This window comes from Virgibacillus sp. JSM 102003, from assembly GCF_041949995.1.
GTDB lineage: Bacteria > Bacillota > Bacilli > Bacillales > Amphibacillaceae > Lentibacillus.
On the sequence record NZ_JBHFQH010000006.1, the window covers coordinates 57,672 to 173,014 of the forward strand.

General features: G+C 38.5%; 121 protein-coding genes and 3 other annotated features (2 of these 124 cut by a window edge). Of the genes, 77 read left to right on the forward strand and 44 right to left on the reverse strand.

Features of this window, described 5'->3' with window-relative positions; all coding sequences use genetic code 11:
* Together ACE1TG_RS08270 and ACE1TG_RS08275 are read left to right on the forward strand one after the other, a co-directional pair.
* Positions 1-772, forward strand: the 3' end of a protein-coding gene (locus ACE1TG_RS08270) for an aconitate hydratase (RefSeq protein ID WP_375051903.1). Its footprint begins 1,172 nt before the window's first position; the window shows 772 of its 1,944 coding nt (coding positions 1,173-1,944); its start codon lies beyond the left edge, outside the window; its stop codon occupies positions 770-772.
* 13 nt (positions 773-785) lie between these two features.
* Positions 786-959 carry a hypothetical protein gene (locus ACE1TG_RS08275; RefSeq protein ID WP_375051904.1) on the forward strand — a complete coding sequence of 58 codons (174 nt, stop codon included), beginning with the start codon at positions 786-788 and terminating at the stop codon, positions 957-959.
* 176 nt (positions 960-1,135) lie between these two features.
* Here the strand turns inward: ACE1TG_RS08275 and ACE1TG_RS08280 are convergent, their stop codons facing one another.
* The gene (locus ACE1TG_RS08280) at positions 1,136-1,747 is read right to left on the reverse strand and encodes a spore coat protein (protein WP_375051905.1); all 612 of its coding nucleotides are present in this window, start codon (positions 1,745-1,747) and stop codon (positions 1,136-1,138) included.
* A 180-nt stretch (positions 1,748-1,927) separates the two neighbouring features.
* Here ACE1TG_RS08280 and ACE1TG_RS08285 point away from each other — a divergent pair, with 180 nt between their 5' ends.
* The 6 genes from ACE1TG_RS08285 to ACE1TG_RS08310 all read left to right on the forward strand — a co-directional run bounded on the left by ACE1TG_RS08285 (position 1,928) and on the right by ACE1TG_RS08310 (position 5,989).
* Positions 1,928-2,113 (forward strand): hypothetical protein, encoded by a 186-nt coding sequence (locus tag ACE1TG_RS08285; protein ID WP_375051906.1) that lies wholly within the window; start codon positions 1,928-1,930, stop codon positions 2,111-2,113.
* Between the two features lie 77 nt (positions 2,114-2,190).
* Positions 2,191-3,363: an IS200/IS605 family element RNA-guided endonuclease TnpB gene (gene tnpB / locus ACE1TG_RS08290; RefSeq protein ID WP_375051907.1), complete on the forward strand. Its 1,173-nt coding sequence runs from the start codon at positions 2,191-2,193 to the stop codon at positions 3,361-3,363.
* Positions 3,364-3,470: 107 nt separating this feature from the next.
* Positions 3,471-3,908, forward strand: coding sequence for a hypothetical protein (locus ACE1TG_RS08295; protein ID WP_375051908.1), 438 nt, complete (start codon positions 3,471-3,473; stop codon positions 3,906-3,908).
* 41 nt (positions 3,909-3,949) lie between these two features.
* Positions 3,950-4,639: an alpha/beta fold hydrolase gene (locus ACE1TG_RS08300; RefSeq protein WP_375051909.1), complete on the forward strand. Its 690-nt coding sequence runs from the start codon at positions 3,950-3,952 to the stop codon at positions 4,637-4,639.
* 167 nt (positions 4,640-4,806) lie between these two features.
* Positions 4,807-5,019: a hypothetical protein gene (locus tag ACE1TG_RS08305; RefSeq protein WP_375051910.1), complete on the forward strand. Its 213-nt coding sequence runs from the start codon at positions 4,807-4,809 to the stop codon at positions 5,017-5,019.
* Positions 5,020-5,041: 22 nt separating this feature from the next.
* Positions 5,042-5,989 (forward strand): MBL fold metallo-hydrolase, encoded by a 948-nt coding sequence (locus tag ACE1TG_RS08310; RefSeq protein WP_375051911.1) that lies wholly within the window; start codon positions 5,042-5,044, stop codon positions 5,987-5,989.
* Between the two features lie 50 nt (positions 5,990-6,039).
* Here ACE1TG_RS08310 and ACE1TG_RS08315 read toward each other — a convergent pair whose 3' ends face one another.
* A complete protein-coding gene (locus ACE1TG_RS08315; protein WP_375051912.1) occupies positions 6,040-6,438 on the reverse strand; it encodes a VOC family protein in 399 nt (132 codons plus the stop codon).
* Positions 6,439-7,246: 808 nt separating this feature from the next.
* Here ACE1TG_RS08315 and nagZ point away from each other — a divergent pair.
* Positions 7,247-8,941: a beta-N-acetylhexosaminidase gene (gene nagZ / locus ACE1TG_RS08320; protein ID WP_375051913.1), complete on the forward strand. Its 1,695-nt coding sequence runs from the start codon at positions 7,247-7,249 to the stop codon at positions 8,939-8,941.
* A 51-nt stretch (positions 8,942-8,992) separates the two neighbouring features.
* Here nagZ and ACE1TG_RS08325 read toward each other — a convergent pair whose 3' ends face one another.
* From ACE1TG_RS08325 to selD, 4 genes are all read right to left on the reverse strand, one after another.
* Complete coding sequence (locus tag ACE1TG_RS08325; RefSeq protein ID WP_375051914.1) at positions 8,993-9,385, reverse strand: hypothetical protein; 393 nt, start codon at positions 9,383-9,385, stop codon at positions 8,993-8,995.
* 90 nt (positions 9,386-9,475) lie between these two features.
* The gene (locus tag ACE1TG_RS08330; RefSeq protein ID WP_375051915.1) at positions 9,476-10,279 is read right to left on the reverse strand and encodes a metallophosphoesterase; all 804 of its coding nucleotides are present in this window, start codon (positions 10,277-10,279) and stop codon (positions 9,476-9,478) included.
* A 17-nt stretch (positions 10,280-10,296) separates the two neighbouring features.
* Entirely contained in the window at positions 10,297-11,337 is a 1,041-nt protein-coding gene (gene mnmH / locus ACE1TG_RS08335) for a tRNA 2-selenouridine(34) synthase MnmH (protein WP_375051916.1), read from the reverse strand.
* A 30-nt stretch (positions 11,338-11,367) separates the two neighbouring features.
* Positions 11,368-12,411, reverse strand: a complete 1,044-nt coding sequence (gene selD, locus ACE1TG_RS08340) for a selenide, water dikinase SelD (protein ID WP_375051917.1) — start codon at positions 12,409-12,411, stop codon at positions 11,368-11,370.
* Positions 12,412-12,664: 253 nt separating this feature from the next.
* Between selD and ACE1TG_RS08345 the strand changes: the two genes are divergently transcribed.
* The 5 genes from ACE1TG_RS08345 (at position 12,665) to ACE1TG_RS08365 (ending at position 16,453) form a co-directional block, all read left to right on the forward strand.
* Entirely contained in the window at positions 12,665-13,039 is a 375-nt protein-coding gene (locus tag ACE1TG_RS08345; RefSeq protein WP_375051918.1) for a GntR family transcriptional regulator, read from the forward strand.
* 11 nt (positions 13,040-13,050) lie between these two features.
* Positions 13,051-13,740 carry an ABC transporter ATP-binding protein gene (locus ACE1TG_RS08350; protein ID WP_375051919.1) on the forward strand — a complete coding sequence of 230 codons (690 nt, stop codon included), beginning with the start codon at positions 13,051-13,053 and terminating at the stop codon, positions 13,738-13,740.
* Positions 13,737-14,567 carry a hypothetical protein gene (locus tag ACE1TG_RS08355; protein ID WP_375051920.1) on the forward strand — a complete coding sequence of 277 codons (831 nt, stop codon included), beginning with the start codon at positions 13,737-13,739 and terminating at the stop codon, positions 14,565-14,567. The genes ACE1TG_RS08350 and ACE1TG_RS08355 overlap by 4 nt, the downstream gene beginning before the upstream one ends.
* Positions 14,568-14,580: 13 nt before the next feature.
* Complete coding sequence (locus ACE1TG_RS08360) at positions 14,581-15,828, forward strand: hypothetical protein (RefSeq protein WP_375051921.1); 1,248 nt, start codon at positions 14,581-14,583, stop codon at positions 15,826-15,828.
* 169 nt (positions 15,829-15,997) lie between these two features.
* Positions 15,998-16,453, forward strand: coding sequence for an ASCH domain-containing protein (locus tag ACE1TG_RS08365; RefSeq protein ID WP_375051922.1), 456 nt, complete (start codon positions 15,998-16,000; stop codon positions 16,451-16,453).
* A 23-nt stretch (positions 16,454-16,476) separates the two neighbouring features.
* Here ACE1TG_RS08365 and ACE1TG_RS08370 read toward each other — a convergent pair whose 3' ends face one another.
* Entirely contained in the window at positions 16,477-16,812 is a 336-nt protein-coding gene (locus tag ACE1TG_RS08370) for a thioredoxin family protein (protein WP_375051923.1), read from the reverse strand.
* 403 nt (positions 16,813-17,215) lie between these two features.
* On the opposite strand from ACE1TG_RS08370, the gene ACE1TG_RS08375 reads away from it, so the two are divergent.
* From ACE1TG_RS08375 to ACE1TG_RS08385, 3 genes are all read left to right on the forward strand, one after another.
* Positions 17,216-18,232, forward strand: a complete 1,017-nt coding sequence (locus tag ACE1TG_RS08375; RefSeq protein WP_375051924.1) for a S66 family peptidase — start codon at positions 17,216-17,218, stop codon at positions 18,230-18,232.
* Between the two features lie 69 nt (positions 18,233-18,301).
* Positions 18,302-19,162 (forward strand): AraC family transcriptional regulator, encoded by an 861-nt coding sequence (locus tag ACE1TG_RS08380; protein WP_375051925.1) that lies wholly within the window; start codon positions 18,302-18,304, stop codon positions 19,160-19,162.
* A 449-nt stretch (positions 19,163-19,611) separates the two neighbouring features.
* Complete coding sequence (locus tag ACE1TG_RS08385; protein WP_375051926.1) at positions 19,612-19,818, forward strand: SHOCT domain-containing protein; 207 nt, start codon at positions 19,612-19,614, stop codon at positions 19,816-19,818.
* A gap of 59 nt (positions 19,819-19,877) precedes the next feature.
* Here the strand turns inward: ACE1TG_RS08385 and trpA are convergent, their stop codons facing one another.
* The 8 genes from trpA to ACE1TG_RS08425 all read right to left on the reverse strand — a co-directional run bounded on the left by trpA (position 19,878) and on the right by ACE1TG_RS08425 (position 28,486).
* Positions 19,878-20,651 (reverse strand): tryptophan synthase subunit alpha, encoded by a 774-nt coding sequence (gene trpA, locus ACE1TG_RS08390; RefSeq protein WP_375051927.1) that lies wholly within the window; start codon positions 20,649-20,651, stop codon positions 19,878-19,880.
* Positions 20,644-21,849 (reverse strand): tryptophan synthase subunit beta, encoded by a 1,206-nt coding sequence (gene trpB, locus ACE1TG_RS08395; protein ID WP_375051928.1) that lies wholly within the window; start codon positions 21,847-21,849, stop codon positions 20,644-20,646. The genes trpA and trpB overlap by 8 nt, the downstream gene beginning before the upstream one ends.
* Positions 21,850-21,854: 5 nt before the next feature.
* The gene (locus tag ACE1TG_RS08400) at positions 21,855-22,448 is read right to left on the reverse strand and encodes a phosphoribosylanthranilate isomerase (RefSeq protein ID WP_375051929.1); all 594 of its coding nucleotides are present in this window, start codon (positions 22,446-22,448) and stop codon (positions 21,855-21,857) included.
* Positions 22,438-23,238: an indole-3-glycerol phosphate synthase TrpC gene (gene trpC, locus ACE1TG_RS08405; RefSeq protein WP_375051930.1), complete on the reverse strand. Its 801-nt coding sequence runs from the start codon at positions 23,236-23,238 to the stop codon at positions 22,438-22,440. Before trpC ends, ACE1TG_RS08400 begins: the two co-directional genes overlap by 11 nt.
* A gap of 1 nt (position 23,239) precedes the next feature.
* Positions 23,240-24,265 (reverse strand): anthranilate phosphoribosyltransferase, encoded by a 1,026-nt coding sequence (gene trpD, locus ACE1TG_RS08410; RefSeq protein ID WP_375051931.1) that lies wholly within the window; start codon positions 24,263-24,265, stop codon positions 23,240-23,242.
* Entirely contained in the window at positions 24,249-24,848 is a 600-nt protein-coding gene (locus ACE1TG_RS08415) for an anthranilate synthase component II (protein ID WP_375051932.1), read from the reverse strand. The genes trpD and ACE1TG_RS08415 overlap by 17 nt, the downstream gene beginning before the upstream one ends.
* On the reverse strand, positions 24,832-26,238 hold the full coding sequence (trpE, locus tag ACE1TG_RS08420) for an anthranilate synthase component I (protein WP_375051933.1): 1,407 nt from the start codon (positions 26,236-26,238) through the stop codon (positions 24,832-24,834). The genes ACE1TG_RS08415 and trpE overlap by 17 nt, the downstream gene beginning before the upstream one ends.
* Before the next feature lie 66 nt (positions 26,239-26,304).
* Positions 26,305-26,719, reverse strand: a binding site (T-box leader).
* A 35-nt stretch (positions 26,720-26,754) separates the two neighbouring features.
* Positions 26,755-27,004, reverse strand: a binding site (T-box leader).
* Positions 27,005-27,439: 435 nt separating this feature from the next.
* Positions 27,440-28,486, reverse strand: coding sequence for a DUF2254 domain-containing protein (locus ACE1TG_RS08425; RefSeq protein ID WP_375051934.1), 1,047 nt, complete (start codon positions 28,484-28,486; stop codon positions 27,440-27,442).
* 439 nt (positions 28,487-28,925) lie between these two features.
* Between ACE1TG_RS08425 and ACE1TG_RS08430 the strand changes: the two genes are divergently transcribed.
* From ACE1TG_RS08430 to ACE1TG_RS08465, 8 genes are all read left to right on the forward strand, one after another.
* Positions 28,926-30,716, forward strand: coding sequence for a M3 family oligoendopeptidase (locus ACE1TG_RS08430; RefSeq protein WP_375051935.1), 1,791 nt, complete (start codon positions 28,926-28,928; stop codon positions 30,714-30,716).
* A 130-nt stretch (positions 30,717-30,846) separates the two neighbouring features.
* Positions 30,847-32,061, forward strand: a complete 1,215-nt coding sequence (locus ACE1TG_RS08435; protein WP_375051936.1) for a helix-turn-helix domain-containing protein — start codon at positions 30,847-30,849, stop codon at positions 32,059-32,061.
* Between the two features lie 131 nt (positions 32,062-32,192).
* Positions 32,193-32,315 carry a hypothetical protein gene (locus ACE1TG_RS08440; protein WP_375051937.1) on the forward strand — a complete coding sequence of 41 codons (123 nt, stop codon included), beginning with the start codon at positions 32,193-32,195 and terminating at the stop codon, positions 32,313-32,315.
* A gap of 161 nt (positions 32,316-32,476) precedes the next feature.
* On the forward strand, positions 32,477-32,872 hold the full coding sequence (locus tag ACE1TG_RS08445) for a hypothetical protein (protein ID WP_375051938.1): 396 nt from the start codon (positions 32,477-32,479) through the stop codon (positions 32,870-32,872).
* A gap of 72 nt (positions 32,873-32,944) precedes the next feature.
* Positions 32,945-35,497, forward strand: coding sequence for an ABC transporter permease (locus ACE1TG_RS08450; protein WP_375051939.1), 2,553 nt, complete (start codon positions 32,945-32,947; stop codon positions 35,495-35,497).
* Between the two features lie 17 nt (positions 35,498-35,514).
* On the forward strand, positions 35,515-36,192 hold the full coding sequence (locus tag ACE1TG_RS08455) for an ABC transporter ATP-binding protein (protein WP_375051940.1): 678 nt from the start codon (positions 35,515-35,517) through the stop codon (positions 36,190-36,192).
* Positions 36,193-36,546: 354 nt separating this feature from the next.
* On the forward strand, positions 36,547-37,653 hold the full coding sequence (ddlA, locus tag ACE1TG_RS08460) for a D-alanine--D-alanine ligase (protein WP_375051941.1): 1,107 nt from the start codon (positions 36,547-36,549) through the stop codon (positions 37,651-37,653).
* A gap of 54 nt (positions 37,654-37,707) precedes the next feature.
* Complete coding sequence (locus ACE1TG_RS08465; RefSeq protein ID WP_375051942.1) at positions 37,708-38,031, forward strand: hypothetical protein; 324 nt, start codon at positions 37,708-37,710, stop codon at positions 38,029-38,031.
* Positions 38,032-38,134: 103 nt separating this feature from the next.
* Here the strand turns inward: ACE1TG_RS08465 and ACE1TG_RS08470 are convergent, their stop codons facing one another.
* Entirely contained in the window at positions 38,135-38,695 is a 561-nt protein-coding gene (locus tag ACE1TG_RS08470) for a nitroreductase family protein (RefSeq protein ID WP_375051943.1), read from the reverse strand.
* A gap of 198 nt (positions 38,696-38,893) precedes the next feature.
* On the opposite strand from ACE1TG_RS08470, the gene ACE1TG_RS08475 reads away from it, so the two are divergent.
* From ACE1TG_RS08475 to ACE1TG_RS08510, 8 genes are all read left to right on the forward strand, one after another.
* Positions 38,894-39,184 (forward strand): cupin domain-containing protein, encoded by a 291-nt coding sequence (locus ACE1TG_RS08475; protein ID WP_375051944.1) that lies wholly within the window; start codon positions 38,894-38,896, stop codon positions 39,182-39,184.
* 38 nt (positions 39,185-39,222) lie between these two features.
* Complete coding sequence (locus ACE1TG_RS08480) at positions 39,223-39,471, forward strand: amino acid decarboxylase (protein WP_375051945.1); 249 nt, start codon at positions 39,223-39,225, stop codon at positions 39,469-39,471.
* 68 nt (positions 39,472-39,539) lie between these two features.
* Positions 39,540-39,995, forward strand: coding sequence for a nucleoside deaminase (locus ACE1TG_RS08485; protein ID WP_375051946.1), 456 nt, complete (start codon positions 39,540-39,542; stop codon positions 39,993-39,995).
* A gap of 270 nt (positions 39,996-40,265) precedes the next feature.
* Entirely contained in the window at positions 40,266-42,059 is a 1,794-nt protein-coding gene (abc-f, locus tag ACE1TG_RS08490; protein WP_375051948.1) for a ribosomal protection-like ABC-F family protein, read from the forward strand.
* 44 nt (positions 42,060-42,103) lie between these two features.
* On the forward strand, positions 42,104-42,499 hold the full coding sequence (locus ACE1TG_RS08495; protein WP_375051949.1) for a hypothetical protein: 396 nt from the start codon (positions 42,104-42,106) through the stop codon (positions 42,497-42,499).
* Positions 42,500-42,515: 16 nt separating this feature from the next.
* The gene (locus tag ACE1TG_RS08500; RefSeq protein WP_375051950.1) at positions 42,516-43,361 is read left to right on the forward strand and encodes a fructosamine kinase family protein; all 846 of its coding nucleotides are present in this window, start codon (positions 42,516-42,518) and stop codon (positions 43,359-43,361) included.
* 406 nt (positions 43,362-43,767) lie between these two features.
* Positions 43,768-44,220 (forward strand): DUF2269 family protein, encoded by a 453-nt coding sequence (locus tag ACE1TG_RS08505; protein ID WP_375051951.1) that lies wholly within the window; start codon positions 43,768-43,770, stop codon positions 44,218-44,220.
* 751 nt (positions 44,221-44,971) lie between these two features.
* Complete coding sequence (locus tag ACE1TG_RS08510; protein ID WP_375051952.1) at positions 44,972-45,433, forward strand: hypothetical protein; 462 nt, start codon at positions 44,972-44,974, stop codon at positions 45,431-45,433.
* A 377-nt stretch (positions 45,434-45,810) separates the two neighbouring features.
* On the opposite strand, the gene ACE1TG_RS08515 is transcribed toward ACE1TG_RS08510, so the two are convergent.
* The 3 genes from ACE1TG_RS08515 to ACE1TG_RS08525 are packed head-to-tail and all read right to left on the reverse strand — an operon-like array spanning position 45,811 to position 49,372.
* The gene (locus ACE1TG_RS08515) at positions 45,811-47,694 is read right to left on the reverse strand and encodes a PTS fructose transporter subunit IIABC (RefSeq protein ID WP_375051953.1); all 1,884 of its coding nucleotides are present in this window, start codon (positions 47,692-47,694) and stop codon (positions 45,811-45,813) included.
* An 11-nt stretch (positions 47,695-47,705) separates the two neighbouring features.
* Positions 47,706-48,623: a 1-phosphofructokinase gene (pfkB, locus tag ACE1TG_RS08520; protein WP_375051954.1), complete on the reverse strand. Its 918-nt coding sequence runs from the start codon at positions 48,621-48,623 to the stop codon at positions 47,706-47,708.
* Complete coding sequence (locus tag ACE1TG_RS08525) at positions 48,620-49,372, reverse strand: DeoR/GlpR family DNA-binding transcription regulator (protein WP_375051955.1); 753 nt, start codon at positions 49,370-49,372, stop codon at positions 48,620-48,622. Before ACE1TG_RS08525 ends, pfkB begins: the two co-directional genes overlap by 4 nt.
* 186 nt (positions 49,373-49,558) lie before the next feature.
* Between ACE1TG_RS08525 and ACE1TG_RS08530 the strand changes: the two genes are divergently transcribed.
* Positions 49,559-50,089, forward strand: coding sequence for an HD domain-containing protein (locus tag ACE1TG_RS08530; RefSeq protein WP_375051956.1), 531 nt, complete (start codon positions 49,559-49,561; stop codon positions 50,087-50,089).
* A 109-nt stretch (positions 50,090-50,198) separates the two neighbouring features.
* Positions 50,199-50,657 carry an SRPBCC family protein gene (locus ACE1TG_RS08535; RefSeq protein ID WP_375051957.1) on the forward strand — a complete coding sequence of 153 codons (459 nt, stop codon included), beginning with the start codon at positions 50,199-50,201 and terminating at the stop codon, positions 50,655-50,657.
* 511 nt (positions 50,658-51,168) lie between these two features.
* Here the strand turns inward: ACE1TG_RS08535 and ACE1TG_RS08540 are convergent.
* Positions 51,169-52,182 carry a D-alanyl-D-alanine carboxypeptidase family protein gene (locus ACE1TG_RS08540; protein WP_375051958.1) on the reverse strand — a complete coding sequence of 338 codons (1,014 nt, stop codon included), beginning with the start codon at positions 52,180-52,182 and terminating at the stop codon, positions 51,169-51,171.
* Between the two features lie 369 nt (positions 52,183-52,551).
* On the opposite strand from ACE1TG_RS08540, the gene ACE1TG_RS08545 reads away from it, so the two are divergent.
* A complete protein-coding gene (locus ACE1TG_RS08545) occupies positions 52,552-53,727 on the forward strand; it encodes an MFS transporter (protein WP_375052072.1) in 1,176 nt (391 codons plus the stop codon).
* 79 nt (positions 53,728-53,806) lie between these two features.
* On the opposite strand, the gene pepT is transcribed toward ACE1TG_RS08545, so the two are convergent.
* Positions 53,807-55,036, reverse strand: a complete 1,230-nt coding sequence (gene pepT / locus ACE1TG_RS08550; RefSeq protein ID WP_375051959.1) for a peptidase T — start codon at positions 55,034-55,036, stop codon at positions 53,807-53,809.
* Between the two features lie 103 nt (positions 55,037-55,139).
* Between pepT and ACE1TG_RS08555 the strand changes: the two genes are divergently transcribed.
* Positions 55,140-55,982 (forward strand): sulfurtransferase, encoded by an 843-nt coding sequence (locus ACE1TG_RS08555; RefSeq protein WP_375051960.1) that lies wholly within the window; start codon positions 55,140-55,142, stop codon positions 55,980-55,982.
* A 3-nt stretch (positions 55,983-55,985) separates the two neighbouring features.
* Positions 55,986-56,549 (forward strand): DNA-3-methyladenine glycosylase I, encoded by a 564-nt coding sequence (locus tag ACE1TG_RS08560; protein WP_375051961.1) that lies wholly within the window; start codon positions 55,986-55,988, stop codon positions 56,547-56,549.
* Between the two features lie 42 nt (positions 56,550-56,591).
* Here ACE1TG_RS08560 and ACE1TG_RS08565 read toward each other — a convergent pair whose 3' ends face one another.
* Positions 56,592-58,019, reverse strand: a complete 1,428-nt coding sequence (locus tag ACE1TG_RS08565) for an amidase family protein (RefSeq protein ID WP_375051962.1) — start codon at positions 58,017-58,019, stop codon at positions 56,592-56,594.
* Positions 58,020-58,280: 261 nt separating this feature from the next.
* Here ACE1TG_RS08565 and ACE1TG_RS08570 point away from each other — a divergent pair, with 261 nt between their 5' ends.
* The 5 genes from ACE1TG_RS08570 to rsgA all read left to right on the forward strand — a co-directional run bounded on the left by ACE1TG_RS08570 (position 58,281) and on the right by rsgA (position 63,614).
* On the forward strand, positions 58,281-58,397 hold the full coding sequence (locus tag ACE1TG_RS08570; RefSeq protein ID WP_342453607.1) for an RAxF-45 family protein: 117 nt from the start codon (positions 58,281-58,283) through the stop codon (positions 58,395-58,397).
* 220 nt (positions 58,398-58,617) lie between these two features.
* On the forward strand, positions 58,618-60,243 hold the full coding sequence (gene abc-f / locus ACE1TG_RS08575) for a ribosomal protection-like ABC-F family protein (RefSeq protein ID WP_375051963.1): 1,626 nt from the start codon (positions 58,618-58,620) through the stop codon (positions 60,241-60,243).
* 65 nt (positions 60,244-60,308) lie between these two features.
* Positions 60,309-61,133 carry an aldo/keto reductase gene (locus tag ACE1TG_RS08580; protein WP_375051964.1) on the forward strand — a complete coding sequence of 275 codons (825 nt, stop codon included), beginning with the start codon at positions 60,309-60,311 and terminating at the stop codon, positions 61,131-61,133.
* Between the two features lie 246 nt (positions 61,134-61,379).
* On the forward strand, positions 61,380-62,276 hold the full coding sequence (gene thpD / locus ACE1TG_RS08585) for an ectoine hydroxylase (protein WP_375051965.1): 897 nt from the start codon (positions 61,380-61,382) through the stop codon (positions 62,274-62,276).
* A 273-nt stretch (positions 62,277-62,549) separates the two neighbouring features.
* Positions 62,550-63,614: a ribosome small subunit-dependent GTPase A gene (rsgA, locus tag ACE1TG_RS08590; RefSeq protein ID WP_375051966.1), complete on the forward strand. Its 1,065-nt coding sequence runs from the start codon at positions 62,550-62,552 to the stop codon at positions 63,612-63,614.
* A 132-nt stretch (positions 63,615-63,746) separates the two neighbouring features.
* Here the strand turns inward: rsgA and ACE1TG_RS08595 are convergent, their stop codons facing one another.
* Entirely contained in the window at positions 63,747-64,286 is a 540-nt protein-coding gene (locus ACE1TG_RS08595; protein ID WP_375051967.1) for an HD domain-containing protein, read from the reverse strand.
* A gap of 209 nt (positions 64,287-64,495) precedes the next feature.
* Between ACE1TG_RS08595 and ACE1TG_RS08600 the strand changes: the two genes are divergently transcribed.
* The 6 genes from ACE1TG_RS08600 to ACE1TG_RS08625 all read left to right on the forward strand — a co-directional run bounded on the left by ACE1TG_RS08600 (position 64,496) and on the right by ACE1TG_RS08625 (position 70,217).
* Complete coding sequence (locus ACE1TG_RS08600) at positions 64,496-65,449, forward strand: DMT family transporter (RefSeq protein ID WP_375051968.1); 954 nt, start codon at positions 64,496-64,498, stop codon at positions 65,447-65,449.
* 17 nt (positions 65,450-65,466) lie between these two features.
* Positions 65,467-66,516 carry a type 2 isopentenyl-diphosphate Delta-isomerase gene (gene fni / locus ACE1TG_RS08605; RefSeq protein ID WP_375051969.1) on the forward strand — a complete coding sequence of 350 codons (1,050 nt, stop codon included), beginning with the start codon at positions 65,467-65,469 and terminating at the stop codon, positions 66,514-66,516.
* 93 nt (positions 66,517-66,609) lie between these two features.
* Positions 66,610-67,059 (forward strand): DUF2188 domain-containing protein, encoded by a 450-nt coding sequence (locus tag ACE1TG_RS08610; RefSeq protein WP_375051970.1) that lies wholly within the window; start codon positions 66,610-66,612, stop codon positions 67,057-67,059.
* Between the two features lie 453 nt (positions 67,060-67,512).
* Positions 67,513-68,373, forward strand: coding sequence for an MBL fold metallo-hydrolase (locus tag ACE1TG_RS08615; protein ID WP_375051971.1), 861 nt, complete (start codon positions 67,513-67,515; stop codon positions 68,371-68,373).
* A 142-nt stretch (positions 68,374-68,515) separates the two neighbouring features.
* Positions 68,516-69,241, forward strand: a complete 726-nt coding sequence (locus tag ACE1TG_RS08620; protein ID WP_375051972.1) for a DsbA family oxidoreductase — start codon at positions 68,516-68,518, stop codon at positions 69,239-69,241.
* A gap of 214 nt (positions 69,242-69,455) precedes the next feature.
* On the forward strand, positions 69,456-70,217 hold the full coding sequence (locus ACE1TG_RS08625; RefSeq protein ID WP_375051973.1) for a SurA N-terminal domain-containing protein: 762 nt from the start codon (positions 69,456-69,458) through the stop codon (positions 70,215-70,217).
* A gap of 592 nt (positions 70,218-70,809) precedes the next feature.
* Here the strand turns inward: ACE1TG_RS08625 and hisC are convergent.
* From hisC to hisZ, 9 genes are read right to left on the reverse strand one after another with little or no spacing between them, the layout of a single operon-like run.
* Positions 70,810-71,877, reverse strand: a complete 1,068-nt coding sequence (hisC, locus tag ACE1TG_RS08630; RefSeq protein WP_375051974.1) for a histidinol-phosphate transaminase — start codon at positions 71,875-71,877, stop codon at positions 70,810-70,812.
* Positions 71,870-72,511 (reverse strand): bifunctional phosphoribosyl-AMP cyclohydrolase/phosphoribosyl-ATP diphosphatase HisIE, encoded by a 642-nt coding sequence (gene hisIE / locus ACE1TG_RS08635; protein WP_375051975.1) that lies wholly within the window; start codon positions 72,509-72,511, stop codon positions 71,870-71,872. Before hisIE ends, hisC begins: the two co-directional genes overlap by 8 nt.
* Positions 72,511-73,275 carry an imidazole glycerol phosphate synthase subunit HisF gene (gene hisF / locus ACE1TG_RS08640; RefSeq protein ID WP_375052073.1) on the reverse strand — a complete coding sequence of 255 codons (765 nt, stop codon included), beginning with the start codon at positions 73,273-73,275 and terminating at the stop codon, positions 72,511-72,513. Before hisF ends, hisIE begins: the two co-directional genes overlap by 1 nt.
* The gene (hisA, locus tag ACE1TG_RS08645) at positions 73,265-73,987 is read right to left on the reverse strand and encodes a 1-(5-phosphoribosyl)-5-[(5-phosphoribosylamino)methylideneamino]imidazole-4-carboxamide isomerase (protein WP_375051976.1); all 723 of its coding nucleotides are present in this window, start codon (positions 73,985-73,987) and stop codon (positions 73,265-73,267) included. The genes hisF and hisA overlap by 11 nt, the downstream gene beginning before the upstream one ends.
* Entirely contained in the window at positions 73,984-74,589 is a 606-nt protein-coding gene (gene hisH, locus ACE1TG_RS08650; protein WP_375051977.1) for an imidazole glycerol phosphate synthase subunit HisH, read from the reverse strand. The genes hisA and hisH overlap by 4 nt, the downstream gene beginning before the upstream one ends.
* 14 nt (positions 74,590-74,603) lie before the next feature.
* Positions 74,604-75,188, reverse strand: coding sequence for an imidazoleglycerol-phosphate dehydratase HisB (gene hisB, locus ACE1TG_RS08655; protein WP_375051978.1), 585 nt, complete (start codon positions 75,186-75,188; stop codon positions 74,604-74,606).
* Positions 75,181-76,467, reverse strand: a complete 1,287-nt coding sequence (gene hisD / locus ACE1TG_RS08660) for a histidinol dehydrogenase (protein ID WP_375051979.1) — start codon at positions 76,465-76,467, stop codon at positions 75,181-75,183. Before hisD ends, hisB begins: the two co-directional genes overlap by 8 nt.
* A gap of 6 nt (positions 76,468-76,473) precedes the next feature.
* Entirely contained in the window at positions 76,474-77,100 is a 627-nt protein-coding gene (hisG, locus tag ACE1TG_RS08665; RefSeq protein WP_375051980.1) for an ATP phosphoribosyltransferase, read from the reverse strand.
* Complete coding sequence (hisZ, locus tag ACE1TG_RS08670; protein ID WP_375051981.1) at positions 77,101-78,354, reverse strand: ATP phosphoribosyltransferase regulatory subunit; 1,254 nt, start codon at positions 78,352-78,354, stop codon at positions 77,101-77,103.
* 114 nt (positions 78,355-78,468) lie between these two features.
* Between hisZ and ACE1TG_RS08675 the strand changes: the two genes are divergently transcribed.
* From ACE1TG_RS08675 to murB, 4 genes are all read left to right on the forward strand, one after another.
* Complete coding sequence (locus tag ACE1TG_RS08675; RefSeq protein WP_375051982.1) at positions 78,469-79,263, forward strand: histidinol-phosphatase HisJ family protein; 795 nt, start codon at positions 78,469-78,471, stop codon at positions 79,261-79,263.
* A 199-nt stretch (positions 79,264-79,462) separates the two neighbouring features.
* Complete coding sequence (locus ACE1TG_RS08680; protein ID WP_375051983.1) at positions 79,463-79,846, forward strand: YbaN family protein; 384 nt, start codon at positions 79,463-79,465, stop codon at positions 79,844-79,846.
* 27 nt (positions 79,847-79,873) lie between these two features.
* Positions 79,874-80,698: an alpha/beta hydrolase gene (locus tag ACE1TG_RS08685; protein ID WP_375051984.1), complete on the forward strand. Its 825-nt coding sequence runs from the start codon at positions 79,874-79,876 to the stop codon at positions 80,696-80,698.
* Between the two features lie 24 nt (positions 80,699-80,722).
* Positions 80,723-81,637: a UDP-N-acetylmuramate dehydrogenase gene (murB, locus tag ACE1TG_RS08690; protein ID WP_375051985.1), complete on the forward strand. Its 915-nt coding sequence runs from the start codon at positions 80,723-80,725 to the stop codon at positions 81,635-81,637.
* A 718-nt stretch (positions 81,638-82,355) separates the two neighbouring features.
* On the opposite strand, the gene ehuA is transcribed toward murB, so the two are convergent.
* The 4 genes from ehuA to ehuB all read right to left on the reverse strand — a co-directional run bounded on the left by ehuA (position 82,356) and on the right by ehuB (position 85,540).
* Positions 82,356-83,126 carry an ectoine/hydroxyectoine ABC transporter ATP-binding protein EhuA gene (gene ehuA / locus ACE1TG_RS08695; RefSeq protein ID WP_375051986.1) on the reverse strand — a complete coding sequence of 257 codons (771 nt, stop codon included), beginning with the start codon at positions 83,124-83,126 and terminating at the stop codon, positions 82,356-82,358.
* A gap of 21 nt (positions 83,127-83,147) precedes the next feature.
* Positions 83,148-83,849, reverse strand: a complete 702-nt coding sequence (gene ehuD / locus ACE1TG_RS08700; protein ID WP_375051987.1) for an ectoine/hydroxyectoine ABC transporter permease subunit EhuD — start codon at positions 83,847-83,849, stop codon at positions 83,148-83,150.
* Positions 83,846-84,475, reverse strand: coding sequence for an amino acid ABC transporter permease (locus tag ACE1TG_RS08705; RefSeq protein ID WP_375051988.1), 630 nt, complete (start codon positions 84,473-84,475; stop codon positions 83,846-83,848). Before ACE1TG_RS08705 ends, ehuD begins: the two co-directional genes overlap by 4 nt.
* Before the next feature lie 138 nt (positions 84,476-84,613).
* On the reverse strand, positions 84,614-85,540 hold the full coding sequence (gene ehuB, locus ACE1TG_RS08710) for an ectoine/hydroxyectoine ABC transporter substrate-binding protein EhuB (RefSeq protein ID WP_375051989.1): 927 nt from the start codon (positions 85,538-85,540) through the stop codon (positions 84,614-84,616).
* 523 nt (positions 85,541-86,063) lie between these two features.
* Between ehuB and ACE1TG_RS08715 the strand changes: the two genes are divergently transcribed.
* Genes ACE1TG_RS08715 through ytzI form a run of 3 tightly spaced genes read left to right on the forward strand, consistent with a single transcriptional unit; the run spans position 86,064 to position 87,586 of the window.
* Positions 86,064-86,978 carry a ketopantoate reductase family protein gene (locus ACE1TG_RS08715; protein ID WP_375051990.1) on the forward strand — a complete coding sequence of 305 codons (915 nt, stop codon included), beginning with the start codon at positions 86,064-86,066 and terminating at the stop codon, positions 86,976-86,978.
* 4 nt (positions 86,979-86,982) lie between these two features.
* Complete coding sequence (locus tag ACE1TG_RS08720; RefSeq protein ID WP_375051991.1) at positions 86,983-87,417, forward strand: GNAT family N-acetyltransferase; 435 nt, start codon at positions 86,983-86,985, stop codon at positions 87,415-87,417.
* A gap of 13 nt (positions 87,418-87,430) precedes the next feature.
* Positions 87,431-87,586, forward strand: coding sequence for a YtzI protein (ytzI, locus tag ACE1TG_RS08725; RefSeq protein WP_375051992.1), 156 nt, complete (start codon positions 87,431-87,433; stop codon positions 87,584-87,586).
* Positions 87,587-87,971: 385 nt separating this feature from the next.
* Here the strand turns inward: ytzI and ACE1TG_RS08730 are convergent, their stop codons facing one another.
* Together ACE1TG_RS08730 and ACE1TG_RS08735 are read right to left on the reverse strand one after the other, a co-directional pair.
* On the reverse strand, positions 87,972-88,937 hold the full coding sequence (locus ACE1TG_RS08730) for a ring-cleaving dioxygenase (protein ID WP_375051993.1): 966 nt from the start codon (positions 88,935-88,937) through the stop codon (positions 87,972-87,974).
* Between the two features lie 68 nt (positions 88,938-89,005).
* Positions 89,006-89,587: a M15 family metallopeptidase gene (locus ACE1TG_RS08735; protein WP_375051994.1), complete on the reverse strand. Its 582-nt coding sequence runs from the start codon at positions 89,585-89,587 to the stop codon at positions 89,006-89,008.
* 141 nt (positions 89,588-89,728) lie between these two features.
* Between ACE1TG_RS08735 and ACE1TG_RS08740 the strand changes: the two genes are divergently transcribed.
* The 8 genes from ACE1TG_RS08740 to ACE1TG_RS08775 all read left to right on the forward strand — a co-directional run bounded on the left by ACE1TG_RS08740 (position 89,729) and on the right by ACE1TG_RS08775 (position 97,142).
* Positions 89,729-90,346 carry a glycerol-3-phosphate acyltransferase gene (locus ACE1TG_RS08740; protein ID WP_375051995.1) on the forward strand — a complete coding sequence of 206 codons (618 nt, stop codon included), beginning with the start codon at positions 89,729-89,731 and terminating at the stop codon, positions 90,344-90,346.
* Between the two features lie 13 nt (positions 90,347-90,359).
* Positions 90,360-90,845, forward strand: coding sequence for a DUF456 domain-containing protein (locus ACE1TG_RS08745; protein WP_375051996.1), 486 nt, complete (start codon positions 90,360-90,362; stop codon positions 90,843-90,845).
* 21 nt (positions 90,846-90,866) lie between these two features.
* On the forward strand, positions 90,867-91,691 hold the full coding sequence (gene thiD, locus ACE1TG_RS08750) for a bifunctional hydroxymethylpyrimidine kinase/phosphomethylpyrimidine kinase (protein ID WP_375051997.1): 825 nt from the start codon (positions 90,867-90,869) through the stop codon (positions 91,689-91,691).
* Positions 91,692-91,852: 161 nt separating this feature from the next.
* Positions 91,853-92,074, forward strand: a binding site (T-box leader).
* A 130-nt stretch (positions 92,075-92,204) separates the two neighbouring features.
* Positions 92,205-93,602, forward strand: coding sequence for a proline--tRNA ligase (proS, locus tag ACE1TG_RS08755; protein ID WP_375052074.1), 1,398 nt, complete (start codon positions 92,205-92,207; stop codon positions 93,600-93,602).
* A gap of 144 nt (positions 93,603-93,746) precedes the next feature.
* Positions 93,747-94,907 carry a M20 family metallopeptidase gene (locus ACE1TG_RS08760; protein ID WP_375051998.1) on the forward strand — a complete coding sequence of 387 codons (1,161 nt, stop codon included), beginning with the start codon at positions 93,747-93,749 and terminating at the stop codon, positions 94,905-94,907.
* Positions 94,908-94,959: 52 nt separating this feature from the next.
* Entirely contained in the window at positions 94,960-95,739 is a 780-nt protein-coding gene (locus tag ACE1TG_RS08765; protein WP_375051999.1) for a substrate-binding periplasmic protein, read from the forward strand.
* 31 nt (positions 95,740-95,770) lie between these two features.
* Positions 95,771-96,430 (forward strand): amino acid ABC transporter permease, encoded by a 660-nt coding sequence (locus ACE1TG_RS08770; RefSeq protein ID WP_375052000.1) that lies wholly within the window; start codon positions 95,771-95,773, stop codon positions 96,428-96,430.
* Positions 96,423-97,142 (forward strand): amino acid ABC transporter ATP-binding protein, encoded by a 720-nt coding sequence (locus ACE1TG_RS08775; RefSeq protein WP_375052001.1) that lies wholly within the window; start codon positions 96,423-96,425, stop codon positions 97,140-97,142. The genes ACE1TG_RS08770 and ACE1TG_RS08775 overlap by 8 nt, the downstream gene beginning before the upstream one ends.
* Positions 97,143-97,188: 46 nt before the next feature.
* Here the strand turns inward: ACE1TG_RS08775 and ACE1TG_RS08780 are convergent, their stop codons facing one another.
* On the reverse strand, positions 97,189-97,668 hold the full coding sequence (locus ACE1TG_RS08780; RefSeq protein WP_375052075.1) for a glutathione peroxidase: 480 nt from the start codon (positions 97,666-97,668) through the stop codon (positions 97,189-97,191).
* A gap of 370 nt (positions 97,669-98,038) precedes the next feature.
* Between ACE1TG_RS08780 and ACE1TG_RS08785 the strand changes: the two genes are divergently transcribed.
* Positions 98,039-99,040: a TAXI family TRAP transporter solute-binding subunit gene (locus ACE1TG_RS08785; protein ID WP_375052002.1), complete on the forward strand. Its 1,002-nt coding sequence runs from the start codon at positions 98,039-98,041 to the stop codon at positions 99,038-99,040.
* Positions 99,041-99,111: 71 nt separating this feature from the next.
* On the forward strand, positions 99,112-101,061 hold the full coding sequence (locus ACE1TG_RS08790; RefSeq protein WP_375052003.1) for a TRAP transporter permease: 1,950 nt from the start codon (positions 99,112-99,114) through the stop codon (positions 101,059-101,061).
* A gap of 34 nt (positions 101,062-101,095) precedes the next feature.
* Here the strand turns inward: ACE1TG_RS08790 and trhO are convergent, their stop codons facing one another.
* Entirely contained in the window at positions 101,096-102,067 is a 972-nt protein-coding gene (trhO, locus tag ACE1TG_RS08795; protein ID WP_375052004.1) for an oxygen-dependent tRNA uridine(34) hydroxylase TrhO, read from the reverse strand.
* A 373-nt stretch (positions 102,068-102,440) separates the two neighbouring features.
* Here trhO and ACE1TG_RS08800 point away from each other — a divergent pair, with 373 nt between their 5' ends.
* The 5 genes from ACE1TG_RS08800 (at position 102,441) to ACE1TG_RS08820 (ending at position 105,067) form a co-directional block, all read left to right on the forward strand.
* Positions 102,441-102,638, forward strand: coding sequence for a cold shock domain-containing protein (locus tag ACE1TG_RS08800; RefSeq protein ID WP_090867773.1), 198 nt, complete (start codon positions 102,441-102,443; stop codon positions 102,636-102,638).
* Between the two features lie 247 nt (positions 102,639-102,885).
* Positions 102,886-103,575 (forward strand): class I SAM-dependent methyltransferase, encoded by a 690-nt coding sequence (locus tag ACE1TG_RS08805; RefSeq protein WP_375052005.1) that lies wholly within the window; start codon positions 102,886-102,888, stop codon positions 103,573-103,575.
* Position 103,576: 1 nt separating this feature from the next.
* Positions 103,577-103,879 carry a hypothetical protein gene (locus ACE1TG_RS08810; protein WP_375052006.1) on the forward strand — a complete coding sequence of 101 codons (303 nt, stop codon included), beginning with the start codon at positions 103,577-103,579 and terminating at the stop codon, positions 103,877-103,879.
* The gene (locus tag ACE1TG_RS08815) at positions 103,879-104,325 is read left to right on the forward strand and encodes a GNAT family N-acetyltransferase (protein ID WP_375052007.1); all 447 of its coding nucleotides are present in this window, start codon (positions 103,879-103,881) and stop codon (positions 104,323-104,325) included. The genes ACE1TG_RS08810 and ACE1TG_RS08815 overlap by 1 nt, the downstream gene beginning before the upstream one ends.
* A gap of 79 nt (positions 104,326-104,404) precedes the next feature.
* The gene (locus tag ACE1TG_RS08820) at positions 104,405-105,067 is read left to right on the forward strand and encodes a TraR/DksA C4-type zinc finger protein (protein ID WP_375052008.1); all 663 of its coding nucleotides are present in this window, start codon (positions 104,405-104,407) and stop codon (positions 105,065-105,067) included.
* 37 nt (positions 105,068-105,104) lie between these two features.
* Here the strand turns inward: ACE1TG_RS08820 and ACE1TG_RS08825 are convergent, their stop codons facing one another.
* Both ACE1TG_RS08825 and ACE1TG_RS08830 read right to left on the reverse strand, forming a co-directional pair.
* On the reverse strand, positions 105,105-105,911 hold the full coding sequence (locus tag ACE1TG_RS08825) for an ABC transporter permease subunit (protein ID WP_375052009.1): 807 nt from the start codon (positions 105,909-105,911) through the stop codon (positions 105,105-105,107).
* Positions 105,908-106,798, reverse strand: a complete 891-nt coding sequence (locus tag ACE1TG_RS08830; protein WP_375052010.1) for an ABC transporter ATP-binding protein — start codon at positions 106,796-106,798, stop codon at positions 105,908-105,910. Before ACE1TG_RS08830 ends, ACE1TG_RS08825 begins: the two co-directional genes overlap by 4 nt.
* A 149-nt stretch (positions 106,799-106,947) precedes the next feature.
* On the opposite strand from ACE1TG_RS08830, the gene ACE1TG_RS08835 reads away from it, so the two are divergent.
* Both ACE1TG_RS08835 and ACE1TG_RS08840 read left to right on the forward strand, forming a co-directional pair.
* Entirely contained in the window at positions 106,948-107,532 is a 585-nt protein-coding gene (locus tag ACE1TG_RS08835) for a TetR/AcrR family transcriptional regulator (protein WP_375052011.1), read from the forward strand.
* Between the two features lie 51 nt (positions 107,533-107,583).
* Positions 107,584-107,790, forward strand: a complete 207-nt coding sequence (locus tag ACE1TG_RS08840; RefSeq protein ID WP_375052012.1) for a zinc ribbon domain-containing protein — start codon at positions 107,584-107,586, stop codon at positions 107,788-107,790.
* A 619-nt stretch (positions 107,791-108,409) separates the two neighbouring features.
* Here the strand turns inward: ACE1TG_RS08840 and ACE1TG_RS08845 are convergent.
* Positions 108,410-109,174: a zinc ribbon domain-containing protein gene (locus ACE1TG_RS08845; protein WP_375052013.1), complete on the reverse strand. Its 765-nt coding sequence runs from the start codon at positions 109,172-109,174 to the stop codon at positions 108,410-108,412.
* A 251-nt stretch (positions 109,175-109,425) separates the two neighbouring features.
* Positions 109,426-110,718: a S1C family serine protease gene (locus ACE1TG_RS08850; RefSeq protein ID WP_375052014.1), complete on the reverse strand. Its 1,293-nt coding sequence runs from the start codon at positions 110,716-110,718 to the stop codon at positions 109,426-109,428.
* Positions 110,719-110,887: 169 nt separating this feature from the next.
* Here ACE1TG_RS08850 and ACE1TG_RS08855 point away from each other — a divergent pair, with 169 nt between their 5' ends.
* The 4 genes from ACE1TG_RS08855 to ACE1TG_RS08870 form a co-directional block, all read left to right on the forward strand.
* Complete coding sequence (locus tag ACE1TG_RS08855) at positions 110,888-111,580, forward strand: response regulator transcription factor (RefSeq protein WP_375052015.1); 693 nt, start codon at positions 110,888-110,890, stop codon at positions 111,578-111,580.
* On the forward strand, positions 111,577-112,893 hold the full coding sequence (locus ACE1TG_RS08860; protein WP_375052016.1) for a sensor histidine kinase: 1,317 nt from the start codon (positions 111,577-111,579) through the stop codon (positions 112,891-112,893). The genes ACE1TG_RS08855 and ACE1TG_RS08860 overlap by 4 nt, the downstream gene beginning before the upstream one ends.
* Before the next feature lie 61 nt (positions 112,894-112,954).
* The gene (typA, locus tag ACE1TG_RS08865) at positions 112,955-114,781 is read left to right on the forward strand and encodes a translational GTPase TypA (RefSeq protein ID WP_375052017.1); all 1,827 of its coding nucleotides are present in this window, start codon (positions 112,955-112,957) and stop codon (positions 114,779-114,781) included.
* Between the two features lie 209 nt (positions 114,782-114,990).
* Positions 114,991-115,343: the 5' end (the start) of a PQQ-dependent sugar dehydrogenase gene (locus tag ACE1TG_RS08870; protein ID WP_375052018.1), read on the forward strand. It continues 709 nt past the right edge of the window; the window shows 353 of its 1,062 coding nt (coding positions 1-353); its start codon is at positions 114,991-114,993; its stop codon lies off the right edge, out of view.

The following is a 115,343-nucleotide window of genomic DNA, read 5'->3' on the forward strand; positions in this document are numbered from 1 at the left end:
TGTTTACTTATGCAGTCCAGAAACAGCAGCAGCTTCAGCCTTAACTGGACAAATTACCGACCCTAGAACACTCGGAATGGATTATCCGAAGCTAAAAGACCCTAAGAATCCTACGAATGATATTAGCTTATTGGATACGCCACTCCCGCTTGAGGAAGCCAAGAAAGTCGAATTATACAAAGGTCCAAATATAGCTTCCATTCCAAAGATGGATGAAATGGCTGATAATATGGAACTCCCTATACTATTAAAAATGGGGGATAACATTTCCACTGATGAAATATTAGCTGGAGGGGCACGTGTACTGCCGTTTCGAAGTAATTTACCGGAGATCAGCAAGTTTACGTTTGAGATAATTGATGATACGTACTACAAACGTGGAAAAGCCACAGTTGATAAAGGTGGGCATGCCGTAGTCGGCGGCTATAACTATGGTCAAGGTTCAAGCCGTGAACATGCTGCACTGGCACCCAGGTATCTTGGATTACGGGTTGCTTTGGTAAAGGACTTTGCCCGAATTCATTGGCAGAACCTGGTTAACTTTGGTGTATTACCACTAACATTTGTAAATAAAGAAGATTTTGATTTGCTTTCTTCTGGAGATGTATTGGAACTAACGGATTTGCGTAATAAAATTCAGCAGGGAAATCAATTTTCGATAAAAGTAAAAGATAAGGATCAGGAAATAAACGTTCAACATGCCCTATCAGAACGCCAACTTGAAATAATGTTAAAAGGCGGAATTATTAACTGGGTGAAAAATAAACAGTAATGGAGGCTAAATTATGAATAGAGAAGATACCTGTAAAGCATGTGAGGGTACAGGAATGCTGTCAGATGACGAGGGCTGGCATTACCAATGCAGTGTATGCCACGGAGATGGAAAATACGATATGGCTGATATTACAAGATCAGCAAGAATAATGGAAGTAGACGAAAATAACCGTCTGCTGGATTAAGAAGTGCCTGCTTGGTGCCTGTCCTGCTTGGTGCCTGTCACTTCCCGAATTTTGTCAAATTTTGACGAACCAAAACTACCTGATCGCATCGAGCGAACAGGTAGTTTTTTTAGGCAGAAATCGTAAATATCGAGGCTTGCAGTGGTTCTTAAAAGTATCTTTAACGAATATCAAGCTTAGTGTGGCATTGTTCCCTGTGCAGGTGCATAGCTGTTCTGGAAAGCTTGCATATGTTCTTGCTGCAGCTGTGGAACCTGATAATATTGATTTTTGTTCTGATATAAAAATACTTCATAAGCCATTTCGACCATGTTTGGAACACTATCGGCCATAATACGTCGCATAACTGGATTAGTCATTTCCAGTGATGTCATAGTAAAGGCAGATGCGGCTGATTTTAGCGACCCTAACATGAACCCGGAAATACATTGATCATTCAGCTCAGTTACAGACTGAACAGGGGTCTTAGGCTGTGATGGCTGCATCCCATAAATGACATCATTATTTTGATCCATTTTATATGATTGTGTCGGTACAGCAGGGTCTTGCCCGGATTTCAGTGTTTCAACAATTGTATTGTAAAGTTGGGTACAGAATGCGCGGTGCTTCTGGCACATTGTTTTCAATTCCGGATCCTGAATATGTTGTTCGTATAATACGCCTTGCTCCATTGCACCTACTAATGTTGACATGGCTTCATGAGCATCGAACATATCATGTCCACCATAGTGTTGTTGGGGTGGCATTTGAGATGATTCCTGTAAATTTTGTTGTTGTTGGTTTTGCATTTAATAACCTCCTTAATATAGTCATTGTTATTTTGAACTAAAAAGAACGTAATATGTATGGAAAAAATACTCTGCCAGTGCCTGTCACTTCCCGGTTTATGTCGAATAATAGTTGGAACATTTAAGGATATTAATCGTATGATAGGTAAGGCTTTTGCAAAAAATTGTAGGAGGATTTTTGTGAAAAAAGGTATGGTGTACATAATGGCTATATTCATAGGCCTAATGTTGGTTTCAGGCTGCAATGATGAAAAAAATAACTCAGCAAAAGAGGATGAGTCAATGATGGAAGTTTTATCATTCTCCGACAAAAGGCTCCCTCTTCAATTGTGCGAAGGACTTCAGCCCAGCGATAAGGGGAGATGAATGTTGGTTGGCGATAGCCAAAACACCTATTTCATGGTATAATTAGAACAAACGTTCCTGTGAAGTGGGTGGATTTCATGTTCGTCAACAAAGCTTTTAAGTTCCGCATATACCCCAATCGAAGCCAAATCGAGCTAATCAACAAGACGATTGGTTGCTCCAGGTTTGTGTTCAATTTCTTTCTTGCAAAACAGAAACAAAAAGATGCCTACTGGTACATAACAGAAGAGATGGTACAAAACGGCCAGCTGCCTTCTAATAATTGGAAAGGTGCGTTTTTCAATAAATATGGCACGATAAAAGCGGTTCGCCTGTTAAAAGAACATTATCCTTTTTTAAAGGAAGTGGACAGTATTTCCCTTCAAAAGTCCGTTGAGAATCTGACTGATGCTTACCAACGGTATTACAGAAAACAAAATAAAGCGCCTCAATTCAAAAGCAAAAAGAATAAGGTCCAGTCGTATACCACCAAACAAACCAATGGGAATATCGCTGTTTTAGATAACCACATCAAGTTGCCTAAACTTGGTCTCATGCGGTTTGCCAAAAGTCGTGAAATCAAAGGGCGAATTATCAATGCCACAGTCCGACGTAACCCGAGCGGAAAGTACTTTGTGTCTGTTCTTGCGGAAGTGGAGATCGCGCCATTACCGCAGACCAATTCCAATACCGGTGTTGACCTGGGATTGAAAGACTTCGCTGTTTTGTCGGATGGAACTACCTATAAAAACAATCGTTACTACAAGTCCCTGGAGCTAAAATTGGTAAGAGCTCAACAAGTGCTCGCAAGACGTGTTGTGGGTTCCCGCAACTGGAACAAACAACGCATCAAAATAGCCCGCATTCATGAGAAAATTGCAAACAAGCGCGAAGATTTCCTGCATAAGACCTCTACCGCTATCATTAAAAACCACGATGTGATTGGAATCGAGCGTCTGCAGGTATCGAATATGATGAAAAACAAGAAAAGCGCTCAATCCATTGCTGATGTGTCCTGGTATCAATTTAAGGTCATGTTGACATATAAAGCTAAATGGTACGGCAAGACTGTTGTGGAAGTGAGTAAAACCTTTCCCAGTTCGCAGCTGTGTTCGAGTTGCGGCTATCAAAACAAAGCCGTTAAAGATCTGCGTGTGCGTGAGTGGACCTGTGTATGTGGCGCACATCACCAGCGAGATATCAACGCAGGATTAAACCTTAAAAACGAAGCAATAAGACTTCTAACCGCAGGAACTGCGGGGATAGCCTAATCCATAACTGGCGGTTACGCCGGTGTTCTTAGGAATCCCCCACTTCAATCAGACCGTAAGGCCGATAAGTGGCGGGTAGTTCAACCGGAAAATGGACTGGAACCATTATGGTACCTAATCAACCGTTGGATATTATTGTGAGCATAAATAAAAATGATGAATGGTCTGGGAATATCAGTATTCCTGTTCAAGGTGTGAATGATTACCCGCTTTCATCGATAACGGTCAACAATAAAGACATTTCCTTTTTTATGGAGATCCAGGGCCACCAAATATCTTTTAAAGGAAACATCGATGATAATAAAATCGAAGGTGACTTTAGTCAGCATGGACAAATATTTCCCTTTGAATTGACTAAAGGTGATCAAACAGCTGACAATACTGGTGAGTTCCTGAACGTCCAGACGAATAATGGGACACTTTATGGGCAGCTTGAAAAACCAAGTGGAGATGGGCCATTTCCTGTTATGATCATAATTCCTGGGTCTGGCCCGACTGACAGAAATGGAAATTCCCTGCCATACAAGGGAAGAATAACAATCTGAAATTACTGGCAGAGCAGTTAGCCGAACATGGAATAGCTAGTGTGCGGTATGATAAACGTAGTGTTGGTAAGAATGTGGAAGCCGCGATCCCTGAGAAAGAGCTCGATTTTAATCAATTTGTTCATGATGCAAATGCATGGGTAGAGCAACTGGTGCAGGATGAAGCAAATACGAAAGTTGGGATAATAGGGCACAGTCAGGGATCCCTAGTTGGTATGCTGGCAGCCCAGGTTAGTAATCCGGACGCGTTTATATCACTCGCTGGTGCAGGGCATCCCATTGATCAAGTATTATATGATCAAATACAAGGGCAATTATCTGGTGAGTTGCTTCAGGAAAGCGAGGAAATTTTAAAGAAGCTTAAGCAAGGTAAACAGGTTAAATATGTCAGCCAGGAATTAATGAGCATTTTCCGTCCTTCTGTGCAAGGATTTATGTCCTCCTGGATGCAGTATGACCCTGCTTGGGAATTTGCCAAATTAGAAATTCCGACACTGATTGTCAACGGGGATAACGACATTCAAGTCCCGGTTAAAGATGCACAATTGTTAAAAGATGCAAACAAGATGTCGGAACTTCTAGTCGTAGAAAAAATGAACCATGTATTAAAAGAAGCAACAAAAGATTCACAAGGAAACATGGAGGCATATACTAATCCGGAGCTTCCGTTGGCAAGTGGTCTGATGGATGGGATCATTGGATTTTTAAAAGAAGGCGATTTTCTAAAATAAGTACAAAATTGATTTTTATCTTTAGTGAAGGGTTTGAAATTTTGACTTTCTTCTGAGGAGTTTAATTTTTTGGCTGATACAAACTGAAGTAAAATTGCATTATAGCTATTCGTTTTCATCGTACATTTTATGTATAATTTTTTAAAATGCATAAAGGTGGTCATTAGATGGGTCATGTAGGTTATGATGGTTATGATGATTTTAATGAATATCAATTTGAACTAGAGATGAGGGAACTAGAGGAGGAGGAGCGCAGACTTAACAGAATAAAAAAATCCGAAGAATTGCAAGAAATATATTTTCCATTATTCAAGAAGTGTGTTGACTATTATTTTCAACGGATGGAGAAGTCGGAGCGGATAACACTGGATGAGGATTAGTTAAAACTGGGGAGGTAAGAAAATGGAGGAAAAAGAACCGATTGAGCTGGATAAGCGCATTCATTTAATTGATGGCTTTGATTTAGCGATACCGGAGCGTACCGGTACGTATGTGATTGACGATGATGAATTAACACTTGTCGAAACAGGACCAAGCCCGTCAGTTAAGTATATAAAAAAAGGGCTGAAATCACTTGGGTTTTCGTTAGAAGATTTAAAATATATTATTGTTACACACGTTCATCTTGATCATGCTGGTGGTGCTGGTTTATTCCTTAAGGAGTGTCCGAATGCCACCGTCGTCGTTCATCCAAAAGGGGCAAGACATTTGGAAAACCCTAAAAAGTTAGCAGCAGGTGCAAGAGCTGTGTACGGTGATAGCTTTAGTGAATTATTTGATCCGATTATCCCTATCCCAGAAGAACGCTTGCTTGTTAAGGGAGAAGGCGATACATTAAAGATCGGAACTAATTGTACATTGGAATTCCTGGATACACCGGGACATGCGAAACACCATTTCAGCATCTATGATCCGGTTAGTAACGGAATGTTTACCGGTGACACTGTCGGCATTCGCTATCAGCAGCTAGTACGTGATGGTATTGATTTCTTCCTGCCATCAACATCACCAAATCAATTCGATCCCAACGCCATGCAAGCAGCTATCGAACGTATGCGGCAAATGAATTTAAGCAGAATATATTATGGGCATTTTGGGATGACAGAGAAAGTAGACGATGCACTAGATCAGGTTTCGGAATGGCTGAAGACCTTTATGCAGATCAGCGAAGAAGCGGTAACAGAAGGAAAAGGATATGATGTACTTGCTGGAAAACTGCTCCAACGTGTAAAAGATTACTTAGGCAGTCTGAATGTTCCTGAAAATCATGACGTCTATGTACTGATCAATCTGGATATGCAAGTAAGTGCACTTGGAATTATAGATTATTTTAATAAAGTGAAGCAATAAGAAGAAAAGTGTCTATCAGTGGTGGTAGGCACTTTAATAGTCTCATACAATTATTGCTTGGTATAATTTAGCTCCCAGGAGATTCCGTTTCGATCTTTGACAATAGCATGCTTTGCACCCCAAAATGTATCCTGCAACTTCATCTCAACTTTTCCTTCCTCTGCAAGCTTATGATAAATTGCTGTGATTTCTTCTTCGCTTTCAAGATCAGGCCCAAGCAGAATATTACTGTCTTTCGGGAATTCATCACTAAATACGTCAGCTAAATTGATTATACACTCCTCATTTATGTGCAGTTCGGCGTGGATATACTTACCTTCATGCCCTTTGAACATTTCGATCCCATCAGCTAGTTGTGTGTTTTTAATTTCTCCGCCAAACACTTGCTGGTAGTATTCGACCTCTTCTTTACAATTTTCAATTCTGATATGTGGTACGAGCTTTTTCATTAACAAACACCTCCACTTTCTATTTCTATTATAACTCTTTTCGTAAAATCTGTTGCTCTTTAACGATTGGAGTTGATATATGATGCGACATACTGTGGAAAAATAATTTTCAGTCTAGGACACCGCTGCGGAAATACACTTCGCGCACCTAAGGCGGCTGATGAGCCTCCTTGCTCCTACGTCGCTGCGTAGTCTCATCTAGGCGCAAGCTCCCACAGGAGTCTACGTGTATTTCCTCCGCTGATGACCGGAGTAGGAATCGCTATAGAATAAATGTGTGACAGCAGCTACACTAGTCCGGGTGAGTGGAGGGACGAGAGCTTATAGATTTTATTCCTGCAGTTACGTTGCACTTTATATCTTTTGTGTCATAAACAACAATTTTTTAGTAAACAGTATTTATGAGCAGTTAAGAAATAACCATGATTGCTGAATGGGCAACCACCACCTATCATGAATATTATTTTTAATATAGCCAATGTGAGGTTTAGCGGACACCAGATACCTTATTTGGCAGAAATTTACGAAAATGGTGGTGTTTGCGGACTCCAGGGACCTTATTTTACACAAATACAGTCAAAAACCATTATATATATGAAATAAGGGCTTCTGTGTCCGGATAACATCGAAAAGATTACTTTTATATAGAAATAGCGTCTCCTGTGTCCGCTAAAATGAAGTGGAGAGGCATTTTCATACATAAGTATAGCTGCTTGCTCACTGCATAAGTGCAACTAAGGCTTGGCGATAAGCCAAGTTTTCTAATGAATGCAGGTTGGTATAAATCAAAGCCATGCAACATTTTCAGATGAATATCGTCTATTTAAATAGAAATGCTGGAGGTGTTCCAATGCTGCAAAAATTGAGTTTCATTTTTATAGGTATTATCGTTCTTACAGGCGTTTTGTTTATATTCACCCCAAAAGAGAACACCTCTAAAATCGAGGACTCAACTGATAAAGAAGGTAACAATTTAGAGCAGACTAGTGTATTAATAGATAAGTTATTTTCATTAGCAAAGGAAGGTAAAGTTCCCAATACTTCCTTTGTAGCTGGAGAGACAAAAATAGAAGTGGTAACTGATAAATGGGGTGACGTTAAACATTCTGCAACGACCGAAAATGGACAGTATATTGAATATCCGAAACACAATATAAATATGGGTTATCATGATGGAACTGTATTTGATATTCGTTTATTTACTTCAAATTTAAAGAAGATACGTTTTAATGATATAAAAAAACAAAGAGGTCAACCTGACAAAACCCGTTATTACAAAGATGATAGTCATGATCAAATAATTCTGGTTTATCAAGTCAGTCCAAATTATCAGTTAAAGTGGGTTATGCCAAAACCAACTGACGACAAGCCTAATCCCAAAGTACACCATATTTCTATATTTACCGAACCAGATTTCAAGCATAACAAGGCGCTTATTAAAGAAATGAGTCTAAATGCAAAGATTGGCCAAATGATAGTTGCAGGAATTTCCGGGACAACATTAACAAAAGACACAAAAAAACTTGTCAATAACTATAAAGTCGGAGGGATTATTTTATATAGGGAAAATATGCAAACTCCCGAGCAGACGGTGAAATTGGCTAACAAAATCAAAGCTGAAAATAGCGATAATCATTTGCCCATTCTACTTGGAGTTGACCAGGAGGGTGGGAAGATTTCCAAGCTTCCTGGTGACTTAAAAAAGATTCCTGCTAACGGTGAAATTGGGGATAGGAATAACCCGGAGTATTCCTATAAAATAGGATCACATTTAGGAAAGATGGTAAAGTCCTTTGGTTTTAACCTTAATTTCGCTCCTGTTCTTGATGTGAATAGCAATCCAGCTAATCCTGTTATTGGTGAGCGGTCCTTTGGTGATGACCCTAAAGTAGTAAGTAATCTTGGTATCCAGACAATGAAAGGAATACAGTCACAAGGCACCATATCTGTTATAAAACATTTTCCTGGCCATGGTGATACGTCGGTTGACTCCCACCTTCAACTGCCAACAGTCAACAAAACACTAATGGGATTAAAAAATTTTGAATTGATTCCCTTTAAAAAAGCAATCAATAATGGTGCAGATGTTGTTATGGTCGCTCATATATTACTGCCTGAGATTGATTCGGAATACCCTTCTTCCATGTCACAACAAATCATTTCCGGGTTATTACGGCAACAGCTTAATTTTGACGGGGTGATTGTAACAGATGACATGACCATGAAGGCGATAACAAATAATTATGATATTGGAGATGCAGCGGTTCAGTCTGTAAAATCCGGAAGCGATATGGTAATGGTCGCGCATGATTTTAATAAGGTGGTGACAGTCTTTAATGCGTTGAAAGAGGCTGTTAAAAAAGGAAAAATTACCGAGGAAAGAATCAACAAAAGTGTCAGCAGAATCAAGGATCTAAAAGAGAAATACAGACTTACTGACGAAAAAACAGACCCCGTAAATGTTAATAAGCTCAATAAATCGTTGGACAACTTACTAAAATAATTAAGAACCTGTCCAACCATAGGCTTATAGGAGGACAGGTTCTTATTTACTTTATTTTTCATCTTCGGTTTTCATAAATGTTAGTATTGCAAAGAATAAAAAGCTTAAGAGCAATATGGATCCGCCAACGATGAAGAAGACGGTGACTAAACCATCAGCCAGATCAAATGGTCTTAAGTAATAAAGCCACATGCCAGCAGTTAATCCAACCGCACCAATAATGGCTGTCCAGACGTGGAATGCTGCCAGCACCTTATTAGCTGGTGTGAAAATCTTATAATACACTGCCCATGAGAACAGGGTTAACCATCCGACAACCAATATGTGTGCGTGTACGGTTTTAAACGCAAGACTGCCTGCCCCTGCCATGTGAGATCCCAGGAATGCACCTATTAATGCAAATAATGCCGAAAATCGCAATAATGTTTTACTGTACGTATTCAAGTTTCTCTCTCCTTTACTAAATCAGCTTTAAAACCAGAATAGCTTACTCATATGAACGGAATATGAATTATACATTACATCTGGGAAAGGTTAAATTTCAATCATTTTAATTGTCGAAGTTATTTCTTCTTCAGCTGAGTCGTGTGTCCATTCATGTGGGTAATATCCTAAGGGGTTACAGATAATTTCCATACCATTGTGCTGTTCATGGTATCGTTTATGCACATGTCCGAATATATATTTTTTAACATTATACTTTTCAGCTAATTGACCAAACTTTTCACTGCCCATCATGGAATTGAAGAAGTCCCAACTTGGCTCATTTTTATATTCTACATATTTGGCAAAGGGAACAAAATGTGTAACCATTACAATATTCCGGTCACGATACTTCTCCAGCCAGTACGATAATTTGAGTGTGTAGCGCCCAACGACATCTGAATCAGATTCAGCCCAATTGGCATAAAATTTATCAGGCCATGTAAATTTGTTAAATGTTCCTTTTTTAAAATCGCTCTTTGAATAGTCAGGAACCCCGTAGCTATAATCATACCAGCCGCCATCACCTATAACAACCCAGTCGTCATTTAGTTCAATGACACCATTTCCGAGATTTCCTGGAAATTTAAGTAACGTTTCATAAGCATTTACCGAGCTCTGGTCATAAATATCATGATTACCATGGACAAAAAGAATTGTTGTGTCAGGACATTCCTTCTGCAGCTGGTTTAGTAATGCGAGTGATTTGTTAGGATTATCAGTCATGTCACCGCCTATAATAAATACATCAGGACGTTTCATTGTTATCCATTTACTTAAAATAGACATAATATCTGATTTGGCTTTTATGCGGTTAAAGTCTTCGTGAATATCAGAAAGTACACCAAGTTTCATTCAAATCCCTCACTTTTCTATTTTTTTGACGCCTCTGTTATTTCACCTTCAATCTGTAGAAGAGCGTCATTAATATCAATTGCATGAAGGTGAATTTTTCTTCCATTTGGGTACTGTTTTGCCGAATGCTCATACTTCGGATCGTAGTAATATTCTAGCAGCAGCTTTACCGCTTTATGGTAATTTCCATTTTGCAGATCATGTTCAATTTCCGCAGCAATTGGTGTATGTATGCGTTTTTTAATAAGTCGGAATGCCTCAAGAAATTCATCTGGTGAATTCCAAGGCTGGTAGTCATCCAGGATGTTTCGTACCCGCTCATCTACTGGCAGATCGATGAATAACTGTATCCCTTGCTCCTTCTTGTTATATAGAAAGTCCGGAATCGTTACTTTCCCGATTCGTTTACTTTCACCCTCTAATAAGACAAAAGAAACATCCTTGTAACGCAACAATTTCTCAACAAGCAATGATTCAAATTTCTTCTGATTACTTGGCACAAGTCCAATTTGCCCAAATATGGACCCTCGATGGCCAGCCATCCCTTCCAAGTCAAGTACAGGATAACCTTTTTGCGAAAGCTGTTTTAACAGAGCTGTTTTGCCTGACCCTGTATTCCCATTCAGCACAAGAACTTCTGGCTTAAATTCTGGGTTTTCCAGCATACTGACTACCCATTGGCGGTAGGTTCTGTAGCCACCGGTTAATCGTTTCACCTCTACTCCCATCAAATCAAGTACGGTTGCTGCCGTTTTACTGCGCATACCACCTCGCCAGCAAAACACTGTTTTAGGTGTTTCAATCTGATTAAACGCTGCTATGAATTCCGGAAGTTTAGCAGAGAAAATGGCAAGTCCTCGCTCTTTCGCTGCTTCCTTACCAACTTGCTTGTAAATTGTCCCGACCTCAGCACGCTCATCATCTGAAAAAACGGGAATGTTAATGCTGCCTGGAATTGTGGCATTATGATATTCTTTTGGAGAGCGTACATCAATTATTGTATGAGGTTCATGATGTTGTTTATTATATAGATCCTGTAACGTTATATCTTGAAACATAAATTCGTCACTTCCTAGTAAAAATTAATTCTATTGAACGGTAATTTTTCCATTTTCGCCGTTTACTACATCTCCAATTATCGCAGCTTCTACTCCATTTTTCTGTAAATCATTAACAAGTGAGTTTGCATCCTCATTTGCTACGGAAATTAACAGACCTCCAGATGTTACGGCATCACATAAAATCCATTTATCAACCTGATCCATTTCCTCTGGATAGGTTACGATATCCTGTACATGGCTGAAGTTGCTTTTTGTTCCACCAGGTACGGATCCAGATTCAGCAAGCTCCTTAACTCTTGGCAAAAGAGGGACATCCTTATAATTAATCCGGATTTCAACTTCACTGCCACCCGCCATTTCAGAAGCATGTCCCAGTAACCCAAACCCGGTTACATCTGTACAGGCATGGACATCATATCCTTCCATAGTCTCAGCTGCTGTTTTATTTAACGTTGTCATGACTTCTGTAACACGGTTTATTTCCTCTTCATTTAATAAGTTATTTTTAATGGAAGTTGTAGAGATGCCGACTCCAATTGGTTTAGTCAAAATAAGCTTATCCCCGGGTTTAGCTCCAGTATTTGTTCGGATTTTTTGGGGATTTACGGTCCCTGTTACTGCAAGTCCGAACTTTGGTTCCTTGTCATCAATGGAATGACCTCCAACTAGTGCAACCCCTGCCTCAGCCAGTTTTTCTTGGGCACCATGCAGTATGTCAGCTAGAATTCCTTTATCTAAAGTAGATATTGGGAATGCAACGATGTTAAGAGCAGTTATTGGCTTTCCGCCCATTGCATATACATCACTAATTGCATTAGCTGCAGCAACTTGGCCGAAGTCAAACGGATTATCAACAATTGGAGTAAAAAAATCCACTGTTTGTACCATTGCAAGCTCATCATTTAGTTTATATACGCCGGCATCATCACTTGTATCAAGTCCTACAAGTAAATTTGGGTTAGAAGCGGTGGGAGGAAGGGAGCGTAAGACCTCGGATAAATCAGCAGGTCCAATTTTACAGCCACAGCCACCTTTAGAGGATAAAGATGTAAGTTTTATTGAATTAGTCATATGTAATCAATCCTTCCAGAAATTACGAGTTTCTATATTAATTTTAACATACAAGAAGTTATGACTAGTGTTTTTAGTGTCTGGTCTGAAATATTTCTAATAAAACATGTTGACAATTTAACTGTATTAATCGTATAATACATTTTACAGGCGTATTAACTGCTTAATACACGGATTTTTTTGAGTGTGGTGTATTAAGTGGTTAATACACAGAAAAAGTTAAGCTACATCGAGGTAAATAGGAGCTGTGTTTATGCAAATAGACTTAAACAATCGAGACCCGGTATATATTCAAGTGATTCGTTACTTTAAAGAACAGATTGCTACTGGAATGTTTGAGCCTGGGCAAGAGATTCCTTCAAGGAGAGAAATAGCCAACAGGATCAAAATAAATCCGAATACGGCGCAGCGGGCGTACAAGGAAATGGAGGAGCAGGGATTGATTTATACAGAACGGAATTTACCGAGTCGAATAACGAAGGATGAACAAATTCTTGGTGCGGTTAGAGAAGAGCTTATTGTCGAAGCGGTGGACTCCTTCGTTACCTCTATCCGTTCGATTAATGTTCCGGTTGAAGAAGTGCTGAGTTTAGTTCAGGAAAAGTATGAAAAAGAGAGCAAGGAGTAGGAGGTTTATAAATGATAGAAGTAAAGGATATCAAGAAAAAATTCGGTCGTAAAAGAGTATTGAACGGCGTATCTTTCACTGCTAATAAAGGTGAAATCACATGCCTTATTGGTATCAATGGGGTTGGTAAAACGACCATATTAAACGCAATTATGGCCTTAACACCACTTAATAAAGGTGAAATATTAATTAATGGAGAAAGAATAAATAAACATAGTTTTGAAAAAGTCACGTTCATCCCTGATGCTATTACCATGTTGCCGCAAATGACGATTGCAGACGCAATGCAATTTATGCAGGATTTTTATAAGAATTGGAATCAAGAGCGTGCAGAGGAATTACTTGGTTTTTTTAAGTTAGAGGAAACGGAGAAAATCGCAAGCTTGTCCAAAGGGAACACAGCCAAAATTAACCTGTTGCTTGGATTGGCACTTGATGTTGATTTTCTCTTAATGGATGAACCATTCTCAGGGATTGATATTTTCAGCCGTGAACAGATTGCAGAAGTGTTTACAAGTCATTTGGTGGAAGGTCGAGGTGTTATTATTACAACTCATGAAGTACATGATATCGAACATTTAATCGACAAAGTTGTGTTACTTGATAATGGCGCTGTACTAAAGGAATTCAACAGTGAGGAAGTTCGGGAAAATGAAGGAAAGTCAGTAGTCGATGTAATGAGAGAGGTGTACCACGGATGAATCGCTATTTAAAACTAGTAAACTTTGAATTAGGACGTTTTATAAAAGTATATCTTGTGTTGATTGCCATAACAATTATTGTACAAGTTACAGGCATTATCGTCAAAGCCAATGACTATTTAGCACAAGCAGATAAAGCTATATATGAAGATTTAATGCCTCAATCACAATTTATTGAACAATATGGCCAGATGTCATTTTTGAGCTTTGCACGTAGCTTATGGTTTATGGGACCGATTGCGCTATGTGCAGCGGCGCTAGCCTTTTATATCTTTCTTATTTGGTATCGTGACTGGTTTGGCAAAAATACATTTATTTATCGTTTGCTGATGCTGCCAACTGCAAGAATCAATGTATTCTTTGCAAAGGCTACTTCTATTTTTCTAATGGTACTCGGGCTTGTTTCGGTTCAGCTTATACTCTTGCCGTTGGAAAGCACCATTTTGAAGTGGATGGTTCCGAAAGACTTTAGAGCAGACTTAGCGATAAGTGAAATGCTTAATTTTGAATACCTGGCAATCCTTGTTCCTCAGAGTTTTATCGAGTTTATTTTATATTATGGTGCAGGATTCATGGTGGTTTCTGTATTATTCACAGCTATTTTGTTCGAGCGAAGCTACAAGTGGAAAGGAATTCTTATGGGAATCGGATATACTCTACTTTCTTTAGTGGTATTTGCCTTGCCTGTACTGTTGATGATCGTCTTTAATCAGAACTACTTGTACCCACTTGAAATACTAGCTATGGAAACATTTTTGGGGATAGTTGTACTAGCAGCATCTATCTGGATGAGCAATTTCTTATTGAAGAAAAAAGTAACGGTGTGAGAGGAGTAATCGAATGAAACGCTATTGGAAATTAATCGGTATCGTAACAATCGCTGTACTTACGATTGGAACATTTTATGTTAAATCAGCGTTCTCGGCTAACACCTATCCGGAGATTGTGTTTGAAAAGGTTAGCGGGAATGAAGAAGAATTAGATTCTGTAATCATTGATGGCAGTTATCGTATCGGTCGTTATGGACCAGGTGAAGGTGTTCAGGTTACTACAGACGGATCAACTTATCAGGGAGAACTATCATTTTTTGAGCGGATGCAGAATATGTATAGTCCAAAGATGAATGAATTGCAGAATGAGTACCGGAATTTCATGCGTGGCAAAAGCGGAAATTTATCTTCATTCTATGAAGCGAAAGGTACACTGGTATATGTGGATATTATTAATCAAACATTAACCGAGTCACCAAGTGAAACAGAATTTGACATAGAGGTGCTAGATAAGGATAGTAATGAAACAGTAACATTTAATGTCCCGGTGCCAAATCGGGCCATGTACAGGAACGTTCACGTTGCAGATGTCCAAATGATTGATGGGGAATTAAAAGTTATTACACAAAACTATCTAAAACAGACGGACAATGTTTTTGGAAATCAGGAAATGCATGTGTATAGCTTTGACATCTCTAATAAAAGTATAAATGGTGAAGAAAAGATTGCAACTGTTGAACAGAATAATAAAAATGTACGGACACATATCGGTTTATTTCAGGAATCCGATGTTTTAAATGCTCATAAGAATATTGTTTTCTCTATAAACAAGGAAAATATTGAGCCGAATGCTGATCGGAATATGGCAGGTGAAGTTACAAGCGCTGATAAAGGCAATCCGCAATATTTAGCATATAATTTGGAAACTGGAGAAAAGAAAACACTGGATTTTCCAAAAGAGCATCAAGATAAAGAAGTAATAGTATATGATGGATCTACATTGTATCTAATGGGCGAGACTGAGGATGGACGTGAATTCGCCCTATATAATATGGAAACCGAAAGCATTGAAAACAAATTCGCCATTCCTTCGCAAAACAAAGAAGATGCTAAATTTGGAGTGAATTCAAACGTACAAATTTCAAAGGGGAAAATGTATGTGTTAAATACAACGTATAATGAAGGTAATGATTCATCCTCTACTATCATGGTAATCGACACAAAATCAGGTGATATATTATATGAAGGAAAAATTACAACAAAAGAACCCGTCGAGAAAGAATATAAATTATACTTTTATGGGATGGAAATTAAGTAACTGGCATATGAAAGTCTGCTTCTATACACAGGGGCAGGCTTTTTAGCAGTTAAGAAAGTATAAATACTTTCTTACTGCATAAGTGCAACTAAGGCACTCGCCATTAAGGCTTGGCGAATGCCAAGTTTTCTAATGCTAGTATATAATTAGTATTAGAGAGGTGATACAGATGGACGCAGAAATAATGTGGAACAACTATTTAAAGACAATCGACGAAGGAAATCAAGAAAATAAGTCATATACCGCATGGCCTTTTGGCAATGGTCCCGAAATGGCAAAAGAGTTAGCGGATTTGGTGAAGTCAGGTGAGAAAACAGCGACATGCTCACTGCACCTGTTATACGAAATAGATCATGACCCACTCCCAAAAGTTGGCGAATTCAATGTGATTACCGATTGGGAGGGTAATGCTGAAGCTCTGACGGAAACGATAGATGTAAAGGTACTGCCGTTTAATGAAGTAGATGCAACATTTGCTTTTAAGGAAGGGGAAGGGGATAAAAGCCTTTCCTATTGGAGAAATGCGCATATTGACTTTTTCATGAATGAACTTGCTGAACTAGATAAAAAATTTAACGAGGATATGTTAGTTGTATGTGAAGAATTCAAGGTCGTATATAAATAAGAAAGTGGCCGATTTGTTCATTTTTATCCAATTAAATTTTTATATATCTTATTAATTTTTTGATCAAAAAGGTCCATGTGAACGATTCGTGCTTCGCGAACATATTCCTTACCTTCAACAAATACTAAGATAACCGGTACTGTGAAAATAGTGAAATAACCCTTAATTTCCTGTACTTCGTCTGCATTAACATGACCTAGTTTAATGGCTGGATAATCTTCCATCAGTTCCTTTACTTGTGGTAGCAGACCATGACAAACACTGCAATTTGGGCGGGAAATAAATAATAGGGCTAGTTGATGGTTGTCTTTAAACTGATTAACCTCGTCAATGGAATGTAATTCGTTAAAGGATCGCATATTAAAACCTCCTGATATTATTTTACTTTATTTTACAGGAAAATAAGCTTGATTACCTGTAAAACGATTATTAGAAAACTTGGCATTCGCCAAGTTTTCTAAGCTGTATACTAGTCTAATTCTATTAAAACTGAGTAACTTGTCTAGGACATTAGCAATAATGTGCGGTTGCAGCAGGGTATATGCCGGTACAACTTTAGCTTTTGGACATATAATTTAGTATAAATCGATACAAGTCTTGTAATAGATTTTAACCCATGAATTATTACGGAAAGCCGCACATTCCTGTAGGATGTGCGGTTTTTTGGGTGTTTGGCAGTTCTTTTTTTTGCTGGGGAAGCTGTTTATTATTCCTTAATGTGATATGATAACGAATAATATTTTAAGGGAGGGGAACTCAATTATGATTAATTATCCATCGCTAAAGAGTAATGCAACCATTGGCGTAACAGCACCTTCTTCAGGTGTCGACCCTGAACTGCATGATATGTTCAAACAAGCGTGTAACCGAATAGAAGACCGAGGGTACCAGGTTGAATGCGGAGAGACCGTCTGGACGCAGGTAAAGGCGAAGTCTGCTCCTGCTGAGGAACGTGCTGCTGAATTTAATAAAATGATTCAGGATGAAAGGATCGATATGATTATCCCGCCTTGGGGCGGAGAATTACTAATGGAGATACTTAACAAGGTAGATTTTAACGCCATTCCAGTTAAGTGGATTCTAGGATACTCTGATACGAGTGTTCTGCTCCTATCTATTACATTGAAGACAGGAATTGCTACAGCGCATGGTACTAACCTGGTAGATTTGCGCGGGGAATACTCGGACAAGACCACTGCCATGTGGGAGAATGTTCTGTCAGCAGAAGATGGGGATTCCATAATTCAGCATTCATCGGAAAAGTATCAAAAAGAGTGGGATCATGAGAACCCCTCTCCACATGTTTTTCACTTAACAGAAGAAACGGTGTGGAAAACGGTCAATGATGAAGATGTTTCAGTAAAAGGCCGTTTGCTTGGAGGATGTATTGATGTAATAAGGCATCTTATCGGCACACCATATGGTAATGTTCGAGACTTTCAAAAGAATACAATCAGTGGTGAACCAATTCTATGGTATTTTGAGAACTGTGATATGCCGACAACTGATTTAAAGCGAACACGGATTCAAATGAAGCTTGCTGGGTGGTTTGATAACTGCACAGGTGTCATGTTTGGACGAAGCAGTGCAAACCATCCGGTTGAGGGTTATCAGGTACAAGATGTTTATCGGGAGCTTGAGTCGGAATTGGGCATTCCAATCATTTACGATATTGACTGTGGTCATGTCCCGCCTCAAATGACATTTGTTAATGGTGCGTATGCGGAAGTAGATGTGATCAATGGCAAGGGTCGTGTAAAACAGTGGATGCTGTCTTAAAATAGCATAGAATAACAGGATATGAGAACACGAGAATGCTAAGGTTGGATTAGGAAAGGAGGGGCGCACGTGGAAGGACTTCAACGTATGGCCGCAAGTATTGATTACATTGAAAAGAACCTGGAAGCGGAATTGCATATTGAACATTGTGCTGCAGTTGCTTGTATGTCGAAATTTCATTTTCAGCGGATGTTCCATATGTTAACGGGAGTAAATGTCGCAGAGTATATCCGCAAACGCAGGCTAACGATGGCTGCACAAGAACTGATACATTCAAAGAGAAGAGTTATTGATGTCGCATTTAAATACGGGTATGAAACGCCAGAGGCATTTTCAAAGGCATTCCGTAAAATACACGGAATAAGCCCATCTGTCGTTCGTGATCAGAATAAGCAATTGAAGGCTTTCCCGCGTCTCTCATTTCAAATTCAATTAAAGGGTGATGAGGAAATGGATTATAGGATTGTGGAAAAGGAAGATTTTAGTATTGTTGGCAAGGGTATTCGTACGACAACAATTAATGGGGAAAACCTTCGCAGGATTCCAGCTTTTTGGGATGAGATTAATGGTAATGGTGTGTCAGATAAACTGGAGAAAAGTTATGGTGCAAAGGTCATCTACGGTGCCTGCATGGAATTTGACAAAGAACAGGAAAAGTTAACCTATTTTATTGGGGTTGAGTCTGGTAAGAAGTCATCCTCCGACTGGGAAGAAAAAGTAATACCTGCGTCAACCTGGGCAGTTTTTCCGGTTATCGGTCCGATTCCTGATGCAATCCAAAAAGTCTGGGAGCGTATTTTTGCTGAATGGTTTCCTGCAACTGGATATGAACACGCGGGTGGTCCAGAACTGGAGGTGTACCCTACTGACGGAGATATAACTGCTGAAGATCATCTTTGCGAAATCTGGATTCCGATTGTGAAAAAATAATACGTTAAGTCTGACGGGCTTAGTTTAAGGGCAGAAAAAATCATCTAGGCGTATAAAAAAGTGGATTAGTATTGCAGATCCGACATACAATCGAAGTGAATCCTCGTTCCGCTAAATAGCTGAAAAGGTGCTCTCGGAAGGGTGAGGCGGATCCTCGTTCCGCTAATAGCAAAAAATCAGCCGAATTTGAGGCAAAAATGACAAATAGCGGAACGAGGATTCACCGCCATGCTTAAAACGAGGGTTTTCGAGGAAATAACGGAATGAGGATCCGCCAAGACAGTAAACCGGATCCTCATTCCTTTAAAAAATGGGTTATTCAACAATAGGAGCGAAATGCATGCTAACTATTATGTGATTTCCCCCAAAACTGAACCCGTTTCGTTAAGTCATGTATTTGATATGCTTAAAACCAACAAAATAGGAAATAGTAACAGTGAGGTGATATCATGCTGTTATCTATACTTACAGAGGGTTACATCAGATTTGGTTTATCTATCACTGTTGCGATTATTCTTATTGTTATTCTAGTTCGCTTCAGGGCTAAAAAGAACCCTGCTAAAAATTCACTTGATATCCTTAAAGAACGTCACAGCAGGGGTGAAATTACAAAAGAAGAATATGATGAGGCACGAAAACAGCAGAAAAATGAATAAAATTTGGTTCCTGTCACGCTTCGGTTTAAAATCTTTGAGCCTAGGCGTGACAGGTTTATTTATCTGCTTTCCAGTAGCAGTTCTCTAATTTCATCTGATTTTCCTTGATTAAACAGGTCGACAATTTTACTTCCAATGACAACACCGTCACAAGCAGCAGCCAGTTCGTGTGCTTTTTCAGAGCTGGAGACACCAAATCCAGCTAGCACCGGGCTTTCTGTTGATTTTTTCAGCTTCTGTAAATAGGTTTTTACGTTGCTGTCATGTGTTGTTCGTGCTCCTGTCGTTCCAGTAACAGAAACAGCATAGAGAAACCCTTCCGTACGTTGCGTGATTTTTTCAATTCGTTCCCTAGGACTTGTCATAGCAGCAAGGCGAATACATGAAATAGAATGTTTCTTTAAATAATCTATTATGATTGCTTCTTCTTCTAATGGCAGGTCTGGAATAATAACACCGTTAACACCAGCACTTGCACAATCTTTAGCGAAATTTTCAACACCATAAGCATAGATAGGATTCAAATAAGTCATGAGAATAACGGGAATTGATCGTCTTTCACGAAAACGTTGCAGGGATTCCAGGACACTGGTAAGCGTTGTTCCATTTTCAAGTGCTCGATTTCCGGCATCCTGAATAGTAGGCCCATCTGCTACCGGGTCTGAGAAGGGAATCCCAAGTTCAACAGCTGCTGCACCACATTCCTGCAGAAAATCCAATCGATCTTCCAATATATCCAGGCCGCCATCGCCAGCCATTATATATGGAATTAATATATTTTGGCCTGCTTCCTGTTTTTCTTTTAGAGCTAAATCTAAGGCTTGGTTACTCATTTGGATTACCTCCTAGTACGTCTTTTACTGATTCAACATCCTTGTCGCCACGACCGGATAAACAAATGACAATCGACTCTGATGCTTCCATTTCTTTTGCAAGTTTCATGGCAAATGCAACAGCGTGGGCACTTTCCAAAGCAGGGATTATCCCTTCTGTTTGGGAAAGGAACTTAAATGCGTCAATTGCTTCCTGGTCCGTAATGGAGGTATAGGTCACTCGATCTGATGTGTGGAGATGGCTGTGTTCTGGACCAACTCCAGGGTAATCGAGTCCGGCAGAAATCGAATGTGCTTCTTCTATTTGCCCATGTTCGTCCTGGAGCAAGTGGGACATAGTTCCGTGTAATACGCCAATACTGCCTGCAGTCAGTGTTGCAGCATGTTTGTTTGTTTCGATCCCACTTCCGCCTGCTTCAACTCCATACATTTTGACACTTTCATCCTGAATAAATGGATAGAACATTCCCATTGCATTGCTTCCCCCACCAACACAGGCAATAACTGCATCAGGTAGAGTGCCTGTTTCCGCATGGTACTGTTGCTTTGTTTCCTCACCGATAACAGATTGGAAATCACGGACGATTTTCGGAAAAGGATGCGGCCCCACGACGGAACCGATAATATAGTGCGTATCTTCAACATGACTTACCCAGTAGCGTAATGCTTCATTAACAGCATCTTTTAGTGTTCCACTTCCTTGTGATACACTTTCGACTTTAGCGCCAAGCAATTCCATTCGGAAGACATTCAGTTTTTGTCGCTTAATGTCTTCTGCACCCATGAATACAACACATTCAAGGCCAAGGAGTGCGCAAACTGTAGCGGTAGCAACACCATGCTGGCCGGCACCGGTTTCTGCGACAACTTTCTTTTTTCCCATTCGAAGGGTCAATAACGCTTGACCGACGGTATTATTAATTTTATGTGCGCCTGTATGGTTGAGGTCTTCACGTTTTAGATAAATAGAAGGTCCGCCTAATTTATTAGATAAATTCTTGGCATGGTAAAGCGGCGTTTCACGTCCTACGTAATTTTTGGAATAGTAATCTAGTTCTTTTAAAAAAGCAGGGTCCTTAATTGCTTCTTCATAGGACTCTTCCAATTCAAGAAGTGCTGGCATTAATAACTCGGGAACAAATCGCCCGCCGTAATTGCCGTATCTTCCTTTTTCATCTGGCATTGTATATGTTGTCATTGTCTTCATCCTTTCGCATTCCTGATAAATTGGTTTATTTTGGCTAAATCCTTCTGTCCATCTGTTTCAACTCCGCTTGATACGTCTACGCCTGCAGGGTTTGCAGTTGTAATTGCTGACTGCACATTTTCAGGGTTAAGTCCACCTGCTAAAATAATTTTCGATAGGTTCAGGTCTTGTAATAGATTCCAGTCAAATGTTGTTCCATTACCGCCACGGTTTGGCCCTTTTGGACTGTCAACCAGATAATAATCACTTGGATATGATTGCATGGCATTTTTTTGTTCCGTAAGCATCGGAAATGCTTTAATTACTGTATATGGGAGCTTTGCAGCAAACTCAGCTGTCTCATCACCATGAAGCTGAATAACATCTAATCCTACTTGCTCGGCAATCTGTAAAATATTTCTTTCCGATTCGTTTACAAATACACCAACTTTTTTAACAGAAGAAGGGATGCTAGCACTAATCTGTGCCGCCTTTTCTGGTGTGATTTGCCGTTTACTTGATGCGAAAACAAATCCGATATAATCTGCACCAGCGTTAACAGCCTCTTTGGCAGCTTCTACAGTTTTTATACCACAAATTTTAACGAGCATTTGGTATACCTCCTTTTGTTATGGGGATTTTCAATTCGTTGAAAAGCGCTGCTATGTTATTGGAACGCATTAATGTTTCACCGACGAGTATGCCGTTTACATCCTCTTTGCCGACTTGGACAACATCATCGCGGGATTTAATACCACTTTCACTAATCAGTATTGTATTTGGATTGCTCACTATCGATGCCAGTTGTTCTGTAGCAGACAAATCAACGTCAAAGGTTTTTAAATTTCGATTATTAATCCCAATAATGGATGCCCCAAGTTCGAGGGCTCTCGTCATTTCGTTCGCATCATGAACTTCACAAAGCACCTCAAGCCCTTGATTTTTTGCATATTCAAATAGTTCGTGAAGCTTATTATCTGAGAGTGCAGCGACGATTAAGAGAATTATCGAAGCACCTGCAGCTTTTGCATGGTCAATTTGAATCGGATCAATCATAAAGTCTTTACAAAGAATAGGAAGATCGACAGCCTCACGAACGTTTCGTAAATCTTCCATCGAACCGTTGAAAAATGTTTCATCGGTCAGGACAGAAATCGCGCCAGCACCACATGACTCATATAACTTTGCTTGTTTTACCGGATCGACCGCCATATCAATTTCTCCTTTTGATGGGGAGGAGCGTTTAATTTCAGCGATAACATTCATTTGCTGTGTGTTATGAAAGGAGTGTTCAATTTTTTTAATTGATTTGGCATCCCCCGAAAATTCAGGCAATGGCTGTTTTTTTAATAGCTCAACTTCTATTTCCTTTTGGCGAACAATTTTATCTAAAATAGTCATATTACATCGCCTCACTTGAAACTTTATTACTGTATTCCACTAGCCGTTGCAGTTTTTCCAATGCTGCTCCACTATCGATGCTTTCCTTAGCTTTCGTAATACCTTCTTGAGTGGATGATGCAGCACCATTTGCGAATATTCCAAGGCCTGCATTCAGAAGTATCGTATCGTAATAGGGACCTTGCTTTCCTTGTAAAACCTGCAGTAAAATTTTTGCGTTATCCTTTGCGTCTCCGCCACGGATTTGCTGATTATCATAGACAGGCAAGTTGACCTCAGATGGATGCAGTGTAAATGAAGTGATTTTCCCCTGGTCCAGTAATGTGATATGGTTTTCACCGGCAAGTGATGCCTCATCCATATGTCCAGCACCGTTTATCACAAGTGCGCGCTTTCTACCTAATTTGTGTAGCGTTTCAGCAAGCATAGGCAGCATATCGCGACGGTAAACACCTAAAAGCTGTGAGTCTAATTCGACAGGATTTGTTAGTGGTCCAATTAGATTAAAAATCGTTGGTATTCGTAAATCCTTGCGTACTTTCATGAATCGCTTCATTCCCTGATGAACATGTGGAGCGAATAAAAAGGCGATGTTGTTATCGTGAAGCATTTCCTCTACATGTTGTTTTGAAAAGGATAGCGAAACACCTAAATGTTCCAGTACGTCTGCGCTTCCTGTCTTACTTGTAATACTCCGATTGCCATGCTTGGCGATGGTTATACCAGCACCGGCAATCACAAACGCTGCGGTCGTACTGATGTTAAAGCTGTATGAGCGGTCACCACCTGTACCACAATTATCCATCACATTCGGCAGGCTATTTGTGGTTTGGTTTGACTCAGAACGAACAACTTCAACAAGACCAGCGATTTCCTCTGGTGTTTCTCCTTTAGCCCGTAATGCTGTTAAGAAAGAAGCGAGTTCACTCTCACTAACTTCATTTGAGAAACAGTATGCTGTGGCGTCTTTCATTTCCTCCAGATTAAGGTTTTCTTTATTCAATAATTTTTCAAGATAGTTTTTCATGACGAAACTCCTTTCCGATTATTTCTAAAAAGTTTTGAATCATCTTCATACCAGTTAAAGTGCCGATTGATTCAGGGTGAAACTGTATGCCATAGACTGGGTACTGTCTGTGTTTAATCGCCATAATTTCGTTGTCCTCTAAAGACTTGGCAACGACCTCTAATTCGTCTGGTAATGTTTGTTGGTTGATTACCAGCGAATGGTAACGCATTACTTCAAGCGGCTGTGTCATATAATTAAACAATCCGTCCCCATTATGTGTGATTAAGGATGTTTTCCCATGTTTAATTGTGTTTGCCTGTTTAATGGCAGCACCTAAAGCATGTGCGATTACTTGATGCCCTAAGCAAATACCCAGAATCGGTGTATTTTTATGAAATTCTTTTACAACCTCTGTACAGATCCCAGCTTGTTCTGGTACTCCGGGGCCAGGGGATATAATGATAGCTTCCGGATTCATTTCAGAGATTTCTTCAATGGTAATCTGATCATTCCGGCAAACTTTTACTTCCGCACCTTGGCTGGCAAAGTAATGGAAAATGTTATAGGTAAATGAATCATAGTTATCAATTAGTAAAATCATAATTCGTCACCTCCATTAATGATCTTGCTTTATGCAATGTTTCGTTGTACTCGGTCTCAGGATCTGAGTCGTAAACAATACCAGCACCGGCCTGCAGGTAGGCGTAACTATTTTTTACAACAAGTGATCGGATGGTTAGGGCAATATTCATGTCATAATTAAAGCTGATGTAACCAACACCACCTGCATATACACCGCGCTTTAAAGTTTCTAAGTCATTAATTATCTGCATCGCCCGAATTTTTGGTGCCCCGGAAACTGTTCCAGCAGGTAAGCAGGATATCAAAGCATCAATACTCGAAAAACGGGAAGTTAATTTGCCGTGTACTTCAGAAACCATGTGCATAACATGCTGATATTTTTCTACCGTCATGTAAGTTGGAACAGAAATACTATTAATTTCACAGACTCGGCCAAGATCATTGCGGCTTAAATCAACTAACATCCGATGTTCGGAAATTTCCTTTTCGTCAGCGAGAAGCTCCTTGGTCAGTTCTTTGTCTTCAGCTTTTGTTCTGCCGCGAGGGCGCGTTCCAGCGATTGGGTTTGTAATAATATCCTGACCAGTTGTTTCAACAAGACTTTCCGGCGATGCTCCTAAAACGACATAATCGTCAAAGTCGATATAGAACATGTAAGGGGACGGGTTAGTTTTTCTCAACTTTCGGTAAAACAAAAACGGATCACCATGTATGGTAGCTTTCATTCGTTGTGATAAGACTACTTGAAAGATATCACCCTGGTTTATATGTTCTTTAGCAATTTCAACATTGCGCATAAATGTTTCCTTATCCATTTCAGGTTCGAATGTAATCTCTCCCTCAGTCGCTGGATCTGTTGTTTGATTTGGTAATAATGCTTTTTTTAATTCCTCTAGACGTTCATCTAATACAGATTCAGGCTGCTTTTCAAGGTTTGTGGCTACTAAGTAAACCGATTCATCACTGTGGTCAAAAATAATAACATTCTTATAAAGCATTAAATGAATATTTGGCATTTCAATAGCATCAGGTAAATCATCGCCAATGTTTTCATAGGAACGGATTGAATCATATCCGATGTAACCAACGGCGCCCCCGAAAAATGGAAACGGCAGATCTACATCCATTTTGGGCAACTGTTGTTTTAAAACGGATAAAGGATTTTCTGTTTGTTGTTCCTTTTTTTCTTGCCCATGATTGAAAATAGATGTTTCGTTTCCTTCTCCGATGATTTCCTGGTAAGGATCTGTACCAATAAAGGAATATTTGCCTTTCTCCTCATGTTGGAATGAACTCTCTAAAAGAAATTTCTTCGTTCCTTGAAGATTTTTGTATATTCCAATTGGGGTTAATGTGTCGGCGTTTTGTTTAATAAACTTATAATCGAGTGTTTGAGTTTTTGTTTCCATTCGTAAAACTCCTTTCAGGTTTCTAAAATAAAAAAGTCCCCTGCAAAACACATATGGAATGTGTTTGCAGAGGACGATTGTGACCGCGGTGCCACCTCTATTGGAGATTGTGATGATTTCTCCATCTCATTCGGATACGGGAAAACAAAACAGGTTATTTTGATTATCTTATCTAGCTCCAACACCCAGCGACTAGCGCGACTTCCCTCACCTCCGTACGATAAGTCAACATCGATTTGCTTCGCTCATCGTGTTTCCTTTATCTCCTTCGGCTCAGTCCAGTCCGTACGTCGCTAACCGGGCGTTTCCGCTTTTATTCTTAATATCCTATCCGTGTAACGGCGGAGCTCCGTGTTTCCCTACTGCCATTCAGGAAACCTCTCGTAAGTCCATTCGGCTATTATTCACGTACCGGTATCTCACCACCACCGGTTCTCTTGAACGCTGCAAAAAGCTTACTCCTCTTACTCGACGATTTATTATGTAGTTTTTTGAATACAAAAAGGTCCCCCATCCGAAAAGGACGAGGAACCGTGGTACCACCTTTATTAGCTGAAAAATCAGCTCTCTTTGGCAATATCAAGTAATGAATTACTTAATATTTGTCTCGTATAACGATGAGACATGGTCGCCAAAGCCTACTGACTTACAAGTTTCGGTTTGGAAGCTCAGAAGTCCATTCATCTATACGCGCACACTGACTTACACCAGCCGTCAGCTCTCTAAAGTGTTCATACAGATTACTAATCTTCGTCATTGCTAAGTCGATTTAAATTGTTGTTACTAATCATAGGGGAGTTTGTTGCTAATGTCAAGGTATTTTTTAAATTTGGCTAATTTATTTAGTAGAATTAACTAAAGACTGATTTTCGACTTCAGTAGAACGCTTGGAATTAGGCTTTTGCCTTCAACTTAAGGTAGTCGGTTGGTTCCTTTTTTATTCCCAATTCAATTCCTCTCCTGAAAGACGAGCAAATTTTTCTACTATATCTTTAAGGTGTTGATAGTCCAATGACGGAAGATTCTGTATATCTACAGCTTCCAAAACGTATTTATTGAAATGCCATACATCTTTTTGTATAGACGCCTCACTAACAAGAGCAATCTTATATAATGCATCTATAATGCTATATACAACCGAAATGTCATCTTTTCCGTAATGCTTAATTTGGTAAAAACTTTTATATAAATAGTCTCGGAATTACTTTTGCTGCATAATTAATCGTAAATCTCCATCTGAATCAGAATAATACGTAACAGGACGGTAATTGCCAGCTAATTCCGTAAGCAAGCCACTAATGCGGTGAATACAGTTAATTGCCGTGTTCGGGTCATTCATACTGGTCGAAAGTGCTTTTACAGCAATCTCCACTAACTTTTCTATCGAAAATTCAATATCCTGTAGATCCGTACGTTCATTGCCGATTACCAAAAAACGGTCGTGTTCGGCTAAATTATCGTTTCTGTTTCCTAAAGACCAAAAATAAAAAACCGACATTCCTTTAGGTAAATAATCACCGACTTGAAAAGTTGCCTCTAACACCATGTCATTGTTAGTAGCCCATTTAATAAGATAATTATAATTTACTTGTTGAATATAGCCCGAACGCCTGGCATTAATCGTTTGTCTATCTTTCTCTCTAATGACTTCAATCTGGGAATGGTCCCAATGCTGATGTTCTCCATAGGTTCTTTCTGAAAAGGTTTCTTTTATTAATTCCGATGTTTTGTTACGTATGACGCCAATAAGGAAGTTTACTTGCGCCCAACGTGCCGAAAAATGGATAAATAAAATAAAAAAGCCGAGCGAAATAATCATAATAATAACGGTGAAAAAGGGGCTAAGCAAGTCTTTTTGGTTTGTCTCTGTTAATAACCATAAATTAATCAGTACAAAAATAAATCCAAACGTGTATACACCTAACACGTGTTGTGTGATTTTGCTTTGCATAAAGTCCTGAAGTGCTCGTGGCGAAAACTGGGATGAATACGTCGTTAACATCACCATAATCGTCGAAAAACTTATCGTTGTCATAGTCAGCACAGCTGTGATTAAAGCAGAATAAAGCTGCTTGGCTATACTTTGACCTGTAAGTAAAATGTTCGGAATGCTGCTGGATACTTTAGGGACTAACCAAACATCCAAGGCTGTTATTACAGCTGCTGCAATTATTGAACATAACCCATATACAATGGGAAGAAACCAGAAACTATCGCGAGAGATCGTCCACAATTTTGTTTGATTCATTCCAACCCTCTTTTCTAAACAATAATCACCATGTACCCTGATTAAGAAATAACAAAACTTAAGACGCATTTACAACAAATAATGATCTTATTGAAAATGCCCCTTTTCACATGAGGTGTTCCATGTTTTAACAAAATGCCCCGTTCGTATTGAGAAACACCTTTATTGTCATTGATCGTCTTCGCTTACATCTTTCATCCTCCGTCAGTCCCAAGATACAATCTGGGTAGATTAACATCTCACTTCACTCGATGTTCTAAGTATTTGAGTGAAAACGTAAACTTATTCAAACAACTACCTGATTGGAAAAAGCAACAAGCTTGTGGAAGACCACAAATTCAACCTTGGTCATGATGGTTAATAAGGCTTGGGGCGGATACATGAAATTTAGAAATAATCTATACTATTAGCTAGTGAGAGTCTAAGGGAGGAATTTTTAATGGAGAAAGTAATTAGCGAGAACTGGAGTCTTGATACTCTGTATGCAGGTGGAAAAGGATCAAGTGATTTAAATGGATTAATTTCGCAGTTAAAGCATGATATGAAAGTGCTTCAGAAAATTGTTCAAACGTTTGATCAATTTTATTCTGAGCAAGATTTAATTGATTTTTTGCAACAAATCCAGGAATTTAAGCAAGCGTCTTTTGAACTGGATGAATTTATGGTTTGTCTTTATGCGGTAAATGTTGATGATCCAGATGTATCTAAATTAGTGGATGAAAGCGCAAAGCTTCAAGCTGATTATGAATCACTAAAAATTGATTTAGACGAAATCTTGGCGAGAATTTCAGAAGCCAAGTGGAAAAATTTAATGAATCACGACGAAGTAAAAGAATATCAATTTTACTTAGAAGAGCGCAAACAAAAAATGGACGATAAGTTACCGATAGAAATGGAGAAGATGATAAATAAGCTTTCCGTCAATGGGTTTATTGGCTGGGAGGATTATTATGAACAAATGATGGGTGCTCTGCGATTCCCTGTTGAAAAAGATGGTAAGCAAGAGGAAATCTCGTTTGGGCAAGCAGGAAGATACCTGTTTTCAAGTGATCGATCTGTGCGGCAAAATATTGCGCGGAATATCGTTGAGGTATGTGAGGAACAAGCAGAATCCTTTGCAACAGTTTTAAACAGGATTAATGGTTTCAGGCTTGATGTCTATAAACAACGTGGCTGGGACAATGTGCTAAAGGAAGCGATGGAAGAAAATCGAATTAATGAACAAACAGTTCAAACAATGGTATCAGCAATAAATGAAAATAGAGAAGTCGCTCATACATTTTTTAAGCGGAAGGCTCAAGTAATGGAGCTTGAAAAACTAGCCTGGTATGACATGGATACACCAAGCTTTACTTCTGACAAGAAAGTTTCTTATCAAGAAGCTGCCGATATTATTATTACCCAGTTTCATAAGTTCAGCGACAAGCTTGGTAAGTTTGCTGAGAGGGCATTTCGAGAAGGTTGGATTGAAGCTGAAGATCGCAAGGGTAAAACGCATGGCGGGTTTTGTGCTTTTATGCCACTGAAAAAAGAAAGCCGAATTTTCCTAACCTTCACAGGTAGCTATCAGGACGTTGTGACAATTGCCCACGAGCTTGGACATGCTTATCATAACTATATTTTGCAAGATGAGCCTGCTTTTACACAAGAAATAAGCACAAGTGTTGCGGAAACTGCATCTACCTTTGCGGAAAACTTAGTACTGGATGCTGCTATTGAGCATGCATCAAGTGAAGAAGATAAATTGCCCCTACTGGAAATGAAAATTTTAAATGGGTTAAAGTATCAGGTTACTGTACCAGCTATGTTTGAATTTGAACAAAAGCTATATGAACAACGAATGCAAGGACCGCTGACTGCAAATGAAATTTCAAATTTAATGGAAGGCATGATAAAGAAAATTTATGGCGATGCTTTGGATGAAAATAATAAGTATTTGTGGATGACCATACCTCACTTTTTTCATACAGATTTAGCTTTCTACAACATCCCATATACCATTGGTTATCTGTTCAGTAATGGTATCTATGCTATAGCAAAAGAACAAGGCAAACAATTTCCAGAACAATATGATGCCTTGCTGCAAAACTCTGGAAAAATGACAGTAGAGGATTTAGCAAGTCGTTTCCTCAACAAGGATATTGGAGAGAAGGAATTTTGGGAAGCATCTCTGGAACCAACTATTGAAGCGATAAACGAATATATGAAGCTGACAGAGAAGTTGGCATAAACTATCGGAAAAACGGACAGTAAATAGGGCGCTGTTCGTTTTTTATATATAAAAACATACTAATTACTTTTAACTATTATTACATATTTGTTACAATTGTATTAATAATCTGAATCCACGGAGGACTGTTATGAATACAGTTGGCTTACTTCTTAAACAATTACGTGTCCAAAAAGGGATTACGCAAATAGAACTATTAAATGATAAGTATTCAACTACATATCTAAGTCGTATTGAAAATGGACAAATTCACCCTTCCAAATCATTTATTGAATTTGTTGCCAATAGATTAAATATGCCCGCACAAGATTTATATCTTAATCGTAGCTTTGATGAAAACGAAATCATGCGAATCTACAGGGAATTTCGGGAACGTGGTTCAGTTACGGAAAAAGATATATCACTTCTTTCTATCTATGCATGCCAATCTTTTTCAACTACCTCCTATTTACGTATATATAGTATATTAATTCGTTATAGACTTAAATTTCATCTATATAAGGAAGCAAAAAAAGTAATATTACAATCTAAACGATTTTTAACAGATATTGAAACTATGAATAACACCGGTGAGGAGTTACCATACTTTCTTATAGCCTGTGGAAACTTTTACTTTATTACACAAGACTTCTTTAAAGCGGACGAATATTACACAAAGGCTATAAAATTAAATTTGGCAAAAGAAGATTTAGCTGACCTTTTTTACAATATAAGTATTACTAAGCAACGTACTTTACCGAATATAGAAACTAGCCTTTATTACTCAAATATGGCCTATAATCTGTATGCTGAATTACATCTGGTTTATAAACAACATCGTACTATGATCACGATAGCCCTACAGAACAATTTGTTAGGTAACAATAAAGTTGCCATTGAACAATTGAACAAAGTCAAATCCTATATGTCGTCCATTCGAGATGTGGAAATGCTTTCGAAAATTGAGTACAATCTTGGAAATATTCAACATAAGATAGGCAATTATAAACAAGCTTTAAATCATTATAATAAGGGTCTGGAATATCTAACTATTATTGATTTAAATAAAGGGAAATTTTATGTTTATAGAAATCTAACCTTGTTGTATTTAGATTTAAAGAACTTCCCAATGGTTGATCAATATACAGAAAAGGCTTTTGATGTAATAAATAAAGAGATCCATCCTTATTCTTTTAATGAAATGTTAAGTATAAAGGCAAAGGTACTTAATCTTAAAGGTGAAGGAAAGCTATATCAAAGTATAATGGAAAAAGCAATAGAAAACTGCATCCATAGCAACCTTCAAACATTGGCAAATAAACTGAGTGCTGAATTGGGCAAACACTATTATCAAAACAATAGATAAAAGGCTGCACAATACCTACTAAATTTGTTGGATTAACTATTAAATAACTTGGAATTTCCCTTTCCCTATTTATGCTATATCAATAGCTTTATATTATAGTTATTCTAACTTCATGAAGGGAGAAAAAAACTATGAAGAAAACACTATTTTTGATAGCAATTATGGCATTTATGTTTAGTTTTGGAGCTACACCGTCTCTTGCGCATGATGATGATCAGCCCGGTCCGCTGACTCCTGACTCCACCATATTCTGAAGTATGATTCTATTGTGAGGTAAAGTTAGTAGATTTTTGGTCAAATAACTACTAGATTCAAGTTCTAAATTTACTTCTTCTAATTTACTAGAAGCAGCCTTTACAATAAAAGTGTGATTACAAACAACATCTGCAGATTTAATTATTGGGAGGATTGAGGGATGAAAAAGTTTGGTAAATTGATTGTTGCACTTGCATTTGGTGTGGGTATCTTAGCATTAGGAGGTAATGCCGCTAGTGCGGATGCTCAAACGTTAGGAATTCCAACAAACGCTTCAATTACATCAGGGAATGATACAATTCAAGGAAGTTCTGCTACCGACTATTGGTCTATCTCTTGGGGTGGAGGTAACGGAACATATTTTGTTGATTTTGATGATGACAATGGTGGTGGATTCTATAATCCTAGTGCCAACTTCACATCATATTCAGGAGATTCAACATATTACCTAAGCCCTGGACAAACATCTAAAACTTGGTCTCAATATTTAAGGGTTTCGTCTGCCGGTGGAGGTAGCGATACTGACGGTGCGAATATAACACAAACAGCATATTAATTGTTTTTGAACAGAAGAAGAGACTGCTCCTCTTCTTCTGTTCATTTATTATTTATTGGGGGTTATGAGTTAATGTTAGCACTAATCATCAAGTCTCTTAAAAGCCGAAAGACGTTCTCATTATTATTTATACTAGCTACAGCCATTATTTTACTGACATTACCTATCTCTTTGTTGACCCTACAAAAAAATCAAGCACAGATTGAAGAAAATATAACTGAAAACGCCCGTGGTAGCTACGATATACTAGTTCGTCCAGACGATTCAAGAAATAACATTGAAAAAAAGTATGGAGTTGTTCAAGAAAATTACCTTAATTATGGTAAGGGTGGCATTTCAATAGATGATTGGAAGGACATAAAATCCGAGGAAGAAATTGATGTTGCTGCTCCTGTTGCCGCTATAGGATACTTCACTGGTATAACAAAATCCTATTCCCTTCCTATGCCTGAACAATCCATTCGTTCTACTGCGAAGTTTTATACTTCCAACGGATTGAATAAATTTCAAATTGGTGATCCACGAATTGAAATGATGTTAAAACGAAGCAAGCCTGTAAATAATGATAATTTCGAGAGGTTAGCAAGTAAGAATAGTCCATTTGGCGGTCCTGGCCCGCCAATGTTTATTTTACCAAGTACATATCATTTTTTAGTGGGAATTAATCCCGATAGTGAAACGAAACTAACTGGGTTTTCATTTAAAGACTTGAGCGATGACAGCCTCAGTAAACGACAAAAGAACATGTACAATAGAGGCTTTGATAATTCCCCCATTGTAAGAGTCATGAAGTTAAAAGATCCTGATGTTCCTATAACTGTAGAATCAAAAACGGATTTTTTAAACATCAGCCCATCACAAACGAATGAGATTATAACTAAATTTGGACTGGGACAATATGAATTTTTACTCGAGGCAAGGAATGTAGATGAACAAAAATACAACGAGATGTTCCAATATGTCTATAATTATCCTGCGAAAAGAACACGTGAGTATGAATTAAACTTTTCAGATAAACTGGATCCGTTCGATTCAATACGCCTAATGGTGAACAAGCAGGGTGATATCGTGAAAAATACAGGGTCTAGTCGCTATAATTATGGAAGATTAACGATGTACTATACGACGTCAAATATAAATTATGAAATTGACGAAGAAAATAAAACACTTTCAGTATCTAAAATAAATAATGAAAATAACAGTTCCATTTTCAGAACTCAGATAGGAACGTATGAGAATATTCCATCTTATCGTAAGATTACGGAAAATGGAAAACCATTTGGAATGTACGAAAGCCCCCCATACTTCCTTGCAACAGTTGGGTCGTATAAAATTGGAAGCAAAGAAAATCAATTAGCCGCAAGTCCACTAGGCATCTATAGTTTGACCCCAACAGTGCTTGAAACAAATGGTAAGAAAGTTCATGAAACTATTTATCCTGGTAGTTTCGTTCCGGCACCAGCCCATGGTGTAACAACAATTGAATCTGCTCAGGTGATAAAAGGGAAAAAACCCATCGATGCCATCAGAGTTCGAGTGGCAGGGATTGAGAGTTATACAGAAGCTGCAGCTAATAAAATAAAACGAGTAGCCGAAAATATTGCGAATCAAGGTTTTGAAGTAGATGTCGTTGCCGGGGCTTCCCGCCAGCAAATGAAGGTGGATGTAGAAGGGGTCGGTACGGTGTTGGAACCATGGACTACGCTTGGTGCCGCCGCAAATATTGTAAAAGGATGGAATGGAACAAGTATCATACTCGCAGTTGCTTTTGCTATTGTAACGTTGGTTTATTTACTAAGTAGGTTATTATTTGCAAATGTTGAAAAGCAAGGTGAAGCATTACTACTCTCTCAGCTTGGTTGGCGGAAAAAGCATATCAAACAAAAAATGGCAACAGAATTTTCATTATTAAGTCTAATTGGATTAACCTTTTCCATGATTATTTTCTTCGGCTTACAAAAAATTTATGAATTAACCTCCTTTATTTATCTGATACAAACTGCATTATTTGTAGCTATGTTAATCTTTATATTACTGGGGATGAAAACAAAATTCTCTACTAAATTAGTTAAAAAGAAACGTTCGAACAAGAAGTCCAACGGTAGATTGATAATTAGTAACTTAAAATACTACAGGAAATATATCCAACTACCCTTTGTCCAATTGATGATTGTAAGTGCTTTATCGACTTTTGTGTATTTAGCTGTTCAAGCTACGATTGACCAAACAGATTTGACCACACTAGGACAATATATCAATGTTCAGTCAGGTTCCTTTCAAATGCTCATCATTATTGGTGCTTATCTACTAGCATTATTCACGATGTTTGAGGGGTTAACAACGCTGTTTAACATTAGAAAAATAGAATTAACTACTTTTCAAACGATTGGTTGGGCACATCGGCACATATACAAATTGTTACTTTCTGAAATTGCAATGTGGACTGGTGGAGCAATTTTTATGGGAGCAATTTTGAGTACAGGTATTTATGTTTTATTGTACGGATTTCAACTATCAATAATCTGGATTATACTTTTTTCCATAATCGGATTTTACCTTATGGCCCTGGTCTTATCATCCGTTGTAATCTGGGTAATGCTAAAGAAAAAGTTAAAACTTTCATGATGGGAGTGCGAGTAAGAATGGCAGTAAATTTAAATGAAGTATCTAAATTATATGGCTCACAAGACCATCCAATTTATGCGTTAAACAAAGTCAATTTAACAATTAAACAAGGTGATTGGTTAACTATTCTAGGGCCATCAGGATCAGGTAAAACAACATTGCTTAACTGTATCGGTGGAATGGTTACTCCGGACATTGGCGAAATATCTAATGGAAGTCAAAACTTATCCAACCTATCAGCAAAAGAATTACAGATATATCGTCGCACAAAAATAGGATATGTGTTTCAAGACTTTCGCTTGTTAGAGCAATATTCTGTGCTTGATAATGTTATGCTTCCACAAATCCCGTATCAGCCACTCAAGGAAATTAAAGAAAGGGCAATTACAGTTCTAAAACAATTAGGAATGTATGATCGTATGCATCACATCCCTGGTCAACTTTCAGGAGGAGAAAAACAACGAACTGCTATTGCCCGTGCTTTACTAAATCAACCATCACTTCTTATCTGTGATGAACCGACGGGTAACCTGGATAAAGACAGTCGCAATCTGATTCTGGATATACTTAATAGACTGCATAGTGAAGGTCATACTATTCTTTTAGTTACACATGACCCTGAAATAGCCGACCATGGAGATCGTGAATGTTATATAAGGGATGGGATACTGGAGGAAGCTGAAATGTTCTCTTAATTAAACGTAAAAAGATAAGTATTTAAAAAACTTATAGTGTGAGTTGTAGGTTTTTTAAAGTGTCCTAGTCAATTACCTTTTTACTGCTCTCCATTTGTCTATGATAGTAGTGCCCCTGGATTACTAAAAATATAATTATGTGAACCGGCGTGTTGGCAGGGAGAAACTTGACGATAATCGTTCCGACGGCTGTTGGATATCGAGTGCCCTTCATAATTTAAAGTACTAAGACTTAAAGCCATTTATATTTTGGGGGTGGAATTATAAATTAATATAAATCATTTTCTTCTGTTTCAAACAACCCTTTTTGTGCTATTTTAGATATATATGATTTTTTTCAAGGGAGTTCTGATGATGACGAAGAAAAAAGTTGGTATTATATTTGGCGGAAAGTCGGCTGAACACGAAGTATCATTACAATCAGCTAAAAATATTGTTGATGCAATTGATAAAAATAAATATGATGTTGTTCTTATCGGGATTGATAAACAAGGTAAATGGCATATAAATGATCAATCTTCCTACTTAATTAATGCTGAAAACCCAAAATTAATTCAATTAAACAAATCAAACGATACGATAGCAATAGTGCCTGGAGAGACCGATAATCAAATGATACATGCAGCAAATGCAGGTGCTTTGGACCAGCTTGATGTTGTGTTTCCGATTGTCCATGGTACATTAGGAGAAGATGGCAGCATACAAGGAATGATGCGGATTGCAAACCTCCCATATGTCGGTTCGAACGTTTTGGGGTCATCTGTGTGCATGGATAAAGATGTCGCGAAACGTTTGCTAAAAGAAGCGGGTATTAATGTTGCAAATGGCTTAGCATTTTCAAGTGCAAAAAAAGATAAGATTAATTACGACGAAATAAAAGAAAAAATTGGAACACCGATGTTCATAAAGCCAGCAAATCAAGGCTCTTCAGTTGGTGTTAGTAAAGTTTCATCGAAGGAAGAATTTTATAAAGCGGTTAGCGAGGCATTTCAATATGACCATAAACTTATTGTCGAAGAAAGTCTTGTTGGCCGTGAAATAGAATGTGCTGTATTAGGTAATGAACATCCTAACGCATCAGTCCCTGGTGAAATTTTGCCACAAACGGAATTTTACTCCTATGAGTCAAAGTATATTGATGAAAGCGGAGCAAAGCTGGAAATACCAGCAGATCTATCAGACGAAATGGTTGCAAAAGTGCAGAAGACAGCTGTTGAAGTGTTTGAAACACTTGAGTGTGAAGGCTTAGCCCGTGTTGATTTCTTTTTAACTGAGGACGGAGAAGTGTATGTAAACGAGGTTAATACATTGCCTGGATTCACCCGAATTAGCATGTATCCGAAGCTGTGGGAAATCAGTGGGGTTTCCTATCCAGAATTGATTACCCAATTGATTGAGCTAGCAATTGATCGTCATCAGAAAAACAGTATGCTGAAAAGCGCTGTTTGGGATGAGGAATAAGGAAAAGGATTGGCCGCTAGGAGTTGCATGAAGTGACTCCAGCGGCTTTTTATAATGCCTGAAAGTGTTGGAATGAGCAGAAGAGAAGGTGGAATGAGCAGAAGAGAAGATGGAATGAGCAGAAGAGAGGATGGAATGAGCAGAAGAGAGGATGGAATGAGCAGAAGAGAGGATGGAATGAGCAGAAGAGAGGATGGAATGAGCAGAAGAGAGGATGGAATGAGCAGAAGAGAGGATGGAATGAGCAGAAGAGAAGGTGGAATGAGCAGAAGAGAAGGTGGAATGAGCAGAAGAGAAGGTGGAATGAGCAGAAGAGAAGGTGGAATGAGCAGAAGAGAAGGTGGAATGAGCAGAAGAGAAGGTGGAATGAGCAGATAAGCTTCTAAATCAGCAGATGGCCACAAAACCAGCCCTGTAGTTGAAAAAAAGTTAACAAAAAAGGGTGTCATATTAAGCTATGCTTACATGACACCCTTTTCTACTACCCTTTAAACGTTGAGAATTTCTCGCTAACTGGTACTCTACCTTTTTTAATAGGCTTTTCATCAAAGTACCCAAGATGGATGAACCCTACTATTTTCTCATCCTCACCAACATCGAGGATTTCTTTTACTTTTGGATCATAAATGTGTGGATTGGTTTTCCATACGACACCAAGCTGTTGTTCCCAGGCAAGCAGCCAAAAGTTTTGAATCATGGATGCTGTTGCTCCAAAGTTTTCGTCCCATTGCTTTTGATTATCGGGTACATCCATCACAACTATTAGGAATGCATTCGGTTCATTCAGGTACTCTCTGCGATTCTCCTGCTTTTCTTCTGGATATGTGGCAGCAACTTTTTCGGCAAATGTTTCTTTTTGCTCTGGTCCAACAAAAATAAAGCGCCACGGCTGTCGGTTACCGTGAGTTGGGGCCCATGTTGCATCATCCAGTAAGTTCATCACCGTTTCTTCTGTTACAGGTTTATCATTATAGCCTTTTTTAACAGCACGACGTTCACGGATAATTGTTGCAAGTGCTGTTGATTTTTTTGTTTGTTCCATTTGATGTCCTCCTCGTTGTTCCCTCTATAAATCTATATGCGTGTAACTGATAATTATTTTCAATTGTAGCCGATGAGACGGTAAAAATCAATGGACTTAAAAAACATAGTCATGTGTGATGTTTATCACATTACTTCATTGTGATATTGGTTACACTGTAGGCAAGACTTAATTTAAATAATGAAAGGTTGTGTCAGAATGCAACTTATAACAGTAGACCATGAGATAATGAAGCCTATTGAGGGGAAAAAGGTTTTTGATGAGGATAACCGTGAGATTATGCACATCAAATTAAAAGCTGGTGAAGAAATTAAAGAGCACGACTCACCGAAACACGTGTTTATATTTGTTAAAAAAGGTGAGGTTGAATTCACGCTTAACAATGAGGGTTATACGATTAATCAGGAAACGATACTGCGTATGGAACCATATGAGCGCCATGCATTAAAAGCTCTAAGTGACGTGGCCATCCTTGTTATGAAATGCTAGTTTAAGTATTAAAGCCTTTGGCAGGTTGGGGTGAAAAGATGCTGGATGTACAGTTGGAAGGGAAAAGAGCTATCATTGATCTGCGTGAGCGAATTCTAAACGGAGAACATCCGCGTAACGAGGTGTTCAATTATGTAAAACAAGCCCCTCTTGGGATGATAATTGAGGTACACGTACCACATGAAGCACAGCCTCTAGTCGGGGGAATGGAGAGTTTTGGTCTAAATGTAATTACTGATCAGCTTGAGGTTGGACATTATCGATTAATGACAGTAAAGTTAGGTTAAATATAATGAAGAGGCAGTTATCTTATGATGGAGATAGCTGCTTTCATAATATGCGAGGAGGTTATAATATGGATAAATTTATGGAACGAGCAGTGGAGTTAGCTTCAGATAATGTTCGTAATGGTGGTGAACCTTTTGGTGCAGTCCTGGTGAAAAACAATAACCTGGTTGAGGAAGGGGTCAATGAATTACATAAACGCTTTGATATTACTGCACATGCAGAAATACAGGCGATGCGAAAAGCCCAGAAGAAGATGCATACGCATGTTTTACAGGGATATACCATGTACGCGAGCGGAGAGCCGTGTCCGATGTGTATGACGGCAATGTATTTTGCCGGGATTGATATAATATATTATTGTGCCACAGCTGAGGATGCTGTTGAAGCAGGATTAGGAAAGTCGGAGTTTGTTTATGAAGAGTTAAAAAAACCAAAGGCTGAACGTCAAATTCGTATGGTACATATGCCCTTAGAAGAGGCGCAGGAAAATCCAATGAAATTGTATAAGGAAGAAAAAGCATGATTTGACAGAGCAGCACCACATCCGTATGATAAAAGAAAGATTAACTGAAGGAGGACCTACCCGACAATGAAGTAAACCCGCGTTTTTTCCAATCAAGTTTGAAAAAATTCAAACGAGCGTTTCTGTCTGAATGAAACGAATGGGATACGTGTGTACTTTTAACGGGTGGCAATCATAATCAAAAATTTTTCCGTGAATCGGTATATCCATATTTCCATCGTAATCATTCACAGGCAGATTCCTGTGTTTTTTTACTATGGGGGTATGGATATGTTTGTTTTTAAGGCGAAAGGTCTTAGCAAGGAATGGAACGGCAATATGATTTTTCAAAACATCGATATTGAGCTGCAACAGGGTGAACATGTGGCGCTATTTGGTCGGAATGGATCAGGTAAAACATCGCTTCTAAATGGATTGCTCGAAAAAACAGCATTTGATGCGGGAGCTATTCAACGATTTATTCCGTCGGATGATTGGGGTGTGCTTGAACAGGATCCTGCTATTGATTCAAACCTAACGACCCTGGAATTTGTCCAAAGTGCTGCTGGGAAGGTTTATCACCTGAAAAAAAAGCTCGAGTATGTACAAGCGCAATCCAAAATCAATATGGAAAAATATACAGCAATCTATAATGAATTTATAGGACTCGATGGATATAATTTGGAACCTAAGGCAGAAACTGCACTGCAACAAGTTAAACTAACTTCAGAAGTGTGGGAAAGCTCGTATGACCAGTTAAGTGGTGGTCAAAAAACGAGGGCTCAGCTTGCCCGCCTTATTTTGCAAAATCCGGAATGTATTATCATGGATGAACCGACAAATCACTTGGATAAAGAAACGATTGAATGGCTGGAAGAATGGCTTGTGAATTATAAGGGTGCTGTGTTGTTTGTCTCTCACGATCGTTTATTTCTGGACCGTACAGCACATGCAATTTATGAACTGAATGCAAATGAATGCAAACGATATGAGGGAGGTTATTCTGCTTATCGTGAACAAAAAGAAGTTGAGCGACGTACACAGGAATCGACTTATCGTAAGCAAGAACAGAAAAAAGAAGATTTACTAAAGACAATTCGAAACTACCAGCAATGGTTTCAGCAGGCTCATAAAGCAGCAGGGCAAAATGACTTCGCACGTTCAAAAGCAAAGAAAAACGTATCACGGTTCAAAGCGAAAGAAAAAGAACTGGAACGGCTGGAAAATAATAAAGTGCAGAAACCCCAAGCTGATAAAAAATTAAACGTAAAGCTGGACGACAGTGCTTTTTCTGCAAGAAGATTGCTGCAAATAGAGAATCTATTTTTTTCCTACAGTAAGGAACAGGAACTTTTTACCAACTTAAATGCCTCTATATACAGGGGCGACCGTATTGGGGTGATAGGTCCGAACGGCTCAGGCAAATCGACGTTATTAAAGCTTATTACAGCTGATCTTACTGCCGAGAAGGGTGGTATAAGGCAAAACCCTCAAACGAAGATCGGCTATTTCGCACAGGAACTGGAAAATCTGGATGAACAAAAGACGATTCTAGATAGTATGCTTGAATTGCCAGGTATGACGCAAACTGATGCAAGAACGATTCTGGGTTGTTTCTTATTTTCAAGGGAATCTGTTTTTAAGCAGATTTCAACCTTGAGCATGGGAGAGAAATGCCGCATAGCCTTTCTCAATCTTTATTTCAGCAACGCCAATCTGCTAGTGTTGGATGAGCCAACAAACTTCCTGGATGTAGATACGAAGGAAGTTATTGAGGATGTTTTACAAGCATATCCAGGAGCACTTGTCATTGTTTCCCACGATCGTTATCTAATTAAGAAGACCTCAAATCGTATTATCGAACTGGGAGGGCAGGGAATGATCGACTATGTTGGAACCTATGATGAATTTCTGGAACACAAAAACAGTGCTAATGAAAGTGATCCGAGCAACGATAATGAAATTCGGGAACTTAAACTTAAACTGACCCAACTAATGAGTATGGAAGCAGAAGACGAACAGGAAAAAGAGGAAATTCTCTATGAAATTAAAAAAGTTCAGAAAATGCTCCATGATAAAGCGTAATTTCATGATAATATAGTGCTAAAGATAGTTCCAGGAGGATATTAATGTTAAAGAAACTTTATTACACATCGGAAATAATGACCGCAACTATTATTGGCTCTGCTATTATGTTATTATTCTATATCGTTGAAAACATTATGGGGAATGATGTTGCGGTAAATGCACTTATAACAAAATCTATTATTGTGGTAGTACTCTATTTCATCGTATACTTTATTGCATTTTTCTTTTTAGTAAATCCGTTTTATGATTTTCTGAAAGGAAAGCTAACCAGCCAGCTTACGGCAATCGTTATTCTCATCATCGCAAATCTTATATTATTCGCTGGTTTATATGTAGATACATCTCAGACACTACTGGAAGTAATTATAGATAACTATCGTTTATTTTTAGCAACGAATCTATCGATAGTTTTCTTTTCCTTTAAAAAAACGTCATAGAAAGTGAGGCATAATAATGAACAAATTCATCGAACAAGCATTACATGCGGCAAGTGACTTTTCAACACTAAAGCGGGTTAAGCAAACATTCGGTGGATCAATTAATGATAGCTTTTTTGTTGAAACAAATGAGCGAAAGTATTTTGTTAAATATCATACGGATGCGCCGGATCGTTTTTTTGAGCTGGAAGCAAAAGGTCTTCGTTTAATCAGGGAAACAAATTCGGTTTCTGTTCCTGAAGTGCTGGCATATTCTGATGAAAAAAATAATGCGTTTCTTGTAATGGATTGGGTTGAAGGACGAAAAGCGCAGGATACAGAAGCAAAGCTAGGTGATCGAATAGCAAAGATGCATCAGACCTTTAACAATCAGCATGGCTTTCCGGATGATACATTCATTGGCGTACTGCCACAGCCGAATGGATTATTCTCAAGCTGGCTGGAATATTACCGGGATAGCAGACTTTCCGCCCAACTGGATCAAGGGATTGAGCAAAACAGTATTACGGGAAATCGACGACTCCGAATGGAAAAATTACTGTTGAAACTGGAAAAGTGGATACCTGATGATGTTAAACCATCTTATTTACATGGTGATTTATGGGGTGGAAATTGGCTTGTAGGCGCAGGTGGCAACCCATATGTGATTGATCCGTCATTCTTGTATGGAGACCGACATTTTGAACTTGCTTTTACGGAACTGTTTGGTGGCTATTCTGGGGATTTTTATCAAGCTTACGTAGAACGTTTTCCTTTGAGGGATGATTATGAGGATATTAAAGCCTTATATCAGCTCTATTATCTGCTTGTTCATTTAAATATTTTTGGGGAGTCGTATGTCCTAGGGTCGATTCAATTCTGAAACGATATGTAGGGTTGAACTAATTTTGGACACAAATTTGTTACAAAGTTACTAATAAATGTGTGGAATGTCACAGCCCCTATGCAGGTAAATTTATATGATTGCAGTGAACCAAGTTTTACTTGAGCTTATGAAGCTATAAAATTTAAGTGCTGTTGGATAATTAGAGTATCGGATTAGCCATATCCAGCTTCAGCGCTTAGCGCCTAGTGGACTTCCCTCCCCGTGTCTACGATAAGTCAACATCGAATGGCTAACGCTCTTCGTGTATCCTTTATCTCAGGGAAAAGGAAGATCGACTAAGACCGCCGCTTTGCGCGGCAACGTCGACCTACCCGCGATGCGCGGGCACAGTCTATACGGTGCTAAACAGGCGCTTGCGCTTTTGTTCCAGGAGGCAATTAAAATGACATTTTATGAGTTGCTTGTTTTTATTCATGTTTTCTCAGCGATATTAGGTATGGGCCCAGGGTTTGTGATGATTTATATTGTGACTAAAGCAACAACACTGACTGAATTAAAGCATGCTTACATAATACGTAACCAACTGCATATCTTTGTAATGGTCGGTGGGACGCTGCTGCTGATAACAGGCTTGTTGATGGGGTATCTGCATCCATATTTATTTGAACAAGGCTGGTATGTAATCAGTTTAATATTGTATTTAATAGCGCTAGGATTTGGCCCTACTGTACTATCACCAAGATCCAAGCCTATTAAGACGATATTAAAGGAACACAATGGTGATAAGATTCCAGCTGAATACTTCATACTTTCCAAAAAACTGTTTTTCTTCGAGCGCATTGAAAATGTTATTTTTTTAATAGTAATTGCCTTAATGATATTGAAGCCTTTTTAATGGGGATAAAATGCTTTGCCAAAACAATTGGCAAAGCTAATTTTTTATTTAAAAGTACCATGCTTGAGTCAAATTCATAATTACAATAATTGAGCAGTAAATCATAACTATTGGAAATGTGCTATGCCTGTTGATTTCCACTGCAGGCGGACGCTTTCCGCGGGCATGGCTTGAGCCTCCTTGCCCCGGCAAGGGGTATGCCGACGTTGTCCGCAAAGGACGGTTTTAGTCGGCCTTCATTTAGCGGCACTCCGGGGTCTCAAGGCTCATGTTATTCCCGCAGGAGTCGCCGCCCTCCGTTCCAATCAACTATAGTAGTACTTTGAATTACAATAAAACACCATAAAGCAGGTGTTAAATTTTGGAGCAAAGGGATAGGGATACCGAGATTTAGATAAATCCAAGTTAGAAATTATGTGTTTATTTTTTACATAGATATGATAAGGTAACATTAGATATTAGAATTGTGGAAAAATTAGGAGGAAATGCTTTGAAATGGAAAAATGACAAGGGACATCTTCATGAGTTATCTATAATGGAGCCTCCTGACGCTTCGGAGTCCCATTTTTCGATTGAAGATGTAGTAAATATCGCAAACTCAATTGAATAGAATCTAGTTATCCAAGCGAATCGTTATGTCTTAAAAATGAAAGAGGTGACATAAAGCATGTATATTGTAATTGGTATTTCCCTCATAGTCCTTATAATACTTTTAGTAGTGATTGATAAGTTTGCGACCTTTTCGGAGTTTATGAGCAGCTTTAAAAAGGGAACATTTCCTAAGCTCATTATAGGGCTTTCCATTGCTGCTGTACTATCTATTTCATATGGTATTTATCATGAAATTACGTATCAGCCTCCTTACCTTGATATTCAAGTGAATGGCAGTAATTATACGGTGTTTGGAGATATCGGAGAAATTGGCTATTATGCTGATAGTCTTGTGACTGAAGACAAGGAATCTAACATTCATTTAGTTTCTTGGAGTAACTTAAATTTAAAGAACGATAGCAGAATTACTCTAGAATATCCTTCAGGTAAAGAAGAAATTTGGAGTCCGTCCGTAACTTTAGTTGAAGGTACTTCCGAAAGTTTGAAAGATGAATATGAAATCGAGGAAATTTATGAACTTGAACCTTTTTCCTTTAGTGAATCCGGTGAGGTTAGTTTAACGATCGGTGATGACCAGGGATTTTCTATCGATGTTAAGTAATTAAATAGCCAAAGCGCATCCAAGACTAAAAAGGATGCGCTTTGGCTTGTTGTTTAGGAAATTATAAAATTTAAGTATTGTGGATAATTGGACTTCCGAATCAGCCACGTCCAGCTTCGACGTACAGGACGTACTAGTGCCGGTGACGCCACAGGACGTGGCGTTCTCACCGGCCAGCGCCTAGCGCCTAGTGGACTTCCCTCTCCGTGTCTACGATAAGTCAACATCGAATCGCTTACGCTCTTCGTGTATCCTTTATCTCACACGGGAAAAGGAAGATCGACTAACACCGCCGCTTTGCGCGGCAACGTCGACCCACCCGCAGCGCTGAGCGCAGTCCATACGGCGCTGAACAGGCGCTTGCGCTTTTGTTCTGTTTACGCTGTTTTTCCTACGTTCTTTTTCAGTAAGCCAGCAAGTAATGCTGTTACTATTGTTCCTATAATAATGGCTACTAGATATAATAAAATTTTACCAACTCCACCATCGACAAGACCAATTACAAATATCCCACCGTGTGGTGCACGTAAGGCGATATCAAACATCATTGTCAGGACACCAGTTACTGCGGAACCTGCCACGATTGATGGAATAACACGCGCAGGGTCAGCTGCAGCAAATGGAATAACACCTTCTGTAATAAAGGATGCACCTAGAGCGTATGCTGTTTTACCTGCTTCACGTTCTGTCTTCGTGAATCTATTTTTAAATAATGTTGTTGCAAGTGCCATTCCTAGAGGTGGTACCATGCCGGCGGCCATAACAGTGGCAATAAACGTATAGTTTTGTGCATCTAGCATAGCAATGCCGAATGTGTACGCAGCTTTGTTAACTGGTCCACCCATATCGAACGCCATCATAGCACCTAAAATAAGTCCGAGCAGGATTTGGTTAGACCCACCCATACCTTCTAAAAATGATGAAAGTCCTGTATATACTTTTGTTAATGGCGGGTTAATTGTCATCATGATCAACCCAGTTATTGCGATACTAAATAACGGATAGAATAAGACTGGTTTTAAACCTTCCAGTGATTCTGGTAATCCTGCAAAAGCCTTTTTAATCAGTAATGTTACATAACCTGCTAAGAAACCTGCAATCAAACCACCAAGAAAACCAGAGCCACCACCAGCACCTTCAGCGCCTGTGACAGTTGTGGCTATCAGCCCACCAACCATACCTGGAGCAAATCCTGGCCGATCAGCAATGCTGGATGCAATAAAACCAGCTAACACAGGTACCATTAGGAAGAATGCTTTTCCGCCGCCGATGGTATTAAGCATATTAGCAAATTCGTTATCCGATTCGATACCCCAGAAAAATGAAATGGCTATTAAAATACCACCACCAACAACAAATGGAAGCATGTTGGAAACGCCGTTCATCAAATGTTTGTAGAAGCCGCTGCGTCCTTCTTTCTCACTACTGCCTGATTCTGACTTTTCAGCATGATATATAGGTACGTCGTTATTTAGTGCACGCTCTAATAGGTCAGTTGCTTCATGTATTGCTTTTCCAACACCGGTTTCAATTACAGGCTTTCCATCGAAACGCTCCATTTCAACTTTTGTGTCGGCAGCAACAATAATGGTGTCTGCTTCTTCAATTTCTTTATTTGTCAGGCAATTTTTTACACCACCAGATCCATTTGTTTCTACTTTGATGGAGATACCCATTTCTTTGGCTGTTTCTGACAGTTTCTCAGCTGCCATATACGTGTGTGCAATACCTGTTGGACAAGCTGTTACAGCGAGAATTTTTTGTGATGCTTCTGCCTTTTCGGCTGGCTCTTCTTCAGCATCCACCTCTGCCTCTTTATCAGTTACGGCTTGCAGAACTTCTCCTTTTGTAGTTGCATCAAGTATCTTCTTACGGAATTTTTCGTCCATTAAAAAGGTTGATAAGCGGGACAGGGCTTCCAAATGATCGTTATTTGCTCCTTCACTTGCAGCGATCATAAAAAACAAATGTGCTGGCTGGCCATCAAGTGACTCATAATCAATACCACCAGGAGATCGGCCAAATGCAATTGCAGGACTTTTTACTGCACTGGATTTGGCGTGTGGAATGGCAATACCTTCACCAATTCCTGTAGTGCTTTGTGATTCCCGTTCCAGAATTCCTTTTGTAAAGGCATCTTTGTCATTTAGATTACCTGCTTGATCAAGTTGCCCAATTAATTCCGTAAGTACTTCCTGCTTGGAACCTGCCTCTAAATCAAGAATAATCGTTTCCTTTTTTAACAGTTCTGTAATTTTCATATTTTCACATCCTATTCTTGGAATGAGTTAATTTTTACTTGGCTTACCAGTGATTCGACATCTTCTTTCCTGCATAAATCTGTTTTAAATGCCGTCGCACTCCCGCTTGCTACCCCATAACGAAATGCTTCTTGGGGATCGTTGGTTTCTATAAAAGATGAAATAAAACCAGATACTAATGAGTCACCGGAACCTACCGTATTAACGGCACTTCCCTTAGGGGCTATAGCTTCAAGTGCGAGCTCTTTCGTGACAAGTATTGCACCATCACCACCTAACGAGACAATGACATTTTGTACGCCTCTGTCTACAAGCTTTTTTGCATAATAGAAGGCATCCTGCTTGCTTGAAATACTTGTATCAAATAAACCTCCAAGTTCTTGCTGGTTTGGTTTGATTAGAAAAGGCTTTGTCTGTATTAAATCTTTTAAAGCTGGACCAGATGTGTCGAGTACAAAACGGGCACCTTTTTCATTACATATTTCTGAGATTGCTTGGTAAAATGATTGCGGTATTGAATCAGGAAGACTCCCTGATAATATAAACCAATCGTTTTGCTGTAACGGTTGTATTTTGTTTAGTAATTCTTGCTGCTGCTCCTGGTTAATGGTTGGTCCTGGTCCGTTTAACTCTGTTTCCTGGTCGGACTTCACTTTGACATTAATCCGGGTGATTTCATGAGTATCGACAAACGCTGTCTCAATACCTTCTTGCTGTAAAAATTGTTTAATATAATCACCGGTAAATCCACCTGCGAATCCTAATGCTATACTTTTTACCTGAAGTCTCTGCAACACTCTGGATACATTAATTCCTTTTCCACCCGGATAGTAGTAAACCTCGCTTGAACGATTTAATTTCCCTGGTTCAAACACTGGGAGGTAAGTTGTGTAATCAATTGATGGTGTAATTGTGCATGTGTAGATCATGATGAAAGCCCCTTTACGGTGGTGATTTTTGCCAGTTTAGCTAAATCTTCTTCATTAATGTTACTTGTGATGATCTCCGCATCCTGCAGTTCGCATATTTTAGCAAAACTTACTTTATTATGCTTTGAGTGGTCTGCTAACACATACGCGTTTTTTGCGAGTGTAAAGGCAGTATGTTTAATACTTGCTTCTTCTGGGTCTGGTGTTGTATATCCATAATCCTCGTGGAAGCCATTTACGCCTAAAAAGCATTTATCAAATCGGTAACTTTTAAGTGATTGAATAGTTTGTGGTCCAATCAGTGCACTGGTTTTTACTTTTATAAATCCTCCAGTTAAATACGTTTGGATTCCATGTTCAATTAATGAATCCAGATGTGTAAGTCCATTTGTAACAACGACTACTTCTTTATCCTGTAAAAAAGGAATTAATTGCAGTGTAGTTGTTCCTGCATCAAGAAAAATACAATCTCCCTTTTTCACTAGTGAAGCAGCATACTTGGCAATAGTTATTTTTTCCTGAAGGTTTTTGGCTGATTTTTCCGATATACTGTATTCTTGCAGTTTCCGTTCACTTAAAGTAGCTCCACCATGGATGCGCTCTAGTTTATCTAATTTTTCCAGGTCTGTTAGATCGCGGCGTATTGTCGATTGGGAAGCTGAAGTAGCGTCAGAAATGTCCTGGATTGTGATAGTTTGTTTCTCTTTTAATAAATTTAAAATAATTTCATGGCGTTCGGTAGTCAGCATCTGTTCACCACCTAATATTTTGATAGTCTCAGTATAAAGGAAACGTTTTCATAAATCAATCATAAAAATTCAAAAACAATCAAAAGTAATCATTTTTTTAATGGTATGCTGTCACATGTTTAAAAATTCCATAAATCGGTTATTATCAATTAAAGTATATTATTTTAAAAGAAAGGAGGACTTAGAATGCGCAATGTATCTTTAGAAGATATTTTCTTACACCCAATCACCCAAAAAAGCCTCAAGCTTTCAGGTACTGCACATGCGATTGCTGCTGCAGAATATGCTTATATGTTTGCCAAAAGATATGATGTTAATCCAGACCATGCAACAAAGGCAGCTCTCTTACATGATATTGGACATTATACGTGGTATCGTGATGGGGAATGGGATTATGAGCTATACAAGGAAAGTGATATTCATGCAATAAAAGGGGCAAGTCGTGCACATAAACTGCTCGTCCGCATTGGAGAAGATCGTCATGTGGCAAAAGAAATTGCCGTCGCGATTCTGTTGCATACAGATTCGTATTTACCTAATGGTGAGCTGGAATTAAAACCACTGCAGAAAGTTGTTGCACTTGCCGACGAAGCTGATGAAGAATTTAATGGCAATCATCACTATAAAACCATAGAAGATCATGTAGCCTTGGAACGGATTCGAGCGCTTGATACGCGAATTGACAGTGGCGAAAAACCCGCACATGAAATAGTTTAACCTCTTAGAAAATCTTCTCTCTTTTAACCCCTCTAATATTTCGTAATTTTATATATTTTCTAACCGCTTTCACTGGTATAATATAGAAGAAGAAAGGGGTTTTTTTGACATGAAAAAATGGTCAGAAGAAATTGAAATTGACGCACCTATCGAACAAGTCTGGAAACTGTTAGATGGCACGTTGGAAGATATGCAAAAAGTAATGCCAAATGTTATTGCAAATGAACCAGTTAAGGTCACGGATGAGGGAGTGGGCAGTATTCATCGTCAAAAATATCAGGAAGGTAAACGTGTAGAAGAGTACGATGTGGAGACATTACTTTACCAAAATAAGCCTGATTATAAAGAGGTGAAGGTTGGTTTTATACTAGCTAATATGTTTGACATCACTGCTTACTATGAACTGAAAAAGTTAGATGATAATAAAACTTATTTTCGTTATGAAACAACAAACCAGCCACTAAAATGGTTCATGAAACTATTGATTAAGTTAGCCATTAGCAACAAAGTAGTTGTGAAGTTTGTAAACCGTGTGAAACAGGTGGCTGAAGAAGAGAGCAGCCGTTAATACATAAAGATGTAAGAATTGAATCATTAAAAGATAATCGTATACTTAGTTAGCGGACGTTCCGTTATTTCTAGGCAGTTAAGAAAGTATAAATCCTTTCTTACTGCATGAGTGCAATTAAAGGCACCCGCCCAAAGTCTTGCACTCCAGAGTATAAGGGGTTCTAAGAAAGCAAAATACGCTTTCATAAGAATCCCTTTAACGAAGGCCAAGTTTTCTAATTTTTGCGGCTGAATAGCTGAATTCGCTGAAGTTGTCACACATTCGGCTGAAGTTTGGAATGATTCGGCTCAAGTTATCACAAAATCGGCTCAAGTTCACAAATTCCCCGCTCAAGTTCACAATTACAAATCACACCACGACAAAATTAGATATGCATCCACGAAAGAAAACGCTTGAGTTCTGGGGCTGAGAACATCATAATCATGATTGTTTTTTATGAAATAGCGTACCTGATGTCCGCTAAAGTAACTTTGGGCAATCACGTAATCAATCATCATTTATATCAACTCTATTTTACCCCGAGGTATTCTTCCAAGGTTAGTCCTTTTTGCATTATCTCCTTAGCGGCATCTTGACCAACATAGCGCAAATGCCATGGTTCATACTGATATTTGGTGATATCTTCCTTACCTTTAGGGTACCGAATGATAAAGCCGTATTCTGCAGCATGCTGTTGCACCCATTGTCCTTCGTCCGTTTCACCAAATTCGACTGTTAATTTATATCCAATATCAGGACTCGTTACATCCATTGTTAAACCGGATTGGTGTTCACTTTCCCCAGGCCTTGCACTAAAGGTGTTGGCAGCTTCCTCGCCGTGTTGTGCAACGTTTGAGGCAAAAATAGCATCCTGTCTCTCATAGGATCGATATCCTGATTGGGCGAATAAATCAATCCCGGCATTGTCTCCTGCCTGAAACATTTCCTCTAGCGCACCTGCAGCAACCTCTCGCATTTGCATTTTCGGCAGAGATTCAGTAAAAGGGAATCGCACATCTGGTTTTACTAGATTACGAGGAACAAAGTTTGCAGGTAATGCATGTTCCTTATTTACTAGTGTTAAAATTTCATGTGGATTGCTGACAGTACTTTTATCATTATCTGGTTTTGCCAGTCCTGCTGCTGGTTCGACTGATAATTCGTTTTCAATCGCATTACTAAGAGCATCTTTTGTAGCTTTATTATAAATCCCTGAAACAGGCATGCCTTCCTGTTGCATTTGAAAATCTGTAACTGCCCAGGTTGTCATAGCATTGAACTCACCATCAACGGTAAGTGAATAGCCTACTTTATTTAGAATTTCCTGCAGGGACTGAACTGATTTACCTTGGTCTGTTTTATGCAAAGTCGTCTCTGGCAGCGTTACATCTTCCTCTGGTTGTTCTTTCATATCCTGACCATCTTTTTCACTAGTTGGTGCTGAGTTGGAATCTTGGTCTTTAGATTCTTGATTGTTGCATGCAACTGCTAGAAATAATAGTGCCATCAGTACAAAAGCGACTGATAATCCTTTTTTGAGCATTCATGTTCTCTCCCTGTTATCTCTCTATCTATCCTACTATTCGTATATGAACGTAAAAAAGTGTCATGGATAGAGGAAAATTATTTTTAATTTCTTAAATGCCACTTTTCGAGATTCTGGTTCGATTGTAGTATTGAAATTATAGTTTTCTTTAATCCATTAAATATCATAACACTTGATGTTTTTGGCCGTCTACATGAATTGGTTTTTGCATCATTGTATGAATATTGTTTAATATTAGAGTACGCCTATTTTACTAAACTTGCGAAACAGCTTTGTTTAAAGGTTTTGGGGAAAAAACACAATTATTTCGCCTCTCTCATAGTTATATTGAAGTGAATATGACTGGAGGGAACAGGTGTGACTACTATGACAAGCATGCCAAAGCACGTTGAACCCAATTATAATTTGATAACATTTTTACTTTTTTGGTGTGCGTTGATTGTTGTCTCGAGTGTGTATGTGACTACTCCTCTTATTGGTGTGTTTGCAAAAGAGTTTCAAGTGACCCAGACAACCGCTGCCTGGACGGGAAGCATATTTTCATTGTTTTATGCGGTGGGATTTTTAGTTATGGGTCCGTTAGCTGATCGTTATGGACGAAAACAAATGATTGTATTTGGTTTGGGTGTTCTTTCACTGGTTACCTTTGCGGTCGGATTTTCAAACCACCTCCTGTGGCTAATAATACTTAGAGGATTACAAGGGTTTATCTCAGCTGCATTTGCTCCAGCGGCCTTAGCTTACGTGTTTGATGTATATCCAAAACGTAAGCTAGTTACAACAATTGGTTTTACTAGCTTTGGATTTTTAACAGCGGGAATCTTCGGTCAGGTAGTAGCAGGATTTATTGATCAAACGTTTGATTGGTATTTTGTTTTTATACTTTTTGGTGGGTTATACCTAGTTAGTTTGCTTGCAGTTGCTAAAATATTGCCAACAACCAAAAGCGAAAAAACTCCTATTAGTATGGCTTATCACTTCGAGCAAGTGAAAAAGATCTTTGCTCAAAAAAACTTCCGGTTATGCTATGTAATTACGATCATGTTACTGCTGACCTTTATTGGTATGTATACTGTACTTGGTGATTATTTGAAAAATGCACCGTTTTACCTTGGGGATAAAGAAATTCTCTATGTTCGGGCAGCGGGGTTAGCTGGAATGATTCTTTCACCATTCACCGGATTTTTGGCAAAGAAGTTAGGACTGTTAGTGGTTTTACGAGTGGGGTTAGCGGTTTCGGTAGGCGGATTAGTAATGTTAGGGGTAGACAGTAATTTACCAGTAATTATTTGTATGAGTGTAGTTTATGTAGCCGGTATTTCCCTAACATTTCCCGCAATTATGACGTTAATTGGCGAATGGAGTGGAAACATCAGGGCAATTGCCGCATCAATATATACGTTTATATTATTTATTGGAGCATCACTTGGCCCGATTATTGCTAGTGGTCTAATGCAAACAGGGAGTTACTTTATCACCTTTGTCGTTTTGGCTTTATTGCTATCGGCTGGCCTGGTTGCTTCGTTTTTTATTCGCAGTTAACGTGTGAATTTCGTCGACGCCAAATCATCTAAATAATAATGCTGGATTCATTGTGTCTGAACCCAGCATTATTTGGAACTTATTTTGATTCGAATAATCTAGTGATTTCAACAATTACGTTTGTTGCTTTCTCCATGTTATCGACTGAAATATATTCAAATTTCCCGTGGTAGTTTTCACCGCCAGTGAAAATGTTCGGTGTCGGCAAGCCCATATAGGAAAGCTGTGATCCATCTGTGCCGCCGCGAACTGGTTTTACAAGTGGTTCAATGTTCAAATTTGTCATAGCTTCATAGGCGATATCAACAATTTCTTTTACAGGCTCAATTTTTTCACGCATGTTGTAATATTGATCAGCCATTTCCAGTTCTGCACAATTTTCGCCATGGGCTTTGTTAATGTCATTCGTAAATTTACGCATTGTTTCTTTTCTGGATTTAAAATTATTTTTATCAAAATCACGAATGATATATGTTACGACAGTTTTTTCAACATCACCATTTACGGAAATCAAGTGGTAAAAGCCTTCGTACTTTTCTGTATGCTCAGGTGATTCGAGTTCGGGGAATTTGCTGATGAATTCCGCTGCCAATTTTCCGGCATTTATCATTTTGTTTTTAGATGTTCCAGGGTGCACACTGTTGCCTTTGAAGGTAACTCTAGCAGCTGCAGCGTTAAAGCTCTCATACTGTAATTCTCCCAATGGGCCACCATCGACGGTATATGCATATGGAGCATTGAATCGTTCCACATCAAAATTGTGAGGTCCGCGGCCAATTTCTTCGTCAGGTGTAAAGGCAACGCGTATGTCTCCATGTTTAATCTCAGGGTGATTGATCAAATAATCCATCGCAGTCATAATCTCAGTTATTCCTGCTTTGTTATCTGCGCCAAGCAAGGTTGTCCCGTCTGTGGTTATCAGGGTGTGTCCCTTGTAGCTCGGGAGCTCAGGGAAGTCTTTAGCAGTTAAAGCTACTCCTATATCTTTGTTCAATGTAAGGTCATTCCCATCAAAGTTTTCCACCACTTGTGGATTCACACCTTTGCCGGTGAAATCAGTAGCAGTATCCAGATGCGCCAGGAATCCAATTGTGGGTACTTCTTTATCCGAATTTGATGGCAGCGTCGCCATTACATATGCGTTGTCATCGACTGTTACATCAGTCATGCCAATCGTCTTCAATTCATCTACTAATAAGTTGGCAAGTTCAAATTGCCCTGGTGTAGACGGGGTAGATTCATTGCTTTCATCAGACTGTGTATCGATCTTCACATATCTAGTTAGGCGTTCGATTAGATCTTTTTTCATATGTATTCATCTCCTTATTTTAATCTTATCATAAACTTAGAAAGGGAGAAGAAAATAGTTTAGAATATAAGATAGGAAGAATTATTGAGGAGGAGGGGCGATTATGTCAGTGATAGTTAATGTTACTTGGCTTAAAGAACGGTTGGAAAACAATTTAGAGAATACTATTGTCGTGGATGTCCGATTTCAGTTGAATGATCCTGAGGCTGGGAGAAAAGCTTACTTGGAAAGTCATATTCCACATGCAGTTTATTTGGATTTGAACAAGGATTTATCAGGAAAAGCAGAGAAACACGGTGGTAATCATCCATTACCAGATATGGATATGTTTGCTGCAAAAATCGGTAACATTGGAATTGATCATAATACAACAGTTGTTATTTACGATCAGCGAAATGATATGTTCGCCGCGCGTTTATGGTGGTTGCTTGATTACATGGGTCATGAAAACGTATATCTCTTAGATGGTGGTTTTGAACGTTGGGTAGAGCAAGGACATGAGGTGTCATCGGAAATACCGACTCTATCTGCAACAGATTTCCAGCCGAATTTTCGTGAAAACCAGGTTGCTGACATTGATGAAGTAAGAGAAAAACTGGATAATAATTCTGCAGTATTAATTGACTCACGTGGAAGAGATCGTTATTTAGGAAAAACAGAACCACTATATCCAAAAGCAGGGCATATTCCTGGAGCCAAAAACTACTTCTGGAAGAATGTTTTGGATGAGAATGGCAACTGGAAAAATGACACTGACCTTCAAGAGAATTTTTCCTCATTATCTAAAGATGATGAGATAATCGTGTCATGTGGCTCAGGGGTTTCCGCATGTCCGAATGTGCTAGCTTTGAAGAAAGCAGGCTATAAAAATGTTAAGCTTTACCCTGGAAGTTTCAGTGACTGGATTTCATATGAAGAAAATGAAATTGAAAAGAAGGACGAGTAGCAAATGGATATAAAACGCTGTGAATGGGTAACTGATGAACAAATATATATCGATTACCATGACCATGAATGGGGAAGACCAACACATAATGATCAGAAATTGTTTGAAATGCTTTCATTGGAAGGTGCTCAAGCAGGTTTAAGTTGGATCACGATATTAAAGAGAAGAGAAAATTACCAAAAAGCTTTTGATTACTTTGATCCCAAGATCGTTAGTAATTATGATGAAGGTAAAATTGAAGAGCTGTTAAACAATGAGGGGATTATCCGGAACAAACTCAAGGTGAATTCAGTTGTCACGAATGCAAAAGCATTCTTACAGGTTCAGGAGGAATTTGGTAATTTTGACAGTTATATCTGGAATTTTGTTGGTGGCGAACCCGTTCTAAACAGCTGGGATTCGCATGCTGATGTCCCCGCCTCTACTAAAGAGTCAGAGGCAATGAGTAAAGACCTGAAGAAACGCGGATTCAAGTTTGTTGGCCCGACTATTTGCTATGCATTTATGCAAGCAACAGGGATGGTTAACGATCATACGAAAGATTGTTTTTTGTATCATGATAGATAAAAAGAAAGCTACTGCCTTGTAGTAAAGGTAGTAGCTTTCTTTTTAAACTTCAGGTGCTCTCCTATGTTTTGTTGCTTGTTCATAGGCATATGCTAATTCGATAAGTTTCTCTTCTGTGAAGGCTTTTCCTGTAAATGTAATGCCGACTGGTTTTCCTTCTGCTGTATATCCTGCTGGAACGGTTATGGAAGGGTAACCTGCTTTTGCCGCAATACCGGCACCGTAATTATTTGCAAAAATTACTGCGTCTAGATTATTCTCATCCATTGCCAAATCGATACCTTGTTCCTGTGACATCTGAATATCATTTAACCGCGAATTAATATATTCTGCCTCAACTAGTTTTCCACTTTTCTCATCTGACTGCTCGAGAACAGTTTGACCGTATTTTAGCGCTTCTTCTCCATAAAATTCATTTAACTGAATGACTTCTTCTAACGAATGAACCGGGAAGTTATTGGATAAGTCTTTTAAGTATGCATTTACCCCACTTTTAAATTCATGAAGGAGCACATTAACATCGTTTAAATTGGTGGGCAAGCTAATTGGGTCAATCAATTCTGCACCTGATTTTTGTAAATCTGCTAAAGCAGTGTTAATTATGGTTAGTTCTTCATCATCAAGTCCTTCCAGATAATCACGTGAAATGCCAAGTTTGGCTTTATTTAATCCGTCTATATTCAGGGCTGAGGAATAATCTTGTGTAAGAGCGATCTTGATAAGTGAAGTAGCTGCATCGTTTGAATCTGCACCTGAAAGCGCCCCTAATAAAGTGGCAGCATCTTCCACGGTTCGAGTCATGGGACCAGCAGTATCCTGGCTGTTTGAGATTGGAATAATTCCTGTTCTGCTTAATAACCCAACAGTAGGTTTAATGCCAACAAGTGAGTTACTGCTTGCCGGGCTGAGAATTGAACCACTCGTTTCTGTACCAATTGCCCCTGCAGCAAGGTTAGCTGCAACGCTTGCGCCAGAGCCTGCGCTGGATCCCCCAACATCAAACTTGCCTTGGCCATATGGGTTCATTACTTGGCCGCCTAACGAGCTGAATCCGTTCGGCATATCGTCTGTCATAAAATTTGCCCATTCAGTCAGGTTGGTTTTTCCGAGAATAACTGCACCTGCTTCGCGCAGCTTTTTCACGATAAAGGCATCTTCTTTTGCATAGTTGTTTGCCAGAGCTAGTGAACCTGCAGTGGTATGTGTTTTATCCCCAGTATCGATATTGTCTTTTACCAGGATAGGTATACCATGAAGCGGACCGCGTGATCCATTTTGTTCTCGCTCAATATCCAATGCTTCAGCGATATGTAAAGCCTCAGGATTGACTTCTAGGACAGCATTAATAGTTTCGTTGTATTTGGCGATACTATCCAAGTACATCATTGTTAGCTTCTTAGCTGATAAGTTTCCAGTTTCCATTTCTTTCTGCATTTTGGATATGGTAGCTTCTTTTAGTGTGAATGACAAAAATATTCTCCCCTTTGTTAAAAGACTCTTATGTAATTCTCTGATTCAACGTACTTGCAAATGAAAGGTTAAATTATTATAAGTTCATATTAACATTTTTAATGGTTTATTATCTTATATTTTAGGATTTATTGTACCAATTTTTTAAATTTATCGTTAATAAAACAGTTATGAAAATCCTTAGAGAAAGATGCTGTTCTTTATTCTTATTGACTAAAGACAGTTTTTCGAATAAACTAAATTTAAAAGGAGGTGGGTTAGGTGAATATTACTGGTAGTGGCATAGCAAAATTCAAAGAATATCTTTGGATGCGTTATGCGATTTTTTCCGATGTTTCTTTACAAGGGATACGTATGTCCTTTTTTAAGACAACATAACGGAAAGAATACCAGTAGGAGACATCTACCCACAAACGGAATTATTATCAAAAAGGCGGTGGAGAATGACTCTCTAGCGTCTTTTTTTGCAGTTAAGAAAGTATAAATCCTTTCTTACTGCATAAGCGGAACTAAGGCTTATCTATATTTAGGGATGGCGATAAGCCAAGTTTTCTAAATTTCTCAAAGTAGTGTCTCTTCAAAACGGAGGAAGAGAATAATGATAATATGCAGTATACAAAATGTCACACAAACAATTGGTGCAAACACAGTCTTTGAAGAAATTTCATGTGAAATCAAGCAGGCTGACCGAATTGGATTGATTGGAAGAAATGGAGAAGGTAAGACAACTCTATTAGATTTAATAGCTAAAAAGACGCAACCTGTTGAAGGCACGATTACCTGGAAAAAAGATTCGACAGTGGGTCTATTGCAACAAGCACCGCAAATTGCTGAAGATAGAAAAGTCAAAGCAATACTCTATGATGTTTTTGCAGCTATGGAAGAGTTAAAAAGACAAATGTCAAAATTGGAACATGCCATGTCAGAGGAAACGGACCCAGATAAACTAACACGTCATATTGAGAAATATGGATCGTTACAGGAAAAATTCCAGCAGGATGGCGGTTATGAAATTGATTCGCAAATAAGAAGAATTATGAGTGGACTTAAAATAGATGACCTGGCTGAAAAAGAATGGCAGCAGCTTAGCGGCGGTGAGCGGACAAAAGTTGGTTTAGCACAATTACTATTAAAGTCACCTGACCTGTTGCTATTGGATGAGCCAACTAACCATCTTGATCTCTCGGCGATAGAGTGGCTTACTGATTTCATCAATAATTACCACGGGACGATTATTATTGTTTCACATGATCGCTACTTTTTGGATGAAACGGTAACATCCATTTTGGAGATGGATCAAGGTGAACTGATTAAATATCATACCAATTATTCAAATTACGTAAAAGAGCGGGAAGAGCGTTTACTTCAGGAATTTCAGCAATATGAAGACCAGCAAAAAAGAGTTAAAAAGATGAAAGAGACAATTAAAAGACTGAAAGAATGGGCTAATCAAGCTAACCCGCCTAATGCCGGATTACATCGCCGGGCAAAAAGTATGGAAAAAGCATTAGCTCGAATTGAACTGATGAAAAGGCCTATTTTGGATAATAAGAAGATTGACCTGGATTTTCAATCAAATAAACGAAGTGGAAATGATGTTGTGTTCGTGGAAAGGGCTCGAAAAGCTTACGGTGAAAAGCAGTTATTTTCAAACATTAATATGCATGTCCGATTTCAGGAACGAGTCGCCATTATTGGTGAAAATGGCAGTGGAAAGTCAACAATACTGAAAATGATTTTAGGTACTGAAAGACTGGATGAGGGTGAGATGAAATTAGGCAGTAATTTGTCAGTAGGGTTCTTATCGCAGCATATGTTTGAGATGGATGGTGAACGGTCCATAGTAGATGAATTCCGTGATCAGGTTCATGTTACAGAAGGTGATGCGCGAGGAATATTGGCGAAATATCTTTTTTATGGGAAAACGGTCTTTCAAAAAGTGAAAAGTTTAAGTGGCGGTGAAAAGATGCGACTTCGGTTGGCACAATTAGTGCACCAGAACCACAACCTGCTAATTCTGGATGAACCAACGAACCATTTGGATATCGAGTCGAAGGAAGTATTGGAGGAAGCTTTAGATCAATTTGATGGGACCATAATCGCTGTCTCCCATGATCGTTATTTTCTTGATAAGATTTTTTCGAAAACGTACTGGCTGTCTGAAGAAAGACTCACAAAATATGAAGGAAATTATACCTTTGCGAGGGCAAAGCAGCAAGCATAGCATTTTTTCCTGTGTAATTCATGTGATAAACTATACTTCACTAAAGCATGAAAGGGAGTATATAAATGCAATATATTACATTAAATAATGGTAATCGCATGCCCCAGCTTGGGTTTGGCGTGTGGCAGGTACCCGATGAGGAAGCGACTCCAGCTGTATCAAAGGCGCTTGAAGTTGGATACAGATCCATTGATACGGCAAAGGTATATGAAAACGAAAGTGGCGTCGGTAAGGCACTAGCAGCCAGCTCTGTGCCGCGTGAAGATTTATTTATCACAACAAAGGTTTGGAATAGCGACCAGGGTTACGACAATACACTAAAGGCATTTGATAAAAGTCTGGAAAAACTGGGACTTGATTATGTTGATTTATACTTGATTCATTGGCCAACACCGGAATTTGATGACTATGTCGAGACGTATAAAGCGATGGAAAAGCTTTATAATGATGGGCGAGTTAAAGCAATCGGTGTTTGTAATTTTAACATTGAACATCTCCAGCGTTTGTTAGATGAATGTGATGTAGTGCCAGCTGTGAATCAAGTGGAGTGCCACCCATATTTACAGCAAAATGAGCTAAAAGACTTCTGTGAAAAGCATAATATTTACTTAGAAGCTTGGAGCCCATTAATGAATGGCGGCGAAGTTTTAAATAACGATGCAGTTAAACAAATTGCAAGTAAATATGGCAAAACTTCAGCACAGGTAATTATCCGCTGGCACCTTCAATCTGATTCAATCGTAATTCCAAAATCAGTTACACCATCACGAATAGAAGAAAACTTTAATGTGTTTGATTTTGAATTAAGTGCAGATGATATGGGTGAGATTGCTAAACTGGATCGTAATCAGCGAAAAGGTCCTGAACCAAGTGAAATGAATAAGCGGTAAGAAGGGAACAGACGTGGTTTGAATCTGCGTCTGTTTTTTAGTTTATTACCTAAAAATAGCGGGTAAGTTGCATTAATAGATTAGTAATTATATAATAATTGCAAATCATTTTTATATTAGGATTTTAACTCCTAATTAATAACAATATACATTCGTTATATAAATGCAGGGAAGTTTCCCGGTGATGTCGGGAACTTAACCATATAGAAAACTTTTATGAAAAATACTTAGTAGGGAGTGTTTAGAATGAAAGATCTATATCCTTCAAGAAAAAAGGACCAACCGGAAATTTTGGAACGGAAGGACCCTGTGATACACACAGATCGATCCCTTGATCATCATGCTCCTATTTCCAAACAACAACTTGATTCTTATGAAAAAAATGGGTTTTTGCAAATTGAGAACTTCTTTTCTGATGAAGAAGTTAAAGATATGCAGAAAGCCATTTTTGAATTGCAGGACTCAACTAAGCATGTTACTTCCGACAAAGTAATCCGTGAACCGGAAAGTGACGATATTCGTTCCATTTTTCACGTTCATAAAGATGATAATTACTTTAAAGATGTCGCAAATGATCGGCGAATACTTGATATCGTCAACCATCTGTTGGGGAGTGATGTCTATATTCATCAATCCCGTATTAATTACAAGCCAGGATTTAAGGGGAAAGAATTTGACTGGCATTCTGACTTTGAAACATGGCACGCAGAAGATGGTATGCCACGGATGAGGGCTGTTAGCTTATCGATTGCATTATCTGATAATTATACGTTTAACGGGCCTTTGATGCTTATACCAGGGTCCCAAAACTACTATGTTAGCTGTGTAGGGGAAACGCCTGACAATAACTATAAAGAATCACTCAAGAAACAAAAAGTCGGTGTGCCTGATGAGGATAGTCTGCGCTGGCTAGCTGAAAAAGGCGGAGGCATATCCGTGCCAACAGGAAAAGCAGGCTCGATCACGCTGTTTGAGAGTAATACGATGCATGGTTCAACAAGTAATATTACTCCATACCCGCGCAACAATTTGTTCATGGTGTACAACAGTGTGGAGAATCGTTTAGTTGAGCCGTTCTCAGGCAATCAGAAACGTCCGGAGTATATAGCTGTAAGGGATAGTGGAATACCAGCTATGAACTAGCTTAAAATAGCGACTAGCCGGGAAACTTCCTAAGTATCTTAGCTAGAAGGAAAGCAGATGTCTTTTATAATCGACATCTGCTTTTTAACTTGACTTTTTTCAAATAAAGTATAATTATTAAATTATAGAATTTTGTTCATCCATTTTGAAAGGAGTGGTGTTTTATGGCAATTGTAAATCAAATTTCAGTAAACCAGCTCACACGTAGCAAAGTGGAGGGACAGTTCGTGTAATGTACGACTTTTCCTCCAAATATAAGGAGGAAATTTTTAGTTGGAAAAATTAAAACAAATCGGATGGGACGATACCATTCAGGATATTAAAAAAGAAAATCTTGCCCGTGTTATTACGGTACAGAAAAATAGTTACCGGGTTACTGATGGTGACATGGATTACTTCGCACATTTAAGTGGTAAATTTTTAAATCAGGCATCTTCACCACTTGATCTTCCCGCAGTTGGTGATTGGGTCGATGTGCAAAAGTTATCTGATGAACGTAAGGCAGTAATCAACCAGGTTCTGACACGAAAAAGTCAGTTTATCAGACAGGCTGCTGGTACGAAGACCGAGGCACAAATTGTCGCAGCCAATATGGATACTGTATTTATCGTTAATTCACTAAATCATGATTTGAATCTGCGTCGTATTGAACGTTATATATTATCAACGTATGAAAGTGGTGCATCACCTGTAGTTGTATTAACAAAAAAGGATGAATGCACTCCAGATGAAGTTCAGGATGTTACGGTTCAAGTGGAAGAAGTTGCGATTGGCGTGCCAATTGTAGCTATTAGTAACGTGACACGAGAAGGTATTGATGAGTTGATGGAGCATTTAGCACCACAACAAACTGCTGCACTGCTAGGATCATCAGGTGTCGGTAAGTCTACATTGGTGAATACGTTGTTGGAACAGGATATACAGGATACAAAAGGTGTCCGTGAAGCCGACAGCAAAGGCCGTCATACCACTACTCACCGGGAGATGTTCAGGCTGCCGAATGATGCTCAGTTAATTGATACACCGGGAATGCGTGAGCTGCAGCTATGGGAAGGCGATTCAGCGATTGAAGCTACGTTTCAGGATGTTGAAGCATTTGAAAAAGAATGCAAATTCAATGATTGCCAGCACGATACAGAACCAGGGTGTCGCATTCAGGAAGCATTGAAAAATGGTGAGTTGGATGAGGATCGCTACCAAAGCTATCTCAAACTTCAACGTGAACTCGCATATGAAAAAAGAAAGCAGGATCAAAAAGCGATGCTGGAAGAGAAAAGCAAATGGAAAAAAGTATCGAAACAGCAACGCGATAATTATAATTTCCGCAAAATGCGATAAAAGTAGAGCGTCCTTCCTTAGTTTAACAGGGGAGACGCTCTTTTTTAGGTTTACTGAATAATGTAGTTGAGAAACTTCAACCAGATAGGGAATTCAACCAGATCCGATAAACTTCAACGAGATAAGAGAAACTTAACCAAACATCCGCCTAACCGTGTTCTCGAATTCCGCAAAGTAAGTGGGTACTTCATCATCTGATAATCCAACAGTCATATTTTCAGCAATTGATTCGTTATACCATTTCTGCTGATTGTAACCAGCATTAAAACTCTCCCACAGCTTATCACCTTGACGTGCATACTCTTCTTCCATAGAAAGCAGGTTATCTAATTTGTCAGCAACAATGAGGTACTTCACTTCTTTTTCGGCGTTTTTAACAGTATCAATTGTGTGTAGTTTGCGCTCCCGCCATGATTTCGACTTATCCTCTGTGTGGGCAGCTACGAGATGTGCAATTCTTGGGCCAAAGACTGATTCAATATCACCAATTTCATATGAAGTATCTTCGACGACATCATGCAAATAGCCGGCACAAATTACTTCTTCACTAAAACCGGATTTTTCTAATCTCTCTGCGACACGAATTGGATGTGTAATATACTTTGCATCTGAACTTTTTCGTTTCTGTCCCTCATGTGCTTTTTCAGCAAAGGCCTTTGCCCGTTGTATCAAGTGTTTTCCTCCTTCTCATTTTGCTATTATTATATAACTGTACTATTAAATTAGTAATATTGCTATGCTTTGGTTAGAATTTTTATCCAGTTCTATAACAAGCTTCTTCCAATCTAGTAACCAAGCAAGTATACTTAATGAAAATGACTTCTTAGACACGTAATAAGATTTACTTTTTCAATAGAGTTAATTCAGAAAGAAGGATAAAGATGAAAAGTGAGCAATCAATCGCCATATATTTCTTACTGCTGCTCGTACCTTTGTTTTGGGGAGGGGCTTTTGTAGCGGCTGAGCATATTATCACAGAGATACCTCCTGTTACAGCTGCTGCCTTTCGGTTTGGGTCAGCTGGTATTTTGTTGCTAGTATTCGTATTAGTACGAAAAAAGCTGGATATTGCAGCTATTAAAAAGCAATGGCTCTCCATTTTGTTAATGGCGATAACCGGTATCTTTGGTTACAACTTTTTCTTTTTTACAGCATTGGATATTACCTCTGCTATCAACGGATCGCTCATTGTTGCGACAACACCTGTTCTTCTGACATTTGGTGCTGTGCTGTTTTTAGGTGAACCTTGGAATAAACAACTTGGATTTGGTCTTATATTGTCACTAATGGGAGTTGTTGTTGTGATCTCGAAAGGATCAATAGCAACGTTGTTGAATCTTGAGTTTAATCTAGGTGATCTTTTATTTATTGGTGGGTTAATTTGCTGGGTTAGTCACGGGTTATTAGGTAAAATTGCTATGCGTGATGTTTCTCCTGTTGTAGCGACAACTTTAACAACATTGACAGGTTCCATATTCCTTGTCGTTTTTTCTATCCCGGAACAGGGTTGGGACGATATCTTTACCATGTCTACTCAAGCCTGGGGGGAAATGTCATTTATGATTATTTGCTCTTCTGTCGCAGGTTTCTTATTATGGAATTACGGAATTAAACAAATTGGAGCAAGCAAAGCGAGTATATATATGAATTTAGTACCAATTAATACTGCGTTGCTTGCAGTATGGCTATATGCTTCTCCGATTACATGGTCGCAAATAGCTGGTATGATAATGGTAATAACGGGTGTTTATTTTGTGACATTTCATCAATATTTGAAGAATAAACGTGTACGCCAAAAAATGGCTCGTTTTGAAGATAAATCAGTAAATATTTAGAGTTAGGGTGTGTAAAGATGGAGGAAGGAATTAATAAGCGTAAGACAGAGCATATTCGCCATTGCTTAACAGGTAATGTGGAAGGAGTGAATAAATCAACTGGATTGGAAGGGATATCGTTTATACATAATGCGTTGCCAGAGATAAACTTTGATGATATAAACTTGGCTGCAAGCTTCCTGGGAAAACAATTAAAGGCGCCTTTTCTTGTTAGTTCAATGACTGGCGGGTCCGAACTTGCAACTAAAATTAATCAAAATTTAGCTATAGCTGCAGAAGAAAAAGGCTGGGCGGTTGGACTCGGCTCAACCCGTGCCTTATTGGAAAGTGATGCACACAAGGATTCATTTTTGATTCGTAAGCAAGCACCTACCGTACCGTTAATAGCCAATATTGGTGCAGTACAGCTGAATTATGGATATGGTGCAGAAGAATGTCAGCGAATTGTTGATCTGACTGGTGCAGATTCAATTTATTTACACCTTAATCCGCTGCAGGAAGCAGTTCAGGATGAGGGCGATTTGAATTTTGAAAACTTATTGTCAAAAATAGAGAAAGTATGTACAGCCTTGGATGTTCCTGTTGGTGTGAAAGAAGTTGGCTTTGGCATCGATGGTACAATAGCGAAAAAGTTGTACGAGGCAGGAATTGCATACATTGATGTAGCTGGTGCGGGTGGTACCTCATGGAGTCAGGTTGAAAAACTTCGTTCGAAGGATCCGTTGAAAAAAGCGGCAGCTGAAGCATTTAATAATTGGGGGATTCCAACAAAGGATTGTATTGTTTCAGTTAGAGATACTTTACCTGATGTCCCAATTGTATCGAGTGGTGGTATGAAGACTGGTGTGGATGCAGCCAAAGCACTAACAATTGGAGCGGATGTAGTAGGGTTTGCCCGTAAGTTACTGCAGGCTGCAACCGAGTCAAACGAAGCCGTTATTCAGACGATGGAACAGATTGAGCTTGAACTAAAAATGACGATGCTCGGTGTTGGGGCAAAGACGATTACCAACTTAAAAAATACGAAACGAGTCACGATTATGGGACAATCGTTGCTCGAGGACTAAAAAAAAGCTGTTTGCCATAGTGGTAAACAGCTTTTCTAATGTTTAAGTCACCTCGCAAAGGGTACACTATTTTAAAAAATGAGGAGGATTGTTATGCCTTGGACATTAAACGATTATCCGTCGTCGATGAAGAATTTAAATCATGTAACAAAAAAGAAGGCGATAGATATTGCTAATTCAATGGTTGATGAAGGTTATGAAGAGGGACAGGCAATTCCAATCGCAATGGAACAAGCAAAAGAATGGCGGCAAAATGCAGACGATGACGAGATTGATTCATATGAGAATAATGGTAAAACAATAGAACGCTCGGAAGAAGGCAAAAAGTATGAAAGCAATCCCGAACGGTTGGAAGAAGCGGAGCATGTTGAACCACATGATGATGGCTGGGCTGTAAAATCAAGTAATGCCGAACGTGCAAGCGAAGTCTTTGATAAAAAGGATGATGCTGTCGAAAGGGCTCGTGAAATTGCCAAGAACAAAGGAACATCTTTAAAGATATACAAACAGGATGGTTCTCTTCAGGAGCAACAGTCCTATTAGAATACCGACAACTGCTCACATGGTGTGGGCAGTTTTTTATTGGCAGTTAAGAAACCACCATGGCTGCCGAATGGGCAACCACCATCTATCATGAAAAAATATTTTTCATATAGCAAATTTGAGGTTTCGCGGACACCAGAGACCTTATTTGGCAGAAATTCACGAAAATGGTGGTGTTTGCGGACATCAGGGACCTTATTTCACACAAATACAGTTAAATAACCATGATATATTTAAAATAAGGGCTTCTGTGTCCGGATAATATCGAAAAGATTACTTTTATATAGAAATAGCGTCTTCTGTGTCCGCTAAAATCAAGTTAGAGAGTTATTTTCATACAAAAGTATAAATCCTTTCTTACTGCATAAGTGCAACTAAGGCTTGGCGATAAGCCAAGTTTTCTAATAAAAAAATAATTATATCCAAATACTAAGGAAAAGGAGGGCGTTTCAAATGGATGAAGAACTTCACGATAGTAAAGATAATAAGACAATACCAATGACTTCTATTACAAGTGGGTCGGGGCAAGAAGTTTTAAATGATCTATATTATTATACAGATCAAATTGTGAACATAAGTTTTATAGGTTTTCCAAACAAAGGGGATTGGGTACTAGTTGACGCGGGACTGCCAAAAGCGGCGGCAGAGATACGCTCCGTTGTAGTGGATCGTTTTGGAAGAGATAGTCAACCTTCTGCAGTCATTTTAACTCATGGACACTTTGATCATGTAGGCGGATTACTTGAATTGGTTGAAGAATGGGATGTTCCTGTTTATGCACATGATCTTGAACTTCCTTATTTAACAGGAGAAAAAAGCTATCCAAAGCCTGATTCAACAGTTGAAGGAGGTTTTCTAGCTAAAATTTCCGGGATGTATCCCAATGAGCCCATTAATATAGGAAATGCAGTTCAGGCATTGCCCCAAGATAATAGTGTACCGGGACTTGATGGCTGGAAATGGATTCATACGCCAGGTCACACACCAGGACATGTGTCATTTTATCGGGAAAGCGATTCATTACTTTTATCCGGTGATGCTTTTATAACCGTTCGTCAGGATTCATTTTATAATGTTCTGATGCAAACTGTAGAAGTGAATGGCCCGCCTAGATATCTAACAACAGACTGGCAGGCGGCAAAAGAATCGGTAGAAAAACTTGAGGCATTACAGCCTGAAATCGTAGTGCCTGGACATGGATCAGTTATGAAAGGTGAGGAGCTGAAGCAAGGATTAAAAAAACTTGTTCAAACGTTTGATCAATCAGCAGTACCGGATTATGGACGGTTTGTGGATGACGATAAAAAGCATTAAATCTATATAAATACGTGTTCAAAAAGAGGACGAAATTCGATGTGTCATTTTCACCAGACTTTTTGACACATACAAATAAGCACAACATTTACTGTAAAGGAATGAGCTATGCTACAATAATTACAGAAATGAGGTGTTTTCCATGAAGATAGAAGTATGGTCAGATTTTGTATGCCCATTTTGCTATATTGGTAAACGTAGGCTGGAAATGGCATTGGAGAAGTTTTCACATAATGATAAGGTGACCTTAGAATATAAAAGCTATGAATTGGATCCTAATGCACAGAAGAACCCCGAAAAGAATATTCATGAATTATTAGCCAGCAAGTATGGAATGAGTGTAGAGAAAGCTAAAAACTCAAATGAAGAGCTAGGTAAACAAGCAGCTGAAATAGGATTAACCTATAATTTTGATACGATGCAGCATACAAACACATTTGATGCGCACCGTGTTACGAAGTATGCTGAGGAGAATGGTATAGGAAAAGAAATGACGGAACGACTGTTAAAAGCATATTTTACTGAATCTGAACTTATTAGTAATCATGCTACATTAATTGAACTTGCTGGTGAGGTAGGATTAGATACGGATGAAGTTACAAAGCTGTTAAAAGTTGATGACTATGCAATTCATGTTCGTGCAGACGAAGAGCAGGCAAGACAGATAGGCGTTCAAGGTGTTCCGTTTTTTGTATTTAACGAAAAGTATTCTGTGTCTGGTGCACAGCCATCAGAAGTATTCACAGAAGTCCTCGAAAAAATCTGGGAGGAAGAAAACGAAAAACCAGTGTTACAAACATTAAATCCTAAGAAATCAAAGACTACCTACTGTACAGACGAAGGTTGTGAAGTAGAGGATGAAGACTAAGGAATACTGAATTCAGCTTTCAAGTTTTTCTAAAATTAATTACGGCAGAATTATGTAAAAAATATACATTAACGTAACTGAAATGTTAATCAAGGGTATAAAGGCTTATGGGACAGGCATGAAGGATATTTAATCATATTTTTAGGTATTTGCTTTTACCCTTCCTTATATGTTTGAATGTAAGGACAATGAAATGAAATGAGGGAAACAATCAATGAAAAAATTTATAATGATTTTAATGGCATTGAGTTTGGCCACTATTTTAGCAGCATGTGGCGGTGATGACTCCGCAGATAGTAAAGACAACAAAGATAAAGAAGGAAACAAAAAACAAACAGAAGAACAAGCTGGACAAGCATCAAGCAAGCCAGTTGAAATTACCGAGGAAGAAAAAGTTAAAAAGGATAAAGTTGTCACAAAAATAAATGGCGAAGAAATTACTGGTAAAACTTACAATGCTACTTACGCTCAAACCAAAGTAATGATGCAGCAATATGGACAAGATGTTAGTGATAAGAAAAAATTAAAAGAACAGACGTTAAACGCAATTGTTCAGCAGGAGTTATTGAAACAGGACGCAGAAAAGAATGGTATTGAAGTATCAGACAAAGAAGTACAGTCTCAATTCGAAAAGGCCAAATCAAATAATAAGAAACAATTTGAGTCAGTATTAAAAAAGTATCATTTAACAGAAGAAACGTATAAAGAACAACTTGACTTTGAACTTACTGTACAGAAATATAAGGAACAAGAGCTTAAAGATACAAAAGTTACTGATAAAGAAGTACAAGATTACTACGATAAATTAAAAGAGCAGCAAAAGAATGCTTCTAAGGAACAACAACAAAAATTGCCTAAGTTGAAAGACTTAGAAAAACAAATTAAACAACAATTGAAACGGCAAAAAGAACAGCAAAAGCTTCAAGCTAAGGTACAAGAGCTACAAAAACAAGCAGAAATCAAGCATATGATTTAAAAAGAAAAAGTGGCTGGGACAAAAGTGTTTTAGTCAAAGAAAAATCCGAACTATGATTCGAAATTCTTGAGAAAGAATTCGAAGTAGTTCGGATTTATTTTTGTTGCTTATTAGATGAAAATTGCGAATTAACTTCTGTGGAATAATTTCTATAAACTTCCGTCCCGCTGTCCGGGGTCGCTACGGGCGGATGCGCACCTTAGGGCACGACCTCAGCCTCCTCGAGAAGACCACTCTGCGGGGTCTTCGGAACGTGCTGTTCCCGCAGGAGTCACCGCCCTCCGCTCACCCGGACTAGTGTAGTGCTGTCACACATTTATTCTATAGCGATTCCTACTCCAGTCAACAGCGGAGGAAATACACGTAGACTCCTGTGGGAGCTGAGGCCTAGATGAGACTACGCAGCGACGTAGGAGCAAGGAGGCTCATCAGCCGCCCTTGGTGCGCGAAGTGTATTTCCGGAGCGGTGTCATAGCATTTAATCCTTTCTACAGTACGTCGCATTTTATATCAACTACGTAACAGTTCCAAACATTGAAAATGAACGTTCTAAACATCATAGCCTGTTATTATTCGCCCTGTCCCAGCTTCTTTACTTTTCTTTGGCCATTATCAAGTCCAGAGTTTGTAACAATGCCTGCATATTCTCATCTGTACCAATTGTTATTCGCAAGTAGTTTTTAATTGCTTCTTTGTTAAAATGCCTTACCAGAATAGATTGGCTTTTAAGTTTTGCATACAATGTTTCTGCGTCGTAATTATAATGACTGACAAAAAGAAAGTTTGTACTTGAAGGAAGGACATGGAACCCACGCTTCTTCAACTCTGCAGTAACCCATTCTCTTGTTTTGATAATTTTATCGGTTGTATCTTTAAAGTATTCATTATCCTTAATAGCAGATACTGCTCCTGCGATAGCAAGACGATCTATTGTATATGAATTAAAGGAGTCTTTGATACGTGTTAACGCTTGGATTAGCTGTGGATTCCCTAATGCAAATCCAACTCGCAGGCCAGCAAGTGACCGTGATTTAGACATCGTTTGAACTATCAGCAAGTTATCGTATGAGTTGATTAAAGAAACAGCAGAACCTGGTGCAAAGTCTGCATATGCTTCATCAATAATGACAACCTGGTCTGGATTATTATCCAGAATATCTTTTATCATATCCAATTCCATGTATAAACTTGTTGGTGCATTTGGGTTCGGAAAAATAACCCCGCCTTCTGATTGGAAAAATGCCTCGGATGGAATACTAAAATCACGATTAAGCTGTATTTCTTCATATGGAACGTTAAAAAGCTTAGCATACACGGGGTAAAAGCTGTATGTTATAGCTGGAAAACGGATTTTTTGATCACTTTCGAAAAAAGCCATAAATGAAAAAGCTAATACTTCATCTGATCCGTTTCCAATGAAAACATTGCTTGTATCAAGATTATAATATGCACCGATTGCCTCACGCAGTTGATCTGCACCCGGTGATGGGTATAAGTGTAATTTACGTTCTAATTCTGTTTTAATGGCATCCACTACGTTTGGTGATGGGGGATAAGGATTTTCATTTGTATTTAACTTCAACAAATTGGGTATATCAAGCTGCTCACCGGGTACATATGGTTCTGTGCGTTTAACTGCTTCACTCCAGAATTTACTCATTTTTAATACCTTCTTTTGCAATGTGGCGTCCATACAGTTCGTATTTTATATCCTCGACTGTTACATCTAACAGTTCCATTAAAACGAGTGTATGATAGGTTAAATCAGCAATTTCCCATGTTACTTCCTGCTTATCATGATTCTTCGCGCCAATTATTACTTCACTTGCTTCTTCACCTACCTTTTTGAGAACTTTATCTATCCCTTCTGTGAATAGGTAAGTTGTATAGGAACCATCTACCGGATGCTGTTTTCTTTCATTTACCTTTTCTGTTAACTGGTGTATTACGTTTCGGGTCTGTACTTCATTAGAAAAGAGAGTTTGGAAAAAGCAAGTATCATTACCTGTATGACAAGCCGGTCCCATAGGATTAACTTGAACTAACAGGCTGTCTGCATCACAATCATAGCTGATATTTTTGACGAATTGTTTATTTCCAGATGTTTCTCCCTTATTCCATAGCTGCTGCCGTTTGCGGCTGAAGAACCATGTTTCACCGGTCTGCAGTGTTTTATTAAGTGAGGTTTCATTCATATACGCAAGAGTCAGTACTTCACCTGTTTTAAAGTTTTGTATAATTGCTGGGATAAGACCATTTTCGTCAAAAGAAAGCTGGTTTATATTCGTTTCCATTAGATTTCCCTCCTTACAATGATATTGTCTGCTGCAAGATATTCTTTTAAATCAGCTATTTCTATTTCACCATAATGGAACACCGATGCTGCTAGAGCAGCGTCTGCACCACCTTTTTGAAGTACATTAGCAAAATGCTCTTTAGTTCCTGCGCCACCGCTTGCAATAATCGGGACATTTACTCTGTCTGCGATTGCTCTGGTTAACTCCAGGTTATATCCGTTTTTTTCCCCATCAACATCAATTGCGTTGATAACAATCTCTCCGGCTCCAAGTTGTTCGCCTTTAATTGCCCATTCGATTGCGTCCATCTCGGTATTTGTTCGTCCGCCGTTGATATATACCTGCCAGGTGTTTTCGCTTACCGCTTTAGCGTCAATGGAAAGTACGACACATTGACTGCCAAATTTTAAAGCGGCGTCTTTTATTAACTGAGGGTTTTTGATAGCTGCACTGTTTATCGATACTTTATCAGCTCCGGCCCTTAGTGTTTGATGAATATCAGATATAGTCCGGATACCTCCGCCAACGGAAAAAGGTATTGCTATTTCTGCTGCAACATTTTCAACTACATCCAGGAAGATGTTGCGGTTTTCATTGGACGCTGTTATATCGTAAAAGACAAGTTCATCAGCACCAGCTTGGTTATACTTTTTAGCTAAGTCTACCGGGTCATCAACATCCTGGATATTTTGAAATTTACGTCCTTTAACAACACGTCCTTTATCAACATCCAGGCAAGGAACAATTCGTTTAGCCAGCATTATTTTCACCATCCAATAGTGATTCAAAGGTTACCGTTCCGTCATATAATGCTTTTCCAATAATAGCGCCATAGAGGTTCATCGATCTTAGCCGATCAACGTCCTGTTTTGTGGAAACACCACCGGAAGCAATCAGGTTAATCGAAGTAGTATCTTTTAATTGCTGCAGTTCATCAAAGTTTGGTCCTTTTAGCATGCCATCCTTTAAAATATCAGTATATATAATTGTGTTTACACCTAATTGCTCTAACTCTTTAATAAGATCAGTTGCCTTTACACTGCTTGTTTCCGTCCAGCCATCAGTGGCTACGTATCCATTTCTTGCATCGATCGATACGGCAATTTTCTCCCCATATTCGCGAATGGACCGCTGCAGGAACTCTTTATGATTAATTGCTGCTGTACCAACAATTACTCGATCAACTCCTGCATCCAAATAGTCTTTAATTATTTGTAATGAACGAATTCCACCCCCAAGCTGGATAGGAATTGTTGTTTGTTGGGCAATGGCTTTGATGGCGTCTATATTGCGCGACTCCCCGGTTTTAGCCCCATCGAGGTCCACAATATGAAGGTAATTGGCTTGTTTGTCCTGCCATTGCTTAGCTACCTCCACTGGAGAATCATGATAAATTTTTTCTTGGTTATAGTCACCCTGAATCAATCGGACACATTTGCCATTTCTAATATCAATTGCCGGAAATAGTATCATGAAATCATCTCCCCGAAGTTTTGTAGTAGCTGTAGCCCAACTTCACCACTCTTTTCAGGGTGAAATTGCATGCCGGTAATATTGCCTTTTTGTACCACTGCAGGAACCAAGCCTCCATAATCAGCACTGCTTACAAGGTCTTCCTGCTGATAAGAACTAACTGCATAGGAGTGGACAAAATAAACATAGGCATCTTCCTTAATGCTGTTTAGTAATGGGGTGTTTTGGTGGTGTGATAAGGTATTCCAGCCCATGTGTGGAACTTTCACTGAATCAGCAATTCGTATCACATCACCGTGCAAGAGTCCGAGTCCTTGCCAATCTCCATCTTCATAGCTTCTATCATAGAAAAGTTGCATACCCAAACAGATTCCAAGTAATGGCTTGCCAGAGGATGCTTCTTGTTGAATAGTACGAATTAAATCAAATTTACCAAGTGCTTCAATTGCATCTTTAAATGCGCCAACACCCGGAAGTATAATTGCCGAGGCATTTTTAATTGTTTGTTTATCAGTCGTTAAACAGGATTCCATGTTTAATTTTGTTAGGGCGAACTGCAGGCTTTTAATATTTCCAGCCCCGTAGTCGATTATTGCGATCATAGATTAAATCTCCTTTATAGGGTTCCTTTTGTCGATGGAATCCCTTTTATGCGAGGGTTCTCCTGGCTTGCTTGGTCTAATGCACGTCCAAATCCTTTGAAAATAGATTCGATAATATGATGCGTGTTTGTTCCGTAAGCAAGATTAATATGAAGGGTGAGTTTGGCGTTGCTTGCAAACGCCTGGAAGAACTCTTCGATAAGTTCTGTATCAAAGCTTCCAACTTTATCCTTCAAACCATCAACATTATAGACAAAATAGGGGCGTCCGCTAATATCCAATGATATCGTTGAGAGAGCTTCATCCATCGGAATTGTCTTCGTAGCATAACGAGTTATTCCTTCTTTATTGCCAAGTGCTTCGTTAAACGCTTGCCCCAGAGCAATTCCAATATCTTCTATAGTGTGATGCTGATCAACATGTAAATCACCTTCACAGGATAATTCAAGATCAAATAATCCATGCTTTGTCATAAGCACTAACATGTGGTCTAGAAATCCAACCCCAGAATCGATTGAGGACTTACCAGTGCCATCTATTGCAAAGTCCAGTGCAATCGAGGTTTCTGAAGTCGCTCGTTTTATAGAATGTCTACGCATTATAATTGTCCTTTCTGATTTGAATTGAGTTAGCATGTGCTGATAATCCTTCAGCTTTTGCCAGGGTTATTATATTTTCAGAAGCATCGAGCAACGATTTTTTTGAGTAATTGATTATACTAGATTTCTTCATGAAATCGTACACACCAAGCGGAGAAGAAAAAGCGGCTGTACCACTTGTTGGCAGGGTGTGATTTGGTCCGGCAAAATAATCACCTAATGGTTCAGGGGAAAAGCTTCCTAGAAAAATCGCTCCTGCGTTTTGGACATATGCTACTTTTTCGGCCGCGTTTTCTATCATAAGCTGTAAATGCTCAGGGGCAATCTCATTAACTAGATTGAAAGCATCCTGCAAATTTTCAACGACTATGATTCTGCCATTTTGTGTGAGTGCTTTTTCAATAATATCTTTCCGATCAAGTGCAGCTGTTTGTTGGTCAATTGCTAGCTGGATTTCTGTGGCTAATGGTTTACTTGTTGTAATGCAGATTGAACTGGATTGTTCGTCATGCTCAGCTTGTGACAGCAAATCTGCTGCAACATAATCAGCTGGTGCTGATTCGTCAGCAACAATACATATTTCACTTGGTCCGGCTATCATGTCGATAGCGACATCACCATATACCCATTTCTTCGCACGTGCCACAAAAGCATTACCTGGGCCGACTATTTTTGCCACTTTTCCGATACTTGAAGTCCCGTATGCCAGTGCTGCTATCGCCTGTGCACCGCCTAATTTATAAACTTCATCAACACCGACTAATTCTGCAGCTACAAGCACTTCTGGACTAATTTTCCCGTTTCGATCTGGTGGTGTAGTGATTATAATATTTTTTACACCGGCGAGTTTAGCTGGAATAACGTTCATTAAAACGGTAGATGGATAGGAAGCCTTACCTCCCGGGACGTAAACACCTACTTTTTTTAATGGAGTGACTTTCTGGCCGAGCATGATTCCCTCCGTATTATCAGTAAACCAGGAATATTCTTTCTGTACTTCATGAAAAGCTGTGATGTTAGCTTTTGCTTCTTCTAGTGCCGACTTAAACTCGTCACTTACCATTTTGTTTGCTTCAATGAATTCTTCCTTTGAAACGGCTACTTGATCTAATTTTATACCATCGAATTGCTCGGTAAACCGATATAAAGCTTCATCACCATCTTTTTTAACCAGTTTAATAATTTCCAGGACTGTTTCATCAATGTTACTTTCATCTGTTTGTGAATACGTATCATTATTTTTCTCTTGTCTGAACTGCTCGGGTGTAATTAGTTTCATAAATCATCACTCCATGACTGATTTTAATCTATTAATAAGCTCGTGAATTAAGGCAGATTTGGTAATGAAACTGGCTTTATTGACGATTAATCTTGTGCTGATGTCCTCTATTTCATCAATAATTTTCAAGCCGTTTTCATTGATGGTGGTACCAGTTTCCACGATATCAACAATAACATCAGCTAAACCGATGAGTGGAGCTAACTCAACTGACCCGTTCAGTTTAATTGTTTCAATCGGGATACCCTTTTGCTGGAAGTGGCTTTTAGCTACTGTTGGGTACTTAGATGCGATGGTTAGTTTCTTCGTGCTTTCCAAAGAGGCTTCGGGCTTTCCTGCAACTACAAATTGACATCTGCCTAATTTTAAATCCAGTATTTCGTATACATCTGCTTGTGATTCCAAAATATTATCTTTTCCGACAACTCCAATATCTGCAGCCCCTTTTTCTACGTATGTTGGTACATCAACGGCTTTAACAAATATTAATTTAACGGTTTGATCGGTATTGTAAAAAACCAGCTTACGGCTTTTCGTATGAAAGTCAGGGAAATCGATACCTGCATTATTTAGTAGTTCAATCGTACTTTCTGCTGTCCTTCCTTTGGCCAATGCTAGTGTCACGTAATCCATTTAATTATCCCTCATTCCTTCTTGAAGCAGCAGTGTTAACTCATCATAGTTTGTAAAAGCAGTTTTTCTCCATCGGTCAATTACTAGATTCTCCTCAGTCTGAAAATAAATAGCGCAGGCAGAATTAAGATCGGGATTATTACAATCGCTGTCCATCGTATAAGTGATAATACGGTATCCTGCTTCACGTAGTTTATTAGCAGTTAATAATGCTTCTTTCTGCTTGAATCTTTCATAACAGATGATCATGTCTACAGATGTAGAGTCATTTGCTAATAAGTTCCTCTGTGTCATGGCGTCCAGCAGATTATCAACTTCGCTGGCGAATCCAATTGCTGGTATGGAAGTATCAAATTGTTCGGCCAAATGATCATATCTTCCACCCATTAATACAGGTTTACCAAAGCTAGCCACGAACCCTTGAAAAATCACTCCTGAATAGTAGTTCATATTGTTGATTAATCCAAGATCAAATACAATTGAGTCCTCAACACCATATGCTTTAAGCACTTCATAAATATCGCTGAGATTTTTAATCTTTTGCTGCATCTGTTCATTTAAGGCGATCTTATCGGCACGTCTAATTACATGATCTGGATCACCGTATAGAAGTGGAATTTCCTGAACAGCGTCACGAATGTTCTTATCGACTGACAGGTTGTTAAGGAATGGTTCAATTTCTGTTAAGTTCTTCGATTGTATTAGTCTCTTTAATTGATCTAATTCACTTTGTGCTAAGGACAGTTGATTTACGAGTTCCTTGAAAAACCCGGCATGGCCAACCTCTAGTTTAAATGATTCAAATCCTAAATCTTTTAATGTATGAATTGCTAAGGCAATAACTTCTGCATCGTTCTCAGGTGTGCTTTCACCAAAACTTTCAATACCTGCCTGTGTTGTTTCTTTGTTATCTGCTTGCTCAGCTGATTGACGGAACACATCCAGCACATAGAAAAATCTCGATCCCCATGATAAGCGCTGTTTATTGGATGCTATCATTCTTGTAATTGGTATTGTTACATCAGGACGTAATACTAATACCTTGCCGGAAGAATCAATTACCTTAAGCATTTCATCTTTGTTTATGGTCCCAGTCATTGCGGCATATAAATCGTAGTATTCAAAGGTAGTCGTCCGTACCTGTTTATATCCATAAGTGCTAAAGCGATTTTTCAATATTGTTATCAAGTTATCCCGAACCTGGAAATCTCTAACACTAGTATCTTTTGTACTGTCAACTAAATATTGCTGCATAAGAAATAGTCACCTTCCATTCGCTTTATCACTTTATCGCTTTACTTAATTAAAGTTATATATTATTCTAATTAGTAATAGATAAAATGTCAACTGTAAGGGGAGTAATTAATTATGTTTGACTATCATGTTCACAGTGATTTTTCTGCTGATAGCACAACACCTATGGAAAAAACGATTGAAAAAGCAATTGAGTTGGGGTTGGAGGAAATTTGTTTTACGGATCATATTGATTATGATTATCCAGATGAATCGATTGTATTTGATTTTGATCTGAAACAATATGATAAAAAAATAAAACAATTAAAGGCTGTTTATGCTGAATCTATCTCTATTAAAAAGGGAGTTGAAATCGGAATTCAGCCACATCTTGTAAAAAGGTATAATGATTTACTTGAGGATAATCTGTTTGATTTTATTATTTGTTCGATGCATACATCCGAGCAAAAGGATCTGCATTCAGGAAGTTTTTTTAATAATAGATCAGTAGATAATTCATATCTAGCGTATTATGAGGAACTGTTGTATTGTGTGAAGAACTTTAAACAATATAACGTATTAGGGCATATTGACTTAGTGAAGCGCTACGCCAAACAAAACAGTACAAGCGACTTTCATGATATATTACGACAAATCTTTAAAGTGATTATACCAGAAGGGAAGGGGATTGAATTAAACACATCTGGTATCCGATATGGGTTAAAAAATGGCATGCCAAGCTCTGATATTCTAAAGCTATATAAGGAGTGTGGGGGAGAAGTTCTGACTTTAGGATCAGACTCTCACGTGGAATCCACATTGGCATATGACTTTAAGGAATCTCTTGAAATGCTTAAGGGGCTTGGATTTGATTATATTACAACATTTAATAACGGTGTTCCGGTATTTCATAAAATCAGTAAACTATAATTGTATTCATATAGAAATTGTCACAGATTTTATGAAACGAAGGGAGCATTATAGTGGCTTGAATGATATAATGGTTATGTGAAAAAACTTTTGAGTGTATGCTTTTGACGAAAGTCCAAGTTGCACTTCTGCGGCAGGAAAGTATTTATGCTTTCATAACTGCTAGAAAAACTTAACTTAACTTTAGCTGGTGTAAATCATGAAACAACTTACAAAAATTGTTTTAATTATAGCCGGGTCAATCTCTTTGGCTCTGGGTCTTGCGGGAATAATCCTTCCGTTGCTGCCTACCACACCATTATTGCTTCTGGCTGCTGCATGTTACGTGAGAAGCTCCAGCCGTCTATATGAATGGTTAATTACCAATAAATATTTTGGTTCATATATTGAAAATTACCGATTAGGAAAAGGGATCCCGTTAAAGGCAAAAGTAATAGGGGTTTCTGTCCTATGGCTATCGATGGGGTATACTATCCTGAATGTAGTTCCATTAGTTATGGTTAAATTATTATTATTTTGTACTGCCTTGTTTTTTTCGTGGTTTATTTTAAAGCAGAAAACATTGCATAAAACAGAAAGATAGCTTGTTTAAGTTAGTGGGGTCAGTTTTTTGGATAAGAAACAGATTATAAGTACAGTGTCACTTCTTGCAATAATAGTAAGTATAATTCTCGTGATCTATATACCAAAAGAGACAAAGTCGGAACAGAATATAGGTAATCCAACGGTGTTTGTTCATGGCTACAAAGGTACCTTTAATTCATTTGGCAATATGCTGAACAGGTTTGAGTACAGGTATGACTGGGGTAATAAAGCATTAGTCTACCGTGTCTCGCCTCAGGGAAGAATAAATGTTACTAATCTCAGCAAGGGAAAGACAGAGCCTGCTTTTGTGCAAGTGATTTTTGAAAATAACCGCGCAAGCTTCCTGGATACTTCGAGTTGGCTGGCATCTGTACTTTCACATATGAAGGAAACCTATCATATTAATAAGGTTAATTTAGTTGGGCATTCGATGGGTGGACTGGTGGCATTGAAGTCTATTCAAGAATATCAGGGCCAGAAGCAGTACCCACGTGTTGCAAAACTAATTACGATTGGAAGTCCCTTTGATGGTATTTACAGTAATCGGTATTTTCAGATCCATCGTGATGCAGCGGCTGCTGATTTGAAACCAAATTCTGCCGCGCTACAAACGATACGCGAGAAAAAGCATACGATACCAAGAGGGTTGGATGTCTTAAATATTGGTAGTACAGGGGATCTTGTTGCAATGCCAGAAAGTGTGCAGTCATTACGAAGTATTGTAAGGAAAGGTCAATTGCAGGAAAAAATGATTGAGGATAATATGCTTGGGCATAGCGAATTGCATGAAAGCACTCAGGTTGATAAACTTATTCATTCATTTCTTCAATCTCAGGATGCAACACAATAAATTATTATTAAAGGAATGGTTTTAGTGGTAAATGATCATCATACGTACGAAAAATTAACAGCAATTGCATCAGAGAAAAATGTGATGGTTAATGAACACTTGAAAAATCATACGTATACCCGCCTGGGCGGGAAGGCTGATTTTTTTGTGACACCAGAAACATATGAACAAGTGAAGGAAATTGTTAGGTTATCTATAGAGGATGATATTCCTTTTACACTTCTCGGAAACGGATCAAACCTAATTGTAAAAGATGGTGGAATTCGTGGTATTGTATTGAACTTAAAGCAATTAACTTCGATTAAAACGACTGGAACAACAATTGTTGCCCAAAGTGGTGCGAGAATTATAGATGTCTCCAGAGAAGCATTATCCAAAACATTAACTGGGCTCGAATTTGCCTGCGGAATTCCAGGTTCAGTTGGAGGTGCTTTGTTTATGAACGCTGGTGCATATGGCGGTGAGATTAAAGATGTATTGGAAAGTGCCATAGTAGTTGATTGGAATGGCGATTTATATACACTGTCTGCAGATGACCTGGACTTAGAATATCGCTCAAGTAATATTCCGGAAAAAGGCTATATTGTATTAGAAGCAACTTTTTCCATGAAGGTTGGTAATTATGAAGAAATTAAAGCTGTAATGGATGATCTCACATTCAAGCGTGAATCCAAGCAGCCTTTAGAATATCCATCATGCGGAAGTGTTTTCAAGCGTCCGCCTGGGTATTTTGCGGGGAAACTGATTCAGGATAGCGGACTTCAGGGAAAGGAAATTGGTGGTGCACAGGTTTCGTTGAAGCATGCAGGGTTTATTGTAAACAAGAATGGTGCTTCTGCTGAAGAATACATTGGTTTAATACATTTTGTTCAGGACACAGTAAAGGATAAGTTTGGAGTCAATCTTGAGCGTGAAGTTAAAATAATCGGTGAAGATTAAATTGAGTTAAAGTGCGCTGTGGCTGCTATTAAGTGGTCACAGTTTTTTAGCAGTTAAAAAAGGATTTATACTTTCTTAACTGCCAATAAAAAAGAGGTTGGGACATAACTAAAAATCGCTACTTTAAAGACGAATGATAACAGGAAAAGTTTTTTGGAACGTTTGTTATCAATGGTTGACATGTTACGTATTTGAAATAAAATGCGAACTAACTTTATCGTAAATTCCTTGCATTCTTTATAAGATGAGTGCTAAACCATCGCTGCGGAAAAATACTCGCTTTCCATGGGGAACGCTTCAGCCTCCTCACGAGCAAAAACGCTCAGTACGCGGGATCTTCAGACTGTTCCTATTCCCATAGGAGTATCGCATTTTTCCGCAGCTTAGAATAACTCAACGAACTCATAGATTTTATAACTACGGATTGATCAGAAAGCCTCAACTGGAAGAGGTATCTTGTATAGAGAATGAAGTTTCCCCCATGGCTAAGAAGCAATGTCACAATAAGTATTAATTTACAGGATAAAGTGAGGAAAACCCAGCGTAGTGTATTTCCGAAGCGGTGTCATAGCACTAAGCAATTTTTCCATGTTAGTTCGCAGTTTATATCATAATCTGTAAAAAATCCGAACTAATTCGAATTCTATTTCAAGAATTTGAATCATAGTTCGGATTTTACTTTGACTTAAATGCTTTTGTCCCAGCTACTTTACAATTATTACGTTCTGAATCTGTGTAGGAAACTTTGGAGTCGTTCGTTCGTTGAGTTTTCCAAGACATCCATCGGTGGACCTTCTTCAGCAATTACGCCATTATCAAGAAATAAAATACGATCCGCAATGTCACGAGCGAACTCCATTTCGTGTGTAACTAATACCATTGCCATTTCACCTTCATTAGCTATGTCACGGATAACCTCTAATACTTCACCGACTAGCTCAGGGTCTAATGCAGAAGTCACTTCGTCAAAAAGCATTATTTTCGGATGCATTACGAGTGCACGGGCCATTGCTACACGCTGCTTTTGTCCGCCTGACAGCATAGCAGGATAGTCATCTAACTTATCCCCTAGACCAACTTTTTCCAACATCTCAATGGAGTCTTTCTTAGCCGATTCTTTATCCTTTTTTTGTACATGGATTGGTGCTGTCATGCAATTTTCTAAAATTGTCATGTGTGGGAAAAGGTTAAAGTGCTGGAATACCATACCGATATCCCCGCGGACCTGTCTTAGGTGTTTCTCGTTGGCAGGGACGAGGTCACCATTCTTTTCCATATGCCATAAATTCTTCCCATCTACAATAATACTGCCTGATGTTGGCTGTTCCAATGTCATTAACATACGAATAATTGTCGTTTTACCGGATCCACTTGGTCCAATGACAGCAACCTTCTCGGCCGGTTGAATATCCAAGTCAATGCCTTTTAAAACTTGGACATCACCAAATGACTTATGCACATCATTATACCTTACAATAGGTTCAGACATATTATCACTGCTCCTTTTCTCTTAAACTGCTTTACTTCCTGTTGGTTCCTTTTTATCAAAACGTTTGTTCATTTTGCGCTCAAGCTTATTAATTAAGATTGCCGAAGGATAGCTTAACACCAGGAATAATATTGCCACGATAGTAAGCGGCTCTAAGTATCTCCAATGTTGCGCGCCATAATCATTTGCCATTGCCAGAATACCCAAAACCCCAATAGTTGAAGCTAAAGGAACTTCCTTGAACATAATAATTAAATAGTTTCCTAGCATCGGAATGGTTGGGGGTAGAGCTTGTGGTAAAATTATCTTAGTCCACTTTTTACCTGTGCTATAATTTAATGCTCGTGCAGCTTCCCATTGACCATTATCTACTGCATCAATACCTGAACGATATACTTCACCAATGTATGTACTATAGTGAATTCCGAGTCCTAGTACTGCAGATACGAAAGGATCCAATGCCATACCGACAACAGGAACCATTGGCCATGCGTAGAAAATAAAGAATAACTGTACTAGTGGTGGTGTGGAACGTATAAATTCCATTAACCACAAAAGGGGCAGTCTTATTATTTTTATTGGCATGCGTCTTATTAATGTCCATATAAATCCGAAGATCAATGCAAATATATAACACGCGATTGTTAATCCTAATGTTATGCCCAGACCTTCTAATACCATAGGGAAAGCATCAAAGAATGTATTCCAACTCCAATTACTCATTGACTTGCCACCCCTTTCTTAGAAGCAATTTCCATTTTCTTGGTCAGCCAAATTAATGGTAGAGCTAGTATAAAGTAGAATACTAATACTAGAAAGAAAACAGTTGGTGCTTGGGATAGATTGGAGCTACGTAAAATATCTCCATAGTATAAAATATCCATCATACCAATTAATGATACGAGTGATGTCGACTTTAACATCAGGATTAGGTAGTTACCGAATTCCGGAAGCATCATACGAACTGCTTGAGGGAAAATTACGAGTCTCATGCGTTGAAAACGTGACATGTTTAGAGCTGTTGATGCTTCTGATTGTCCTTTTGCCACAGCCAGTATTGAACTGCGTACAATTTCAGACATATATGCTCCATAGTTTAGGGAAATAGCAAGAACTCCAGCCCAAAAGTTACTTCCTACCTCTATCCCGAATAATATTGGAAATGCATAGTATAGCCAAAACAATTGTACGATTAATGATGTTCCACGAAAAACCTCTACATAGAAGCCAGTAAATTTACGGAGGAAAATATTGTTTGAGAGCCGGCAAAACCCTGCAATAAACGCCATTAAATAGCCCAATACTATTGAAGCTAGTAGAACAGTTACGGTTACTTCTACACCCTTCATCAGGACTGGGAAAATATCGGCTATCGCATTAATGGTAATCACTCCTTCTCTGTTATTTTTTACAAAAGCATAGGGTCTGACTTCCCTAGGTAAGGGAGCCGACCCTATGGAGCCATGTTAATTATTTAAGAGTAAATCTTAATACTGTTCACCGCTACAAACGCCTTTTGTTGTAATGTCAGATGGAACTGAATTATTTTCTGCACTAAATCCATTTTTTTCTAAAAGTTTCTTAACTGTTCCATCTTCTTTTAATTTTGCTAATGCTTCATTGTACGCTTTTCGTAATGTATCACTATCTTTGTGGAATGCAGCAGCACCATAACTTGGAATCCCTTCAATGTCTGGTTGTTCAAAGTCATCGACGAATTCAAGTTTGTCATTTCCTGAAGATTCCAGTGCGCGTTTTACTGTCATTTCTGTACCAGTTGTTGCATCAGCGCGACCTGAAGCTACAGCAGAGAATGTTCCAGGAATATCTGAAGCACTCTGAATTTGGTCTTCACTTACACCCATTTGCTTAACATATTCATGCTCTGTTGCACCGGCCATAATTGATACGGTTGCACCAGTTTCTGCGATATCTTTGTAACTGTGTAAATCCATTGGGTTACCTTTCTGAACGACAAGCCCTTCCCCATATTGCATTTCTGGCTCACCGAAGTCAGCATTCTTACAACGATCAGGGTTAATTGCCATACCTGCTGTAATAACATCGAACTTACCAGCGTTTAAGCCGGGTATAAGTTGACTGAAATCTGCCAATTGGGCTTCCATCTCGTCAATGCCAAGTTCTGCGAAAACAGCTTGTGCAATGTCAACAGCTGCCCCTTTTAATTCCCCGTCTTCCTGATATCCGTATGGTGCTTCGTTAGCAAAGCCGATTGTTACTTTTCCTTCTTCCTGAAGTTTTGTTAGCAAGTTGCTATCGCCTTCAGTTTCACCTGAACTTTCTTCGCCGCCGTTACCACTTGAGTCATCAGAACCGCTTGTATCATCAGATCCGCAAGCAGCCAGCAACATAATTGAAATAAAGAAAATTGAAGCTAATAATAATTTTTTCATCTCTTTAATGACCTCCCTTTGTATTAAAAAAAATAATAAGTAAGTAAAGTAAAAAACGCATTTTTGGCAGTAAGAAAGTATAAATCCATTCTTACTGCATAAGCGCAACTAAGGCTTTCGCCATTAAAATTTGGCGATGAGCCAAGTTTTCTAAGAAAAATGCTAAGTCAATTTCTCTTTATTCTTATGACTTTTTTACTAGAATTAGAACAGTAAGTGACTGTGAAAATAATGTGAAAAGCTGGGGAATTTCTTTTCAAAATAGTGATACTATAATATTATAGGGTAACTTCGAATGGTTCAAACTTGGTATTTTCTGATAATTTGGAATAAGCCTTCATATAACTTTGTTTAACAAATAAAGCTCGTATATACCAAAATATGCTTTCATATAGATAATATTCCTCTTATATACTCAGTATTTGCTATATTTTCAGAAAATTACCGGTTTGTTTGAGTATAGACAAAAAGGTAGAAAACAAGATACGATTAAGGGTAATAATATTGTGATGGAGGGGATAAGGTGCATGTTGTAGTGTTAGGTGCTGGTGCTTTAGGGGGTTACTTTGGTTCTCGATGGGAAGAAGCTGGAGCTGATGTAACCTATCTGGTAAGGGATAAAAGAGCCAAGCAGCTTGAGGATCAGGGGCTGAAGGTTACTAGTACACAAGGGAACTATGTCACTCGTAATCCACGTGTCGTTACTGATGTACATGATATTGAAAATCCGGAATTGGTGTTTGTCAGTGTGAAAGGCTATCATCTGGCAGGAACTCTGGAAACCTTAAAAGTTTTAGCAGATAAGGGAGCTTTTATTCTACCTGTTTTAAATGGAATAGAACATATTAATGTATTGCAGGATTACCTTGGCGAGGAGTCGGTTATAGGTGGACTCTCATTTATTGTTGCTACATTGAACGATGATGGACATGTAGAGCACTCAAGTGATTTTCACAAGCTGATCTTTGGGCCGCTGAATTCTAAGCAATCGGAAATCTGCCAGGAATTTTGGGATTTATCCAGTAAAGCAAAAGTAGAGACAACCTACAGTGATTCTATTTTACAAGAGCTATGGAAAAAGTATCTATTTATCAATGCTTTTTCTGGAATAACCACAGCAGCAAACTTACCTATTGGTCCAGTTCGCGATAATAAGGATACGCTTAAGGTGGCTGAGATGGTTTTAAATGAAATGCAGCAGCTGGCAAATAGTTATAATATAGAAATAACAAATGAAGATGTTGCAGAGGCAAAAAGTAATTTACAGAACTTTGGATATGACGCCACATCGTCTATGCATCAGGACCGCCGAAAGGGGCAGACACTTGAATTGGATCATCTGCACGGTGGGGCCTTGCGTCTAGCGAAAGCAAAAGGTCTGAATATGCCGTTTACTGAAGCAGTTCACGGCATTATTAAACCATTTGAAGGAGCTTAAGGCTATGTATAAGCTGAGAGAGGTCAAATATGAGGACTATGAAGCTATTAAACTGTTAACCAATAATAAGGAAAATATTCATTTACACGAAAATGTGTCTTATATGGATAAAGATTTTTTTGACAGGATGTTATTAAATGAATCCATTAGATGGTATGCCGTGGAAAAGGATGCACAACTCCATGCTTTTATATTATTCGAACTCGATGTTCCCAATAAGATAATTCATATTAATAGATTTACAATTGATGCAGAATATAAGGATAAGGGTCTTGATGAACACTTATACAGCAAAGTTGAACGTCTGGCTGAACGAAAATCTTTTATTAAAATGCAAACAGAGATTTCAACATCTGAGGTTGATGTGTACGACTTTTTCGAAAGTAAAGGCTGGGTAAATGCTTCAAATGAAAGCTATGTATTTATAATGAATAAGTAGAAGGTGTATTTTAATGATGGTATATATAATTATGGCGATTGCTATAATGTTAGCTGTTCTTGCTTTGACCTTAATGGCTATATCGAAAGGTTATGATTACAAGCATTCGATTGATCCAATGCCTGATAATGAAAATAAGTCAGAGGATGAAAAAGACCACACGGGCTAGTGTGGCCTTTTTGGCAGATAAGAAACAACCATGGCTGCTAAAATGCGCAGCCACCATCTATCATGATAATTATTTTGCATATAGCAGGTTTAAGGTTTTGCGGACACCAGGGACCTTATTTAGCAGAAATCCACGAAAATGGTGGTGTTTGCGGACACCAGAGACCTAATTTCACATAAATACAGTCAAATAACCATGATATAAGTGAAATAAGGGCTTCTGTGTCCGAATAACTTCGAGAAGGTTACTTTTATATAGAAATAGCGTCTCCTGTGTCCGTTAAAATCAAGTCAGGGAGGTATATTCAAACAAAAGTATAAATACTTTCTTACTGCATAAGCGCAACTAAGGCTTTCACCATAAGGCTTGGTGAAAAGCCAAGTTTTCAAATATCCAAAGGTTTTAACTTTGATTCGATTGCTTCACGCCGATCTTCAAAAAAAGGCGGTAATGCTAATGATTCCCCAAGGTGGTCCATATCTTCATCAGTAGCAAAACCGGGTCCGTCCGTTGCTAACTCAAATAAAATACCGTTTGGTTCTCTGAAGTAAAGTGATTTGAAATAAAAACGATCCACTAGACCTGAATTAGGAACGCGTGCTGCCTGTAAACGGTCTTTCCATTGTGCTAGTTCATCCTCATTATCCACACGAAACGCTACATGATGGACGCTTCCCCGGCCAGGTCTTTCCTTAGGCAGGTCATTGCGCACTTCCAGATGAACTTCTGCACCTGTTCCACCTTCACCAGTTGAGAAAATCATAATGTCTTGATTCCCTTTTATTGATGACGGATAGCTTCCAGTTTGTTTAAAGGTTAATAATTCCGTTAGTACACTAACAGTAGGTGCTGGGTCCTGGACGGTTAGCTTTGCAGGCCCTAGTCCAGTAATACCTTTATCAGCAGGTACGCTGCTACGGGCCCATACTTTACCGCCTGTTACTCCACGGTTTGTTTCATCAGAGATAAGCGTCAATCGTTGTCCTTCTGGATCACGGAAATTAATAACATTTCGTTCCCCTTGTTTAGTGATTCCTTCATGATCAACATTGTAATCGCTCAACCGTTTTTTCCAAAATTCTAATGCGCTGTCGTTTGGGATGCGTAATGACGTTCCTGAAATACTCCCTTTTCCCTGATATGTTGTGCCCGCATTGGGTATTTCAAAAAATGTAAGGTCGGTGCCTGGATTACCTGCTTCGTCTGCGTAAAATAAATGATAGACAGATGGATCATCCTGGTTAATAGTCTTTTTAACCAATCGCATTCCCAGAATCTCTGTGTAAAAATGATAATTATCTTTTGCCTTTGCTGTAATGGCGGATACATGGTGAATACCTTTTAATTCCATTTCAAAGTCACTCCTGCTTATTTTGAATTCAAGATAATTATAGTATAACGGGAACTCTGTTCATGTGTCTAGTTTATTGCTCCGTTGTCTTTTGGTTCGTGTGATGGGCGAAGACCTTTTTTAAGTTGACGGATGCTTAATTCAAAGTCCATTTGCAAGTGTGGGTAATCTTTAAACTTGCTCCAATCACCGCCCCACTCAAATCCTAATTGCTTAGCAATATCAGCGACTTCGAACCAGTCTGCTTTGCCATTGTTATTTCCGTCATAATTGATGTCCCAAATAATTTCACCATTATTATTCCGTAATGCAAAATCAACAGCAAGACCATAATTATGGTATGATTCGCCACCCTTCGCATACGTAACGACATCCCCATCAGATGATCGGCCCTGTTCATAAAGATCATTCTGGCGTTTAATGGATCGTATTTTCTCTGTGATGACAACATTTATATCCTGCTGGGCAGACTTTTTAAGAAGTTGATTGGTTTTTGCCGCAACAACGGGATCCAATTCTTCGGGAGGAGGTGAGTCTTCACCAATTTCAATGTATCTGTTATTTCTATGTTCATTATATATAATGATAAGTAACGTTAAAAATAAAATAATGAGTATCCATGTTGTTATATCTTTGCGATAGTGTTTCAATTTGTCAGTCTCCTCAAAAGAAATAATACCTTCCGAGCATTATAACATCTAAGGGAAGACCCAGCTGTTATTAGTTTTACCGAATAACTATCTTGCAGTGTTGAGACTATCCCTTTAAAATAAGACGATAGGAGGGGTGTTATGTATGTTCTGGTTAGCTTGATTGGATACTTGATCGGATGTGTTCATGGTTCACAGGTCGTAAGTATATATAAAAAAGTGGATATCAAGAATAAAGGGGTAAAGAATTCCGGTGCCTCCAACACAACAATACTGCTGGGCTGGAAATATGGGATCTTAGTGGCACTTATTGATGTATTTAAAGCTACGTTATCGATATTATTGGTATTATATATTTTGAACGACCAAGGAATTACTGGGGAAACACAAACATTACTTGTGTATATTAATGCATTATTTATCATTTTAGGTCATAATTATCCGGTCACAATGAAGTTCAGTGGCGGAAAAGGAACTGCTTCGTTAGTTGGGGTGCTGCTGGCTATTGACTGGAAGGTGGCTGTAATTGGTATAGGCATCCTATTTTTATTTACACTGACTACAGATTATTTAGTAGTTGGGGTTCTGTTTATGTATTTCTCATTCTTGGTAACGACTTATTTTTTCTTTGGAATCGAACCAACCATGGTAGTTGTGCTATTATCTATTATAAGTATTATGAAACATATGGAAAATTATAAGCGTATATTAAATAAAGAAGAAACGAAACTATCAAGTATGTTTAAAAAAGAATCATAGACGGAGGAATTAGATGCTCGATATTATAATGTGGATTGTCATTGCAGTATTATTTATCTTAAGTTTTGCAGGAATTATTTTTCCAATCATTCCATCTCCATTAGTCTTGTGGGTTGGTTTCCTACTATATCATTTTGTGATAAATGCGGGGGAATTAACTGTAACGTTTTGGATAGCGATGGTTATTTTAACGGTATTATTAATTGTATCGGATATTGTCGCAAATAGTTATTTTGTAAAAAAGTTCGGAGGCAGTAAGTGGGGAGAGCGTGGTGCAGCGGTCGCTGTTATAGTAGGTTCGTTTATTATCCCTCCATTCGGCATACTGATTATACCATTTATAGTTGTTCTGGTAATTGAAATGGTACAGAAAAAAACATCACAGGAAGCACTGTATGCATCAATCGGCTCGTTAATCGGATTTCTTGGAGGAGCCGTAGCGAAAGTAGTCATTCAAGTTATCATGATTGTTTGGTTCATAATCGTCGTCGTAATCTAATGCAGAAAGGGTCCTTTAACAATGCATAAACCATCACGAGTTATAACAATTGCAGGTTCTGCAGCTGGAGGAAGTGCTGGAATTCAGGCAGACTTAAAGACATTTCAGGAGCTGGATGTATATGGGATGAGTGTCGTCACAGCGATTGTTGCAAGGCATCCTGAGACAAATAAGAATGTACATCCACAAACACTTGAGGCAATTGAAGCGCAATTTAGAACTGCGGTTAAGCAAGTAGGCCTGGATGCAATAAAGAGCGGGATGTTATTTTCAAAAGAGGTCATAGATCACGTTGCTGGACTTATTGATGGAGTACGTATAAAAACGTTGGTAATTGATCCGGTAATGGTCGGAAAGCTTGATTCAAAACTGCTGGAAGACGATGCAATTAATTCACTAAAAACAAAGCTATTACCGAACGCTACGATTATTACACCAAACATGCCGGAAGCTTCTTACCTTTTGGATGGACGCAAAATTAACGATGTTGCAGAATTAAAACAGGCTGCCATCGATTTGCATGAATTGGGTCCGAGATATGTATTGGTTAAAGGTGGAAGGTTGAAAGGTCCAGCAGTTGATGTACTGTACGATGGTGAAACACTTACGACCTTTGAGGCTCCACGAATCAATACAGTAAATACAAGTGGGGCAGGATGTACATACTCTGCAGCAATTACTGCAAATATTGCCAACGGATATTCGGTATTAGAGGCAGTTCGTTCTGCAAAAAGTTTTGTAACAACCGCAATAGAATATGGATTTTCATATACAGAAATGGTTGGTCCAACCTATCATGGTGCACCTCGTAAACATGGAGAGGCGCACGAAATAAAAGTAAATTGATTTTTAGTATTAGGAAAAGCATGGGAAATTTTCTTGGGCTTTTCCAGTTGATTTTTCGGTCATACTGAGACGTTTGGGATAATACTTTCCAAATTTGAGAAGCCTTGTAATGGTAAGGCTTGACTTTGACTTAACATCCCTATATATTTGAAAATATAATAAAGGAAACGTTGATAAGGATTAGTACAATTTGAATGTCTTTCACAGAGAGGAAATGGTAGCTGGAAATTTCCAAAGAGACAAATTGGAACCTGCCTTTGAGTTCGCTGTTCATACGGCTTGTGCTGTAGAATGTGCGCGGTCCATGACCGTTATCATGCCAAGTGTGCAAGGTGATTATATCTTGTGAACAAGGGTGGTACCACCAAACCTCGGTCCCTTTTATAGGACGGAGGATTTTTTGCATTTAAGTGAATAAATTCTTCCTTACTGCATGTTTTCTATATACAAAAAATCAAAAAAAGGGTGTTTAAGTTGGGTAAAAACAAACAGTTTGTTGAAAAAGTTACCGCGATGGAAGAGGATTTTGCACAATGGTATACCGATGTAGTAAAGCAGGCGGACCTTGTAGATTACGGAACAGTCCGTGGCACAATGATAATTAAACCATATGGATTTTCGATTTGGGAAAATATCCGTGATGAGCTAGACCGAAAATTCAAAGAAACAGGGCATTCTAATGTTTACTTTCCATTATTTATTCCGGAAAGCATGCTGCAAAAGGAGAAGGATCATATAGAAGGATTCGCACCGGAAGTAGCGTGGGTTACACATGGTGGAGATGAGGAACTGAGTGAACGTCTCTGCGTACGCCCGACTTCAGAAGTTCTTTTTGGTGAATATTATTCAAAGAATATACATTCCTATCGTGATTTGCCAATGCTTTATAATCAGTGGAGCAATGTGGTTCGCTGGGAGAAAACAACTCGTCCATTCCTGCGTTCACTCGAATTTTTATGGCAGGAAGGGCATACATGCCATGCGACACGTGAAGATGCACAGGATGAAACAGCTAGAATGCTTGAAATTTATGCAGATGTTCTTGAATATTACTTGGCTATACCAGTGTATCGTGGCAAAAAAACCGAAAAAGAAAAATTCGCTGGTGCTGATTATACATTAACAATTGAAGCTCTTATGCATGATGGCAAGGCACTGCAGTCAGGTACATCACACTATCTTGGAACAGGTTTTGCTGAAGTATTCGATATTCGTTACTTGGATAAAGACGGCGATCAGCAGCCGGTTCACCAGACGTCATGGGGTATGTCCACACGCGTTATGGGCGGATTAATTATGGTCCATGGGGATAATAGAGGGTTGGTCGTTCCACCACGAATCGCGCCAACCCAGGCAATGATTGTTCCGATTGCACAGCATAAAGAAGGTGTATTGGATAAAGCTTATGATCTTCGCGATAAATTAAAAGGTGTCGCACGAGTTGGCATTGACTCAAGCGATAAAATGCCAGGGTGGAAATTTAATGAGTATGAAATGAAAGGTATACCTGTTCGAGTTGAAATGGGACCAAAAGATATTGAAAAAGATCAGGTTGTTCTCGTACGACGTGATACTGGCGAAAAAGAATTTGTTTCACTTGATGAAGTGGAAGCACGATTACCAGTGTTGTTAGAAGAGGTTCAGCAGGGATTATTTGATAAAGCATTGAATCACCGTAATGAAAAAACTACTGCTGCCACGAATATGGAGGAATTTGAAAAATCACTGGAAGAAACCTCTGGATTCATCAAGGCAATGTGGTGCGGTGATATGAAATGTGAGGAAAAAATCAAGGATGAAACATCAGCAACATCACGCTGTATCCCATTTGAGCAAGAAAATATTTCTGACTCCTGTGTCTGTTGCGGAAAAGAAGCGAAAGAACTAGTATACTGGGCAAAAGCATATTAATGGTAAAGATCGAGCGCCGATAGATGCGCTCGATTTTTTTATATCAACCGGAGAAAAAACTTTTAAAGAGTAGTTGCATTTTTTATATGAACTATGTTATAAATATACATAATAATTAATAAATATACAAAAAGGTGAATAAATATGAAGCATTTACTTAGTGAGGAATTAAATAAGGTTGAAGAGCAATTATGGAATATGAGTGACCATCTTTATTCTAATCCGGAATTGGGGGACAAGGAATTTCAATCTATGAAGCTCCTTACAGGCATTCTTAAAGAGAATGGATTTGAATTGGAGACTGGCATTGTGAATCGGCCGACAGCTTTTAAAGCTGAATTTAAGAGCCAGAAACCGGGGCCAACCATTGCATATTTAGCTGAATATGATGCCCTGCCTGGTGTTGGTCACGGGTGTGGACACAATATGATCGGAACAATGGGAGTTGGTGCTGGTGTAATACTTAGTAAACTGGTAAATCAAATTGGTGGGACGATAGTAGTTTTAGGCACACCGGCTGAGGAAACAAACGGAGCGAAAGTACCAATGAGTGAGGAAGGTACATTTGCTGACATAGATGCAGCAATGATTTTACATCCTGCTGATCAGTCATATGAGAGTGGTGAATCACTTGCAATGGATGCTCTCCAATTTAACTATTCAGGCAAGTCTTCACATGCTGCAGCTTCACCGGAAAAGGGAATTAATGCGTTGGATGCTGTGATTCAACTATTTAATGGGATCAATGCACTTCGTGAACATCTTCCTTCTGATATACGGATTCATGGCATCATATCTGAGGGTGGCCAGGCGGCAAATGTAGTACCAGATAAGGCTGCTGCACAGTTTTATATCCGTGCAAAAGAGCGATCGACCCTAAATGGCGTGGTGGATAAAGTTAAGAACATAGCGCATGGTGCAGAACTTATGACCGGAGCAACGCTAGCTATCTCAAATTATGAATTAAGTTATGATGAAATGATTACGAATAATGCACTTTCCAAAGCTTTTAATAAAAATCTGAAACTGGCAGATTCTCAGAATTTGAACCCGGCAAAACAGGGATACGGCTCAATTGATATGGGGAATGTGAGTCAGGTTGTTCCTGCAATTCATCCATACATTGGGTTACATGAACCTGAACTAATAGCACATACGAAGGAATTTGCAGACAAAACCATTACCAAAACAGGTCACCAAATTATTTCAAATGGTGCATTATCATTAGCACAGACCGGCTATGACATATTAACAGACAGGGAATTATTAAAAGAAATTCAAACAGAGTTTTTACAAGGTAAGTAGTGTTTATGCACGAAATATATAAGAATTAAAATATAAATTCAGGGGAGATATCATGAAATTTTCATTCGGTAAATACATTACTCTATTATTAATTATCAGCATGCTCGCAGCTTGTGGAACCAGTGAAGGGAATACAGATGCTTCATCAGGTGATTCAGAGAAAGATAAAAAAGTATTAACAATGGCTACGTCAGCTGATTTCCCGCCATTTGAGTCCCGTGATAAAGACGGAAACTTTCAAGGCTTCGATATTGATTTGGCTCACTTGATTGCAGATAAATTAGGATATGAACTGAAAATAGAAGATATGAAATTTGATGGATTAATTGGTGCTCTGCAATCTAGTCGTGTCGATATGGTTATGGCCGGAATGAGTACAACCGAGAAGCGTAAAAAGAATGTCGATTTTTCCACTGAATATAATCATTCAGGTGAGATGTTTATCAGTCAGAAGGATTCTGGGATAAAAGGATTACAAGATTTGAAAGGTAAAACAGTTGGTGTTCAGCTTGGGACCATCCAGGAAGAGGGTGCAGAAAAGCTCAGTAAAGAATACGGATTTAATGTTAAAAAAGTGGATAATTCAAGCATCCTAATTCAGGAGTTAAAATCAAACCGGGTTGATGTTGCCTATATGGATAAGACAGTAGCGGTGGGGTATATAGAGGAACAAGGATTTTCAGGATTTGAGGATCCTACATCAAGCTCACCAGGCATGGGGATTGCTTTTCCTAAAGGCAGTGATCTACGTGATGACGTAAATAAGGTACTTAAAGAACTTGAAAAGAATGGAAAACTTCAGGAATTAAAGGATAAATGGCTATCAGAGTAAAAATAACAGCTAGAAAGATGAGGTGGCAGGCATGAATTTGGACTTTTCCCAAATCGTGCCTTATATTCCTTTTATACTTGAAGGGATATGGGTTACATTAAAATTTGTGAGTATGTCTATTATTGTTGGTTTTATTTTAGGTATCCTTTTAGCATTATGTAAAATTACAAAAGTACCTTTCCTAAAGAAACTTGCTGATGTATATACATCAATTTTCCGTGGTACACCACTGATTTTACAATTGATGATTATTTATTTTGCAGTACCGCAGTTAACTGGTTACGATATACCAGAATTTTTAACGGCAGTTTTGGCATTTGGACTAAACTCAGCTGCCTATGTATCTGAAATTATACGTGCGGGTATTCTTGCAGTGGACAAGGGGCAAACCGAAGCTGCAGAAGCGTTAGGTGTTCCATATAAGCCGATGATGCTGAATATCATATTGCCACAAGCAATAAAAAATATTCTCCCTGCACTGATGAATGAATTTATAACACTAACAAAGGAATCTGCTATTGTATCTACCATTGGTTATTTGGATCTGATGAGAAGAGCACAGATTGTTGGCGCCGATATATACCGTAACTTTGAGCCGTTATTACTTGCAGGATTGATATACTGGGTAATGGTGTATGTGCTGACACAGATAGGGAAAGTAGTAGAAAGGAAGCTGAGATACAGTGATTAAGGTTGAAGAAATGACAAAAATGTTTGATGGTAATACAGTACTGGATGATATATCAACTACGATTAATCAGGGAGAAGTAGTTGCTGTAATTGGTCCATCGGGATCCGGGAAATCAACTTTTTTGCGGTGTTTAAACCTATTGGAAAAACCATCATCAGGCGCAATTTGGCTTAATAATAGTGAGATAACCAACCTTACTAATAAACTGGAAGTCCGTGAGCAAGTCGGTATGGTGTTTCAGCACTTTCACCTGTTTCCTCATATGACAGTGCTGGATAATGTTGCTTATGCACCACAGAAAGTAAAAAAGATGAAGACTAATGAAGCGGAAGAAACAGCAACCCAATTAATTAACAAGGTGGGACTAGGTGATAAACTTGATGCCTATCCGAACAGGTTATCCGGCGGCCAAAAACAGCGTGTAGCAATTGCTAGAGCACTAGCAATGGAACCTGCAGTCATGTTGTTTGATGAACCAACTTCTGCACTTGATCCGGAAATGGTGAAAGAAGTACTCGATGTAATGAAGGATTTAGCACAAACTGGGATGACGATGGTTGTAGTTACCCATGAGATGAACTTTGCACGCGAAGTTGCTGATCGTGTCTTATTTTTAGACGAAGGGAAATTAATGGAAGAAGGTCGGCCATCATCATTTTTTAATTCACCCAAGACAGAAAGGGCTAAAGAGTTTTTGGATAAAATATTATAAAACACTACTCGATGAGTGGCAGTTTCTCTCATCGAGTAGTGTTTTTTTAAGCGTGAATCGCATCTTCTATATCTTTCGTCAAACTTTCTGGCTTCGTCTGTGGAGCGTATCGTTCAATTACTTCACCTTGTTTGTTTACCAGGAACTTCGTGAAATTCCATTTTATTTGTTTGGTTAGCATACCTTTTGCTTGCTTTGTTAAATAGACAAATAATGGATGGCAATTTTCCCCTTTAACGTCTACTTTACTAAACATTTGAAAGGTTACACCATAATGGCGCTCACAGAAATTGGCAATTTCATCGTTTGAACCTGGATCTTGATTGTTAAACTGGTTACACGGAAAACCAAGCACTTCAAAACCTTTCTCTTTATTAGCATCATATAACTTTTGCAGGCCATTAAGTTGAGGAGTAAAACCACATTCACTTGCAGTGTTCACGATAAGAAGAACTTTTCCTTTGTAATCTGCCATCGATTTTTCTTCCCCTGACATCATCCTTGCAGAGAAATCATAAATACTGATGCAAATCAGCCTCCTTTGTAACAGTTAAATAATTTCTTGCTTAAGGAGTACAATTAAGGTTTGAACTCCAAAGCATAAGGGATTCTGTTTAAGTAAACTATGCTTTCATAACAATCCCTTTAACGAAATCAACGTTTTCTAATTAAAGAATAGCAATTTAAAAGCATAATTGTCAAAAAATTCGTGTATTAATTAATAGGTATAATCAAATTATTATTGTAACTTGAACTATGCCAAAAGAAAGGGTAAAATAATGTGACAAAGTGTTTTCTTTTTGCTCCTTTATATGAGGAGCAACAGTGCTGGTTTGAAACATATTGGTTTTGCCAATATGGTTTAAATAAAAAATAATTTAAAAGGGGGAGTTACTTTGAGAAAAAGAGCTCTATTCTCGTTCATTTTAATTCTTGCCATTGGCATGGTATTAAGTGCATGTGGCGACAGTGGTGAAGGGTCAAGCGGAGGCGGCGACTCTGAAGAAAGTATGACCAATCTAACCATGGGAACTGGAAGTGTTGGTGGTGTTTACTACCCAATTGGTGGTGAAATGGCAAACTTATTTAAGGATAACATTGATGTAGAAGGATTCGATGTTAGTTCAGTGGAGTCCGGTGCTTCAGTTGAAAATATCGCAAAGATACAATCAGGCGACTTTCAGCTAGGTATTGCGCAAAATACAACAATGATTAACGCCCAAAATCAAACTGGAGAGTTTGAAGGAAAGACAACTGATAAAGTTGGTGTAATCGCTTCCTTATATCCAGAGGGATTACAAGTAGTAACGCTTGATTCTACAGGGATTGAGTCAATTGAAGATTTAAAAGGTAAAAAAGTTGCTATCGGACCTCCAGGTGGAGCTACTCGTGAAGCTGCGGAGCTAGTATTAAGTGCATATGGAATTGAAAAAGGCGACTATGAGGCATATGAAGAAGGCTTTGGCGATGCCAAAAGTAAATTACAGAATGGCACAATTGATGCTTCATTTGCAGTTGTAGGAGTCCCATCATCAACAACAGACGAGCTAGCTAACGCTACAAATGAAGTTAAATTCCTCGATATTGAGGGAGAAGCTTTGCAAGAAGTTGTTGATAACAGTCAATACGAGGCATATACAGTTGAAGCAGGAACGTACGAATGGCAGGAAGAACCTGTTCAAACAGTAACTGCTATGGCATTACTGCTAGGTTCTACAGAACAGGTGAGTAAAGATCTTGGTTACCAAATGACAAAAACATTATTTGAAGAAACAGACGCTATGACTATCGAACAGGCAAAATTAATAACAAAAGATAGTGCACTGACTGGTGTTGGTGATCTGCCACTCCACCCAGGTGCAGAAAAGTACTATAAAGAAGTCGGTATTATTGAGTAATAGAAAAAACCGGACAATTTAGTCCGGTTTTTTCTCCTCAATACATAGACAGGAAGAATGGAGGGGAAGCAATGGCTGATCAGAATACAGAAGAAATCGACAAACATGAGCTGATGGCTAAATATGACAAGGAAAGTGCTTTCCGTACTAATCTTGGTCCGTGGGGTTGGGTGACACTGATAATCGGTGCTGCCTTAACCATTTTCCAGCTTTATACCGCATTCTACGGATCCAAGGTCTCCTTAATTCAAGGGGCAATACATCTTGGCGCAGGCTTAAGCCTGGTATATCTGTTGTACCCGATAAAGCCATCAATGACTAAGCGTAGAGGTGTTCCATGGTATGATGCACTATTAGCTATAGCTGCACTTTTATCAAATTATTACATCATCTACAATTATGATCATTTAATTAACGAAGCAATTATATTTGGTTTCACGGCCGTTGATCAAATTGTAGCAACAGCTGGAATAATTTTATTGCTCGAAGCTACTAGGCGTGTTGTTGGACTACCAATAGTTATTATTGCAATACTAGCATTACTTTATGGTCTGTTTGGTCAGTTTATTCCTATCATCGGACATGCAGGCTACGATTGGCCATCACTTGCAACCGAAATGTTCTTTAGTTCAAGCTCCATCTTTGGTATCCCTATTCAAATTTCATCCACATATATTTATTTATTTCTTTTCTTTGGAGTAATTCTGGTTAAGACAAATATTGGCCAATTTTTTAATGATATTGCGTTACGGTTAACAGGCAAATATACAGGTGGTACTGCAAAAGCTGCAGTTGCTGCAAGTGGACTGCAAGGAATGGTAAGTGGTAGTTCAGTTGCAAATACAGTTGGATCAGGTTCATTTACAATTCCAATGATGAAAAATGCAGGTTTTAAACCTCACTTTGCCGCTGCGTCAGAGGCTGCTGCTTCTACAGGTGGGCAAATAATGCCACCTATTATGGGTGCTGCTGCCTTTATTATGGCGTCATACACTGGTGTCCCATACAATGAGATAATTTTAATTGCTATTATTCCAGCAGTTCTTTATTTCTCAGGTGTATTTATGGGTACACACTTTGAAGCCAGAAAGCAGGGTATATTAGGTCTTGCTAAGGAACAATTGCCTAACACGAAGAATCTTATTAAAAGACTCGACTTATTTGCACCACTAGTCATTATCGTTGGGTTCTTACTTGCTGGGTATACACCTACATTTGCGGCCTTATTTGCAATATTTGTAGCATTTATTATCAGCTTTTTTAGAAAAGAAACTAGAATGACATTTAGAGGTATTGTCAATTTGCTGGAAGAAGGAGCAAGGACTGCTTTACCAGTAATTGCAGCCTGTGCTACAGCAGGTATTATTGCTGGGACTGTAACAACGACAGGATTAGGTCCAAAGATTGCTGGTGGAATTATCGATCTTGCACAAGGCCAATTCTTCCTTGTAATGGTATTTACCATGGTAGCATGTATTATTTTGGGCATGGGACTGCCAACCACTGCAAACTATGTAGTGACAGCAACTATGGCAGCACCTGCACTACTGGCATTTGATGTACCGGTAATTGCTGTTCATATGTTTGTATTTTATTTTGGGATTGTGGCTGATATTACGCCTCCGGTTTGCTTAGCTGCATATGCAGGGGCTGGTATAGCGAAAGCGAATCCAATGAAGGCTGGAGTAACTGCTGTTAAACTGGCAATCGCGGCATTCATCATTCCATATATGTTTGTGTCGCAGCCAATTCTACTATTGCAGGGAGACGCGAACGCAGTAAATGTATCGATAGCTGTTATTACAGCAATGCTAGGAATGATGGCGATCAGTTCAAGTCTGATCGGTTACTATGTAAATACATTAAACTGGATCGAACGAATTGTATTAATAATTGGCGGAATACTTCTTGTATATCCGGATATTAAATTTTCGTTGGCAGGTTTAGTAGTATTTGGAGTGATTACAACAATGCAATTACTGCAAGGTAAATCAGATAAAAAGGAACAGCAAACTTCCTAGAAAAAGGCAGGCGATATTATCGCCTGCCTTTTAATTAAACTTCTTGTTTTATATCTTCTTCAAGTTCTGCAAGTCTTTCCTGAACCTCTTCTTCAGATAAGTCATGTTCTTTTACATACATATTTCGAGGGCTTATACGGCATTCGTGTGTACAGCCACGCATATATTTATGCTCATTTTCAATGGAGCAAAGAATTTGTTTATTGCATTCAGGGTTAGCACAGTTAACATAACGTTCACATGGCTGACCATCAAAGTAATCCACGCCGACTACAACGTGTTCTTTTTTATTAATAGGCACGGAAATTCGCTCGTCAAAAACGTAACATTGACCATCCCAAAGCTCGCCTTGTACATTAGGGTCTTTTCCGTATGATACGATTCCGCCATGTAGCTGTGCAACGTCTTCAAAGCCTTCTTTAACTAACCAGCCGGAGAATTTTTCGCAACGGATTCCGCCAGTGCAATAGGTTAATACACGTTTTCCTTCGATGAGGTGTTTGTTTTTTTCCACCCACTCAGGTAATTCACGGAATGCTTCAATGTCTGGGCGGATAGCTCCACGGAAATGCCCAAGATCATATTCGTAATCGTTACGTGCATCCAGGACGACAGTGTTCTCATCCTGCATTGCTTCAAGGAATTCTTCTGGTTCGAAGTATTTGCCTGTCGTTTGTTTAGGATTAATGTCATCCTCTAAACGTAGTGATACTATTTCATTTCGTGGGCGTACATGCATTTTTTTGAATGCATGTCCTTCATGTTCATCAATTTTAAATGTCATATCAGCAAAGCGTGAATCATTGTGCATTGCCTCCATGTATTTTTCCGTCTGTTCAATCGTTCCAGATATTGTTCCATTGATGCCCTCATGAGCCACCAGAATACGTCCTCTTAAGTCAAGATCCTTACAGAATTGCAGATGCTCCATAGCGTATTCTTCTGGATTATCAATTTGGACATATTTGTAGTACAGTAATACTTGGTATTCCTTACTGTTTGTCATTTTAATTACCACCTATCATTCATATTTGCAAGATATAAATGTTTGGTAGTCGGTATTTTTTTATATTCTTGCAAGATAATATTTTACCAATTTATCTAAGGATTTTCAACTAGCGCTTTTACAGGAAAATTATTATAGAAAAGTTTACTTATCGCCGAACATTAACGGCAAAATCCTTTGTTCACTCTAAGCAGCAAGAAAGTGAAAAATAATTTATCAAATTACTTGCTTTTTATTTCGAGAAAGGGTAGAGTTAAAAGTGCAATAGGAAATTGAAGTTTGTAATACTTTACGATCTCTTTATCAAAGTGGTGTAAAAGTATTTATGATTCAATTACTTTGCACGATATTTGTATATAGGGAGGTCATTTTAATGACTGGTAAAGTAAAATGGTTTAACGCAGAAAAAGGCTTCGGTTTCATCGAACGCGAAGACGGAGACGATGTATTCGTACATTTCTCAGCAATCAATGCAGAAGGTTTCAAAACGCTTGAAGAAGGTCAAGACGTTGAATTTGAAATCGTTGAAGGTAACCGCGGACCACAAGCAGCTAACGTAACACGTCTATAATAGATGATACAAAAAGGTTTATCTCTTCGTGAGGTAAACCTTTTTTTCGTTTATACTGTAAGGGGTTGTTCAAAAAGTCCGGTAAAAATGACACATCGAATTTCGTCGTTAGCTTGCTTTTCCGTTGCTCATGTATTAAAAGCATACATTCCGCTACTCAAAGCTACGCTGCCTCGAACTTCTCGGTCATTTTCATCCTCCTTTTTGAACACGCACTGTAAGAAATACTCTTAATTGGAGGGGTTCTGTGACAGAGTCATTTAATTGGCGTAAGGAAGCAGAAGCGCAATGGGATAACCGTGCAGCTTTCTGGAATGAACGAAGTAAAAATATGTGGGATAATGGTAGCAGGAAGGATATTGTTCCGTTTATCGAGAAGCATTTAGAAAAAGGAAGTAAGATTCTGGATATTGGCTGTGGAGATGGATATGGATCCTACAAATTACGCCAGTCAGGATATGATGTGACTGGTATGGACCTTTCTAATGAAATGATTTCACGTGCTAAGAAGCAATTACATAATGAAGAAATAAAATTTATACAGGGTGATGTGGGTGAACTGCCATTTGCCGCAAACAGCAGTGATGGGATTATGGCTATTAATGTTCTTGAATGGACGGAATATCCGGAAAGATCATTAGTCGAGCTTCATCGAGTCCTTAAAGAAGATGGCCTGTTATGTATTGGAGTTCTAGGACCTACTGCAGGCCCAAGAATAAACAGTTATCCACGTCTTCAGGGCAAAGAGGCAATTTGTAATACGATGATGCCATGGGAATTTCAGAAGCTTGCATCAGAAAATAATTTACAGTATGTCGATGGGTTTGGCGTTTATAAAGAAGGAGTAAAAGAGCAACACCACAAAAATTTACCGCTGGATCTGAAACAGGCGTTAACATTTTTGTGGGTATTTATGCTGCGAAAAGTAGGTGAATAATATGGATAAAAAAGAAGTTGAGCAACAGGTAATTGAAAGTTATCAGCATGATGAGAAAATGATGATTCTAATATATGCGCAGTGGTGTATAAACAATGACCTTGACCCAAAATCATTGTATGAAAAAGCGTACCCTTCACAATCGAAAAATGATTCACTTAGAGAAGCATTAGAATTAACTGTACCAAAGAAGGAATCTGAAGAAATACCAAGTCAAACCGTACTTAATGTACTGCAGCTGTTTGGTAATGATGACTTGGCCTTCATAGTTCAAGAAGAAATTGATAAGGAAGTGAAAAGATAGTGGAATGGTCAATAAAGACATTCGATGAATTAACGAACGATGAATTATACGGATTGTTGAAACTAAGGGTTGATATTTTTGTAGTTGAACAAGACTGTCCATATCCTGAACTAGATAATTATGATCAACTTGCACTACACTATTTTTTGAAGATCAATGGTGAGTTTGCCGCAAATGTCCGTATTCTGCCTAGTAATTCCAAGTACGAGGAAGTTTCAATAGGTCGCGTATCAGTTGCAGTGAAATTTCGCCGCCAAGGATATGCCCAGCAAATTATGCAAAAGGCAATTGAATATATAGTGAATGAATGGAAGGAAAAAAGGATTAAAGTCCAAGGGCAGGAATATTTAAAGGATTTTTACTCAGGGCTTGGTTTTGAACAGGTTTCAGAATCATATCTAGAGGATGGTATTCCCCATATTGACATGATTTGGGAGGCAAAATAGGGTATCAACCTTTATATTTTTTCACATAGTATAGTTAGCGAGCCAAATTTAATCACATGAATGGAGGCTGACGACTGCTGTGATAAATAACAATCAACTTTATCAATGTAAAGCAGCTTTGTTGGAACGGCAATCAGAATTAATTAATCATATTCAAGACCACTTTGGTACAGATCTAGAATTGATAAAAGAATCAATGAGTGAGTTGTCCAATTATGATAATCATCCCGGAGATCAAGGAACAGAAATGTTTGAACGGGAAAAAGATATAGCACTAAATGAACACGCTGAAAAAGAGCTCGAAGATATCAATGCAGCTCTTCATGCTATAGCTGATGGAACGTATGGTATATGCAGTAAATGCGGTGAGGATATTTCGTTTGAGCGTTTACAGGCAGTTCCTACTGCGGATCGATGTCTGGACCATGCGGAGCACGGTAATTTTATGGGTGATCGCCCTGTTGAAGAACAAGTTTTTAGTCCTAACATTAATCCTAATGAAGTAACAGAAGAAGCACAAACTGGTTACGATGCGGAGGACGCTTGGCAGGAAGTAAGCAGGTACGGTACATCTGAATCACCCTCCGATTTCTATGGTGAAAAAGATAGTTATAATGAAATGTATCCAAATAGTGATGAAAATGTAGGCAGTGTTGAGGACGAGGAGAGTTATCTTGCAGCTGATCAGGATGGTAATTTTACCGGAGTAACACCAAATCATCAGAAATATGAAGAAGAATAGTCGTGCACAGCTTAAGTTTCTGTGCACGACTTTCTGTTTACAGAGGTAAGTCACGTCTATTGAAAATAATTACAGCTGCGAAATATAAAACTATACCTGTAACTCCAAGCCCAATGCATATCGGTAATATGTTTACTGAGCCTTGCGCGATTTCGGTTGCCCTAAACGTTGAGAAAATAGTGAAATACTGCATCCAGTCCAATTTATCACTAATTTTGGAAACCATATCGACGGCGAAAAATATGAATGATATACCACCTGCTACCGAAAGTGTTTTTTTCTCGTCATTAAATAAACAGGAAAAGAAAAAGCAATAGCCACTGATTACAAAGAACAGCATGAATGTTACGATATTTAACTCGATGAAATGTGCCGCATTGAAATTGCCTTCTTCTATAAAAATATTTGCCCCTGCAACGCCGGAAATTGTAGTAATAACAATAATAAAGATGAGCCCCAGCAAGATGACAGCTATTTGAGTCATGGCAATTTTAAATCGTGATAATCCGCTTGATAACAGATAAGCCATGGATCCTTGATCAACTAGACGTACAATCAGTTGTGTAGCTGTTGTCACACAATAAATTAGTAAGATGATAATGAATAAAAGCCCATAATACTCACCTGCCACAAAACCGCTTAGACTATTAATACCTTCGTTAAATCCGAAGGCACTCATCAGACCTTCTGGCATCTCCTTAAACATTGTATCAAACGCCTTAGAATCTGCGATAGAAGGATAAAGCCAGATGACTAGTGACAAATAAAAAATTGACCCGAGCGTAAAGCTGATAACTGTTTTACCTTTATTTTTCATCATTGTAGCGAAAAGTGATCTGCTCATTTTGGGTCACCATCCATTTCGTAATAATGCATGAAAATATCTTCGAGGTTTTGGTGATGTACATCAATGCTGTTAATTCCACAGTGACTGATAATTTGTACGAATTGCTCATAATCGCCTTGAACTGTAATCTGCACTCGGAGTTGTTCCGTTTGTTTTACTTCAAGCGGACTATTTTTGATTGTAGTAATGTCTTCTTCCGATTTTACTGTTACATCAAAGATTTTTCGTTGTATGGTTTGCAGCTTACGTATTTCTTCGATCGCAACAAGTTCCCCATCCTTGATAATCCCGACACGGTCACTTGTACGATCAATTTCGGAAAAACTATGCGACGACATCAAAATGGTTTTTCCTTTATCTTTTTCCTCACCAATCAATTCGACAAAAATGCTTTGCATCAATGGATCAAGTCCACTTGTTGGTTCATCTAGAATGAGTACTTCTGGATCATGCATGAATGCTGCTACAATTCCTACTTTTTGCTTCATTCCTTTAGACATTTTTCGGATAGGTGTATTGACGTTGAATTGAAATCGGTCAATTAATTCCTTCTGGCGATTGGTATGTTTCATGTTGCGCATACCAGCCAGAAGATTTAGAAATTCTTTCCCGGTCATACCTTCTAAAAATGCAGTTTCCCCAGGTAAATATCCAACTGACTTTTGAATTCTGGCACTGTTTTTCCAGCAATCTAACTGATTGATTTCTGCAATGCCTGCTGTTGGCTTCATGAATCCCATTAGATGCCTGATGGTAGTTGACTTTCCTGCACCATTTGGTCCAAGGAAACCAAACACCTCTCCATCCGCGACTGTAAATGATATGTCAAAAATCCCTTTGCCATTTGAAAATTCTTTTGTTAAGCCATTAATTGCAATTGGCATTTTCTCACCTCTGTATAAAAAAGTTATGAAATATTTTTATCTATATAGTTCATAATATATAAAACATCATCTAATTACAATAGTTTATGAAATATTTTAATTGTTTTATTACATAAATTTTAATAAAATAGAAGTGCGAGGTGAAATGCATGGACGGTTTTCAAAAAAGAAAAGAACGGAAAAAAGATACAATTTTAGATGCTGCATTATCTTTGTTTAAAGATTTTGGTATTAAAAAGGTATCTGTAACAGAAATAGCTGATCATGCTAATGTGTCCCAAGTTACGATTTATAATTATTTTGGCAGTAAAGATGATCTTACACATGCGGTCATGGCTTATTATCTTGAGGAGATATGGCGTGATTACGAGATACTATTAGATAGTAACCTTTCCTATGACGAAAAGATTAAACAGATAATTTTTAAAGAAGGCGAAATAGCAAATCAAATAAGTGAGACATTTTTTAAGGAGTTTATGAAGTATTATAAATCGGATAGTTATATCAATGAATATTATACAAATAAGGTTGTTCCGAGGATGATCCAGTTCTTTGATGAAGGGAAAAGACTAGGGTATGTAAATCCAAACATATCAAATGATGCTATTTTCTTTTATATACAAATGTTTATGGAATACATGCAACGAGATGATGTAAGTACAAAAATGCTTTCGTTAACAGAAGATGTTATAACGCTTTTTTTCTATGGGATATTTGGAAAGGATCAAAATTAGTTGAAACGAATGAAAAACTGTATCGTATAAATTATTAAGGAGTTGATGGAAATGGAAGAGAAAGAAGGCTGTATTAAATGCGGCAGTACGGATGCCGATCAGAAAGAAGTATCGATGACTGGGACAGGCTTATCCAAAATGTTTGATGTACAGAATAATCAGTTCATCGTAATTTCTTGCAGTAATTGTGGTTATTCAGAGTTTTATAACAAAAAAAGTTCTTCTGGAAGTAATATTCTGGACCTTTTCTTTGGATAGAAAAGAAGTCGGAAGAAATTATAGTCAAAGTAAAATCCGAACTATGATTCAAAATTCTTGAAATAGAATTCGAATCAGTTCGGATTTATTTTTATTGCATATTTGGTGTAAACTGCGAAGTAACTAAGGGAGTCCTATTGGAAGCATTTCGTGAGGCATCCTAACGACGCAGCTGGAATATACTCGCGCACCTAGGGCTCACCACGAGCCTCCGACGCATAGGACGTGCTAGTGCAGACGTTGCCACAGGACGTGGCGTACTTAGTCTGCCTCGCTCGCAAAGAACGCTCACTGTGGGGGCTCTTAGGATCGCTGTCCCACAGGAGACTCGCACGCATATTCCAGCTGCTTGTTTATGTGTTTGAAGTGATACTATTATCAAGAAATAGATAACAAAATCCAGCGGAGGAAATACACGGAGACTCCAGTGGGAACAGCAACAGCTGAAGATCCCGCAGGAAGCGTTTTTTGCTTCCGAGGAAGCTGAAGCGTTGCCCACGGAAAGCGAAGTGTATTTCCGGAGCGGTATTACAGCACTCAAGTTATTTTTCGGTATTATGACGCAGTTTATATCAACTACGTATTATATCCCTGTCACTTTTATCAAGTCTTTAAAGTTTTAAAAACCACTGTTAAACATCGTATCCATAAAGCTTCCGAGCATTGAATCCATGAAGGATTGAATGAAAAGTCCAAATACCAACAGGATAATGATGTATAAACCAATCAATACATAAATTCGATCAAACCCAATAGGTACCTGTTCCATTAGTATAAATGTAGGTGCCATAAGCAGTGAACCAAGGAAGCTTATGAATAAAAGCAGCCCGGCCAATGCTGAAAGGCCAATTAGCCAGAACAAGATTCCACTAGTAAATAAAAGTAAAAATGGCACTAAATAGGCACCGTATTTTGCAATAACATCCGGAAACGTAACCGCTTGAACGGAAAGCTTAGCACCAGCGAATGTTAATCCAGCGATGAGTAAGTACAAAATAGTAAAAATTATAAATGGCAGTATAAAGCTATCCAGGAATGTAATCTGCATAAAGAATCCCATTTGAGTCGTGCTAAGTATTAAATGATAGCTTAAGGCAATTAATAATGAAAATAATGCAAATGTAATTATTCCTGAACTCATATCAGACCCATTAGCTTTTTTTGCTTCACTTGGGTTTTTAACTAATGTTACAAAAAAATGCCCGAAGTTGGATCCGGTGGTCTTCAGTTTCTCAACAGTTTCGTTCGGATTTTGATCTGTTGAGGCTGCTGTGTTGGTTGGTTCAGCTACAGACTCATACTGTTCCTCTTGTCTCAACTCTGCACCACAATTAGTACAAAACTTTCCTTCTGCTGTTTGTTCGCCGCATGAAGGGCATTTCATAGAATCACTTCCTTTATAAATAGTTAATGGATAATAGTGCATCTTACACTTCTGTTCCACATTATATAATAAATTTAACATAAAAAGGTAATATATTCTTTAAAAAACAAGGCTATTCTCTAAAAGGTTATTGCATTTACCAGAAAAAGATATAAGCTGCGATACAGACTATTAGTTTAAAAGGTACAAAACATACGAAAAGAGCCTAAAAAACTTGCAGTGGAAATCACTGCAAGTTTTGAAAAAATGGTTTATTGTTCGCGTTTAACTAACTCTAATTCTACTGTCTGAGGTTCACCATCCCGGTAAATTTCTAGCTTAACGGACTCGCCAATTTTTGTTTCATTATACAAATATTTTCGAAGGTCCAAGATAGATGAGATTTTATTGTCGTTAATTTTTGTAATCACATCAAATTGCTGCAATTCTGCCTTGCTTGCTGGTGATCCTTGTTGTACCTTGGCAACTACCATACCGCCCTCAACATCTTCTGGAAGTTGGATTTGATCACGATACTGTGGTGGCACTTGGCCAAGCGAAGCAGTACTGATTCCAATGAATGGACGTGCTACTTCTCCGTCTTTTTCAAGTTGTTTCATAATTGGCTGTGCTTCATCAATTGGTATGGCAAAACCAATACCTTCTACTGATGTCTTTGCTATTTTCATAGAGTTAATGCCAATTACTTTACCTTTGGAATTAATTAAGGCTCCACCACTATTACCTGGGTTAATTGCCGCATCGGTCTGGATGACTTCTGTAATCCAGTCTGGCTGTCCATCACCATTTGTATCAATACTTACTGACCGGTCAAGGCCACTAATTATTCCTTTTGTAACTGAATTAGCAAAGTTCATGCCTAGTGGATTTCCAATCGCAATTACGGTGTCACCCACTTTTAAATTTTTAGAGGAACCAAGGTCAGCGATTGTGTTTACTTTTTTACCATCAATTTGAAGTACAGCTAAGTCTGTAAATGAATCTGTTCCTAAAACTTTTGCTGGAATACGAGTATCACTGCTTAAAACAACTTCTACTTCTTCAGCTCCTTCAACAACATGCTGATTTGTTACGACATATGCTTTTCCGTCTTTTTCTTTATAGATTATGCCAGAGCCAGACCCTGCTTGTTTGCTTTGTGTCCATACACTTTGCTGTTGTTTATTAATAACCCCTACTACGGCCTTAGAAGCCTCATCCATATTGGAGGCAATATTTGATCCTTCTGATGCCACCGTTTCTGCTATTTCAGGGGCCGATTGCTCATTACTCTCTGAAGAAGCAGCATCACTACTGCCCTGCTGATTTAATGGAATAACGTTTGTTGTGAATAATAAAGCAACAATTACTGCAGATATTACTCCTCCAATTATTCCACTCATAAGTGTTTTAGCACCTGTTTTTTGTTTAGGTTTTTCCTGTTTTGATTTAGCATTTTGTTTTGCTGTTTCTGCAATACCAGCACTTGTATCCGTTGGCTGCTCCTGTTTATCTAAAGTGTTTTCTTCCATTTCCTGGTTATTTTCATAATCATTATGATCCATAAGTACATCACCCTTTTCTTTAATAGTACAATTCTTATTGTAGGTTTCATGTTTGGTAGGACTTTGGTATAAATATGGAAAAAGTGTGTAATTTGCTTATTAGTGTAAACAAATACTAACTTATGTAAAAATAGAAATACGAATAATATGACGTTAAGGGGGCGATTACATGAATGATCATATAGGTGTAGTAGAAGATGATACGAATATTCAAAACATCGTTTCTGCTTATTTAAAAAAGGAAGGCTTCCATGTAACGGTTATGGAATCAGCTGAAAAAGCCTGGGAACTATGGGAAACACAACCTCCAGACATGTGGATACTGGATATCATGCTCCCTGGCATGGATGGATATGAATTTTGTAAAAAAATTAGGAATGAAAGTAATGTACCAATCATCATCATCTCGGCAAAAGACGATGAAATTGATAAAATCCTTGGACTGGAGCTCGGTGGGGACGATTACTTAACAAAGCCATTTAGTCCACGAGAGTTGCTTGCACGTGTGAAAAGGGTTTTTAAACGCACCCAGCCACAAGCGGAGGTAAGTGAAGTCGGACATGACAGGGTCAAGGTTGACAACATGTTAATTCATCAGAGTGATCGCAGGATTTTTTGGAATGGCGAGGAACAGGATGTGACTACGAAGGAATTCGATATGCTCTTATTGTTTGCCGAAAATGTCAATCGAGCTTTTTCACGTGAAGAGCTGTTAATAAAGATTTGGGGAGAAGATTATTTTGGCAGTGATCGAGCTGTTGATGATCTGGTTAAACGGATACGTAAAAAACTGAGTGATATTCCATTAGAAACGGTATGGGGATATGGATATCGTCTGCGCAGTGAAGAGGAACAGACATGAAACTTCAATCACAGCTAAATCTGGCTTTTACAACGTTACTCCTTGTAATGCTTACCGTCACAGGACTTGTCATCTATTCTTTACTTATGGACATGCTTATTGAGGATGAACAGGCTGAATTAAAACAAAATGGTGAATTGCTGGTTCAGGTACTGAATGAAAATGGCAGAGGAAACAGTTTGCAGGGATTCAGTGACTTTTTGGATGAGCAGGATTTGGATCTTTTTCTATATGATCGTAATCAGAATCGTGTATTGGATTCAACAATGCCTCCGAGGTATGTAAATGGATTTTCAGCAAATAATAATTTTGCAAACGATCAAAAGGAACTTTGGGAAATTGGAAATAACAAATTCGTAACACAACGTATTTTGTTTAAACCGGGAAGCACAGGATTGGAATTAATACTTTTGACACCAATAAATGATTTGCAGGCAGTACAACAGGATTTTTTCCAACGGCTGGTTATTGTTTTTGTAATCGGAGCAATTGCAGCAGTGTTCCTTAGTTATTTCCTAACGAACAAGCTGGTGACACCTCTAAGCAGGTTGAAGGGGCAGCTGAAAAAAATTGAGAAGCGTAAATTTGATGAACTTGAATCAATTAAGGCAACCGGTGAAATTAAGGAAGTGGAGCAAAGTGTTTATGAAATGGCATCTGAACTGCAACGGTACGTTAATTCGCAGCAGGCCTTTTTCCAAAATGCAAGTCATGAATTAAAGACACCACTGATGACCGTACAAGGGTATGCAGAGGGGATTCGTGATAAGGTTTTTGATGAGCAGGAACAGGAAAAAGGACTAGAAATGATGGTCACGGAAGTTAAAAGGCTCAAAATGATAATAAATGAAATGATTTTGTTAGCGAAACTCGATAGTGAACAAGCTGCCTATCAGCCAGAAACGGTAAGTACGTCCGAGTTAATTGATCAAGTAATGGATAGAACGTTACCGATGGTTAATGAAAGACGTATCACGATTAATCAGGAGGTCAACTACGACAGTTCACTTTTTGTTGATCAGGAAAAGGTTCTCCGAGCATTATTAAACGTTACTTTTAATGCGATTCGACATGCAAAGACCCGTGTCGATATAACGCTTGATAAGGATTTAATAATTATTGAAGATGACGGTGAAGGCATTCCCAAGGATTTAATACCACATATTTTTCATCGGTTTGTTAAAGGTAAAAATGGGGAAACTGGTTTGGGACTAGCAATTGCACGAGCTATTATTGAACAATCAGGCGGGAAAATCATGGTACACGAATCCAAACTCGGAGGAGCAAAATTTACTTTGGCTTTTACTAATTAGATTTCTATGTTATAATTGGATAGTTTGATTCACCCCGTAATAATAGAGGAGCGTACTTTTTATGCAATTAAGAGAAGATATTCGTAATATCGCAATTATCGCCCATGTTGACCATGGCAAAACAACACTTGTTGATCAGATGCTGAGATACTCAGGAACATTCCGTGAGAATGAACAAGTGAATGAACGTGCCATGGACTCTAACGATATTGAACGAGAACGTGGAATCACCATATTGGCAAAGAACACAGCGATTAAATATAATGACACAGCTATTAACATTTTAGATACGCCTGGCCACGCAGATTTTGGTGGGGAAGTAGAACGTATTATGAAAATGGTAGATGGTGTTATATTAGTTGTTGATGCCTATGAAGGTACAATGCCGCAAACGCGGTTTGTATTAAAAAAAGCATTAGAACAAAAATTGACGCCTATTGTCGTTTTAAATAAAATAGACCGACCAAATGCAAGGCCACAAGAGGTTGTTGATGAGGTATTGGATTTATTTATTGAATTAGGAGCAGATGATAACCAGTTGGAATTCCCAGTTGTTTATGCTTCAGCAATAAATGGAACGTCAGGGGAAGAGCCTGATGACCAACAGGAAACAATGGATCCAGTTTTCAAAATGATTATGGGGCATATTCCTGCACCAGCTGATACCCAAGAAGAGCCGTTACAGTTTCAGATTACACTACTCGATTATAATGACTATGTCGGAAGAATCGGTGTAGGGCGTGTGGTTCGAGGTAAAATAAGTGTCGGACAGCAAGTTGTTGTAATGAAAAAAGACGGCACGCAAAAGAACTTTCGTATCAGTAAACTTTTTGGCTTCACAGGCTTAAAGCGAGTTGAAATTCAAGAGGCCAAAGGTGGCGATATCGTCGCAATAGCTGGTTTAGATGATATAAATGTTGGTGAAACAATTTGTGCACATGATCATCCAGAGGCATTACCATGGTTGCGTATTGATGAGCCAACACTGCAAATGACATTTGTAGTTAATAATAGCCCATTTGCTGGTCGTGAAGGTAAATATATTACGTCTCGAAGAATTGAAGAACGCCTGATGAAGCAGTTGGAAACGGATGTCAGCTTACGTGTTGAACCAACCGATTCACCGGATGCATGGACCGTTTCAGGCCGTGGTGAACTGCACCTTTCAATTCTAATTGAAAACATGCGTCGTGAAGGCTTTGAATTACAGCTTTCTAAGCCACAAGTAATCATTAAAGAGATTGATGGAGTTAAGTGTGAGCCATTTGAACGCGTCCAAGTAGACGTACCTGAAGACTATACAGGATCTGTCATGGAATCGCTTGGTGCACGTAAAGGTGAAATGCTTGATATGGTTAACCAAGGTAATGGCCAAGTAAGATTGGAATTTAAAGTGCCATCACGTGGCTTAATCGGTTATTCAACCGAATTTATGTCACAAACACGCGGGTATGGTATCATAAATCACACATTTGACGCTTATGAACCTTTTGCTAAAGGGCAGGTTGGCGGCCGTCGTGAAGGTGTACTTGTTGGAATGGAACAAGGTAAAGCATCGACCTATGGCATCATGCAGCTTGAGGATCGCGGGGTTATTTTTGTAGAACCTGGTACAGAAATCTATGCCGGAATGATTGTTGGCGAGCATAACCGTGAAAATGATTTAACTGTTAATATTACAAAAGAAAAGCATTTGACGAACGTTCGTTCAGCAACCAAAGATCAGACATCTACGATCAGAAAGACCAGAGAGATGTCGTTAGAAGAAGCAATTGAATATTTGAATGATGATGAGTATTGTGAGGTAACACCAGAATCAATCCGTCTTCGTAAAAAAATATTGAACAACAGCGAACGTCAAAAAGCATCAAAAAAAGCAAAAATTTAATAATGGATTTTTACGGCAGAAACACCTCATAGTGCTTCTGCCGTTTTTTATTTAATGAAGGGATTATAGTAATATTTATATAGTGCAGAGGAGCGCGAAGAAACAGATGGGAATCTGTATCAATACGTTAATATTGAAATAGGCCAACTTAAAAGGTAAACTGTACCAAATAATCATTTGTGAGGTGACTCCTAATCCGTTATTTAGCTTTGATTTTTACTATTGTGTTTTTGCTCAGTGCATGTTCTCAAGAAGAAGAAAGACAGCAAGAATCACATAAGGCAAGTGTTGATATACCAAATCCAGACAGCAGTTTGCAAGTTATTGCTGAAAATCTCCAAGAACCATGGGAAATTGCCAAACTGAATGACATATTTTATGTAAGTGAACGAACCGGCTCGATTGTTACGGTCAGTAACGGTGAACAGGCACGTAAGCAGGTGCAATTCTCAAAGGATCTATCCAGTCAACCTGAGGCAGGGTTATTAGGTATCGCAATTCCTGGTAATTTTAATGAAACAAATCAAGCTTTTGCCTATTATTCCTATCAGGAAAATAATCA

Excerpts from the sequence above, each read along its gene's own strand:
- ACE1TG_RS08440 (WP_375051937.1), top strand. The coding sequence starts at position 32,193 with ATGAAGAAAACACTATTTTTGATAGCAATTATGGCATTTATGTTTAGT.
- ACE1TG_RS08580 (WP_375051964.1), top strand. The coding sequence starts at position 60,309 with ATGCAATATATTACATTAAATAATGGTAATCGCATGCCCCAGCTTGGG.
- hisH (WP_375051977.1), bottom strand. The coding sequence starts at position 74,589 with ATGATCGCAATAATCGACTACGGGGCTGGAAATATTAAAAGCCTGCAG.
- ACE1TG_RS08375 (WP_375051924.1), top strand. The coding sequence starts at position 17,216 with ATGATTAATTATCCATCGCTAAAGAGTAATGCAACCATTGGCGTAACA.
- hisA (WP_375051976.1), bottom strand. The coding sequence starts at position 73,987 with ATGATACTATTTCCGGCAATTGATATTAGAAATGGCAAATGTGTCCGA.
- ACE1TG_RS08435 (WP_375051936.1), top strand. The coding sequence starts at position 30,847 with ATGAATACAGTTGGCTTACTTCTTAAACAATTACGTGTCCAAAAAGGG.
- ACE1TG_RS08355 (WP_375051920.1), top strand. The coding sequence starts at position 13,737 with ATGAATCGCTATTTAAAACTAGTAAACTTTGAATTAGGACGTTTTATA.
- ACE1TG_RS08830 (WP_375052010.1), bottom strand. The coding sequence starts at position 106,798 with ATGCCAATTGCAATTAATGGCTTAACAAAAGAATTTTCAAATGGCAAA.
- ACE1TG_RS08560 (WP_375051961.1), top strand. The coding sequence starts at position 55,986 with ATGGATATAAAACGCTGTGAATGGGTAACTGATGAACAAATATATATC.
- abc-f (WP_375051963.1), top strand. The coding sequence starts at position 58,618 with ATGATAATATGCAGTATACAAAATGTCACACAAACAATTGGTGCAAAC.
- ACE1TG_RS08530 (WP_375051956.1), top strand. The coding sequence starts at position 49,559 with ATGCGCAATGTATCTTTAGAAGATATTTTCTTACACCCAATCACCCAA.
- ACE1TG_RS08845 (WP_375052013.1), bottom strand. The coding sequence starts at position 109,174 with ATGAAATGCCCTTCATGCGGCGAACAAACAGCAGAAGGAAAGTTTTGT.
- ehuD (WP_375051987.1), bottom strand. The coding sequence starts at position 83,849 with ATGAGTAATTGGAGTTGGAATACATTCTTTGATGCTTTCCCTATGGTA.
- trpB (WP_375051928.1), bottom strand. The coding sequence starts at position 21,849 with ATGACAACATATACAATGCCAGATGAAAAAGGAAGATACGGCAATTAC.
- ACE1TG_RS08740 (WP_375051995.1), top strand. The coding sequence starts at position 89,729 with ATGTATGTTCTGGTTAGCTTGATTGGATACTTGATCGGATGTGTTCAT.
- ACE1TG_RS08745 (WP_375051996.1), top strand. The coding sequence starts at position 90,360 with ATGCTCGATATTATAATGTGGATTGTCATTGCAGTATTATTTATCTTA.
- ACE1TG_RS08515 (WP_375051953.1), bottom strand. The coding sequence starts at position 47,694 with ATGAAAATTACAGAACTGTTAAAAAAGGAAACGATTATTCTTGATTTA.
- hisZ (WP_375051981.1), bottom strand. The coding sequence starts at position 78,354 with ATGCAGCAATATTTAGTTGACAGTACAAAAGATACTAGTGTTAGAGAT.
- ACE1TG_RS08505 (WP_375051951.1), top strand. The coding sequence starts at position 43,768 with ATGACATTTTATGAGTTGCTTGTTTTTATTCATGTTTTCTCAGCGATA.
- ACE1TG_RS08680 (WP_375051983.1), top strand. The coding sequence starts at position 79,463 with ATGAAACAACTTACAAAAATTGTTTTAATTATAGCCGGGTCAATCTCT.
- thpD (WP_375051965.1), top strand. The coding sequence starts at position 61,380 with ATGAAAGATCTATATCCTTCAAGAAAAAAGGACCAACCGGAAATTTTG.
- selD (WP_375051917.1), bottom strand. The coding sequence starts at position 12,411 with ATGACTAATTCAATAAAACTTACATCTTTATCCTCTAAAGGTGGCTGT.
- ACE1TG_RS08840 (WP_375052012.1), top strand. The coding sequence starts at position 107,584 with ATGGAAGAGAAAGAAGGCTGTATTAAATGCGGCAGTACGGATGCCGAT.
- ACE1TG_RS08310 (WP_375051911.1), top strand. The coding sequence starts at position 5,042 with ATGGAGGAAAAAGAACCGATTGAGCTGGATAAGCGCATTCATTTAATT.
- ACE1TG_RS08765 (WP_375051999.1), top strand. The coding sequence starts at position 94,960 with ATGAAATTTTCATTCGGTAAATACATTACTCTATTATTAATTATCAGC.
- ACE1TG_RS08810 (WP_375052006.1), top strand. The coding sequence starts at position 103,577 with ATGGATAAAAAAGAAGTTGAGCAACAGGTAATTGAAAGTTATCAGCAT.
- ACE1TG_RS08315 (WP_375051912.1), bottom strand. The coding sequence starts at position 6,438 with ATGAAAAAGCTCGTACCACATATCAGAATTGAAAATTGTAAAGAAGAG.
- ACE1TG_RS08825 (WP_375052009.1), bottom strand. The coding sequence starts at position 105,911 with ATGAGCAGATCACTTTTCGCTACAATGATGAAAAATAAAGGTAAAACA.
- ACE1TG_RS08305 (WP_375051910.1), top strand. The coding sequence starts at position 4,807 with ATGGGTCATGTAGGTTATGATGGTTATGATGATTTTAATGAATATCAA.
- ACE1TG_RS08705 (WP_375051988.1), bottom strand. The coding sequence starts at position 84,475 with ATGAAGGGTGTAGAAGTAACCGTAACTGTTCTACTAGCTTCAATAGTA.
- ACE1TG_RS08330 (WP_375051915.1), bottom strand. The coding sequence starts at position 10,279 with ATGAAACTTGGTGTACTTTCTGATATTCACGAAGACTTTAACCGCATA.
- ACE1TG_RS08455 (WP_375051940.1), top strand. The coding sequence starts at position 35,515 with ATGGCAGTAAATTTAAATGAAGTATCTAAATTATATGGCTCACAAGAC.
- ACE1TG_RS08430 (WP_375051935.1), top strand. The coding sequence starts at position 28,926 with ATGGAGAAAGTAATTAGCGAGAACTGGAGTCTTGATACTCTGTATGCA.
- ACE1TG_RS08610 (WP_375051970.1), top strand. The coding sequence starts at position 66,610 with ATGCCTTGGACATTAAACGATTATCCGTCGTCGATGAAGAATTTAAAT.
- ACE1TG_RS08760 (WP_375051998.1), top strand. The coding sequence starts at position 93,747 with ATGAAGCATTTACTTAGTGAGGAATTAAATAAGGTTGAAGAGCAATTA.
- trhO (WP_375052004.1), bottom strand. The coding sequence starts at position 102,067 with ATGACAAACAGTAAGGAATACCAAGTATTACTGTACTACAAATATGTC.
- ACE1TG_RS08345 (WP_375051918.1), top strand. The coding sequence starts at position 12,665 with ATGCAAATAGACTTAAACAATCGAGACCCGGTATATATTCAAGTGATT.
- proS (WP_375052074.1), top strand. The coding sequence starts at position 92,205 with ATGGAAGAGGATTTTGCACAATGGTATACCGATGTAGTAAAGCAGGCG.
- ACE1TG_RS08360 (WP_375051921.1), top strand. The coding sequence starts at position 14,581 with ATGAAACGCTATTGGAAATTAATCGGTATCGTAACAATCGCTGTACTT.
- trpE (WP_375051933.1), bottom strand. The coding sequence starts at position 26,238 with ATGGAAACAAAAACTCAAACACTCGATTATAAGTTTATTAAACAAAAC.
- ehuA (WP_375051986.1), bottom strand. The coding sequence starts at position 83,126 with ATGTCTGAACCTATTGTAAGGTATAATGATGTGCATAAGTCATTTGGT.
- nagZ (WP_375051913.1), top strand. The coding sequence starts at position 7,247 with ATGAATATCGTCTATTTAAATAGAAATGCTGGAGGTGTTCCAATGCTG.
- ACE1TG_RS08295 (WP_375051908.1), top strand. The coding sequence starts at position 3,471 with ATGGTACCTAATCAACCGTTGGATATTATTGTGAGCATAAATAAAAAT.
- ACE1TG_RS08675 (WP_375051982.1), top strand. The coding sequence starts at position 78,469 with ATGTTTGACTATCATGTTCACAGTGATTTTTCTGCTGATAGCACAACA.
- ACE1TG_RS08510 (WP_375051952.1), top strand. The coding sequence starts at position 44,972 with ATGAGCAGCTTTAAAAAGGGAACATTTCCTAAGCTCATTATAGGGCTT.
- pepT (WP_375051959.1), bottom strand. The coding sequence starts at position 55,036 with ATGAAAAAAGATCTAATCGAACGCCTAACTAGATATGTGAAGATCGAT.
- ACE1TG_RS08450 (WP_375051939.1), top strand. The coding sequence starts at position 32,945 with ATGTTAGCACTAATCATCAAGTCTCTTAAAAGCCGAAAGACGTTCTCA.
- thiD (WP_375051997.1), top strand. The coding sequence starts at position 90,867 with ATGCATAAACCATCACGAGTTATAACAATTGCAGGTTCTGCAGCTGGA.
- ACE1TG_RS08850 (WP_375052014.1), bottom strand. The coding sequence starts at position 110,718 with ATGGATCATAATGATTATGAAAATAACCAGGAAATGGAAGAAAACACT.
- ACE1TG_RS08465 (WP_375051942.1), top strand. The coding sequence starts at position 37,708 with ATGCCTGAAAGTGTTGGAATGAGCAGAAGAGAAGGTGGAATGAGCAGA.
- ACE1TG_RS08545 (WP_375052072.1), top strand. The coding sequence starts at position 52,552 with ATGACAAGCATGCCAAAGCACGTTGAACCCAATTATAATTTGATAACA.
- mnmH (WP_375051916.1), bottom strand. The coding sequence starts at position 11,337 with ATGTTTCAAGATATAACGTTACAGGATCTATATAATAAACAACATCAT.
- ACE1TG_RS08485 (WP_375051946.1), top strand. The coding sequence starts at position 39,540 with ATGGATAAATTTATGGAACGAGCAGTGGAGTTAGCTTCAGATAATGTT.
- ACE1TG_RS08615 (WP_375051971.1), top strand. The coding sequence starts at position 67,513 with ATGGATGAAGAACTTCACGATAGTAAAGATAATAAGACAATACCAATG.
- ACE1TG_RS08400 (WP_375051929.1), bottom strand. The coding sequence starts at position 22,448 with ATGCTCGTTAAAATTTGTGGTATAAAAACTGTAGAAGCTGCCAAAGAG.
- ACE1TG_RS08800 (WP_090867773.1), top strand. The coding sequence starts at position 102,441 with ATGACTGGTAAAGTAAAATGGTTTAACGCAGAAAAAGGCTTCGGTTTC.
- ACE1TG_RS08860 (WP_375052016.1), top strand. The coding sequence starts at position 111,577 with ATGAAACTTCAATCACAGCTAAATCTGGCTTTTACAACGTTACTCCTT.
- ytzI (WP_375051992.1), top strand. The coding sequence starts at position 87,431 with ATGATGGTATATATAATTATGGCGATTGCTATAATGTTAGCTGTTCTT.
- ACE1TG_RS08835 (WP_375052011.1), top strand. The coding sequence starts at position 106,948 with ATGGACGGTTTTCAAAAAAGAAAAGAACGGAAAAAAGATACAATTTTA.
- hisD (WP_375051979.1), bottom strand. The coding sequence starts at position 76,467 with ATGAAACTAATTACACCCGAGCAGTTCAGACAAGAGAAAAATAATGAT.
- ACE1TG_RS08470 (WP_375051943.1), bottom strand. The coding sequence starts at position 38,695 with ATGGAACAAACAAAAAAATCAACAGCACTTGCAACAATTATCCGTGAA.
- ACE1TG_RS08540 (WP_375051958.1), bottom strand. The coding sequence starts at position 52,182 with ATGCTCAAAAAAGGATTATCAGTCGCTTTTGTACTGATGGCACTATTA.
- ACE1TG_RS08475 (WP_375051944.1), top strand. The coding sequence starts at position 38,894 with ATGCAACTTATAACAGTAGACCATGAGATAATGAAGCCTATTGAGGGG.
- ACE1TG_RS08415 (WP_375051932.1), bottom strand. The coding sequence starts at position 24,848 with ATGATTTTACTAATTGATAACTATGATTCATTTACCTATAACATTTTC.
- ACE1TG_RS08790 (WP_375052003.1), top strand. The coding sequence starts at position 99,112 with ATGGCTGATCAGAATACAGAAGAAATCGACAAACATGAGCTGATGGCT.
- fni (WP_375051969.1), top strand. The coding sequence starts at position 65,467 with ATGGAGGAAGGAATTAATAAGCGTAAGACAGAGCATATTCGCCATTGC.
- ACE1TG_RS08535 (WP_375051957.1), top strand. The coding sequence starts at position 50,199 with ATGAAAAAATGGTCAGAAGAAATTGAAATTGACGCACCTATCGAACAA.
- tnpB (WP_375051907.1), top strand. The coding sequence starts at position 2,191 with ATGTTCGTCAACAAAGCTTTTAAGTTCCGCATATACCCCAATCGAAGC.
- hisB (WP_375051978.1), bottom strand. The coding sequence starts at position 75,188 with ATGCGTAGACATTCTATAAAACGAGCGACTTCAGAAACCTCGATTGCA.
- abc-f (WP_375051948.1), top strand. The coding sequence starts at position 40,266 with ATGTTTGTTTTTAAGGCGAAAGGTCTTAGCAAGGAATGGAACGGCAAT.
- hisF (WP_375052073.1), bottom strand. The coding sequence starts at position 73,275 with ATGCTGGCTAAACGAATTGTTCCTTGCCTGGATGTTGATAAAGGACGT.
- typA (WP_375052017.1), top strand. The coding sequence starts at position 112,955 with ATGCAATTAAGAGAAGATATTCGTAATATCGCAATTATCGCCCATGTT.
- ACE1TG_RS08275 (WP_375051904.1), top strand. The coding sequence starts at position 786 with ATGAATAGAGAAGATACCTGTAAAGCATGTGAGGGTACAGGAATGCTG.
- ACE1TG_RS08370 (WP_375051923.1), bottom strand. The coding sequence starts at position 16,812 with ATGCGATCCTTTAACGAATTACATTCCATTGACGAGGTTAATCAGTTT.
- ACE1TG_RS08495 (WP_375051949.1), top strand. The coding sequence starts at position 42,104 with ATGTTAAAGAAACTTTATTACACATCGGAAATAATGACCGCAACTATT.
- ACE1TG_RS08365 (WP_375051922.1), top strand. The coding sequence starts at position 15,998 with ATGGACGCAGAAATAATGTGGAACAACTATTTAAAGACAATCGACGAA.
- ACE1TG_RS08280 (WP_375051905.1), bottom strand. The coding sequence starts at position 1,747 with ATGCAAAACCAACAACAACAAAATTTACAGGAATCATCTCAAATGCCA.
- trpC (WP_375051930.1), bottom strand. The coding sequence starts at position 23,238 with ATGACTATTTTAGATAAAATTGTTCGCCAAAAGGAAATAGAAGTTGAG.
- hisG (WP_375051980.1), bottom strand. The coding sequence starts at position 77,100 with ATGGATTACGTGACACTAGCATTGGCCAAAGGAAGGACAGCAGAAAGT.
- ACE1TG_RS08620 (WP_375051972.1), top strand. The coding sequence starts at position 68,516 with ATGAAGATAGAAGTATGGTCAGATTTTGTATGCCCATTTTGCTATATT.
- ACE1TG_RS08720 (WP_375051991.1), top strand. The coding sequence starts at position 86,983 with ATGTATAAGCTGAGAGAGGTCAAATATGAGGACTATGAAGCTATTAAA.
- ACE1TG_RS08385 (WP_375051926.1), top strand. The coding sequence starts at position 19,612 with ATGCTGTTATCTATACTTACAGAGGGTTACATCAGATTTGGTTTATCT.
- ACE1TG_RS08350 (WP_375051919.1), top strand. The coding sequence starts at position 13,051 with ATGATAGAAGTAAAGGATATCAAGAAAAAATTCGGTCGTAAAAGAGTA.
- ACE1TG_RS08855 (WP_375052015.1), top strand. The coding sequence starts at position 110,888 with ATGAATGATCATATAGGTGTAGTAGAAGATGATACGAATATTCAAAAC.
- ACE1TG_RS08425 (WP_375051934.1), bottom strand. The coding sequence starts at position 28,486 with ATGAATCAAACAAAATTGTGGACGATCTCTCGCGATAGTTTCTGGTTT.
- hisIE (WP_375051975.1), bottom strand. The coding sequence starts at position 72,511 with ATGGAAACGAATATAAACCAGCTTTCTTTTGACGAAAATGGTCTTATC.
- ACE1TG_RS08445 (WP_375051938.1), top strand. The coding sequence starts at position 32,477 with ATGAAAAAGTTTGGTAAATTGATTGTTGCACTTGCATTTGGTGTGGGT.
- ACE1TG_RS08730 (WP_375051993.1), bottom strand. The coding sequence starts at position 88,937 with ATGGAATTAAAAGGTATTCACCATGTATCCGCCATTACAGCAAAGGCA.
- trpA (WP_375051927.1), bottom strand. The coding sequence starts at position 20,651 with ATGAGTAACCAAGCCTTAGATTTAGCTCTAAAAGAAAAACAGGAAGCA.
- ACE1TG_RS08770 (WP_375052000.1), top strand. The coding sequence starts at position 95,771 with ATGAATTTGGACTTTTCCCAAATCGTGCCTTATATTCCTTTTATACTT.
- hisC (WP_375051974.1), bottom strand. The coding sequence starts at position 71,877 with ATGAGTAAATTCTGGAGTGAAGCAGTTAAACGCACAGAACCATATGTA.
- trpD (WP_375051931.1), bottom strand. The coding sequence starts at position 24,265 with ATGAAAAACTATCTTGAAAAATTATTGAATAAAGAAAACCTTAATCTG.
- ACE1TG_RS08480 (WP_375051945.1), top strand. The coding sequence starts at position 39,223 with ATGCTGGATGTACAGTTGGAAGGGAAAAGAGCTATCATTGATCTGCGT.
- pfkB (WP_375051954.1), bottom strand. The coding sequence starts at position 48,623 with ATGATCTACACATGCACAATTACACCATCAATTGATTACACAACTTAC.
- ACE1TG_RS08600 (WP_375051968.1), top strand. The coding sequence starts at position 64,496 with ATGAAAAGTGAGCAATCAATCGCCATATATTTCTTACTGCTGCTCGTA.
- ACE1TG_RS08555 (WP_375051960.1), top strand. The coding sequence starts at position 55,140 with ATGTCAGTGATAGTTAATGTTACTTGGCTTAAAGAACGGTTGGAAAAC.
- ddlA (WP_375051941.1), top strand. The coding sequence starts at position 36,547 with ATGACGAAGAAAAAAGTTGGTATTATATTTGGCGGAAAGTCGGCTGAA.
- ACE1TG_RS08500 (WP_375051950.1), top strand. The coding sequence starts at position 42,516 with ATGAACAAATTCATCGAACAAGCATTACATGCGGCAAGTGACTTTTCA.
- ACE1TG_RS08525 (WP_375051955.1), bottom strand. The coding sequence starts at position 49,372 with ATGCTGACTACCGAACGCCATGAAATTATTTTAAATTTATTAAAAGAG.
- ACE1TG_RS08625 (WP_375051973.1), top strand. The coding sequence starts at position 69,456 with ATGAAAAAATTTATAATGATTTTAATGGCATTGAGTTTGGCCACTATT.
- ehuB (WP_375051989.1), bottom strand. The coding sequence starts at position 85,540 with ATGAAAAAATTATTATTAGCTTCAATTTTCTTTATTTCAATTATGTTG.